Below are 112,821 nucleotides of genomic sequence, written 5' to 3'. Positions count from 1 at the left end.
ACGGCCGAGTCGGCCGCTAGGGCCGAGGGCGAGTTCGTCGACGACGTGACGGACGCGGCAGCCCGCGAGGAGGCCCACACCGCGCGGGGCACGGCACGGCCCGTCACCGTCGTCGGCAACCCGGTGCTGCACCGGGAGTGCAAGGACGTGACCGAGTTCGACGACGAGCTGGCCAAGCTGGTCGACGACATGTTCGCCAGCCAGCGCGCCGCAGAGGGCGTCGGCATCGCCGCCAACCAGATCGGCGTCGACCTGAAGGTCTTCGTCTACGACTGCTACGACGACGAGGGCGTACGGCACGTGGGCGTCGTGTGCAACCCGGTGCTCGAACAGCTCCCCGCCGAACAGCGCGTGCTGGACGACGGCAGCGAGGGCTGCCTGTCGGTGCCCGGCGCCTACCACCAGCTGGCGCGGCCCGACTACGCGGTGGTGCGCGGCCAGGACGCGCAGGGCAAGCCGATCGTGGTGCGGGGCACGGGCTACTTCGCCCGGTGCCTCCAGCACGAGACCGACCACCTGTACGGGTATCTGTACATCGACCGGCTCTCCAAGCGCGAGCGCAAGGACGTGCTCCGGCAGATGGCCGAGAGCACGCCCCGCTACGAGACGGTGCCGAACGAGTAGCCCGGGTCAGAAGTCGTCGTCGAGGGAGACCGAGCCCTCCACGGCGACCTGGTAGGCCGAGGCGCGCCGCTCGAAGAAGTTGGTGAGCTCCTGGACGTTCTGGAGCTCCATGAACGAGAAGGGGTTGCTGGAGCCGTACCGCTCCGGGAAGCCCAGGCGGCGCAGCCGCTCGTCGGCGACGGCCTGGAGGTACTGGCGCATGGACTCGGTGTTCATCCCGGGCAGCCCCTCCCCGCACAGGTCGCGCGCGAACTGGAGCTCCGCCTCGACGGCCTCCTCCAGCATCGCCGTGACCTGCTCGGTCAGCTCCGCGTCGAAGAGTTCCGGCTCCTCCTCCCGTACGGTGTCGACCACGTCGAAGGCGAACGACATGTGCATCGACTCGTCGCGGAAGACCCAGTTGGTGCCGGTGGCCAGCCCGTGCAGCAGTCCGCGCGAGCGGAACCAGTAGACGTAGGCGAAAGCGCCGTAGAAGAACAGGCCCTCGATGCAGGCCGCGAAGCAGATCAGATTGAGCAGGAAACGGCGCCTGTCGGCCTTGGAGTCCAGCTTGTCGAGGCTCTCGACAGCGTCCATCCACCGGAAGCAGAACTGGGCCTTCTCCCGGATGGAGGGAATTTTCTCCACGGCCGCGAACGCGGCGGCCCGCTCGTCGTGGTCGGGCAGATAGGTGTCCAGCAGGGTCAGATAGAACTGGACGTGCACGGCCTCCTCGAACAGCTGCCGGGAGAGATACAGCCGCGCCTCGGGCGAGTTGATGTGCTTGTAGAGCGTCAGCACCAGGTTGTTGGCGACGATCGAGTCGCCGGTGGCGAAGAATGCCACCAGGCGGCTGATCATGTGCTGCTCGCCCGGGGTGAGCTTGGCCAGATCCGCGACGTCGGAGTGGAGGTCGACCTCCTCCACGGTCCAGGTGTTCTTGATGGCGTCCCGGTAGCGCTCGTAGAAGTGCGGATAGCGCATCGGGCGCAGGGTCAGCTCGAAGCCGGGGTCGAGCAGGTTCTTCGGAGCCTGGGCAGTCGTGGTGGTGGGAGTCGTCATTACTGGCAGGCCTCGCAGGACTCGGGGTTTTCCAGGGAGCAGGCGAGCGCCTCGTCGGGCTTCGGCTGCTGGGGGACGGAGTTGGCCGCCTGGGCGATGCGGGTCGCGGGGCGCGACCGCAGGTAGTACGTGGTCTTGATGCCGCGCTTCCAGGCGTACGCGTACATCGAGCTGAGCTTCCCGATGGTGGGGGAGGACTGGAACAGGTTCAGCGACTGGCTCTGGTCCAGGTACGGGGTGCGGGCCGCGGCCATGTCGATCAGGGCGCGCTGCGGCAGCTCCCACGCGGTGCGGTACAGCTCCCGTACGTGCGCGGGCACCCACTCCAGCTCCTGTACGGAGCCGTTGGCCCGCCGCAGCGCCTCGCGGGCCCGCGCGTCCCACAGCCCCAGGCGCTTCAGCTCCGCGACCAGGTAGTGGTTCACCTGGAGGAACTCGCCGCTGAGCGTCTCGCGTTTGAAGAGGTTGGAGACCTGCGGCTCGATGCACTCGTACACGCCCGCGATGGCGGCGATGGTCGCCGTGGGGGCGATCGCCAGCAGCAGGGAGTTCCGCATCCCCGTGCGTGCGATACGGGCGCGCAGCGCGTCCCAGCGGTCCGCCCAGTGCGGCTCGGCGTCCGGGTAGTGGTCGGGGTGGAGTACACCGCGTGCGGCGCGGGTGGACTCCCAGGCGGGCAGCGGGCTGTGCCTCTCGGCCAGCTCCGCCGAGGTCTCGTAAGCGGCGAGCATGATCCGCTCGGCGATCCGGGTGGACAGCTCGCGTGCCTCTTGCGAGTCGAACGGCAGCCCGAGCCGGAAGAAGACGTCCTGGAGTCCCATCACGCCCAGACCCACAGGCCGCCAGCGGGAGTTGGAGGCGGCCGCCTGCTCGGTCGGATAGAAGTTGATGTCCACCACCCGGTCCAGGAACGTCACCGCCGTACGCACCGTGGCGTCCAGCCGCTCCCAGTCGGGCTGTCCGTCGGCGCCCAGGTGCGCGGCCAGATTGACCGAGCCGAGGTTGCAGACGGCGGTCTCGCCGTCGTCGGTGACCTCCAGGATCTCGGTGCACAGATTCGAGGAGTGCACGATGCGACCGGGCTGTGCGGTCTGGTTGGCGGTGCGGTTCGAGGTGTCCTTGAACGTCATCCAGCCGTTGCCGGTCTGCGCGAGAGTACGCATCATCGCGCCGTACAGCTGCCGGGCCGGCAGCTGTTTGACGGCGCGGCCCTCGGCCTCGGCGCGGCGGTAGGCGGTGTCGAACTCCTCGCCCCACAGATCGACCAGCTCCGGCACGTCGGAAGGGGAGAAGAGGGACCACTGCCCGTCCGCCTCGACGCGGCGCATGAACTCGTCCGGTACCCAGTGCGCGAGGTTGAGGTTGTGGGTACGGCGCGCGTCCTCGCCCGTGTTGTCGCGCAGTTCGAGGAACTCCTCGATGTCCGCGTGCCAGGTCTCCAGGTAGACGCAGGCCGCACCCTTGCGCCGGCCGCCCTGGTTGACGGCCGCGACCGAGGCGTCCAGCGTGCGCAGGAACGGGACGATCCCGTTCGAGTGGCCGTTGGTGCCCCGGATCAGCGCGCCCCGGGAGCGGATGCGGGAGTAGGACAGACCGATGCCGCCCGCGTGCTTGGAGAGCCGGGCGATCTGCTGGTAGCGCTCGTAGATCGAGTCCAGTTCGTCCTGGGGCGAGTCCAGCAGATAGCAGGACGACATCTGCGGGTGGCGCGTACCGGAGTTGAACAGGGTGGGCGAGGAGGGCAGATAGGCGAGGGAGCTGGTGAGCCGGTAGAACGCGGCCACCTCCGCCAGCGCTTCGGGTGACTCGTCCCCCGCCAGGCCGCAGGCGACACGGAGCAGGAAGTGCTGCGGCGTCTCGATCGGGCGGCGGGTGGCCGGGTGGCGCAGCAGGTAGCGGGAGTGGACGGTACGCAGCCCGAAGTACTCGAACCGGTCGTCCGCGCCGCCGTCCAGGGCCTCTGCCACCAGCGCGTCGAGCCGTTGTGCGTGCTTCTTCACGAAGGCGTGGGTGCGGTCCGCGATCAGCCCCTGCGCGTGGCCCAGCGCCACCGAGGCGGAGAACGAGGTCACGCCCTCCGCCGCCGCCTCGTCGCGGATCACGTGGGTGAGCAGCCGCGCCGCCAGCCGGGAGTAGGAGGGCTCCTCGCTGATGAGACCCGCAGCCGATTCGATGGCGAGGGCACGCAGGTCGGCCTCGGTGGCGCCGGGTTGCCGTCCGCGCAGGGCCGCTGCCAGCACCGGCGCCGGGTCCACGTCGGGGAGACCGGCGGTGAGCGCTGCGAGGGCCCGGCGGAGCGCTTCGGCCGGCGGATCCTCGCGGGCGCCGGGTTCCCGGGCACCTGGTTCCCGGGAGTCGGGCTCGCGGGCGCCGGGGTTGCCGGATGCGGCGGGTTTCCCGGGAGCGCCGGGCCCGGCGCCGCTCGGTGCCGGAAGTGTGGGGGCGGTGGTGACGGTCACGCGGTGCTCTCCCTGGCTGCTGAGGGCCCCTGGCAGGGCAGCACGGCAGGAGAGGGCACACGCCGGACCCGCTGCGGGCATGGCGCGCTCCGCCCCGGCGGCCCAACCCACGAGACCCGGACGTTCGGTACTGCCGCCGCCTGCAGGCATTCGGACTCGCGGGCACGCTCGCGCGTGCCGCTCACCGTTGCGGGACAGTTCCGGACTCGCACCGGATTCCCCTGCGTCGGGGGCGACGGCCGTGAGACACCATACATGTTGTGGCCCCCCTGTGAGAGGGCCCCATATGTTGTGCCGTCGGCTACAGGGTGAGCGTGTAGGCCAGCAGGGTGACGCCCTCGATCGGCTGCCAGTCGCGGTCGGGGGCGCGCAGGAAGCCCAGCCGGGCGTAGAGGCGGTGTGCCGCGTGCATCGTCGGCAGAGTGGACAGGACGAGCCCGCTCAGCCCGAGGTCGCGGGCCCGCCCGATACAGGCCCGCACCAGTGCTTCACCGACACCCCGGCCCCGCGCCGACTGCCGTACGCCGAGCATCCGGAACTCGCCCTCACCGGCCCGGGCGCGCTCCGCGTAGCGCCCTCCCTCGCCGACGAAGGTGACGGTGCCCAGCAGCGCGCCCTGCGGGTCCTCGGCGACCAGCAGGTCGGCGTGGGCGGCGCGGCCGGCCGCGTCGCGGAGCGAGTTCAGATAGGGGTCGGAATCCCCGTGGGTCAGCAGTCCGCCGTCGAGGTAGGCGCGCGCCACCAGCTCCCCGGCCTGTGCGTACTCCTCGGGCCGTGCGGTTCTTACGGTGATGTCCATGGCCGCCATCATCCGGCACGGCACTGACAACGCCGGGGCGTCAGCCGTGCCCGGCGGACGTCAGCTCTGCCCGGCGGATCTCAGCAGCAGCGGAAGCCCTCGCGCGGATCGCCCTCCCGGGCGTCCGTGCGGCGGCGCTCGAACTCCTTCCGGGAGGGGACCGGGGCGTGGGGCCCCTGGTGCTGACGCACATGTGCCACATACCGGTCGTACGCGCTCTCGTCCGTGAACTCGCGCACGTACCAGCGCAGCCAGCGCCCGGCCCGCAGCAGGGGATCGACCGCCGCCCGCTTCGCGCCGTTCACCTGCTTCGCTCCGTTCACCGGGAGTCCTCTCCCGCCCCGCCGCCGGGCGCTCCGGCCGCGGCCGGCGCTGCCTCGTGCTCGGCCTTCTCCGCCTTCTCCTCCTTGGTGGCGATCAGTCCTGCGGGTTCGACCAGCTTGGACTTCTCGTAGGGCGCCTCGTGCATCCGGGTGCTCTCCGGGTTGCGCACCGCGCGTACACAGGTGCGCGCCGCGTCGGCGAGGACGACGATGACCAGGATCGCGAAGAGGGCCGACAGGACGCCGTCCACCGTGGAGTTGGTGACGACGGTGTGCATGTCGTCCATGTTCTTGGCGGGGGCGATGACCTTGCCCTGGTCGATGGCCTCCTGGTAGTTGGCGCGCTGCTGGAAGAAGCCGACCTTCGGGTCGGTGGAGAAGACCTTCTGCCAGCTCGCCGTGAGCGTGACGACGGCGTCCCACACCAGGGGAACGGCCGTGACCCAGGCCCACTTCAGCCGCCCGGACTTGACCAGCAGCGTCGTACAGACCGCCAGCGCTACCGCGGCCAGCAACTGGTTGGCGATGCCGAACAGCGGGAAGAGCTGGTTGATCCCGCCCAGCGGCTCGTGGACGCCGACCCACAGGAAGTAGCCCCACAGCGCGACGATGGCGGCGCTGGAGAAGAGCAGCCCCGGCCACCAGCTCACCCGGCGGAAGGGCTTGTAGACGTTGCCGAGCATGTCCTGGAGCATGAAGCGGCCCACGCGGGTGCCGGCGTCCAGGGCCGTCAGGATGAACAGCGCCTCGAACATGATGGCGAAGTGGTACCAGAACGCCTTCATCCCGGCGCCGCCGACGATCTCCGAGAAGATGTTGGAGACGCCGATGGCCAGGGTGGGCGCCCCGCCCGTACGGGAGAGCAGCGACTGCTCCTCGACGGCCTTGGCGGCGGCCGCCAGTTGGTCCGGGGTGATGGTGTACCCCAGGTGCCGTACCGCTTCCGAGGCCGCCTGCACGTTGTCGCCGATGACGCCGGCGGGCGCGTTCATCGCGAAGTAGAGCCCCGGGTCGATGATGCCGGCGGCGACCATCGCCATGATGGCGACGAACGACTCCATCAGCATGGAGCCGTAGCCGATCATCCGGATCTGGGTCTCCTTCTGGATCATCTTCGGCGTGGTGCCGGAGGAGATCAGCGCGTGGAAACCGGACAGGGCGCCGCAGGCGATGGTGATGAAGACGAACGGGAAGAGCGAGCCCGCGAAGACCGGTCCGTCACCGACGCCGGCGAAGTCGGTGATGCCCTCCATCTTCAGCGTCGGCATCGTCACCACGACGCCGATGGCCAGCAGCCCGATGGTGCCGATCTTCATGAACGTCGACAGATAGTCGCGCGGTGCCAGCAGCATCCACACCGGGAGGATGGAGGCGACGAAGCTGTAGACCAGAATCCAGATGACCAGCGTGCCGGGCTCCAGTGTGAAGGTGTCCGCCCAGGACGACTCGGCGACCCACCGCCCCGAGACCAGCGCGAGCAGCAGCAGCGCGATACCGATGAGGGAGACCTCGGTGACCCGCCCGGGGCGCAGCACCCGCAGGTAGAAGCCCATGAACAGGGCGATCGGGATGGTCATGCCGATGGAGAAGGTGCCCCAGGGCGACTCGGCCAGCGCGTTGACGACGACGAGCGCCAGCACGGCGAGCAGGATGATCATGATGGCGAGGACGGCGAGCAGCGCGGCGGCGCCGCCGATCGGCCCGATCTCCTCGCGCGCCATCTGCCCCAGCGACTTGCCGTCCCGGCGCAGGGAGAAGAACAGCGTCACCATGTCCTGTACGGCGCCGGCCAGGATCACGCCGACGACGATCCAGATGGTGCCCGGCAGATATCCCATCTGGGCCGCCAGCACCGGGCCGACCAGCGGTCCGGCGCCCGCGATGGCGGCGAAGTGGTGGCCGAGCAGCACCCGCCGGTCGGTGGGGTGGAAGTCGATGCCGTTGTCGAGCCGTTCGGCGGGCGTGGCCCGGGTCTTGTCGACACGGAGCACCCGGGTGGCGATGAAGCGCGCGTAGAAGCGGTAGCCGATGGCGTACGAGCCCAGCGCCGCGGCCACCATCCAGGCGGCGGAGATCTCCTCGCCGCGGGCGAGCGCCAGCATGCTCCACCCCGCCGCGCCGATCAGTGCGACGGCGGTCCAGACGGCTATGGACCGCGGACTGAGCCTGCCCGCTGGCTGTGCAGTGCTGCGCACGCGTTCCTCCTCGACCTCACCCGCGCCCCATGCGAGGTCGCGGGCACACCAAGACGGCAGGCCGACCGTAGAACAACCGCCTGATCAGCGCCATACCTCGGAACGGGTCAACCACGTTCCGCGACGGCGGTGGGTCCCCTCCCGGCGAAGCCGTCAGGAGGTGGGGCGCTGGAGGGTGGCCACGAACTTGTAGCGGTCACCGCGGTAGACCGAGCGGACCCACTCCACGGGCTCTCCCGCGGTGTCGCGGGAGTGCCGGGAGAGCATCAGCATCGGCAGGCCGACATCGGTGCCCAGCAGCCCGGCCTCGCGCGGGGTGGCCAGCGAGGTCTCGATCGTCTCCTCGGCCTCGGCCAGGTGGATGTCGTACACCTCGGCGAGTGCCGTGTAGAGGGAGGCGTACTTGACCAGGCTGCGCCGCAGCGCGGGGAACCGCTTCTGGGACAGATGGGTGGTCTCGATCGCCATGGGCTCGCCGCTGGCCAGCCGCAGCCGCTCGATGCGCAGGACGCGTCCGCCCGCGGGAATGTCCAGCAGCGCGGCGAGCCGGTCGTCGGCGGTGACGTAGCCGATGTCCAGCAGCTGCGATGTGGGTTCGAGGCCCTGGGCCCGCATGTCCTCCGTGTAGGAGGTCAGTTGCAGCGCCTGGGAGACCTTGGGCTTGGCGACGAAGGTGCCCTTGCCCTGGATGCGCTCCAGACGCCCCTCGACGACGAGTTCCTGGAGCGCCTGCCGGACCGTGGTGCGCGAGGTGTCGAACTCGCTGGCGAGCGTCCGCTCGGGCGGTACGGGGGTGCCGGGCGGCAGGGTCTCGGTCATCTCCAGCAAGTGCCGCTTCAGCCGGTAGTACTTGGGCACGCGCGCGGTGCGGGCCGCCGATCCGTTGCCGCCGGCGGTCTCGCTGTCCGCCGCGGCCGGCGCGACCGCGCCGCCCCCGTCCGTGCTCATGGCCCGCCTTCCCGACTCATGTCGTGCTGCCGTCACCGGCTTCCTCCGTGTACGTAGCGGCTCACATCGTGGCACGGCCCCGGTGTGGGCGGGCGCCCCAGCTCAGATGTCGTTCCGATAACGGAACCGACAGCGAGCTTTATACACCGTTGACACCCCTAAAGGTCTAGGCCAAGCTCTGCATGGATCTCATTGGTCTAAACCAACTCCGGGAAACTACGGGGGAACCTACTCCGGGTTTGCTGTGCGGAGCGTTCCAGTGTGCAGGGGAGAATGCTGTGGTACGCAGACAACGCCGACAAAGTCGTCAAAAGGGGCTCATAGCCGCGGCCGGTGTCGCCATGCTGGTGGTGAACGTCGCGGCCTGCGGGTCCGACGACGACAAGAAGGACGGGCCCGACAGCTTCAAGGGCCAGACCCTCACCCTCTGGGCGATGGACGGCTCCACGCCCAAGCAGTGGACCAAGGACGTCAAGGCCGCCTTCGAGAAGAAGACCGGGGCCAAGCTCAAGCTGGAAGTCCAGCAGTGGAACGGCATCCAGCAGAAGATCACCACCGCGCTCTCCGAGTCCGACCCGCCGGACGTGATCGAGGTCGGCAACACCCAGACCCCCGCATACGCCGCCACCGGCGGACTGGCCGACCTCAGTGACCTGAAGAAGGGGGTCGGCAAGGACTGGACGCCCTCCCTCAACAAGTCCGCGGTCTACGACGGAAAGCAGTACGCGGCCCCCTGGTTCGCCGTCAACCGCACGGTGATCTACAACAAGAAGATCTGGGCCGAGGCGGGTATCAAGGGCACGCCCAAGACGCGCCAGGAATTCTTCGACGCGCTGGAGAAGATCGAGAAGAAGACCGACGCCGAGCCGCTCTACATGCCGGGCCAGAACTGGTACTTCCTGGACGGTCTGATCATCGGTCAGAACGCCGACCTGGTGAAGAAGAAGGGCGGCAAGTGGGTCTCCAACCTCGCCGATCCCAAGGTCGGCAAGGCCATGGAGATCTACAAGAAGTACGCCTCCTACTCCAAGGCCCCCAAGGACAAGGACGAGGCCACCCCGCAGCAGGCCGAGGTCTTCGCCAAGGGCAGGACCGGCGCCTTCATCGGGCTCAGCTGGGAGGCGGCCACCGCGATCGAGGCCAACAAGAAGCTCGAGAAGGACATCGGCTACTTCACCATTCCGGGTGAGACCGCGGGCAAGCCCGAGGGCGTCTTCCTCGGCGGCTCCAACCTCGCGGTCGCCGCGGGCAGCGAAAAGCAGGAACTCGCCAAGGAATTCCTGAAGATCGCGCTGTCCGACAAGTTCGAGGGCGCCATGGCGAAGGAGAGCGGGGTCATCCCCAACAAGACCGCGCTGCAGAGCAATCTCAAGGGCAACCCCGCGGCGGAGGCCGCCGCGCCGGCCGTCGAGAACGGGGGACTGACACCCCTGATCCCCGAGTGGGGCGCGGTGGAGAACCCGCCCAACCCGATCAAGACCTATATGACGTCGGTGCTGAACGGGAAATCGCACGACACCGCGGCCAAGGCTGTCGAGGACGAGATGAACAAGAGGCTCTCTCAGAAGCAGTGAGAGCGCCGTCCGCTGGTGCGGGGTCCGGTGATCGGGCGGGCGCGGCTGCGGCTGTACCCGCCCTCCACCGGACTCCGTCCGGGGGTGCCCCCACGCCCGCCGGGCGGGCCGAGCGCCCACGACCTTGGAGCATTGATGTCTGTGCAGACCCGCGAGGCACCGCCTCGGGAGAGAAGGCCCGCAGCGGCGCCGGGGACCCCGGGGCCGCGGCCGGGGGAGGGGCGCCGTGCCGGTAAGGCCACGCTGCCGTACCTCCTGCTGCTGCCCGCCCTCGCGCTGACTGCCGTCTTCCTCGGGTATCCGCTGGTCACCAACGGCATGTTGTCGTTCCAGAACCTCAACATGACCCAGCTGATCCAGCACGTCACCGAGTGGAACGGATTCGCCAACTACACCGACACGCTCAGCAACGAGACGTTCTGGCGGGTCACGCTGCGGTCGGTGATCTTCACGGCGGTCAACGTCGTCGTGATCATTGTCGTCGGCACCCTCGTCGGACTGCTGCTGGCCCGCCTCGGGCCCAAGATGCGGCTGCTGCTGTCGGTCGGGCTGGTGCTCGCCTGGGCGATGCCGATCATCGCCGCCACCACTGTCTACCAGTGGCTGTTCGCGCAGCGGTTCGGCGTCGTCAACTGGGTGCTGGCCGAGCTCGGCTTCGAGTCGATGGCGGACTACAACTGGACGGGGACCCAGCTGTCCACGTTCTTCGTCATCTCGCTGCTGCTCGTGTGGACCTCGGTCCCCTTCGTGGCGATCAACCTCTACGCGGCGACGACGACCATCGCCAAGGAGCTGTACGAGGCCGCGGCGCTGGACGGCGCGGGGGCGTGGCAGAGCTTCAAGAGCGTCACCTTCCCGTTTCTCAAGCCCTTCTTGCTGGTGGCGACGTTCCTCGAAATCATCTGGATCTTCAAGGCGTTCCCGCACGTCTTCGCGATCAACGAGGGCGGCCCGGAAAGGCTGACCGAGACACTGCCCGTCTACGCGTTCGTGGAAGGCGTCGGCGGCCAGCACTACGGCACGGGCGCGGCGATCTCCGTCCTCACCATCCTCATCCTGCTGGCCCTGATGGCGTACTACCTGCGCCTCGTGCTGCGGCAGGAAGACACCGACGAGACCGGGAACGACGGGGAGAAGGCCTGATGCGACGGTCACTGCTGGGCCGGATATGGCCGAACGCCACCGCGCTGGTGCTGTTCGTGGGGTTCGCCTTCCCCGTCTACTGGATGTTCAACACGGCGTTCAAGCCCAACGGGCAGATCATCAGCGAGACGCCAGTCTGGTTCCCCACCTCGCCGACTCTCGACCACTTCGAAACAGCCGTCGAGGCCGAGAACTTCTGGACGCTGGTACGCAACTCCGTCACCGTCACGGTGCTCGCCGTCGGCTTCTCGCTGGTCGTCGCGCTCTTCGCCGCCTTCGCGCTGGCCCGGATGCGGTTCAGGGGGCGCAAGGGCATCGTCCTGACCTTCATGGTCGCCCAGATGGCGCCCTGGGAGGTGATGGTCATCGCGATCTACATGATCGTCCGCGACGCCGACATGCTCAACAGCCTGGTGCCGCTGACGCTCTTCTACACCGTCATGGTGCTGCCGCTGACCATCATCACCCTGCGCGGCTATGTCGCCGCCGTGCCCAAGGACCTGGAGGAGTCGGCCATGGTGGACGGCTGCACCCGGCTCCAGGCCTTCCGCCGGGTCATCTTCCCGCTGCTGGCACCAGGGCTGATGGCCACCTCGCTGTTCGGTTTCATCACGGCGTGGAACGAGTTCCCCCTGGTCCTCATCCTCAACAAGGACGACCAGGCACAGACGCTGCCGCTGTGGCTGTCGAAGTTCCAGACCGCCTTCGGCGACGACTGGGGTGCCACGATGGCGGCAGCGTCACTCTTCGCCGTCCCGATCCTGCTGCTCTTCCTCTACCTCCAGCGCAAGGCAGTGGCCGGCCTCACCTCCGGCGCGGTGAAGGGATGACCGGCGGTGACGGCACGCCGCGCGACACCGTTGCCGCAACCCCAGGGCACACCAGTGAAGTGAAGGGACACCGCGCCGCATGACCACTTCAGTACGAGCGTCCGACACCCTCACCCGCGACGCCCTCGCCGTCCTCCAGCCCGGCTTCGCCGGGACCTCGGCACCCAGCTGGCTGCTGCGGCAGCTGGACGAAGGGCTCGCCTCGGTCGGCCTGTTCGGACGCAACATCGACTCACCCGAACAACTCGCCCTGCTCACCGAGCAGCTGCGCGACGTACGCCCGGAGCTGCTGGTCGCCATCGACGAGGAGGGCGGCGATGTGACCCGGCTGGAGGCCAGGGGCGGCTCCTCCTACCCGGGCAACCTCGCCCTCGGCCATATCGACGACCCCGACCTCACCCGTGCCGTCGCCCACGAGCTGGGCAGCAGGCTGGCCGCCGCCGGGGTCAACCTCAACTGGGCACCGTCGGCCGACGTCAACTCCAACCCGGACAACCCCGTCATCGGCGTACGGTCCTTCGGCGGCGACCCCGCGCTCGTCGCCCGGCACACCGTCGCCTACGTCGAGGGGCTCCAGGCGGCCGGCGTCGCGGCCTGCGTCAAGCACTTCCCCGGGCACGGCGACACCGCCGTCGACTCGCACCACGCCATGCCCCGGATCGACGCCGACCTGGAGACCCTCAGAGCCCGCGAGCTGGTGCCCTTCGCGGCGGCGATCGAGGCGGGCAGCAAGTGCGTGATGAGCGCCCACATCCTGCTGCCGGCCCTCGACGAGGCCCGCCCCGGGACCCTCAGCCCCGCCGCGCTGACCGGCCTGCTGCGGGCGCCGCGCGGCGAGGGCGGACTCGGCCATCAGGGGCTCATCGTCACCGACGGCATGGAGATGCGGGCCATCTCCGCCACCTACGGCCTCGAACGCGGCAGCGTGCTCGCGCTCGCCGCCGGGGCCGACGCGATCTGCGTGGGTGGCGGGCTGGCCGGTGAGGACACCGTGCTGCGGCTCCGCGACGCGCTGGTGAGCGCCGTACGCGACGGCGAGCTGACGGAGGAACGGCTCGCTGACGCCGCAGCACGGGTACGCGGCCTCGCCGCGTGGGCGCGGGGGGTGCGGCGGTCGGACACGGGGGGTCTGGCCGACCCCGCCCTTCGCGCCTCAACGCCCGCCGGCGGCATCGGACTGGAGGCGGCGCGGCGCGCGCTGGTCGTGACCGGGCTGGAGAGCTACCGGCGCCCCTCCGGACCGCTGTATGTCGCGGCGCTCACCACGGTCGCCAACATCGCGGTCGGGGACGAGACGCCATGGGGGCCCGCCGCCGAGCTGGAACGGATGGTTCCGGGCACCCGGACGGGCACCTACGGCAGCGCCGACGGTGACGTGGGCGCCGCGGTGCTCGCGGACGCGGGGGAGCGGCCCGTGGTCGTGGTCGTCCGCGATCTGCACCGGCACCCGTGGATGGCCGAAGCGGTGGCGCGGCTGGTGGCCGCGCGCCAGGACACGGTGGTGGTCGAGATGGGTCTTCCCCAGGCCGCACCGCAGGGTGCGCTGCACATCGCGACCCACGGCGCGGCCAGGGTCTGCGGGCGCGCGGCGGCCGAAGTCATCGCCCGGGGGTGAGACTCCCCGCCCACCCCTCTCCTGTCCCGCCACGAGTCGCCACCAAGGGGTGGGCGGGGGCAAATCCGGCCGTATCCACCAGGCCGTAGGATCGAACCGCGACCCACACACGCACCCACCCCCGGAGGGACCCGCATGTCCTCGAACGCCCCGTCCGCACCGGGCACCATCATGTCCGGCGAGATGGCCGAGCAGCCCGCCGTGCTGCGCCGCATCCTGGACGAGGGCGCCCCGGCCATCCGCGAGGTCGCCGAGCGGATCGCCGCGAAGAACCCCCGCTTCGTCCTGCTGACGGCGCGCGGCACCTCCGACAACGCGGCGCTGTACGCGAAGTACCTGCTGGAGATCCAGCTGGGCAAGCCGTGCGGGCTGACCTCCATGTCGACGACCACCGCCTACGGCGCGCAGCCGGACCTGACCGACTGCCTGGTCATCACCATCAGCCAGTCCGGCGGCAGCCCCGACCTGGTGGCCTCCACCGAGGCGGCCCGCGAGGCGGGTGCGATCACGCTGGCGGTCACCAACAACGCCGACTCGCCGCTCGCGCAGGTCAGCGAGTTCCACATCGACGTACTGGCCGGCCCGGAGAAGGCGCTGCCCGCCACCAAGACCTACACCGCCGAACTGCTGGCGCTCCACCTGTTCGTGGACGGCCTGCGCGGCGGCAACGGCAACGGCGTCGAGGCCGCCAAGGAGCTGCCCGAGCTGGCCGAGGCCGTGCTGGCCCGCAAGGACGAGGTCAAGGCGCTCGCGGCGCGCTACCGGTTCGCCGAGCGGATGGTGCTCACCTCCCGCGGCTACGGCTACCCGACGGCGAAGGAAGCCGCGCTGAAGCTGATGGAGACCAGCTACATCCCGGCGCTCTCCTACTCCGGGGCCGACCTGCTGCACGGGCCGCTGGCCATGGTGGACAACATCTCCCCGGTGATCGCCGTGGTCGCGGACGGCAAGGGCGGCGAGGCGCTGCAGCCGGTCCTGGAGCGGCTCCGGGACCGCGGGGCCGACCTGGTGGTCATCGGCCGCCAGACGGAGGTGGAGCGGGCCTCCGCCGGGTTCGCGCTGCCCACCGAGGGCCTGCTGGAGGAGCTCCAGCCCATCGTGCAGATCCTGCCGCTCCAGATGCTCGCGTACGAGGTCACCATGGCGCGCGGCCAGGACCCGGACGCGCCGCGCTCGCTGGCCAAGGTCACCGAGACCCGCTGAGAGGGGCGGTCCCATGGGACAGGTGAGCATGGCGCGGGCGACCACCCTCGAAGGGCTGGTCGAGCAGCTGATCGACGTCGGCGCCACCGCCGTGCGGCGCGGCTTCGTACTGGCCAGCGGCGGCAACCTGTCGGCCCGGCTGCCAGGCCGTGAGGAGTTCGTCGTCACGGGCAAGGGCACCTGGCTGGACCGGCTGGCGCCCGAGGACTTCACGGTGATGAACCTGGCGGGCGAGATCGTCGGCGGCAACCCCGAGCCCTCCAGCGAGTGGAAGCTGCACCAGCGCACCTACCGGGTGCGCGGCGACGCCAACGCGATCGTCCATATGCACCCGCAGCACGCGGTGCTGGTCGACGCGCTGGGCCACGAGATCAGGCTGCTGACGCTCGACCACGCGGTGTACGTACGCTCCGTCGGCCGTACCGACTTCTACCCGAACGGGTCCGACGAGCTGGCCGACACCGCAGCCGAGCAGGCCAAGGAGCACAACTGCGTGCTGCTGGCCCACCACGGCTGCTCGGCGCTGGGGGAGGACGTCGGCATGGCCTTCCGGCGGGCGATGAACCTGGAGGAGGCGGCCACGGCCACCTACCGCGCCCTGCTGCTGGGGGACCGTACGACCCGCTTCCCGGTGGACGCGGACGAGGCGATCCAGCACGCCTGAGGCTCCGGGCCCGCCGGGCTCCCCGGCCCGCCACGGCTCCGAAAACACTTCGGGCCGCGGCGCCGGAGCGGGACCCTCAACCCGCCCGGCACCGCAGCCCGGAGCTACAAGGCCCGGGCGCTGTCAGGGCAGAGAGCGTCGCGGGCCTCGATCTGCCCTCCTGTGCGGGGAGGGCAGAAGTTCTTCCGGGAGGATTCTGGACTAGACCACGGCCGTCTGTCTACGGATCGCGCGGTTCTGCTCCTCGATTCTCCACCAGGCCGCGACCGGCGTTCGCGCGGCCCCCGGCCTGTCGTACCCTCGGCCCCGTGCCCTCCATGAACGACCTCGTACGCCAGCACACCGCCCTGACCGACGTGGAGCTGGAGTGGCTGCACCTGCTGGTCTCCGAGTGGCAGCTGCTGGCCGATCTCTCCTTCGCCGATCTCGTGCTGTGGGTGCCCACCCTGGACGGCACCCGGTATGTCTCGGTCGCCCAGATGCGGCCGAACACCGGCCCCACCTCGCACCAGGACGACATGGTCGGCCACCTGGTGCCCCGGGGCCGCCGCCCGCTGCTGGACGCCGCGCTGGACGAGGGCAGGATCGTGCGGGAGGGCGACCCGGAGTGGCGCGAGGAGGTGCCGGTGCGGGTCGAGTCCATCCCCGTCCGGCGCGAGGGCCGGGTGCTGGGCGTCATCGCTCGCAACACCAACCTGCTGACCGTCCGCACCCCCAGCAGGCTGGAGCTGACCTATCTGCAGAGCGCCTCCGACCTCGCCCAGATGATCGCGGCCGGCAGCTTCCCGTTCCACGGGCACCAGGTGGACATGGACCACGTGCCGCGGGTCGGCGACGGGCTGATCCGGCTGGACGCCGAGGGGCATGTGCAGTACGCCAGCCCCAACGCGCTGTCCGCCTACCACCGGCTGGGCCTGGCCACCGATCTGGTCGGCCTGCACCTGGGCGAGGCCACCGCCGAACTGGCGCCGTCCCGGGGCCCGGTGCACGAGGCGATGGTCAAGCTCGCCAGTGGCTGGGCGCCGCGCGGCGCGGAGGTCGAGGCCAACGACTGCATCGTGCAGTTGCGCGCCATCCCGCTCAAACCCAAGGGCACCCGCATCGGTTCGCTCATCCTGCTGCGCGACATCACAGAAGTGCGCCGCCGCGAGCGCGAGCTGATCACCAAGGACGCCACCATCCGGGAGATCCACCACCGGGTGAAGAACAACCTCCAGACGGTGGCGGCGCTGCTGCGCCTCCAGGCCCGCAGGATGGACTCCGACCGGGGCAGGGAGGCGCTGGAGGAGGCGGTGCGGCGGGTCGGCTCCATCGCCATCGTGCACGAGACGCTGTCCCAGAACCTGGACGAGCGCGTGGACTTCGACGAGATCGCCGACCGGGTGCTGGCGATGGTGGCCGAGATCTCCCCCGGCCGCGTCACCGGACGCCGTACGGGCCGCTTCGGCATCCTCGGCGCCGAGGTCGCCACCCCGCTGTCCATGGTGCTCACCGAAGTCCTGCAGAACGCCATCGAGCACGGGTTCGGCCCCGGCCGGCAGGGGTCCATCGAGGTCCACGCCGTGCGCGGAGTGGCAGCCGGGCAGGACGAGGCGCGGCTGCTGGTCACGGTGCAGGACGACGGCCGGGGCCTGCCGGAGGACTTCGACGCCAAGAGCGGTGGCAACCTGGGGCTCCAGATCGTCCGCACCCTGGTGGAGGGTGAGTTGGGCGGCACCTTCGACATGCTCCCCGGCGCCGAGAAGGGCACCCGGGTGCTCTTCGACCTGCCGGTGGCGGCGGAGAAACCGGCGCGCGCCGACAACCGCTGACGCCGGCCCGCCACGCGGTACGAGTCGTTCCGTACGGGTCCGGCAGACGAAAGAGCGCCGAGCACCCGGTCCTTGGGCGAAGGACGGGTGCTCGGCGCTCGATGTTCTGCGGTTACGCGCTCCGAGGGCGCTGCGCGCTGCGTCTCGGGGGGTGCAGCTGGTGCAGGGCTGGGTGTCAGGCGGTCGCGGCGTTGTTCCGCGCCCGGTTGCGGGCGGCACGGCGCTTCATCGCGCGGCGCTCGTCCTCGCTGAGACCACCCCAGACACCGGAGTCCTGACCCGACTCCAGAGCCCACTGCAGGCACTGCTCCATGACGGGGCAGCGGCGGCAGACGGCCTTGGCTTCCTCGATCTGCAGCAGCGCAGGACCGGTGTTGCCGATGGGGAAGAACAGCTCGGGGTCTTCCTCGCGGCAAACGGCGTGGTGACGCCAGTCCATGGCTGCTACCTCTCCTCGTGTGTGGCTTCGTTGCTTGTGAATGTGAACGCTTTCACGAATCCCTCGACGGGGGAAGTGGGGCCTCACAAATGTGATGCGGGTCCCACAGGAGTCAAAGGAAGGGATTCCGGCTCTCAAGGGGGCCCGATGGCGGGGCCGTCCCGATCGCCATGAAGAGACTCGCAAACCTCGGCGGCGGATACAACCCCTTCCGGAAACTTTTTTTTGAATCCTTGGTGTCGACTAGCTCACAGCCGTCATTCGAGGGGGTGGACCCTGGCCTAAACGTTCGAGTGGAAGGACTTTCGCCCCTTCCACTTACACAATCACACGCAGTGCACGCCGTACGCCTGTGAAGCTCACGCTCGTACGCAGTCCCAGGTGGTCACCGTCCATCTGAAACGGCAGCGGCGCCTGCGAATGCAAGGTGAAGCGGGTGAGGTCGTGGAGGGTGACCGCATGCTTGCCGCGGGGCCCGCGCTCCGGGCTGGAGGTCAGCAGCTGGGTGCCGTAACGGCTCACCGCCGCCGGCGTCAGTCTGCGCAGTCCCAGCACGTCGAGGCCGGTGTCGAAGGAGGCGGCCGGCGCCGCGTAGAGCGGCTTGTTCCCCAGGTAGGACCACGGAGCCGTGTTGCACACGATCGACAGCGCCAGCTCGTCGACCGGCTCCGCGTCCTCGCGCTCCAGCGTGATCGTCCCCTTGCGGCGGTGCGGCTCGTTGAGGAACTGCCGCACCACCTGGCGCACATAGAGCGGGTGCGTGGACCGCTTGCCGCGCTCCCGCTGCTGTTCGACCCGCCCGATCACCCCGGCGTCGAACCCCAGCCCTGCCGTGAAGGTGAACCAGCGGTCGGGGATCTCGGCGTCGTCGGTGCCCGGCACGCCGCCCGCGATGCCCAGCCCGATGGTTCTCTCCGAGCGCGCCTCCAGCGCGTCCAGCAGATGGCCTGTCGCCTCCACCACGTCGTTGGGCATGCCCAGCGCGCGTGCGAACACATTGGTGGAGCCGCCCGGCACCACGGCCAGCCGCGGCAGCCGCTCGGGGTCGGGCCCGTCGTGCAGCAGCCCGTTGACCACCTCGTTGACCGTGCCGTCCCCGCCCAGCGCGATCACCAGCTCGGCGGCGCCGCCCTGCGCGGCCTGGCGAGCGAGGTCCCTGGCGTGGCCCCGGTACTGGGTGGTGGCCACCTCCAGCTTGAGATCGCTGGCGAGCGCGTGCGCCAGCACGTCACGGGTCCGAGCGCTGGTGGTGGTGGCTGCCGGGTTGACCACGAGTAGTGCGCGCATGGAGTGAGCGTACCTACCGCGGGGTACACGGCCCAGCCCAGCCGGTGGCCGGACAGCTAGGCTGCGAGGGTGAGCCGGAGCGGGACCGAGACGGAGACCAAAGAGGCGATGGAGACGCAGACGAGGGCGCCAGGGCCGCGCCGGATCGTGGCCGCCGCCGTGCTGACCGGCGTCGAAGGGCTGATCGTCGCCGCGTTCGGGATCGTCTCCCTCGTGATGCTGATCACCGGGCGGCCCGACGGCATGACGCAGGCGGCCACGCTCGCGGTGACCGTACTCGCGCTGTCCGCGCTGCCGCTGGCCGCAGCGCGCGGGCTGTGGCTGAGGCGCCGCTGGAGCCGGGGCCCCGCGATGATCGTCCAGCTCATCGCGCTGCCCGTGGCGTGGCAGATGGCGCAGAACGGGGGCGGGCTGCTGGCCGCCGCCGTCGCGCTGGCGCTGGCCGCCCTCACCGTGCTGGCGGCCCTGGTGAACCCGAAGACGGCCGAGGCCCTGGGGATCGGCCAGAGATGAGCGCCCCTGCCCCCGAGGGGCAGGGGCGGGTCACTCCTCGACCAGCAGGCGGTCCCGCAGCTGGGCCAGGGTCCTGGCGAGCAGCCTGGAGACGTGCATCTGGGAGATGCCCACTTCCTGGGCGATCTGCGACTGGGTCATGTTGCCGAAGAACCGCAGCAGCAGGATCTTCTTCTCCCGCGGCGGCAGCTCCTCCAGCAGGGGCTTGAGGGATTCCCGGTACTCGACGCCCTCCAGTGCGTCGTCCTCGGCGCCGAGGGTGTCGGCGACGGCGGGGGACTCGTCGTCGGTGTCGGGCACGTCCAGCGACAGGGTGCTGTAGGCGTTCGCCGATTCCAGGCCCTCCAGGACCTCTTCCTCGGAGATCGACAGCCGCTGGGCCAGCTCGTGCACGGTCGGCGCGCGGCCGTGCTGCTGGGAGAGCTCGGCGGTCGCGGAGGTGAGGGAGAGCCTCAGCTCCTGGAGGCGGCGGGGCACGCGCACGGCCCAGCCCTTGTCGCGGAAGTGGCGCTTGATCTCGCCGACGACCGTGGGTGTCGCGTACGTCGAGAACTCGACGCCGCGCTCGGGATCGAAGCGGTCCACCGACTTGATGAGACCGATCGTCGCGACCTGCGTCAGGTCGTCCAGCGGCTCGCCGCGGTTGCGGAAGCGGCGGGCCAGGTGCTCGACGAGCGGCAGATGCATACGCACCAGGTGGTTGCGCAGCTCCGCGCGCTCGGGACCGTCGGGCAGCTTGCGCAGTTCGATGAAGAGCGCGCGCGCACTGCCGCGCTCGGCCGGATCGAATCCGCGGGATTCGCCCGGGCCGCCGGGGCCCGCGGCCCGCTCCCGCCGCTCGTGCTGCTGCTGGTCCATAGCGTCCGCCCGCTCTGCCTGCTTGGGTCGCTGCATGCTGGGGTCGGCCGGGTGCGGCCGGGGCTGTTGTTCGGGAATGCCCCGGGCGACCGCCCCCGGGCGGCCTGACCACATCTGACTTGCCTCGTGCTCGGTCACGATGCTCCGGGCCCCGCACCGCGCTTCTTGTGCAGGCTGATGCTGACAGTACGGTCATCCGACACTGCTGAACCCACCTCACCGGCCAGGGCCGAGAGCACCGTCCACGCGAAGGTGTCGCGCTCGGGAGCACGGCCATCGGTCGTCGGCGCCGAGACGGTGACGTGCAGCGAGTCGCCGACGAGCTGGAAGACACAACTGAGTACGGAGCCGGGGACGGCCTGCTGGAGCAGGATCGCGCACGCCTCGTCCACAGCGATCCGCAGATCCTCGATCTCGTCGAGGGTGAAGTCCAAGCGGGCCGCGAGCCCGGCGGTGGCCGTCCGCAGCACCGACAGATAGGCACCCGCCGCCGGCAGCCGGACCTCGACGAAGTCCTGCGACGCGGGCTCGCCTGCGATCTGGGACACCCTCACCTCCAAGGTGGCACGAGCCGGTTGGGCCTCGCGGGCCGAAGCGGCTGTTGGTTCGTTTTCGTCAGTGACGCTACCGCGATCCGTGTCACGATGCCGCACGCATCGATCACTGCCGCCTCATTCGCGAGCGTCACCCATAGTAAACATATGGGCACTGTCTGTGGCTAGGGGTTGGAGGTCTCAAATCCTCCGCGATTACGCTGCGTTGGCCTTATGGGGTCAGCGCGAGCCGTTCGCCCGGGTTGTTCCCCGGACTCCGGCGGCCACCCTCCGTGCCCGGTGGTCGGGCGCCAAGGTGTCGCTGGAAGGGCCTGTCATGTCAGTACCCGTCACCTGATGCGTTCATAGCCCCTTACGGCACACCCTCCGACAAGGGCCGAAACCAGCCCCTGTGAGCGACCCCGGGATGGGCCTGAGTGGCCTGAGGGGTGCGATAGGTAACTACTGAGCGTCACACGGGCGGGGGGAGCGGTGAGTTGATGAGCGCGGAGAGTAACGAATATTCTCACTCTGTGTCACGGGTCTCCGGGTTGGCGCCGCCCCGTCACAACGGCCGTCACCGTGCTGCCCCGGGGGAAGACGCCCTCTGCCGCGAGCCGGGTGAGGGCGAACAGCAGCTTGGCGACATAGATCTCATCCAGCGCGGGCAGCCCGTGGCGCTCGGCGAAGTCCGCCGCGAAGTCGGACAGCTCGGCGCTCACCTTCGCGTAGCCGCCACCGTGGAGACGTTCCTCCAGCCACCAGTCGCCCCGCGGCCCGCCGAAGGTCTCCCGCTGCAGCCGCGCGACCTCCCCGGTGAGGAACCCGCCCTTCAGCACAGCCACTCCCAAACCGCGCTGACCTGCGGAAAGACCCGCCGCCATCCCGGCGAGGGTGCCGCCGGTGCCACAGGCGACGGCCGCCACATCGGTGCGCCCGCGCAGCTCCTCGCCCAGCAGGGCGCACCCGCGTACGGCCGCGGCGTTGCTGCCGCCCTCGGGCACGACGGCGCACGCGCCGAAGCGGCCGCGCAGCTCCTCGTGGAAGGCCGGATCGGCGCGGCGGCGGTAGTCGGCACGCGAGACGAAGTGCAGCAGCATCCCGTCCTGGGTGCAGCGGGCCAGGGAGGGGTTGAGCGGCCGGTCCGCCAGCTCGTCCCCGCGCACCACTCCGACGGTGCGCAGCCCGAGCAGCCGCCCGGCCGCGGCGGTGGCGCGCAGATGGTTGGAGTAGGCCCCGCCGAAGGTCAGCAGTCGACGGTGACTGGTCTCGGCCACCGACCGCAGGTTAGGGGCGAGTTTCCGCCATTTGTTACCGGGGAGTGCGGGATGTATGAGGTCGTCGCGCTTGAGGAGGAGCCGCAGCCCCCGGCGGGCGAACCGCTCGTCGTGGACCTCCTGGAGCGGCGAGGGCAGCCGGGGGCTCAGCGGGGCGAGGGGGTCCCGGGGGTCGGACTGAGGCGGCACCGTTCCATTGTGGTCCAGGAGTGCCGGGTGCCGCCCGGGGTCTCACCTGAGGCGCTCGGCGATCCGCTCCCGCATGGCGTCCATGGTGAACCCGCGCGGGTCGTTCTTCTGGTCCGTCCACTCCAGGTGGCCGATGACCGAGCGGGCGCCCCAGCCGTGGTGGCGGCACAGCGCTGCCGCGGCCCGTTCGATCGCGTCCAGCTGCTCGTCGGGCCAGGGGTCCTTCCCGTCTCCGAGGTTCTCGCACTCGAAGCCGTAGAAGTACCGGTTCCCGTCGGTGTTCTGCTGGTTCGGCCCGGGCAGGTCGCGCTCGGCGATGACGGCGCGCAGCACGTCGTCATCGCCGGAGCCCGCGTGGTTGGCCCGGCCGTGACCGGTCAGATGGACGGTGCCGTCCTTGGTGACACAGCCGTGGGCGAGGGGGCCCGGCAGCTCGGGACGGCCGTCGTAGATCAGGTCGACCGTCTCGGCCGAGCCGCTGGTGACCGTGTGGTGGATCACGATGCCGTGCACCGGGCCCCACGGCCCCTGCTGGTTGCGGTTGTGGTTGCGCCAGTCGCGCACCTCCTCGACCTTCACGCCCTCCTTCTTGAGGGCCTGGAGGAAAGCGGTCGCGGTGATGGGTGTGGCCATGCTCGCCCCCGTCTGCCGGGTGTCCGGTCTCCGGTGGCGCCGCCGCTGCCGGAGTGTGCCCAGGCTCATACCCGCTGCCGGGCTGTTTCTAGCCGCCCGGCTGCCCACCCGCCGGGGGGCTCGCCGCCACGAGGAGGGAGCGCACCCGGCTCTCGCGCGCGTACGGGCGCAGCAGCCCCGGTATCCGGGAGCGGGCCGCGACCACCCGGCCCGAGCGCACATGCGCCGACACCTCGAGGAAGTCGCGCCAGGTGGCGCACGCCTCCTCCAGTCGCCCGCGGGAGAGCAGCAGTTCGGCGAGCTCGGCCTGGCACAGGGCGCGGGTGCGGCGCTCCTGCGCCGGGCGGGAGTGGAGGGAGGCGCGCAGATCACGGATGGCGCCCTCGCGGTCCCCGAGTGCGGCCCGTACCTGGCTGGACTGGTACAGCAGGGCCGCGCCCTGGTACGTGCCCACCGGCTCGCCGCTCGGGCTCTCGGGACCCGTCGTCAGATCCACCGGAGCGCGCGCCAGTTGGCGCTCGGCGCGGCCCAGCGCGTCCAGCGCCCGGTCCCGCGCGCCGCACGCCGCGTCGGCCACGGCCAGCCCCGCGTACAGGAACGCGCGGGCCGAGGGGTCGGTGTCGGCCGGTGCCGCCGCCAGGGCCGCCTCGGCGAGCGCCAGACTGGCGCGTGGATGTCCCAGTTGGTGTGCCTGTGAGCTGAGCGCGCGACGGGCCAGCGCCACACCCTCCGGATCGGCAGCCTCCTCGGCGAGTTCGGCCGCCGTCAGAAAGGCGCGCTGGGCGAGTCCGTGCCGGTGTTCGTCGGCGTAGACCCGGGCCAGCAGATAGCTGAGCCGCGCGGCACCCGCCTGCATCCCCCGGTGGTGCACACCCTCCTCACCGCGCCGCAGGGTGCGGACGAGACCGGAGAGGTAGGCGGCGAGGGACGTACGGATGTGACCGCCGCCGTGCCGGTCGGCCTGAAGCGCGAAGAACCGCGCGTGCTCATGGACCGAGGCCACCTCGCCGGGCCCCGGGCTGCTCACCGGGCGCGAGCCGCGTGCCGTGCAGGTGTTGCGCGCGCCGGGGAGCGGGGCGGGTGTGGGGGCGCCCTCCGCGCGCCGGCCCCCGGGGACACGCCCGCCCCCGGGAGGGCGCTCACCTTCGGCGGATTGCCCGCCCCCGGAGGGGCGGACCGTCTCGGCCAGCAGCCGCAGGGTGTACGGGGCCGGGGGAGGGGCGTCCGCGCGGGGCGGCGGGACCACCGGCGCGGTGAGCGCGGTGAGCTGGTCGGCCGGGTGGGAGGGGGTGCCGAACTCGCGGTGCGGCAGGGGGTCGCGGGCGTGCCCGGTCTCGGAGCTGTCCGCCGAGTGCGCGCGGCCCGCGCCCGGTTGCCGTCGGTGTGCGTCGCTGTCGGAGGCGTCGTCGTCCTCCGGCTCGGACTCGGTTCTGGGGGAGCCCCAGCCGCCGCGCGGGCGGGCCGCCGCGCCGGTGCGCCCGCCGCGCGTACCGTTCATGCCCAGATCCGCCACCGTGATCCGGCGGCCGAGGCGACGGGAGAGCGCCTCCGCCATGAGGTACCGGACGCGGGGGTCGGGACGGCTGCCGCGCAGCCAGTGCGCGACTGAAGTTCTGTCGTACCGAAGGTGTATGCCGACCTCGGCGCCCAGACGAGCCAGCGCCCTCGCGAACGCCGCCTGCGTCCACTCGCTCTCCTCCAGCAGCGCGCGCAGTTCACGGTTGGGGGTGCGGCTGCGGGACCCGGAGCTCGGGTGCGCCGTGACACGGGCGGGGTCAGCGGGACTCATGGTCGTTCCCGGGGTGGAACCTGATGGGATCGTTCACCGTTCTGCCTCATTTCCGGAATCGAGTGATGTCTTTCCGTAGCTCTCCGTGTGCTGGATGTGCTGTCATGCACGCGGACGGTTTCAGGTAAGCGCATCGCTCGCGGCTTCGGGAGCATGTGCCGGGTGCACGACTGCGTGGTGCTTTCACACCCCGTGTGAAAGCAGGTCCGTTACTCTGCGAAACAACACGTTGGACCCGACGGAGGGCGGCATGGAGCCCAACAGCCAACTGGACGCGCTCCTTGACCAGGCAGGGATGTCCCGTGCCGGTCTTGCGGCGAGAATCAATCGATTAGGCAACCAAGCAGGAATAACCCTGCGTTACGACCACACGGCCGTGGCGCGCTGGCTCAAGGGGCAGCGTCCGCGCGGCAGGGTCCCCGAGTTGATCTGCGAGATCCTCGGCCGCCAACTCGGCAGGACCCTCACCCTCAGTGACATCGGTATGGATGTCACGGCAGCCCGGTCCTCGGCGGCCCCGCTCGGCACCGAAGAGGCGGCACTGGGCCGGTTCGTGGAGCGCGCCGCCTCGATGTGGCGCTCCGACCAGGTGCACAGCGACTGGCCCGGCCCCTCCCTGCTGACCGGCGCCGCAGCCGTCGCACCCGTATGGGAATGGGAGAACCCGCCCGAGGACCGGGACGTCTCGCACGCGGGCGGCCCCGAGGTCACCGCGGCCGATGTGGGCGTGCTGCACGCGGCGCGCGGCCACTACGAGCACCTGTACCGCAACGCCGGCGGGGTCGCCACCCGGGCCCGCGTCGTCGGCTTCCTCAACGGCGAGGTCGCCCCCCTGCTGCGCGGCAGCTACAACGACACCACGGGCCGCCAACTGTGCCGCGCCGCGGGCTCGCTGGCCGCCATCAGCGGCATCTGCGCCTACGACGCCGACGCGCAGGGGCTGGCCCAGCGCTACTTCCACCAGGCGCTACGACTGGGCAAGGCGTCCGGAGACCTGCTCTTCGGCGGCTATGTGGTCGCCCTCCTCGTCAACCAGGCGCTCTTCCTCGGCGACACCCGGCACGCGCTCGCCTGCGCACAGGCCGTGCTCCGCACCACGGGAGGGCATCTCAGCCCCGCGCTCGCCACGGATGTGTACGCGATGCAGGCCAGCGCGTACGCACGGCTGGGCGACCGGCGCCACGCGCACGACTGCATGCGCCGGGCCGAGGCGTACTCCGAGCGCATCCGCGCCGAGGAGGAGCCCGAGGAGACCAGCTACGTCCAACCGGGCCTGGTCGAGGTGCGGTTGGCCGAGGCGCTGATCCTCCTGGGAGAGCTGTCGGCGGCTGCCCGGTACGCCCAGGAGGCGGCACGTGCGCCCGCGCACGTCCGCGGCCGCGTCAACCGACTCGCCACCCTCACCGACGTGGCACTGCACGCGGGCGAGCCGGAGCGCGCCGCCGTCACCGCGGCGGAGATGGTGGACACCGCGCAGGGCATCGAGTCGCAGCGGCTGCGCGGGCGCATGCGCAGGGTCAGAAAGCGCCTTGAACAGCACCCCGGGACTTCAGCGGTCGAGGCCGCGAAGCTCATCGAGGAATCGCTGAGCGTGCCGTTCTGAGCCGGGGCGCGCGGAGTGCCTCTGTCAGTGGGAGCGCACGACATGCTGGGATGTGCCCAACCTCCGTCGGGAAGGGGGCACATACGTGCGATGGAAGAACCTGGGTGAACACACTGTGTACGAGAACCAGTGGCTTCGGGTGAATCTCGCCGACGTGGAACTGCCCAACGGGCAGCACCTCGATCACTACTTGATCCGGCTGCGGCCCGTCGCCGTGGCGACCGCCGTCAACGAGCGCAACGAGGTGCTGCTGCTGTGGCGGCACCGCTTCATCACGGACAGCTGGGGGTGGGAACTGGCGGCCGGTGTCGTCGAGGAGGGCGAGGACCTCGTCACGGCGGCGGCGCGGGAGATGGTGGAGGAGACGGGCTGGCGGCCCGGCCCGCTCCGCCACCTGATGACGGTCGAGCCCTCCAACGGGCTGACCGACGCCCGGCACCACATCTACTGGTCACCGAGCGCCGAGTACGTGGGGCCGCCCGAGGACGACTTCGAGTCCGAGAAACGCGAGTGGGTACCGCTCAAGGAGGTGCCCGACCTCATCGCCGCGGGACAGGTCCCCGCGGCGAACATGGCGGCGGCGCTGCTGATGCTGCACCGCGTCCGCTTCGGTTAGGCGGCGGCTCAGCTCTTGAGGAAGCCGTCACCGTTCTGCGCCACGTGCTCCTGGACGGCCGCCAGGGCGCGCTGGACCTCCTGGGCCGAGCCCGTGCCGTTCTGCTCCGCGTAGTAGGCGGCGCCCAGCCGGCGCAGCAGGTCGTTGCCCGCACGCTGGGCCTGGACCTCTTCCATCTTCTCCTTGCCCTGCGCGATGCCCCGCTGAGCCTGCTCCTTGGCGCGGTCGAGAAAGCCTGCCATGGTCCTGCCTCCGTCGTATGCGGCTGTTACCGGCCGGGTCGGCTCCGGTACACCGCTCAACGTATGCCGTGATCAGCGGGTTCCCCGTGCCGCACGGCGGGGCACGAGCCGCAGGTCAGACCATTTTCACACGATCGCCCGAGGGCAGCCGGCGCGGCGTTCGTGACCGGCGTCGGCGGCTCCGCAGTCCCAGGCGGCGCGGACGGCGGTGTCGGTGGGCACCGTTACGGTTGTCCGGTGAGCGCACAGCCGAAGGCAGAGGCCGGGACCGTCAGCTGGGACGAGGGTGGTCGGCGGCGTACTGCCGTATGGCGGTCGGAGAGCGGGGCGCGGCCGCCGCGCCGGACAGCGGTGGCCGACGACAGGATGGCCGCCGACATCGCCTACAAGCTCGTCTGCGAGGGCACCGCGCTGCTGTGGCGCGGCGATTACCACGGCGCCCGGCAACTGCTGGCCGCGCTCGGCCGGCGCGTCGACCGCAAGCCGCCCAAGCAGGGCGCCACGCCCCGCGAGAGCTTCCACCTCTACCGGCAGGCACGCTCCCGTCGGGCCCGGGTGCTGGGCATGCTGCTGGTCCCGCTGGAGGCCGCGCCCGGCGGCTCGTACGCGGTGCCGCTGCGGCGCGCGCCCGATGTGGGCCCGGCCTGCGTCGCGGCGTACGGACCCTCGGGCGCCGCCGGCGAGCTGGAGCTGGTGTCGCTGCGCGAGTTGCAGGGCGTGCTGGGCGCGTACGAGTGGTGGCGCAAGGGCGTGACCGTCGACGCGCTGGGCGGCGAGCGCATCCACCCGTACCACGGGGTCTTCTCGCCGGTGCGCGGCGAGTACGTCGACCTGGTGGCGCAGGCCCCGCTGCCCGCACGGGAGGCCGCCCGGCTGGTCGCCTTCGACATCGGGACCGGCACGGGCGTCCTCGCCGCTGTGCTCGCCCGGCGCGGGGTGGGCCGGGTGGTCGCCACGGATGTGGGGGAGCGGGCGCTGGCCTGCGCGCGGGAGAACGTGACGCGGCTCGGGGTGGCCGGGGAGGTGGAGGTCGTCCACGCCGATCTGTTCCCGTCCGAGGAGGCCGGGCAGGCGGACCTCGCCGTGTGCAACCCGCCCTGGCTGCCCGCCAAGCCGACCTCCGTGCTGGAACAGGCCGTCTACGACCCCGACAGCCGTATGCTGCGCGGCTTCCTCACGGGCCTCGCCGGACGGCTCGCACCCGGCGGGGAGGGCTGGCTGATCCTCTCCGATCTGGCCGAACACCTGGGGCTGCGCCCCCGGGAGCAGCTTCTGGACTGGATCGAGGGCGCGGGCCTGCGGGTCGTCGGTCACCTGGACGCGCGCCCCCGGCACGGCAGGGCGGGCGATCCGGAAGCGCCCCTGCACGCCGCGAGAGCCGCGGAGACGACCCGGCTGTGGCGGCTGGGCCGGGCCGGGGACTGACTGACTGAGCGGGAGGGCTCGGCCTCAGCCGTCCTGTCCCCTCAGCCGGTGCCGCACCCAGACGTTGGGCTCGACATACACCGCGCGCCCGTGTGCGGGATCGCAGTGCACCGGCACCAGTGCGCCGGGCACCCGCACGTCCCCGGCGCGGTCGAACGGCAGCCCCGTCCACTCCCGCCACTGGTCGAGTGAGGCGCTCACGGTCATCGAGGCGGGCGCCACCTTCTCCACGGTGCCGCCCGCGCGGATGTGGACGCGCAGCCACGGATCGGCGGGCAGCCCGTCGGGGCGCAACTCGCGGATGTAGTCCGCCATGGGCAGCCCCGGCCGCAGGTGCTTGGCCGTCGGGCGCACCGGGGCCAGCAGCGTCCGGTGGCCCTGCCCGCGCACGGCAGCGCGCATGGCCTCCAGCATCCGGTACGACAGCCCGCGGCCGAGGTGGGCACGGTCGACGGTGATCTCCAGCGCGCTCGCGACCGTGCCCGGCCTGCCGAGCCGCCGGTCGGTGTGCGCCCAGGTCAGCACCCGGTCCCAGCCCTGGTCCGGGGCTTCCTCGCGGCCGGGCTCCCGGGCGTCGAAGGGCACGCTGAATCCCCGGGCGATCACGCGGGCGCCTTCGGTGGCGACCACGCAGTAGTGCGGGAAGTCCTCCGGGACGCGGTGGAGCAGGGCCGAGGCGGCCAGATCGTGCGCGATGAAGGCAGGCCAGTCCTCGTCGATCTCGTACAGCCGGCCGGTCAGTTCGGGCCGTTCGGCGAGCGGGGTGATACGGACCCCGTCGGTGCCGCTGCTGCTGTCGGTGCCGCTGCCGCTGTCGGGGCCGGCCACGTCGTGGTCGGTCATGTCGCTGGAGGTCACGGCCGGACTGTGCCACACGCTGTGGTGCCTGGGCCAAGGATTTCGGGGGGAGGGAAAGGACGAGGAGCGGGGGAGGGGAGAGGAGGCGGCGGTGGAGCAGGGCCGCGGGCGGCCGTGGTCCCGCTCAGCCGCGCAGCGTTCGGCTCGGCGACATGCCGAACTGCTCGCGGTACTGGCTCGCGAACCGCCCCGCCTTGGCGAACCCCCAGCGCGCTGCCACCGCGGAGACCGTCACGCCCGACGTCGGGTCTGCCGCCTGCAGATCGCGGTGCGCGCCCTCCAGCCTGACCCGGCGCAGATACCCGGTCGGTGTGGTCTCACAGTGCCGAGCGAAGGCGTGCTGGAGGGCGCGCGGGCTGGTGCGGGCCGCTGTCGCGATCTCGCGCAGGGTGAGGGGCCGGGCCGCGTTGGCGTCGATGTACGCCATCGCGCGGCGCAGCGCGGCGGGGGCCAGCCAGCCGGGCGAGGGGAGCCGGGAGAGCTCGGCGTGGTCGTGGGGGAAGGTCGCCAGCACGGCGGTGGCCAGCAGCCGCGCCGCCTCGTCCAGGATCAGCGGGCTGCCGGCAGCCTGCGGGTTGCCCAGCACGTCGTGGCTGATGTGCCGGACGACGGCCTGCCAGTAGCGCGCCCGCTCCGGTGAGACGGGGCGGGCGAAGGAGAGCCGGGCCGTCGCCGTGTCGCCCTCCGCCAGGTCCGCCGCGACCCGCTCCACCTCGCGCAGCCCGATGCGTACGACACCCAGCCGTACGTTGTCCCACTCGGCCAGCGTCGGCGCGTACGGGTCGCACACGTGCAGGTCCCCCGGGCCCGAGCGCAACTCGTTGCGGCCCGCGCTGACCTCCAGCGTGCCGCCGAGCACCTGCACCACGTACACACAGTGCGGTGGTTCTGCCTCGGCGCGCACCCGCATCGAGTGCGCCAGGCGTTCCACGCCGAGCGCACCCGCCTGGGTGAGCGCGGCGTCGAATCTGAACCGCTCGGTCTCGCCGAAGAGTTGCGCGGTGTGCTCGGTGTAGGTCCGCCGCAGGAACTCCTCCGCCTCCTGCGGGTCGGACGTCCTCATCCGGATACGGCGCACAGGGTCGTCCATGGCCCCTCCTCACTCGGGCCGGGCCCGGCCTTTCCCTTCCCAGTGGGCGATGCTAGGCCCGCGCGACGACGTGACGCAGCCCACCTGGCGAAGCGGGTGCCCCGAAAGCGACATGGCCGCAGGGCACCGCTTGCGCCGCGGTGGAAACGCGCGTTGTTCTGGCCCGTGCCGCGCCGCGCGTCCCTCTCGTCCCGAACCGTACGGGAGGGCCCCGACTTGACGGATTCCGCGGCAGCGACGGAGCAGAACAGGACCGGAGTGAACATGTCTGTGCCCAGCTCCCGCGCGGCGGCCGCACTCCAGCGCTTCCCCGGTCGCCGGGACGGACACCACACCGACGCGGACGGACGCGATGCGAACGGATGCGCCGCCGACGGATGCGACGCGGGCGAGTGCGAGACGAGTGAGCGTGAACGGCTGCTGGCCGAGGCGCTGCTGGAGCTCGCGAGCAGCGGCGGCAGCGGCGGCACCGGAGCGGCGGACGGCGGCCATCCGAAGCCGGCCGCGCTGGCGGCGCACGCCCGGCGGCGGCTCGCCGAGGAGGGCCGGCGGTGCGAGACCGCCGTACACCTCGGCGCCGGGCCGGGAGACGGTCCCGCGCCCTACGGCTTCAGCGGCGAACGCGCCGCGCGGCTGCGGCTGACGGAGCGTGAGCTGCGCGAGGGGCCCGCGACCGAGACCCTGCGCACCGGCGTCGCTCTCTCGTCCCTGCCGCTGACCGAGGCCGCGCCCGGCTGGCCCCGCTATACGCCGACGGCGCTGGAGGCCGGAGTACGCGCCGTGCACACCGTCCTGCTGCCGGGCGCCCCGGACGCGGACGACGCCGGGGCCCTCGAGGTGCGGGACGCGGAGTGCGCGCCGGTCGCGGGCGTGCTCGTCGTCCACCTCCTGGACGCCGAACCGCTCGGCCCGGCGGCCGTCGCCGCGCTGGGCGCACTGGCCAGGGCGTGCGCGCTGGGCCTGGCGCACGAGTCCGCGGTGCGCCGCTGCGGGGAACTGGAACGGGCGCTCGGCAGCAGGGTGGTGATCGAGCAGGCCAAGGGAGTGCTCGCCGAGCGCAGACACGGCTCCGTCGACGACGCCTTCCGCACCCTGCGCGCCTTCGCGCGCTCCCACCGGCGGCCGCTGCACCAAGTGGCGCGGGACGTGGTCGAGGCGCGGCTGCTGGACCCGCCCTTCCAGCGCCGCGCGGGCGCACCGCCGTACCGTCGGGGCCGGTGAGGGAGGGGGACGGCACGGCCCGGGGCGCGAGGGGGTCAAGGGCGTCCCGGGCCGCTCGGGCCCGCCGCCGATAGGCGCGGTGGCGGGCCCCACACCGGCGGGGGATCGCCGTCCAAGCCCCCGCGGCGTGCCCCGGCGGAGGGGGCCGCCGGGGCTTCCATCATCCTCTTTCCGGACCACGCTCCGCGCGACTTCCGCCAAATGGGCGACGCCGACCGCCCCTCAGCGCTCCAGCAGCGTGCCCAGCGGCCCGAGGTCGAGGTTCAGCTCGTCCCGGGTGAGTCCGTGCTGCGCGCACAGTTCGTCCATGCGTTCGTCCAGCAGCATCAGCGTGGTGCCGATCCTCTCCATCTGTTCGTCGGTCACATCGCCCTGGTCGCAGCGGTGCAACGCCTGGCGTTCCATCAGCTGGCGCAGCAGCTCGACCACCGTCAGGACCAGGCAGACCAGGTCCCGGCCGACCCGGTCGGGGTCCAGCTCCAGCCGGCCGCTCCCGGCCCTGACCGGCTCGCCTGCCGCCCGCGTCACAGCGGGCCCCCGTCGCCCCAGGGAGCGGCGACACGTTCGTTCACCGAGGACAGCAGCGCGTTCAAGGAGAGCCGCACCAGTGGCACCTCCGCGATCGCCAGCACCAGGTCCCCGCTGACCACCACGCCTGTGGCCAGGACCCGGTCCAGCAGGTCCACCAGGGGCACCCCGATCGGCGCGCCGCTCTCCGGCCCCTCCCAGGGCACGACCTCGCCCACATGTGCGCCGACGGGCACCTCACTCACCCCCGTCGACGAACGAGTACGGCACCCACGGCCCGGTGACCTCCACCTCGACGCCCTGGCACGCCGGGTCGCCCCGGACCTCCGCCACCGCTGCGGCCACCTCGCGCTCATGGCCCTCGGCCACCAGATAGGCGGCGTTGAGCAGTTGGACGCCGCGTTCACCGGTGAGCGTCGTGTCGTGCGTACGGAGCCGACGGCTCGCCACCGCGATGCCGCGGAGGGCACGGTCCACCGTCTCCGCCGCCACGAGTCCGGCCTGCTGCCGCCGCTCCCGCTCCTGGCGCGCGCCGCGTACCCGCTCCAGATACGCGCGCCCGGAGTGTGCGCCGGAGCCCGCGGCGCCCGCGCCCGCAGCGGCGGACCCGGACGGGGTACGCACCGGGGTCCCGGCCGCGGTCCTGGCCGCGGTCCGCGTCAGGGTCCGGGTCGGTGCGACCGTCGCTGAGCGGTCCGGACCCTCGGGCGCCTCGCGTCGCGCGTACACCTTCACGCCCCACTCGACCCGGCCCGCGATCCGTTCCAGCACGGCGAGGAAGCGGCGCTCGTCCTCGCGCAGCGCAGCGCGGGCCCGTTCGTCGCCCAGATACAGGGTCGCCAGCGGCAGCGGCAGGGTCGGCGCGCTGCCGGCCACGGCGGCGATCACCGCATGGTGTGCGCGGGCGCAGCGCTCCAGCTCCGCGCGGTCGGTCAGCCGCTCGCGCAGGATCTCCTCGCCGAACTCGGCCGCGGGGACGTCCTGCACCACCGCCTGCAGCGAGCCGAACGGCAGCAGACGCACCGGGTTTCCCGCCGCCTGGCCCGGCAGCCCGGTGAGCGTCGCCGGGTCGCCGCCACGGCAGACGGCGAAGACGTAGGTCGCCGTGCACCCGGCCCCGGTACGGGCCCCCGTACCGGGGCCGGGTTCGCCCACCGTCTGTGTCATCTGCCGCCCGCCTCCTTCACGTGGTGCCAGCTGTGGCTTCGGCTCTCGTCCCAGCCCGCGTCCCGCGGTTTGTGCCTGCTCTCGCCGGCACTCGCCTCCAACTCGGCGATCCGCTCCCGCAGCCGCTTGTTCTCCTCGTCGACGGCCTCCCGGTGGGCGCGGGTCGAGAGCGCTGGATCGGTCTCCCACCAGTTGATGCCGGCCTTCTTGGCCGTCTCGACCGAGGAGACGAACAGGCGCAGACGAATGGTGAGCAGTTCGATGTCGAGCAGGTCGATCTTGATGTCCCCGGCGATCACGATGCCTTTGTCCAGCACTCGTTCGAGGATGTCGGCGAGGTTCGCCGGGCCGGACGGGGTCGAGGGTGCATGGGTGATGGGCCGCTCGGCGGTGCGTTCGGTCACGGTCGGCCTGCCTCACCGTTCGTCATCCTCGTCCTCCTCGTCCTCGTAGCCCTCGTCGTCCTCGTCGTCCTCGTCCTCATCCCCGTTCTCGTCTTCCTCGTTGTCCTCGTTGTCCTCGTCGTCCTCGTCCTCGTAATCCCCCTCCTCGTCCTCGTCGGGGCCCCTGTCCTCCCTGTCCTCCTGGTCCTCCCCGTTCTCCCGGCCCTCGCGTTCCTCTTCCTCCTCCTGCTGGACCACGTCCTCGTGGCTGCGGACGACCTCGCCGTCCCGGATCTCGCCGCGCCAGCCCTCCACCTCGTCGCCCTTGAGAGTGACGTAGCGCTGGAAGTGCTTGAGGTCGAGGCGGAGCCGTCTGCCCTGGGCCCGCCAGATGTTGCCCGTCTTCTCGAAGAAGCCGGAGGGGTAGTACTCGACGACCGCAGTGACGCGGGTGAGGTTCTCATCGAGACGGTGGAAGCTGACCGCACCCTTGGTGGTGCCCTTCGAGCCCTCGGAGGTCCAGACGATCCGCTTGTCGGGGATCTGCTCCTGCACGGTGGCGTCATAGCTGCGCGTCGAGGGCCAGACCCGGACCTTCCAGGTCGACTTGGTCTCGTCCTCCTCGTCCCGCTGCGCGCTGCTGACGCCGTTCATGAAGCTGCCGAAGTCCCAGTACTGGGTGAACTGGTTGTAGACCGTGCGCAGCGGGCGGCCGACGTCGATGTGCTCGATGATGTTGATGGCCTTCAGGTCCCCCGGCTTGCTGCCGCCCCCGCCGAACGCCTCCTTGGCCTTGCCGACCACCTTGTCCTTGGCGCCCTTGACCTTCTCCTTGGCGAGGGACGTGGCCGGGTTCTCGCCCTGCAGCGTGCGGGCCGCCACCTTGGCCATACCGCCGCCGTCGCCCTCCCCGCCACCGGGCAGCAGCTTGCCCGGGTCGGCGATGTCGGTCAGCTTGTCGGTGGCCTTGCCGACGGCGTGCCGGCCGGCGGCGCTCAGATACTCCAGCAGTTCCTCGCGCACCCGCCCCAGCGGCGAGTCACCGTCGTCTGCCTTCTTGTTCTGCTCAGCCATGGCGCCTGCCTCCCGCGGCCGATCGGTCGGCGGACTTCTCCCGCTGACTGCCTGCTGACGACCTCTCTCCGGTGGAGCCGGAGGACTTCTTCTTCGCGGGCCGGTCGGTGGCCGACTTCCGCCGCGGCCGTCCTGCGGAGGAATCCCCTCCGGACGAGGACCGTTGCCCGCCGGAGCTCTGTCGCTCCTTCTGCTGTTTCTGCTGCTTCTCCCCGCTGTCCGCCCGGCCCTCGCGCTCCTCGGCTCCGCCGTCGTCCTCGCGCTCCCCGCCCCTGCTCTCCCGGTCGTCACCGTCTCCGTCGCCGCCCCCGTTCTCGTCGTCCCGGCCGCCCTCGCCGCCGAGCCGGTCCGTGCGGTCGCGGAGCGAGTCGGCCAGCGATTCGAGCCGGCGGTTGGCCGCCGAACTGGCCGCCGTGCGGGCGGCTGCCATCAGCTGATGCTTGATCTGATCGGTCAGCTCCTCGAACTGGGGCGTTTCCGCGAGCTTGCGGAACCCTTGGCGCAGCAGTTCCTGCGGGTCGAGGCCGAGCCGCCGTCCGGCCACCACAGAACCGAGGGTCAGCGCCAGCTTGGCCTTTCTGGTACGGCCGAGGAGGTAGCCGCCCGCGACGGCGGCGAGGACGGCCGTCTTGCAACTGTCAGTCATGACTGGTCCCTTGAGCTCGGTCTGTCCTGGTCTCTTCGTCGGTCGATGTCCGCACCCGGGTACGGGCCACCGTGGTGGGGCCGACGAGTGGAGGGCGCTGTTCGAGCTGGTCGAGCAGCCGCTCCTCCTCCTGCTCGAACTCCTCCTCGGTCAGCTCCCCCGCCTCGTAGGCGCGGTTGAGCTCGCCGAGCCGGGCCCGGAGCGTCGCCGGGTCGCACAGCTCTCGCTCGGCCGCCTCCAGCAGTCGGCCGGCCACCCACTCGACGCCCCGCACCGGCGCCAGCGGCAGCAGCAGCACTCCACTGAAGAGCCCCATGTCAGCCCCCCGCCATGGCGCGCTCGGCTTGCGCACGGGCCGGCGGCGGCGGTTCGGCGCCGTCCTGCGGGACGAAGCTGTAGCAGGGCAGCGGCCCCGTCAGGCGCAGCTCCACCTGGTCCGCGTGCGCGGCGGCGGTGCGCTCCACCTCGGCGCGGAAGCGCTCGCTCGCCGCAGCCGGGACGAGGAAGGACCCGTTCAGCACGCATCCTGGAACCTCAAGACCGCGTACGAAGCCGTCCGCGAGGGCCGTCAGCCGGGGCAGCGCCTCCTCGACCGCCCGGGTCGCACGGCGGGTCAGCCCGTCGGCGACCGCCTGGCCGAGTCGTACGTTTCCCTCGTAGGAGGGGCGGCGCCGTACATCGGTGAGCAGCCGTCTCAGGTCTGCGTCGGCTCTGACCAGGGACTCGATCCCGGACTGTGCCGGGGTGGCCTTGAGGTTCATCTCGGTGCGGTCGCGCAGGCGTTCGAGGGCTGCCAGGTGTGTCGCGGCGGCGGCCGCCACGGCCTCTGTCACTGTCCTGGTGTCCTCGGCCACCATGCCGAACCGCATCGGCAGCACCGGTGCGTCGGCCCCCAGCCGGATCAGCAGGTCCTGGTGTGCCATCAGATCGCGGCGCCGGGCGCGCAGGTCCTCCGGTACGTCGCTGACCACCGCGGCCAGCTCCCCGACCGGCAGCAGCCGGACGGAGGCCGGGGGGCGGCCGACGCCGCGCGCTTCCGGAGGAAGGCTCCGGCCGGCGTGGACGATGGCGTAGACGTACACCTGCGATGTGCCCATTCCTCAGGCCTCCTCGGTGCGACGGGTGCCGCGCGCCGTGCGGCCGCCGCCCGAGCGGGAGGAACCGGAGCTGCTGCCGGTACGGCGCCTGCGGGGCTCGGCGACCTCCTCCTCGCGGTCCTCGTAGCGATCCTCGGCGTCCTCGTCGCGGTCCTCATCGCGCTCGTCATCGTCGTCGCCCACCCCGATGGCTTCCTTGACCTTGCCGCCCACCGACTTGGCGGCCCTCTTGGCACCGGTCCTGGTCACACCGCCCGCCATCCCGGCGAAGAGGTCGGGCACCGTCCTGCTGGACGCGTCCTCGTTGAGGTCGAGGCGGTTGCAGACCTCGGCGAAGCGCAGATACGTATCGACGCTGGCCACCACGATCCGGGCGTCGATCTTGAGGATCTCGATGCCGACGAGCGACACCCGGACAAAGATGTCGATCACCATGCCGCGGTCGAGGATGAGCTCGAGTACGTCGTAGAGGGTCCCGGCACGCGGCACGCACACCGCAGCCTCGTTGTAGGTGGTGGTCGTCGTCATGGGCGGCTTTCCTCTCGGGCGATGACGGCACCTCGGGGCGGAACGGCGCCGTCAGTCGTCGCTCGCGCCACGCCGGTAGCGCCGGATCCTGCGGTACTGGGTGAGCTCTCCCTTGCCGTCGAGCTCCACCTCGTAGGTGGCCAGGAGGCTCGTGGTGTCCGGGATGCGCGGGACCTCCAGCACGTCCACGTGGACGCGCCACCCCTCCTCGGCACGGCGCACCGCCGAGACCCCTTCGGCCTCGTGGCCGATCAGCCGGCTGAGACCGCGGCACGCGCGGCGCGCCGCCTCCTCCGGGCCCTTGGTGCGGGACGAGGCGGAGCGTTTCGAGGCAGCGGCGGACTTGGTGGCGGTTTTGGTCGCCGTCCGCGTGTGCCGTTCACGTTGCTCAGGCATGAACACAGTGTGTTTATATTCAGCAACGTTTCGCACACGGTGTTGATCCATATGGGCACTGCCGCCCGAACAGTGCGGCCGCATCCACCTCGCGCCCTCTGGGGCGATTGAGGCCCATGAGGCGTATTTCAGCAGCTCAGCCGGTTATTGCCCCTCGATAGGTGGAGTGTCCACCGGAGTCGGTCCCTCGTTGAACCTTTCATGGCGACATTGTGCAGACCAGCTGTACAGGTCCCGCCACATGTGATCACGATGGCGGACACTCTCGCACTGGCGCGTTCCCTGCACGCGGAGCACCCACAGCTCCCACTCGTGCTGCGGCTCATCGAGAACACCGGGGTGAGGACGAGATATCTGGTCCAGCCCCTGGACGTCACGCTCCGGCACCCCGGCTTCGAGGCCCGCAACACGGTGTACGAGTCCGAGGCGAAGGCCCGGGTGCCGCAGGTGGTCTCCAGGGCGCTGGCCGCCGCCGAACTGGCCGCCGAGGACATCGACCTGATCGTCTATGTCTCCTGCACCGGCTTCATGATGCCCTCGCTCACCGCCTGGCTGATCAACACCCAGGGGTTCAGGTCCACGACCCGGCAGTTGCCCATCGCGCAGTTGGGGTGCGCGGGCGGCGGCGCCGCGATCAACCGGGCGCACGACTTCTGTACGGCGCACCCCGACGCCAACGCCCTCATCGTGGCCTGCGAGTTCTGCTCCCTGTGCTACCAGCCGACCGACTCCGGAGTCGGATCGCTGCTGTCCAACGGCCTGTTCGGCGACGGAGTGGCCGCGGCGGTGGTACGGGGCTCGGGTGGAACGGGCATCTCGCTGGAGCGCAACGGCTCGTATCTGATCCCCGGAACCGAGGCGTGGATCTCCTACGACGTGCGCTCCACCGGCTTCCACTTCGTACTGGACAAGCGGGTGCCCTCCACGATGGGTCCGCTCGCACCGGCGCTGGGCGATCTGGCGACCCTCCACGGCTGGGACGTCACAGGGCTGGACTTCTACATCGTGCACGCCGGCGGCCCCCGCATCCTGCTGGACCTGGGCGAGTTCCTGCGGGTGCCGCAGCACGCCTTCCGGTTCAGCCGGGCGACGCTGACCGAGTACGGCAACACGGCCAGCGTCGTCGTCCTGGACGCGCTGCGCAGGCTGTTCGAGGAGGGCGGGCCGGGAGACGGGGCCAGGGGGCTGCTGGCCGGGTTCGGGCCCGGTATCACGGCGGAGATGGCCCTGGGCCGGTGGCGGAGCCCCGTGCACAGCCCCGACAACCCTCCGGAAGGAGTCCTCAGCCCCCCATGACCAGTACCGGAGACACCGACAACCGACCGGCCCCGGAAGATGCCGCTCCCCGGCCGCCCCGGCACGGCCTGGTCGTCCCGCCGGGGCAGGGCCGCACGGTGCGGACCGCGGCGCAGCAGGTGACCTTCAAGGTGACCGGGGAACACTCACAGGCGGCCTCCAGCTTCGAGGTCGTCGTCCCACCGGGCTTCGATGTCGGCGCCCACGTCCACGCCCGCTCCGAGGAGTTCTTTTACGTGCTGGAGGGCGAACTCGACATCTTCGCCTTCGAACCCCGGGTCCGCACCAGCGACAGCTGGCGGGGCTGGGAGTCGGCCGGCGGCGACCGGGTGGTGCGGGCCACGCCCGGCACCGTCGCGGTGGTGCCGGCGGGCTGCCCCCACGCGTTCGCCAACCCGACCGGGGCCCCCGCCCGGATGCTGTTCCAGTCGGCGCCGCCGCCCGACCACGAGCGGTACTTCGAGGAGCTGCTGGACATCCTGGCCGCGGGCGGCCCTCCCGACGCGCAGGTCGTCGCCGAGCTGCGCGCCCGCTACGACATCGAGCAGCTCACCCCGCTCCGGCACGGCCCGGAGCGGAGGCCGGAGGGGTGACCGTGCAGGAGTGTCCGCTGTACGAGGTGCCCGAGGCGCCGCCGGAGCTGGAGTTCGACCCCTTCCTCGGGGCAGCGGTGGCCAGGCCGCCGTTCCGCATCCGGCTGCCGTACGGGGAGGGGGCCTGCTGGCTGGCGACCCGGTACGACGACGTCCGCTTCGTCACCTCCGATCCCCGCTTCAGCCGGGACATCGTCGGGCGCCCCACGCCCCGGATGACCAGACACCTCGTCCCGCTCGACAGCGCGGTCAGCTTCGTCGATCCGCCCGGGCACTCGCGGGTGCGCTCCGTGGTTGCCCCGGCGTTCGGCCGGCGCGCGGTGGAGGGGGCCAGGACGCGGGCGCGGGAGATCGTGGACGGGCTGGTGGACACCATGCTGGCCGCCGGGCCGCCGGCCGACGTCGTACGCCACGTCGTCTCGCCCTTCCCGCTGGCAGTGGTGGGGGAGTTGATGGGCGTACCGGCCGAGGACCGGCCGCAGTTGCGCGACTGGGCCGAGGCGCTGCTGAGGCGGGCGCACGACGACGCGGCGCACGCGGAAGCCGAAAGAGTGAAGGCCGCAGCGCGTGGCTACTTCCGCGAGCTGGCCGCACACCGCAGGTCCCGGCCGGCCGACGATCTGATGACGCGGATGGTGACCGCGGTCGACGCGGGCCGGATCGACGAGGAGGAACTGCTCGCGCTGGCCACCCTGATCGGGCTCAACGGCTGGCACGCGGTGCGCAACAACGCCGCCAACATGGTCTATCTGCTGCTGACCCGCGACGAGCTGCGCGAGCGGCTGCTGGCGGAGCCGGATGTGCTGCCGGGGGCGGTGGAGGAGTTGCTGCGCTGGATCCCGCACAAGAACGGGGTCGGGCAGCCGCGGATCGCCACCGAGGACGTGGAGGTCTCGGGCGTGCTGATCCGCCGCGGCGAGGTCGTACAGGTCTCGTACGTGGCGGCCTGCCGCGACCCCGGCCGCTTCCCGGAGCCGGACGAGATCGACCCCGACCGCCAGGGCCCGCCGCATCTGGCCTTCGGCAACGGGCCGCACCACTGCGTGGCGCCGCTGCTGGCCCGGATGGAGGCGGAGGTGCTGCTGTCCACCCTGCTGCGACGGCTGCCCGGGCTGCGGCTGGCCGTCCCCAGGGAAGAGGTCGCCTGGCAGCGGAGCGTGCTCATCAGGGGACCGGTCGGGCTGCCGGTCACCTGGTGAGCCGGCGAACGGCCTGTCAGGAGCCGGGCCCCTGGCAGCCGGGCCCCTACCAGGCAGGAAGACGCCCGCGCCCGGTCCGTCCCGGCCGGTGATGCCGGCTGGATACGGACCGGGCGCGGAATCGTCGGCCTCGCGGCAGGGCAGCCGCCGACCGCAGACGCGAAGGCGGTTCAGCCCTTCTTGGTCTCCCAGAAGATCTTGTCGATCTGGGCGATGTGGTCCAGCGCCTTCTGGCCGGTGGCCGGGTCGGTGGAACCCTTGGCCGCGCTGAGCGCCTTGAGGGTGTCGTTCACCAGCTGGTGCAGCTCCGGGTACTTCTCGAAGTGCGGCGGCTTGAAGTAGTCGCTCCACAGCACCGAGACGTGGTGCTTGGCGAGCTCCGCGCGCTCTTCCTTGATGGTGGTGGCCCGAGCCCGGAAGTGCGGGTCGTCGTTGGCCTGGTACTTCTCCTGAATGGCCTTCACGGACTCGGCCTCGATCCGGGCCTGCGCCGGGTCGTAGACACCGCAGGGCAGGTCGCAATGGGCGCTGACCTGCACCTTGGGGGCGAACAGTCGGGAGAGCATAAAAGCCATCCTTCCTCGTGATCGTCTTCTCACGTGCGAGATTACTCCGTGTGGGAAGTCTTTTCGCGTGTGCCCCCACGGGCTTAGGACAAAAGTCCAGTGACGGGCTGGATCTGCTGGAGTACTGGATCTGCTGGAGTGATGGGCCGGAGGCGGCCTTGGGACCGGAGGCGCAAAAGATGCCGGAACGTACGCCGCAGCGCGAGCAGACCCACGGTGCTCAGCGCCGGGAGCGGGACGGGCACGGTGGGCCGCTGAAGCGGATCGGTCTGGCCGAGGTCTACAACCCCTCGATGGAGCCGACCCTCTTCCCCGGCGACCAGCTCCTGGTCACCTACGGCGCGACCGTGCGCGCGGGTGACATCGTCGTGCTGCGCCACCCCTTCCAGCACGATCTGCTCATCGTCAAACGCGCACTCGAACGCCGCTCCGGCGGCTGGTGGGTGCAGGGCGACAACCCGGAGGTCAAGAACGACAGCCGGGAGTTCGGCGCGATCCCCGACGACCTCGTCGTGGCCAGGGCGTGGCTGCGGCTGCGCCCGCCGCGCGGCCTTCAGCGCTCCCCGGGATCGCTGGTGCGCTGGTCGGTCTCGGCAGTCCGCCCGCTGGTCGGCCCGGTGCGGCCGCGTCCGCCGTCCGACGGCGCCTCGGCGGGCCCTGCCGGGCTGCTCTCCAGGCGCTTGCGGGCGCGGTAGGCGGCCACGTTGGCGCGGGTCGCGCAGCGGTCCGAGCAGTAGCGGCGCGAGCGGTTGGTCGAGGTGTCCAGATAGGCGTTGCGGCAGGGTGTCGCCTGGCAGATGCCCAGCCGGTCCACGCCCAGGTCGGTGAGGTGGAAGGCGAGCCCCATACAGGCCGTCGCGGCGTAGGCGGCGGTGGCGTTGGCCGGCTGCTCGGCCAGGTGCATGTGCCAGCGCGGCCGCCCCTCCTCGTCCAGGTCGCCGTGTCCGGAGATCTGCGGACTGGTGGGGAATTCCATCAGCAGCGCGTTGAGCAGGTCGACGGCGCGCACCTCGTCGCCCTCGGAGGCCGCGGTGAAGACGGCGCGCAGCCGGGTTCGTACGGCGCGCAGCCGGCTGACGTCGGCCTCGGTCGTACGGCGCGCCATGGACCCGTGTGCGCCGAACAGCTCGCGGACTGCCTCCACCGAGGTGAGGGTGTCTTCCCCGCGCTCGGGCTGCTCGCTGTTCACCAGGCGCACTGCCAGATCTGAGTAATAGTTCAGTTCCACTTGTGATCCTTACGGCGGGCGGTCTATCGTCAGTAATAGTTGAAGGCCCTACGAGCGTATTACGGCGGAGGACGGGCATGACGACCCACGCACTCGACAAGGCCGACTGGCGGCGCTGGCAGGAGAGTTGGGACCGGCAGCAGGAGTGGTACATGCCCGACCGCGAGGAGCGGTTCCGGGTCATGCTGGAGATGACAGAGGCCCTGGTGGGCCCCGAGCCCCGGGTGCTCGACCTCGCCTGCGGTACGGGCAGTATCTCGGACCGCGTCCTTGCGCGGATGCCGAACGCGACGACCGTCGGCGTCGACCGCGACCCCGCGCTGCTGGCCCTCGCGCGCGGCACCTTCGCTGACGACCCGCGGGCCACCTTCGTGACGGCCGACCTGAGCGACCCCGACTGGCCCGCGCTGCTCCCCGAGGGCCCCTACGACGCCGTGCTGACCGCCACGGCACTGCACTGGATGCGCACCGAGCCGCTGCGTGCCCTCTACGGGCAGCTCGCCGGGGTGGTGCGGGAAGGCGGCGTCTTCATGAACGCCGACCACATGCCGGACGAGTCGACGCCGCGCATCAACGCCGCGGTGCACCTCTTCGAGGAGGAGCGGCGCAAGCGGCAGCACGACGCGGGTGCGCTCGACTGGGGCGGCTGGTGGCGGGCGCTCTCCGAGGAGCCCGCCCTCGCCCAGGTCGCCCAGGAGCGGTTCACCCTGTTCGGCAACCCGGCCGAGGTGCGGCACGACCACAACAACGAGGAGTTCCAGAGCGCGGAGTGGCACGCCGCCACCCTCCGCGACGTCGGCTTCGCCGAGGCCCGCATGGTGTGGGCCTCAGCTACGGACGCCATGGTGCTCGGCCTGCGCTGAACGCGCCCCGTCAGGGGCGCGGGGAACTGCGCGAGCAACCACAACGCACCCGCAGCCTGCGACGTGCAGCAAGGGCCGCCCCCTCACCGGACACCGGCGAGGGGGCGGCCCCAAGAAGTTCGGCTAACGCCGTGCGACGCCCTCCGCACGGGCCGCAGCCGCAACGGCGGAGGTCACCGCAGGTGCCACCCGCTCGTCGAAGGGCGAGGGGATCACCCTCTCGGCACTGAGCTCGTCGGCGACGACCGCGGCCAGCGCCTCCGCGGCGGCCAGCTTCATACCCTCGGTGATGTCCGTGGCCCGGACCTGCAGCGCCCCGGCGAAGACACCGGGGAACGCCAGCACATTGTTGATCTGGTTGGGGTAGTCACTGCGCCCGGTGGCCACCACCGACGCGTACTTACGGGCCACATCCGGGTGGATCTCCGGGTTCGGGTTGGCCATGGCGAAGATGAACGACCCCTTCGCCATCGTCGCGACGGCCTCCTCGCGCACCGTGCCGCCGCTGACGCCGATGAACACGTCGGCGCCCTCCAGCGCGGCCTCCAGGGAGCCTGAGATGCCCGCCTTGTTGGTGAAGCCGGCCAGCTCCCGCTTGACGTGGGTGAGGTCGTCGCGGTCCGCGGAGACGACGCCCTTGCGGTCGCAGACCGCGACGTCCCCGATGCCCGCCTCGACGAGGATCTTGGCGATGGCGACCCCGGCGGCGCCCGCGCCGGAGATGACGGCGCGCAGCGAGCCCAGCGCGCGGTCGCTCAGCTTCGCCGCGTTGCGCAGCGCGGCCAGCGTGACGATGGCCGTACCGTGCTGGTCGTCGTGGAAGACCGGGATGTCCAGCTTCTCCTTGAGGCGGGCCTCGATCTCGAAGCACCGGGGTGCCGAGATGTCCTCGAGGTTGACACCGCCGAACGACGGTGCGAGCCGGGTCACCGTGTCCACGATCTCGTCCGTGTCCTTGGTGTCGAGCGCCAGCGGGACCGCGTCGACGCCGCCGAACTGCTTGAAGAGGATGGCCTTGCCCTCCATGACCGGGAGGGAGGCGCCGGGGCCGATGTCGCCCAGTCCGAGCACCGCGCTGCCGTCGGTCACCACGGCGACGACCTGGGACTTCCAGGTGTAGTCGTCGACGAGCCCGGGCTGTTCGGCGATGGCGCTGCAGACCTTGGCGACGCCCGGCGTGTAGGCGAGGGACAGGTCGTCGGCGTCCCGCACCGGCACGGTCGCCTGGACGGCCATTTTGCCGCCCCGGTGCAGGGCGAACGCCGGATCGATGACATCCGACTCCAGCCCGTCCTTCTGATTGACGATCTCCGCTGCCACTGTGTTGAACCCCTTTGTCGAATCTGTGTGAGGGTGACCGCTCCCTGCGGTGAGGAACGGGCGGGCACCACGTCCGCTTCCCGGGCGAGCGGCCTGTCGCGGCCCGGAGGGAGGTACGGACGCCGGGCGCGCCGCACACGCGCCCTGGTCCCCGGGTGAGGGGTGTAATCGACCTTTCTACCCGACACCGGCAGCCGAGGACGACCTAGTTCCGGCCGCACCGGGACCGAAGCTGCACCAATGCGGGGCAAACTGCCTCGACTCCGACTCGAAGTCCGCGGAGTGAGACGGGCGGCCGGTGTGAGCGACCACACTTCGGTCTCCGACCCCTTTACGGCCCTCTGCCGTGCCCTGTAATCGGAGTCGGATATCCGTTATCCGATTTTGACCTCGGAGGCGTCCTGCAGCCGCTTGTCCGGATGGCAAGATGCCCCCCATCGTTCATCCGTTCATCCGTCGGACACGGTCGCGACATCCGAAGGTGTGTGCCCGACCCCACGGCTTCCCCCTCACCTCAGGAGGACCAGCGCATGACCGTCAGCAGACTCATGACCACCGGCCGGGCCGCACGCGCGGCCGCCCGCCGCGCCGGGACCGTGCCGGTGGCCCTCGCGGTCGGCGGCGCCCTGCTGCTGGCCGGCTGCGGCGACCAGACCGAAGGGGCCGGCGGCGGCTCCGGCGGCGGGAGCAGCAAGCTGAACTCGATGCTGCCGGAGAAGATACGCAGCGCGGGCGTGATCAAGGTCGGCACCGACGCCGCCTACAAGCCCATGGAGTACAAGGAGGGGGCCGACATCGTCGGCCTCGACCCGGACCTCGCCGACGCGATGGGCAAGAAGCTGGGCGTCCGCTTCGAGTTCACCAACGGCACCTTCGACGGTCTGATCACCTCCATGCAGACCGGCCGCTTCGACATGATCATGTCCTCGATGACGGACACCAAGGACCGCCAGGAGGGCCTGGACGACAAGGGCAAGAAGGCGGGCAAGGGCGTCGACTTCGTCGACTACCTCTCCGCCGGCTCCTCGATCCTGGTCAAGAAGGGCAACCCGGAGAAGATCGAGTCGGTCGATCAGATGTGCGGCAAGAAGGTGGCAACCCAGCGCGGCACCACCTCGCACGAGATCCTCAAGACGCAGACCAAGAAGTGCGTCAAGGAGGGCAAGAAGAAGATCGACATCGAGCCGTACAACACGGACGACGAGGCCCGGGTACGGCTGAAGGCCGGCGGTGTCGTCGCGGACATCTCCGACTTCCCCGTCGCGGCCAACGCCGCCAAGTCCGGGAGCGACTTCGAGGTCGTCGGCGACCAGATGCAGTCGGCCCCCTACGGCATGGCCGTCAGCAAGGACAACAAGAAGCTCCGCGACGCCCTCAAGGCCGCCATGGAAGAGATCATCGAAGACGGCTCCTACAAGCGGGCGCTGGAGAAGTGGGGCGTGCAGGACGGCGGCGTGAAGAAGGTGACGATCAACGCCGGCACCTGAGCCGCCGGTACCTGAACCGGCGGCAACCGAGCCGCCGGCACCTGAGCCGCCGGCACCTGAGCCGCCGATACCTGAGCCGCCGATACCCGAGCCGCCGGTACTGAACCGGCGGCACCTGAGCCGCGCGGCGCGGACCCACGAGACACCCAGCTGGACGCCGAGGACGCTGAGAGGCAAGCCCCCGTGACACCACCCACCATCGACAAGATCTCCTCCGGCGGGGCACCCCCGTCGAAGGAGGCCCCCCAGGCCATCAAGGCCATACCCGTGCGGCACTACGGGCGGTATGTGTCCGCCGTCGTGGTCCTCGCTCTCCTGGCGCTGCTCGTCCGCGCCTTCGCCACCGCCGAGGGGCTGCGCTGGCAGGCGGTGGGCGACTTCTTCTTCAACGACCAGATCCTCGAAGGCGTCAGGAACACGCTGGTCGTCAGCGTGCTGTCGATGCTGATCGGGCTGGTGCTCGGGATCGTCCTCGCGGTCATGCGGATGTCGAAGAACCCGGTGACCTCGTCCGTGGCCTGGGGCTACATCTGGTTCTTCCGCGGCACGCCGGTCTATGTGCAGCTGCTGCTGTGGTTCAACCTGGCGCTGGTCTTCCCCGTGTTCAACATCATGCCCATCTACAAGGACGAGATGACCGACGTCATGACTCCGTTCATGGCGGCGCTCCTCGGCCTCGGTCTCAACGAGGCCGCGTACATGGCGGAGATCTGCCGGGCCGGCATCCAGTCGGTGGACGAGGGTCAGACCGAGGCCTCGCAGGCGCTCGGTATGACCCAGGGGCAGAACATGCGCCGCATCGTGCTGCCCCAGGCGATGCGGGTGATCGTGCCGCCCACCGGCAACGAGTTCATCAACCTGCTGAAGACCTCCTCGCTGTGTTCGGTCGTGATGTACGAGGAACTGCTGCGCAAGGCGCAGAACATCGGCAACACCTCCAGCGCGGTCGTGGAGATGCTGCTGGTGGCCACCATCTGGTACCTGGTCATCACCAGTGTCTTCAGCGTGGGCCAGTACTACCTGGAGCGGCGCTATGCGCGCGGCTCCCTCCGCCAACTGCCCGACACCCCGTGGCAGCGCATACGCAAGAACGTCTTCGGCATGGGCCGGGGCACCGGATCGGGGGTGCAGGGCGCATGAGCACGATGGTCAAGGCCGAACAGGTCTGCAAGTCCTTCGGACACGTCGAGGTCCTCAAGGGCATCGACCTCGAGGTGAGGACCGGCGAGGTCTTCTGCATCGTCGGGCCCTCCGGCTCCGGCAAGTCCACCTTCCTGCGGTGCATCAACCACCTGGAGAAGATCAACGCCGGGCGGCTGTACGTCGACGGCACGCTCGTCGGCTACCGCGAGAAGGGCGGCAAGCTCTACGAGCTGCGGGACCGCGAGGTAGCGGCCCAGCGGCGCGACATCGGCATGGTCTTCCAGCGCTTCAACCTCTTCCCGCACATGACAGCGGTGGAGAACGTGATGGAGGCGCCCGTCCAGGTCAAGCGGACGCCGCGGGCCGAGGCGCGCAAGCGGGCCACCGAACTGCTGGACCGGGTGGGGCTGGCCGACAAGGTCGACAGCTACCCCGCGCAGCTCTCCGGCGGTCAGCAGCAGCGGGTGGCCATCGCACGGGCGCTGGCCATGGACCCGAAGCTGATGCTCTTCGACGAGCCGACCTCCGCGCTCGACCCCGAGCTGGTGGGCGAGGTGCTCGATGTGATGAAGGGACTGGCCCGGGACGGGATGACGATGGTCGTCGTCACCCATGAGATGGGCTTCGCGCGGGAGGTCGGCGACTCGCTGGTGTTCATGGACGGTGGCGTCGTCGTCGAGTCCGGCGACCCGAAGGACGTACTGGGCAACCCGCAGCACGAGCGAACCAAGTCCTTCCTCTCCAAGGTGCTGTAGCCGAACGGCCAGGGCCGCCGCCGCTTCACACGGGCCGAGACGCCGTCGTTCCTGGAATAGCGGCCGCCGATGTGATGCTGTGTCGGCCATGGCATACAACGCACAACTCGGCAGGGTCGGCATCTGGGCCGCCGCACTGCGCATGGACGACGCCGCACGGCGGCCCCAGGTCGAGGAGGCCGCCGCCGAACTGGAGGAGCTGGGATACCGCGCTCTCTGGATCGGCGGCAGCCCCTCGCCCGACATGGCGCACCAACTGCTGGCGGCCACCTCGCGGGCGACGGTCGGCACCAGCATCCTCAGCATCTGGCAGCACGCGGCGCCCGAGGTGGCCGCGCGGCACGCGCAGCTGACGGAGGAGTACGGCGGCCGCTTCCTGCTCGGCCTCGGCGTCAGCCACGCGGAGGCGCACAGCGGCCACACCCTCGACCATCCGCTGGCCAACCGGCCCTACTCGGCCATGCGCTCCTACCTGGACGTGCTGGACAACGCGCCGCGCCCGGTCCCGGCCGCCGGGCGAGCGCTGGCGGCGCTGGGGCCGAAGATGCTGCGGCTGGCGGCCGAGCGCTCGCTGGGCGCCCTGCCCTACCTCGTCACCCCCGAACACACGGCCGAGGCCCGGGACATCCTCGGCGCCGACCCGCTGCTCGCGCCCGAGCTGAAGGTCGTCCTCCTGCCCTCCGGCGGCGACCGCGCCCGGGCCTACGCCACGGCGCGCGACTACCTCTCCTTCTATCTGGGCCTGGCCAACTACCGGAACAGCCTGCTCCGCCTCGGCTTCGCCGAGTCCGACCTCGCCGACGGCGGCAGCGACCGACTGATCGAGGCGGTGTACGCCATCGGTGACGCCGAGGCCATCCGCGCCCGCGTGGACGCCTTCTTCGACTCCGGCGCCGACCACGTCGCCCTCCAGGTCGTCACCCCCGGCATCGGCACCGATCTCCCCCGCGAGGAGTGGCGCACCCTGGCGGAGGCCATGCCGCTGGACGGCTGAAGCGCCGGCTCCGAGCGAGTGGATCACTCGTTCGGAGTACCGCGAGCGTGAATCCGTACGACAAGCCGTCCGGTCCGCCAAGACTGTCCCCGACAAGGAAGGAGGTGCCAACATGACGGTTATGGTCGAGCGGAACGCGCACAAGCCCGCAGGGCAGATGGCCGTGGAGGAGTTCGAGCAACTCGCCTCCGGGGCCCCGGAGACCGTCACGCTGGAGTTCCTCGGCGGACAGATCGGGGTCAAGAAGGTGCCGGACGGAGATCACAGCGAGATCATCAGGTGGCTGCTGACGCGGTGCATGCAACACCGTCCGGAGCTGTTTCTGTATCCGGAGCAGGGGCTGGTGGTCGAGGCGTACCGCAAGGGGCGTGCACGGCCGGACGGAGTCCTCGCGCCGACGGACCACTTCTCCGGGCAAGGAGAGTGGGCCGACGCCGAAGGGGTCTTGATGACGGTGGAGGTCACCTCGTACGACCACGACACCGACCAGCGCGACCGGTGGGAGAAGCCCAGGGCGTACGCGGAGGCCGGAATCCCCGTATACCTGCTGATCGACCGGGACTCCTGCACCGTCACCGTGCACAGCGGTCCGGAACGGGGCCACTACCGCGACACCCACACCGTGAACTTCGGCGAACCGGTCGAACTGCCCGATCCGGTCGGCTTCACCCTGGATACGGCGAAGTTCAAGGACTACGTGCGCTGACGGCGTGAGATGGGTCGCTCGGGGGCCGTACGGTCTGTCCCCGGGCGCACGGCGCGGCGTAGCGTCAGGGCATGTTTGCTGCATACGCCGCTCGTATCGACAAGGAAGAGCCGCTCAACGGGCTGGAGCTGGGCGACAGGCCGGAGCCCAAGGTGCCGCCCGGGTGGATGACGGTGGCGGTGAAGGCGGCCTCGCTCAACCACCACGACCTGTGGTCGCTGCGCGGTGTGGGCCTCGGCGAGGAGTCGCTGCCGATGATCCTCGGCTGCGACGCGGCCGGGATCGACGACGACGGCAACGAGGTCGTGCTGCACTCGGTCATCGGGCAGACCGGGCACGGGGTGGGCCCGCGCGAGCCCCGCTCGATCCTCACCGAGCGCTACCAGGGCACCTTCGCCGAGCGGGTCGCCGTGCCGCAGTGGAACGTACTGCCGAAGCCGAAGGAGCTCTCCTTCGAGGAGGCGGCCTGCCTGCCCACGGCCTGGCTGACCGCCTACCGGATGCTGTTCACCAACGCCGGTGTGCGGCCAGGGGACTCGGTACTGGTGCAGGGCGCGGGCGGCGGCGTGGCCACCGCCGCCATCGCGCTGGGCGCCGCCGCCGGGCTCAGGGTGTTCGCCACCAGCAGGGACGAGACCAAGCGGAAGCGGGCGCTGGAGCTGGGTGCCGAGGCGGCCCTGGAGGCGGGCGCCCGGCTGCCGCACAAGGTGGACGCGGTACTGGAGACGGTGGGTGCCGCCACCTGGTCGCACTCGGTCAAGTCGCTGCGCCCCGGCGGCGCCCTGGTCATCTCCGGCGCCACCAGCGGCCCCAACCCGCCGGCCGCCGAGCTGAACCGGATCTTCTTCCTGGAGCTCAAGGTGATCGGCTCCACCATGGGCACCAAGGAGGAGCTGGCCGGGCTGCTGAACTTCTGCGGCGCCAAGGGCGTGCGGCCCGTCATCGACTCCGTCCTCCCGCTGGACCGGGCCCGCGAGGGCTTCGCGAAGATGGCGGAGGGCGACCTGTTCGGCAAGGTCGTGCTGACCGTCTAAGCCCGCTTCCCAGCGGGTGCGTGCCGCTCCGTGTACTGGGCGAACGGCGGGATGCCGACCTCCGCGCGGTGTGCGTCCAGCTTCTCCTTGTCCTCGACGGGCCAGGGGACCGGCGCCCCGTCCGCTGCGACGCCCTGGATCTGGGTGCCGTAGCGCTGCGGCAGGCCCGCGTTGACATGCAGCCGGTCGCGGAGGAAGGCCAGCCGGGAGGGGCCCTCTGGACCGGCGCTGCCGTCCTGGACGGCCTGTTCCAGCAGGCGGAGGGCCAGCCGCTGCACGTCCAGCTGCCGGTCCGCGTGCTGTGCCACCAGCCAGGCGCCCAGGGCGGCTTCCTCGCCCACCTCAGCGGCGGCCGGCCAGTGCCCGTGCTTCTCCAGCAGGGTGCGCAGCCGGTCGCCGTGCCGTGCTGTCACCCGCCGCCAGGCGAGTTGTTCGGCGGGGTCGTCGCTGTTGGCCTTGGGGGCCGCCGCCTGGTCGGCGGCCTTCATGGCGATCAGTTCGTGGCGGAGCTCGGAGTGCTGTTCGAGTGCGGTCATGGCAGCGACTCTAGGAGCGTTTTCCGCGCCGAATGTCGTCCTGGAAGACGGTGACGAGAGCCCCTTTTGGCAGTCATACTTGAACAGAAGGCGAGGCCGGTGAGGGTTTCGCGGCAGGTGAGGGCTCCAGCGATACGCGGATCTTGGACTGGCCGTGGCCCAGCAGTTCCCAGTCGTCCATGAAGCGGGCGCACAGGCCGTGCCGCTCGGCCAGCTCCGTCAGCGTCTCCGTGCGGTAGTAGAAGTCCTCCCGCAGCACCTGGTGTTCGGTGCCGAGAGTGCGGTCGAAGGTGAAGTCGAAGAACCCGCCGGGCGCCAGCACCCGGCCCACATGGGCCAGGCACTCCTCGATGATGTGCAGCGGCGAGTGCGAGAAGACGCTGTGCGCGTGGACGACGTCGAAGTGCGTGTCGGGCAGGAAGTCCAGCGTCAGGTCGTGGGTGAGGGTCAGATACGGCAGCTTTCCCTGGAGGCGCTGTTCGGTGAGTGTCCGCTTGGCGGCGATCAGCACGTCGGGGGAGATGTCGATGCCGTAGTAGTTGCCCGGCTCCAGGAACTGGATGAAGCGCCACCCTGCGCGCAGGTTGCCGCAGCCGATGTCGAGCATCCGCATCGACGGCTGCAGGCCGTGTTGGCGAAGGTAGTCGAATTGGAGCTCGCCCAGCTGCAGCCACGCCTCGCGGGTCGGGCTGCCGACCGCGGCGTCCGGGCTGCGCCGGGTGTCGGAGGCCATCACCGCGCGGTAGTAGCTCACATGGTCGCGGTGCTTGAAGGCCAGCCACCGGTCCCGGCCCGCGCGCCGCAGATGGCCGGGGATGCGCTGCGGATGTGTCAGGGCGTATCTGGCCTTGTGGGCGAGGGCCGTCCGGTCGACGAGGAGGTTCTTCCTGCTGGCCATGGGGACTCCCGGCTGCGAGGCGTGGGCGCCGTTCGGCTTTCGTGTGACGAACGCACTGCCGCCAGTCTCGGCAGCGGTACCGGGGCGCGCCCCGCCCGGCTGGGCCGTCCGGGTTCTTCCGCCCGTCTGTAGGAGTGACGCGGGAAATTCGCTGGTCCGTCCGTGTGGCGGAGGCAGAGGTACCCCGGGGCAGGCAGGCGCAGCGGCCCGGCGTCATCCGGTGGGAGGGGGACCGCCGACCCCGGTGCCCAACTCCGCGAGCACCGCCGCTGCCTGGCGGACCGTCCCCTCGACCAGCTCGGCGACGCTCGGCAGGTCGTCGATCACCCCCGCGACCTGCCCGGCGGCCATCACCCCGGCGTCCGTGCGGCCCTCGACCATGGCGGCCTTCAGCAGCATCGGGGTGTTGGCGGCCAGCAGCAGCCGGCCCAGGGACAGGTCCTTGCCGTGCCGCAGGGCGCGGCCGTCGCGCAGCATCGCGGCCCACGAGAGGCCCGCGTGCTTCTTGAACGCGGCGGCGTGGCGCAGCGCGCGCAGCAGCCCCGCCACCCGCCCCGAGGACTCCAGGGCCGTCACCATCTCGCTGCGCAGCATCCGGTGCGGCAGTCCGTCGACCTTCGTGGTGACGGTGACGTCGGTGACCCGCGCCGCCAGATAGCGGGCCTTCACCGCGTCGGGCACCGTGGACTCGCGGGTCAGCAGGAAGCGGGTGCCCATGGCGGCGCCCGCCGCGCCGTAGCAGAGCGCGGCGGCCAGCCCGCGCCCGTCGTGGAAGCCGCCCGCGCCGAGGACGGGAACGCTGACCGCGTCCACCACCTGCGGCAGCAGCACCGATGTGGCGACCTGTCCGGTGTGCCCGCCGCCCTCGCTGCCCTGTACCAGGACGGCGTCCGCGCCCCACTGGGCGACCTTCCGCGCGTGCCGGGCGGCGCCGACGGTCGGTATGACGACCACGCCCGCGTCCTTGAGCCGCCCGATCAGCTCCCGGGAGGGAGCCAGCGCGAACGAGGCGACGCGTACGCCCTCCTCGATCAGGAGCCGCACCCGGTCCTCCGCGTCGCCCGCGTCTGCGCGCAGGTTGACCCCGAACGGCGCGTCGGTGCGGGCCCGTACCTCCCGTACGGCCTCGCGCAGTTGCGGCAGCGTCATGGTGGCGGAGGCCAGGATGCCCAGCGCCCCCGCGTCGGCCGTCGCGGAGACCAGCCGGGGACCGGCCACCCAGCCCATGCCGGTCTGCACCAAGGGGTGGCGTACGCCGACGAGCGAGGTGAACGGGGTGCTCAGCGGCGCGTCGGAGGCTGCCACCGGGTGGGGGCTCATGTGCGGACCTCGCGGTCGCGGCTGCCGTGCGGGTCCAGCACCTCGCGCAGCAGCCGAAGCTCCTCCCGGGTCGGTTCGCGGGTGACGGGCACCTGGCCGGGCACGGCCGGCTCGAACCCCGTCTGCTCGCACACCTGGGCGACGCTCACACCCGGATGGACGCTCGCCAGCCGCATCCGGTGGTCCGGGGTCGCGAAGTCGAACACCGCCAGGTCGGTGACGACCCGGCGCAGCTCGTGGAAGCGCGCAGCTGCCGGGCCCGCCTCGGCCGCCCGGTCGTAGCCCACACCGCTGACCGTGTCCACGCGGGGGACGAAGACCCGGCGCGAGTGTCTGGGCACCCAGTAGGAGACGGGGTGGTTGACGGTGTTGGAGGGGGCTCCGCGCGCGCCGAGCAGCTGCCGCCGGGGGCGGGCCCGGTCGCCGATGCAGGAGATGTTCTGGTTGCCGTAGCGGTCCAGCTGGCTCGCGCCCATCATCATGTGCCGCTTGCCGCGCGCGGCGAGGGAGAGGTGCTTGCGGTACGGCAGCCAGCCCTCGACCGGCGCGGGGTCCTCGGGGGTGCTCTCCGGGGTGCTCAGCAGCATCGCCTCGCCGTCGGTCAGCAGCAGCCGCGGGCTGAACGTCAGCCGCGCCAGCCGGGCGCCCAGCGCCGGCACGGTGCCGGCTGTGGCGGCCAGCACCTCGCCGTCGCCGCGCCAGGCCTCGGCGCAGGCGACGACGCAGACCTCGGCGCGAGTGGCGCGGGTGGCGTCGGCGGCAGCAGGGACCCGGGCCGTCATACGGTCGCCTCCCGCCGCGCGAAGCCGTCGACAGCGCGCTGGTAGGCGCGCTCGTCACCGGCCAGGAAGTGCTCCTCGAACCCCCGCCAGGCGTCCGGGTCCTGGGCGGCTCGTACGTACGCGCGCTGGAACGCCTCGTCGCGCCCGTAGTCGGGGGCGCAGGCCGTGAAGTGGGCGCCGTGCGGCGTGTGCAGCACGCCGGTGACGTTCTGCCGCTGCACCAGCAGCGACTGCGGCGGTCCGGTGAAGCGGTCGACGATCCGCTCGCACGACAGATAGGTGTGCTCGGCCGCCTCCGTGAACAGGTCGTCGAAGAACGGGTCGGGGCCCAGCGACTGCCCGTTCCCGCGTACGTCGGCGCGGTTGAGGTGCACCAGCGCCACATCCAGCGTCAGCGCGGGCGCCGCCAGCAGCTCCTCGCCGTCCTGATACGGGGAAGTCACCGTACGCAGCCGGGGGTTGTGGCGCGGGATGTCGGAGCCGATACCGGCGCGTACCGGCATGAACGGCAGCCGGTGCGCCGCCGCAGTCAACCCCCACAGGAACATCGACTCGTCCCACTCCTCGAACTCCAGCGCTCCCGCTTCCCGGGCGGCGCGGAAGTGCGGTTCCAGCGGCACCGAGTCCAGCGTCACGAACGGTGCCACCAGCTTGCTGATCCGCCCGGCCGCCGCGAGCAGCCCCACGTCGGGGCCGCCGCACGAGACGACGGTCAGATTCGTGACGTCGGTCCGTAGCAGCGCCCGGACCAGCGCCATCGGTTTGCGCCGTGCGCCCCAGCCGCCGATGCCGACGGTCATGCCCGACTCGATACGCGCCGCGAACCCGGCGAGGGAGAGGCTCTTGTCCAAGGGGGTCACCGCTCGGCCCCCTCGGCGGCGGGCGCGTCGAGGAAGGCGTCCCGGTGCCGGTCGGAGACGCCCGAGAGGTTGGCCTCGAAGGTGAAGCCCTGCTCGTAGCGGTAGCTGCGGCGCACGTCGAGCGGGTCGATGCCGTTGAGGGCCTCCTTGGCGAGGCGGAGCAGCAGACCGTCCTTCGCGGCGATCCGGTCGGCCAGCTCGAAAGCCGTCTCCAGCAGGGTGTGCGGGCCCTCGGCGAGGGCCCATACGGCGCCGTGCCGGTGCAGCTCGCGGGCTGTGACGGTGCGGCCGGTGTAGTAGAGCGGGCGCATCAGGTGCGGGGGCAGCATGCGGGACAGATGGGTGGCGGCGCCCAGTGCGCCCCGGTCCAGTTCGGGGAGGCCGAAGGTGGCGTCCTCGGTCGCCACGAGCGCGTCGGCGTTGCCGACCAGGCCGATGCCGCCGCCCAGGCAGTGGCCGTGCACGGCGGCGATGACGGGCACCTCGCACTCGTAGACGGCGGCGAACGCCGCCGCACAGCCCCGGTTGGCGCCGAGGAGCGCGCTGTGGCCCGCGGTCCGCTGGATCTCCTTGATGTCGACCCCCGCGTTGAAGCCCCGGCCCGCGCCGGTCAGTACGACGGCGCGGTGCGCCGGGTCGCGGCCCGCCGCCGTGAGGGCTTCGGCCAGCTCGTACCACGCGCGCACCGGCAGGGCGTTGACCGGTGGGTGGTCGACGGTCACCACTGCGACGCCGTCGCGCGGTGTGGAGGTGGAGACAGACATCGCGGGATCAGCTACCTTTCCACCTAACGTTTGTTTGGTGCCGTGCAGTTGTGCAAGCTAGCAGCGGTGCCGCCCTCGCGAAAGAGCCGACGTCATGAGCGTTGCCGTATGAGCGTTGCTGTCATCACCGGCGGAACCCGCGGGGTGGGCGCGGGTATAGCGCGCGCGTTTCTCCGCACCGGCGCGCAGGTCGTCATCTGCGCCCGCCACCCGCCCCCGCGCCCCCTCACGGCCGACGGCCGCCACGCCCGCTACCACCCTCTCGACGTCCGCGACCCGGAAGCGGCGGCGGAGTTCTGCGACCGCGTGGCCCGCGACCACGGCTCCCTCGACGTGCTGGTCAACAACGCGGGCGGCGCCCCGTACCGCCCGCTTGCCGAGGGCGACCCGCGGCGCCACGCCCGCGTGATCGAACTCAACCTGCTCGCCCCGCTGTACCTCTCCCGTGCGGCACACGCGCTGATGCGCACCCAGCGCGGTGGCGGCGCCATCGTGATGGTGGGCAGCGTCAGCGGGACCCGCCCGTCACCGGGTACGGCGGCGTACGGCGCGGCCAAGGCGGGGCTGGAGAACCTGGCGCGCTCGATGGCCATGGAGTGGGCCGGGGACGGGGTGCGGGTCAACACCGTCGTCCTCGGAATGGCCCGCACGGAACTGACACAGCTGCACTACGGCGACGAGGCAGGTGTCGCGGCCGTCAGCGCGACCGTGCCGCTGGGGCGGCTCGCCGAGCCCGAAGAGGTGGGCGACGCCTGCGTGTTCCTGGCCTCCGATGCCGCGCGCTACATCTCCGGCGCCTCGCTCGCCGTGCACGGCGGGGGCGAGCGTCCCGCCTTCCTGGACGCCGCGAACGTCAACGAACCCTGAGCCCGGAGGTCGTCATGGACCAGCAGCGAGCCGCCCGCACCCAGGAGACCCCCGCCCAGGACCGCCCCGCCGCGGGACGCGTCGTCGTCGTCACCGGCGCGGGGCGCGGGCTGGGCCGCGCGCACGCCCTCGCCTTCGCCCGCGCGGGCGCCCGGGTTGTCGTCAACGACCTGGGCGTCGCCCTCGACGGAGCGGGCGGCACGGACACCTCGGCCGAGACCCCGGCCGGGCAGGTGGCCGCCGAGATCCGGGCGATGGGCGGCGAGGCGGCCGTCAGCACGGACGACGTGGCCGACAGCCAGGGAGCGGCCCGGCTGGTCCGTACCGCGCTGGAGCACTTCGGCCGCCTGGACACCCTGGTCAACAACGCGGGGTTCCTGCGCGACCGGATGCTGGTGAACCTCGACGAGGACGACTGGGACGCGGTCGTACGGGTGCATCTGAAGGGCCACTTCCTGCCGATGAAGCACGCGGCCGGGTACTGGCGCGGCGAGGCGAAGGCGGGCCGCACGCGCCGCGCCCGGATCGTCAACACCTCCTCGGGCGCCGGCCTGCTGGGCGCCGTCGGACAGGGCAACTACGCCGCGGCGAAGGCCGGTGTCGCGGCGCTCACCCTCGTCGCAGCCGCCGAGTTCGGCCGGTACGGCGTCCAGGTCAACGCGGTCGCCCCTGCGGCCCGCACCCGGATGACCGAGCGGACCTTCGCCACGCGGATGGCCGCGCCCGCCGACGGGGGCTTCGATCCGATGGCCCCGGAGAACGTCTCGCCGCTCGTCGTCCACCTCGGCTCCGACGCCTGCGAGGGCATCACCGGACGCGTCTTCGAGGCGGAGGGCGGCCGGATCACCCTCATGGACGGCTGGCGCCGTGCCGCCCACATCGACAAGGGCACCCGCTGGGAACCGGCCGAACTGGCGGCCCCCCTCCGCGGGTTGCTCCGCGAGTCCCCTGGCCCTGAACCGGTGTACGGCGCGGGGTAAGCCGGGGAGGGGCTGCCCGTGCCCGTGCTTAGCGCACTGCGGGTGCGCTGTTGGTTGCGCGCGCAGTTCCCCGCGCCCCTGACGGGGCGCGTCCCTCCCGCTGTGCTCGGGCAGTCTGGGGCGATGGGGGTACCCCCTCATCGCCCCACAGGAGCACCCACCCTGCCGGGGCGGCCCCCGGTCAGGAGTTCCGCGTGGGTGAGAGCGAAGTCCCCATTGGGCAGCAGCCCCGAAAAGTGCTCGCCGCGCACCTGGTGGGGCAGAAAGCCGCGCAGGCGGTCCCGCACACCGGGGGAGTAGCCCACCGGCTCGCCCCACCCGGCAGGCGCCTCGTCGCTGCCGTACAGCACCCAGTGGTCGACCGGGACCTTCCCCACCATGCCCGGTGGCCGCCCGGTGTGGGCGTCCAGCGCGGGTGCGGTCAGCACCTCGGGGTCGAGCGGCGGGTACCACATCAGCAGCGGTTTCGCCTGCGCGGCCTCGGTGTTGTCGAAGCAGCACACGGCCATCGCGTACCCGGGGTAGCGCTCCGCGTAGAACCGCATCAGCTCCGGGGCGAGGCCCGGCCGCTTGTGCGCGGGCACCCGGTCGAGCGCGGCGGGCAGTTCGGTGGGGTCGGAGGCGAGCAGCACCGTGTAGATGTCGTGCTCGAAGACCTGCACCCCGCGCGTCGGCTGCTCCCAGCCCATCCAGTCCATCCCGCCCGCCGCCACGGACCTGGGCCGTACGGCCTTCACCATCCGCTCCAGCACATCCGAACTGCGCCCCACGTCCAGGAAGTTCTCCTGCGTCATGCTTCGCGCGGGCAGATGCAGCAGCATGGCGTTGGGGCCGTCGGCGCGGTTGACGGCGGTGTTCTGGTAGCCGAGGACGTGCACCAGCCCGTGTTCGGGGTGGTGCACGCGCCCCATGTACAGCGTGGTGCCGGAGAACTCTGCGGGGCCCAGGGAGACGCACATGGGTCCACGTTCTCAGAACGCGCGGACAGGCTTGCCCGGGGGCCGCCTCACAGTCGTTCGATGATCGTCACATTCGCCTGGCCGCCGCCCTCGCACATGGTCTGCAGCCCGTACCGGCCGCCGGTGCGCTCCAGTTCGTGCAGCAGGGTGGTCAGCAGTCTGGCGCCGGTGGCGCCGAGGGGGTGGCCCAGGGCGATGGCGCCTCCGTTGACGTTGACCTTCTCCGGGTCGCAGCCGGTCTCCCGCAGCCAGGCGAGGACCACGGGGGCGAACGCCTCGTTGATCTCGACCAGATCGATGTCCTCCAGCGTCATCCCGGCCCGCTTCAGTGCGTGCGCCGTCGCCGGGATCGGGGCCGTCAGCATCCGGATCGGGTCCTCGCCGCGTACGGAGAGATGGTGCACCCGGGCGCGCGGGGTGAGGCCGTGGGTGCGTACGGCCTCCGCGGAGGCGAGCAGCACGGCGCTGGAGGCGTCCGAGATCTGCGAGGAGACGGCGGCCGTCAGCCGGCCGCCGGGCACCAGCGGGTCGAGTGCGGCCATCTTCTCCAGGCTGGTGCCGCGCCGTGGCCCCTCGTCCACCGCGTGGTCGCCCCAGGGGACGATCTCCCGCTCGAAGCGTCCCTCGTCGACGGCGCGCAGCGCCCGCTCGTGCGAGCGCAGCGCCCAGCGCTCCATCTCCGCGCGGCTGATGTCCCACTGCCGGGCGATCTGTTCCGCGCCGGTGAACTGGCTGACCGGCTTGTCGCCGTAGCGGGCCCGCCAGCCCTCGGAGCCCTGGAAGGGGCCTTCGGTGAGGCCGAGCGGGGCGCCCGCACGGCCCGAGGCGTAGCCGATCGGTACCTGGGACATGTTCTGCACCCCGCCCGCGACCACCAGGTCGGCCGTGCCGGACATGACGGCCTGCGCCGCGAAGTGCACGGCCTGCTGCGAGGAGCCGCACTGCCTGTCGACGGTGACGCCGGGCACGGACTCGGGCAGCCCGGCTGCCAGCCACGCCGTGCGCGCGATGTCACCGGCCTGCGGGCCCACGGTGTCCAGGCAGCCGAAGACGACGTCCTCGACCGCCTCCGGGTCGATGCCGGACCGCTCCACCAGCGCGCGCAGCGCGTGCGCCCCCAGGTCCGCGGGGTGCACCTGGGCCAGCGCTCCGCCGCGCTTTCCGACGGGCGACCTGACGGCCTGGACGATGTAGGCCTCACCGCGGGACATACCGGTCACACTCCTTGGGTCATCGGGCCACCGGGTGGGTGGCGATTCCGTCGAGCACCATCGAGGTGTACTGCTCGGCGATCTGTGCCGCGCTCTTGCGTCCGCCGGGCCGGAACCAGACCGCCGCAACCCAGACGGTGTCGCGTACGAACCGGTAGGCGACGGGGATGTCCAGGCCGCCGCGGAAGCTGCCGTCGGCCACCCCGCGCTCCAGGGTGCGCGTCCACAGCTTCTGGAACCGCTCCTGCGAGTCGGCCAGATACCGGAAACGCTCCTGGGAGGCCAGCCTGCGGGCCTCCTTCTGGTAGATGGCGACGGCCGGGCGGTGCCGCTCCATCTGCCGGAACGACTCGGCCACCAGCCCCTCGAACGTCTCGCGCGGTCCCAGTCCGGCCTCCTCGATCCGCTGGTAGCCCGCCCACAGGTCGGTGAGGAAGGCGCTGAGGATCTCGTCGGCCATCGACTCCTTGGAGTCGAAGTGGTAGTAGAGGCTGCCGGCCAGCAGCCCGGCGCGGTCCGCGATCGTACGGACGGTGGTCGCGTTGTAGCCCAGCTCCGCGAACACCTCGGCGGCAGTCGCCAGCAGTTCGGCACGGCGCCCGGCACCGGGCGCCGTCCTCGCGCCGGGGGCGGTCGTCCTGGCACCGGGGGCGGTCTTCTTCGGCGTCACCATGCGTCCATTGTCCGTCGGGCGGGCGGCCGGTCCCGTCATGGATGCTGGCTGCTCACGGCGACGGTCTCGCCCGTCATGTACGAGGAGTAGTCGCTGGCCAGAAAGACGATCACGTTGGCGACCTCCCACGGCTCGGCGTGGCGCCCGAACGCCTCCCGGGAGGTCAGTTCCTCCAGCAGCTCGGGTGTGGTGACCTTGGCCAGATGCGGGTGCATCGCCAGGGAGGGCGCGACGGCGTTGACCCGTACGCCGAAGTCGGCCGCCTCCAGTGCCGCGCAGCGGGTCAGTGCCATCACGCCCGCCTTGGCCGCCGCGTAGTGGGCCTGGCCGCGCTGGGCACGCCAGCCGACGACCGAGGCGTTGTTGACGATCACCCCGCCGCCGCCCGGCTGGTCGCGCATGGCGCGCAGCGCTGCGCGGGTGCAGCGGAACGTGCCGTTCAGGGTGGTGTCCAGGACGCGGGACCACTGCTCGTCGGCCATCTCCACCAGCTCGGCCGTTCCGCCCAGGCCCGCGTTGTTGACCAGTACGTCGATACCGCCGTGGCGGGCGGTGCAGGCGGCCAGCAGCGCGCCCACCTCGCTCTCTTCGGTGACGTCGCAGCGCACGGCGTGCACGCGGCCGGGGCCGAACTCCCGGGCCAGTGCCTGCGCCGTCTCGCCGAGGCGGCGCTCGTGCACGTCACCGATGACGACGCCCGCTGCGCCCTCCTCCAGCACGCGGCGCGCCGTCGCCCCGCCGATCCCGGTTCCGGCCGCTGCCGTGACGACGACGGAGCGGTCGGCGAGCAGACCGTGCGGTGCGGGGCAGGGGGGTGCGGCGCTGCTCATGGGGCGGCCCCTCGCGGCTCTGCGGCTCTGCGGCTCTGTGTGGCTCTGTGGCTTTGCGGCTGTGCGGCTCTCGACGTGGTGGCGGAGCCACGTTAATCTACCAAACGCTTGTTAGGGAAGCACTGTGCAGCCTCGTGCGAGGAGCGTGCCCGCATGCCCGACGACGGCCCGGCGGCCCCGCAGGTGGTGACGTACGAGCGCGTCGGCGCCGTCGCCCACGTCACCCTCGACCGCCCCGAGTACCGCAACGCCCAGAACTCCGCGATGACCTACGCCCTCGACGCGGCCTTCCAGCGGGCAGCGGACGACGACGCGGTCCACGCCGTGGTCCTCGCAGGCGCGGGCGACCACTTCAGCGGCGGGCACGACATCGGCACCCCGGGCCGGGACGCGCACCAGTCGTTCCCCCGTAAGGCCGGACTGTGGTGGGACCACGTGGGCAAGGAGGGCGCCGAGGCCCGCTACGCCCGCGAGTCCGAGGTCTATCTGGGCATGTGCCGCCGCTGGCGCGAGCTGCCCAAGCCGGTCGTCTGTGCCGTACAGGGCGCCTGCGTAGCGGGCGGACTGATGCTCGCCTGGGTGTGCGACCTGATCGTCGCCAGCGAGGACGCCTTCTTCGCCGACCCGGTGGTACGGATGGGCATCCCCGGCGTCGAATACTTCGCCCACCCCTGGGTGCTCGGACCGCGCGTCGCCAAGGAGTTCCTGTACACGGGGGACCGGATGACGGCGCGGCGCGCGTACGAGATCGGCATGGTCAACCGCGTCGTCCCGCGCGCCGAACTCGCCGCCGAGGCCACTGCGCTCGCGGCCCGCATCGCCGAGATGCCGCGCTTCGGCCTCGCCCTGACCAAGCGCGCGGTCAACCAGGCCGAGGACCTGATGGGCCTGCACAGCGGCCTCGACTCGGTCTTCGGACTGCACCACCTCGCGCACGCCCACAACGCCGAGACGGGCGCCGACGCGCTCGGCGGGATGGACGCGCGCGCGATGCGGGCCGCGGGGCGCCGTGCCGGGCACCCCGCGCGGGACAGCCGTGCCGGGCACCCCGCGCGCGACACCGGACCTCGAGGCGGGGCCGGAGCCTGAGCATGGACCTGGAATTCAGCGCCGCCGAGAAGGCGTTCCGCGCCGAGGCCCGCGCCTGGCTGCGGGCACACGTACCCGCCCGGCCGCTGCCGTCCCTGGAGACGGCCGAGGGCTTCGCCGCGCACCGGGCCTGGGAACGCGAGCTGTACGCCGGGGGCTGGTCGGCGGTCTCCTGGCCGCGCGAACTGGGCGGCCGCGGCGCGAGTCTCACCGAGTGGCTGATCTTCGAGGAGGAGTACTACGCAGCCGGGGCGGCAGGGCGCGTCAGCCAGAACGGCATCAACCTCCTCGCCCCCACCCTGTTCGCGCACGGCACCGAGGAACAGCTGGCGCGCATCCTGCCGCCGATGGCGGCCGGGCAGACGATCTGGGCGCAGGCATGGTCCGAACCCGAGGCCGGCTCCGACCTCGCCGCGCTCCGCTCCCGCGCCGAGCGCACCGGACAGTACGGCGGTGGCTGGCTGCTGTACGGCCACAAGACCTGGTCCTCGCGCGCCGCGTTCGCCGACCGGGCCTTCGGCCTCTTCCGCACGGACCCGGAAGCCGAACGGCACCGGGGGCTGAGCTATCTGATGTTCCCGCTGGACGCGCCGGGAGTCACCGTACGGCCCATCGGACGGCTGGACGGCAAACCGGCGTTCGCGGAGATCTTCCTGGACGCCGTCTTCGTCCCCGACGCCGATGTCATCGGGGAGCCGGGAGACGGATGGCGGGCCGCCATGTCCACCGCGGGCAACGAACGGGGCCTCACCCTGCGCTCACCCGGCCGCTTCACCGCCGCCGCCGAGCGCCTCCGCCGGCTGTGGCGCGAGCGGGCCGCCGCCGACGACACCGCGCTCGCCGGACGGGTGGCCGACGCGTGGATCCGGGCCCGTGCCTACCAGCTCGCGGGGTACGCGGCGGCATCGGCGGCATCGGCGGCTCCACGGGCAGCCGCGGACTCGCCGCGGGGGGAGCGGAAAACCGACGCGGGTCCCGCGGCCTTCGCCTCCTCTCTGAACAAGATCTTCTGGTCCGAGCTCGACATCGACCTGCACGAGACCGCGCTCGATCTGCTCGGCCCCGGCGCGGGCGAGATCACCGAGGGCGGTCCGGGCGCCGAGTGGCTGGACGGCTGGGTCTTCGCCCTCGCCGGGCCCGTCTACGCGGGCACCAACGAGATACAGCGCGACATCGTCGCCGAGCGGGTGCTCGGCCTGCCGAGGGGGCGCTGAGCCGCCGTGCGCTTCCTGCCGGACGAGGACCACCGCAGCTACGCCGCGACCGTCCGCCGTCTGCTCGCCGACGCCGGTCCGTACGAGGCCGCCCGCGCCTGGGCTGCCGGCGACCACGCGCCGGGCCGCGCCCTGTGGCAGGCCCTCGCCGGGACGGGACTGCCCGCGCTGGCCGTCCCCGAGGAGCGCGGGGGCATCGGCTGGTACCCGCCCGAACTCGCCGCCGCCTTCGTGGAGATCGGCCGGGTCTCGGCCCCAGGACCGCTGGTGGAGACGGTCGCGCTGGCCGCTGGGCTGCCCGCCGCCTCCGGCTGGACAGCGCGTCTGCTGAGCGGCGACCGGCTGGCGACCGTCACCGATCCCGCGGCCGGATACGCGGTGGACGCGCAGGTCGCCGATGTGGCCTTCGTCCTGGAGGGCGACGGGCTGGCCACCGGCACGGTCGCGGGTGCCCCTTCGCGCTCCCTGGACCCGGGCCGCCACCTGGTGCGCTGTGTACCGGGCGAGGCCGTGGCCGCCGACACCTGCCGGATCAGGGCGCTGGCCACCCTGCTGACCGCCGCACAGCTCCTCGGCGCCGGGGAGGCGTTGCTTCAAGGGAGCGTGGATTACGCGGGGCAGCGGCGGCAGTTCGGGCGGCCGGTGGGCTCCTTCCAGGCGGTCAAGCACCAGTTGGCGAACGTCGCCGTGGCGCTGGAGTTCGCACGGCCGCTGCTGTACGGCGGGGCGCTGGCCGTACGGGGCGACACCGGCGCCGACCCCCGCGACCTGCCCGCCGCCAAGGCGGCCTGCGCGCACGCCGCCCACCTGGCCGCACGCACCGCGCTCCAGGTGCACGGAGCCCTGGGCTACACGGACGAGTACGACCTGACCCTGCCGCTGCGCAAGGCCCGCGCCCTGCACGGCGCCTGGGGCACCCCGGCCGCCTGTCAGGCGGCGGTACTGGCGGGTGAACTGCTGCCGGGCTGAGGTGGCGACAGGGACTCAACTCGGGAAGGAGCGGGGCCCGCCATGGGAGAGCGCGGCCTCGGGGGCGAGACAGCGGCGGCAGGCGCGTACCGAAGTGCTCAGTACGGCGTGCGAGGCGGCGGACAGCGCACCCGCCAGCGCGGGCAGCGGCCACTGGTCGGTCACAAAAGCCGTGCAGACCAGCCCCGCCGTGGCGAGCGCCATGCCGACACCCGCTCCCGTCCCCGCCCAGGCGACCACCCGGGGCAGCGCGCGCGGGCCGGGGAACCGGCGCGCCAGCACACCACCGGTCGCGGCAAGGGTGACGGCCGCGAGCAGGGTGCTGACGACCGCCAGCAGCGCCAGGGGAGCGGCCACCGAGCCGACGGCGCTACGCGCCAGCGCCCAGCACACCAACAGGAACGGCACGCACAGGGCCGCCGCCCGCGCGGTGTGGCGGGTCTGCGCGACCGTCAGCTCGCGCTGGCACTCCCGCGCCAGCTCGCCCACCGCTCCGAAATCCCGCACCGCCAGCCGGGCCGCCTCGGCGCGGGGCAGGCCGTCGAGGACGTACGCGTCGGTGGTGTCCAGCAGTCCGTCGTGGATCTCCGCGACCATCCGGGACTTGACCCGTGCCGGGCCTGTCAGCCGGGTGCTCAGCGCCGCCGTGTAGGCGACCAGCGGATCGGTGTGCGGCCGCTGCGCCTGCGAGTGCGGCTTCCCGTCGCTGCCGGTGCCGGTGCCGGTGCCGTTGCCGGTGGCGTGGCTCGTGGCTCTGCCGCTCGAGGTTCGGCGGCGCATGATCCGGCTGCTCATGTCGCGGGTCCGGCCCCGAGGGCGCCGGGCCCGAGGGGAGCGTTGAGGACCGCACCGATCGCCGTGGTGAACTGCTGCCAGGCCGTGCGCTCCTGTGCGAGCGCGCTCCGCCCGGCGTCGGTCAGCGTGTAGCAGCGCCGCCGCCGCTCGCCGACCGACTGCCAGTCGCCGGCCAGCAGCCCCAGCCGCTCCAGCCGGTTGAGCGCCGGATAGACGGTGCCTGTCCGCAGCTCCAGCGCGCCGCCGCTGCGCTCCTGCACCGCGGTGATGATCGCGTACCCGTGCAGGGGTCCGTCCTCCAGCACGGCCAGCAGCAGTCCGTCGAGGTGCCCTCGCACCGCCTCCGTCTTCATAGGGGCAGTGTAGGCAAGGAACATATTGGTGTGCTACCTATTGGCAGCCAACGCATATGCGTAGGCTGCCAACACATCCGTTTCGCCAGAACCGGGGGTCCTCGGTGACCAAGCTGCTGCTCTCCCTCCACGTCCTCGCGGCGATCCTGGCCGTGGGCCCGATCGCGGTCGCCGCTTCGATCTTCCCGCGTGCCGCCAGAGAGCTGCTGGCCGCCGGGGAAGGCGCCAGGACGGGCCGCGGCGCCGGAGCCGCCGCGCTGCTGCACCGGATCTGCAAGGGGTACGCCGTCTTCGGTGTGGCCGTACCGGTCTTCGGTATGGCGACGGGTGCCCAACTCGGCGTCCTCACGGACGCCTGGCTGGTCGCCTCCCTCATCCTGACGACCCTCGCCGCCGTCCTCCTCGGCGCCGTCGTACTGCCCCGCCAGGCCCGGATGCTGGGCGCGGCGGGCATCGGCCTGGACGAGGGCGAGACGGTGCCCGGGATATCCGACCCGCGCGCCGCCGCTGCCCGGTTGGCCATGGCGACCGGCATCTTCAATCTGCTGTGGGCCGTGGTGGTCGTCCTGATGATCGTCCGCCCGGGCTCCACGACCGGGGCGTGATGCCCGGGTGCGTATGCGGCGTGCACGCGAAGGAGCGGGTGGGAGGTGTTCCTCCCACCCGCTCCTTTTCGCATGCGGGGTGCTGGTGCGTGCTGTGCTGTGCTGTGCCGTGCTGTGTGTGCTGGGTGCCGGCTCAGTAGGCGGAGTTGACGTTGTCCATGGAGCCGTAGCGGTCGGCTGCGTAGTTGCAGGCGGCGACGATGTTGGCGACGGGGTCGGTGAGCTTGTCGGGGGTTCCTTCGACGTGGTAGCGGTCGAAGGTGGGCTGGATCACCTGGAGGAGGCCCTTGGAGGGGGTGCCCTTCTGGGCGTTGATGTCCCAGTCGTTGACCGCATTGGGGTCACCGGCCGACTCGCGGATGATGTTGCGCTTGATGCCGTCGTAGGAACCGGGGATCCCGTGCTTCTTCATGATCGCGCGGGCCTCACGGATCCACCCGTCCAGATTGTCCGCGTACTCCTCACCGCCGGCCTGCTTGCTGTCGGCCTTGGCGTGAGCCTGCTCGGCCTTGGCGTGGGCGGCCTGGGCGGCGGCCTTCTTGGCCTGCGCGGCGATGTCCTGGGCGGTCGAAGAAGCGCCCTGGACAGCCGGAGAGGCGCCCTCGGCGGACGCGCCCTCGGCGCGGTCGGCGGCGGTACCGAAGTGCACCGTCGCGGAAGCGCTCTTGACGGCGAAGGTCTTGCCCTCCGCCTTGCCCGGCGCGCTGTTGTGCGGCGCGGCGGTGGAAGCGGCGCTCTCGACGGCGAAGGACTTGCCCTCGGCCTTGGCGGGCGCACCGGCGGCGTGCGCGGTGCCGGCGAGCGCGGTGGTGGCGATACCGGCCGCGCCCAGAGCGGTCAGGCCGGTGGTGGCGAGGCGGCGGGTGGGCTTGAGGGTACGCAGAGCGGTACGCATGCGAATGGAGAGCCTTCCAAGTGGGGGGACGTTCCGGCCGCGTCCTTCCGGGGCGCCTCTTCGGGGCGTGCATCCCGGTCTCGTCGCGACCTGGCCCCACCCTGCGGACTGGCTCCCCGCCGCATCAAATATGTGACGTACGATCCAGAATCGTCGGATTTGCCCTGGGGTGGGGAGTACTCGCCGCGTGGCATGGGAACCGGCAAACCGGACATACGAGGCTGGCTCGTAAGTGATCTGGCTCCTATGGGCGGCTTCACATCCGGGCCCTCGTCGGCCCCCGCTCCGCTCGCCCTGGGTGCGGGCGCCCGGACTCCCCGTAGTCGGCGGATGGGGTTGCGGTCAGCCGGGCCAGGGGAGGGTCGCGTACAGCCGGTAGTCGGTGCCGTCCCAGCCGTGTTCGAGGGTTCCGCCGGCGAGAGAGGCGCGTTCCTTCAGGCCGATGAGGCCCTGTCCGGCTCCCGGGATCGTGCCGTCGGCGGGCGCGGCGGGCCCGCCGGGCCCAGCGGGGTTGCGGATCTCGACCGTCAGGCCCTGGCCCGAGGCGCCCCGCACGGTCACCGAGACCGGCGCTTCAGGGCCCGGACCGTGCTTGCGGGCGTTCGTCAGGCCCTCCTGGACGATGCGGTACGCCGTACGGCCCACTACGGCGGGTACCGGAGGCGCCGTTTCCGCGCTGTCCGGCACGTCCATTTCCAGGGTGATGCGGGCGCCCGCCTGCCGTGACTCGGCCGCCAGCCGTTCGACGTCGGCGAGCACCGGCTGCGGGCGGTCCCCGTCCTCCGGCGCGCGCAGTACGCCGATGATCTCCCGCAGGTCCTCCAGCGCCTGGTGCGCACTGTCGCGGATGACGGCCGCCGCCCGGCCCACCTGGTCCGCCGAGGCGCCGGGATTGAACTCCAGGGCGCCCGCGTGCACGCTCAGCAGCGAGAGGCGGTGCGCCAGTACGTCGTGCATCTCGCGGGCCACGTCCTCGCGCGCCTCACGCCGCGCCTCGGTCGCCGCGCGGGCCGCCCTCTCGCGCAGCGAGACCACGAGCTGGCGCCGCGACCGCACATACAGACCCCAGCCGATGGCACAGGCGAGAAGGGCGAAGTAGGTGAGGGCCGAGGTCGTTCTCGGGTCGTCGGACGACGGTGCACCCGCCAGGAAGAGCGGCAGCGGGCCGAATGCCAGGACGGCGACGCAGGCCGTCACCCGTGGCGGCCTGCTCACGGCCACGGTGAACAGCGCGACCATGATCGGGCCCGCGAGGAAGTGCGAGAAGGGTTCCGCCAGCAGCAGCGCGACAGCGAGCAGAACCGGCAGCCGACGGCGCAGGAACAGCGCTCCACAGGCCAGACCACCGGTCAACTGGTCCAGGAGGAGCGCCGCCTCCGACACGTCCGGGTCGATGAACACGGCGTCGGCACTGAGCGCCAGAAAGCACCCGGCGAACAGGAACGCACCTATGTCGACCGCCCACTCGCGCGCCCCGCGCCGGCGCACGGGCTCACCGCGCGCCGCGCCCGCACCGGCGAGCTCCCTGGTGTGACGCACCCATCCCGTCGTACGGCGCACCCATCCGGCCGGGCCGCGCCTCCACTCCGTGGGGTGGGAAACCGGCCTCCCCGCGCGGGAGTTCCGGCGCTCCGTACGGTCGATCCCCAGCAGGCCCATGCCGCGAATCTACGGGCCGCCGACGGCTGAGGGAGCGGGTGACCAGCGGACAGCGACTTAGGTATGACAGGGGCGGCCCGTATCGCAGACTTCGGTCGCCGCAGCCCACTCGGAAGCCCGATCCCCGCGCCGCGGCCGCGCGGCCACTCTGCCGCCATGAAGAAATTTCTCGGCTTCGTCTCGTTCGTTCTCATCCTCCAGGGCGGGGGCGGCCTCCTGCGCGAGCTCAGTGGCGACCGGCTCCACCTCCCCTGGACGGTGCTCCAGCACTTCGGCTTTCTCGACGGCTACGAGGTCTACGCCTGCGTGCTGCTGATCGTCCTCGGCATCGCGGTCGGCGCGGCCTCCGACGCGGTGAAGGGACACGGCTGACCTGGCCCCGGCATATTCTGAGGCGGAGGCGACAGGCCGCGCCCTCACTTCCCGTACGTACCGACCAGGAGCAGAACCGTGTACTTCACCGACCGTGGCATCGAAGAGCTGGAGCAGCGGCGCGGCGAGGAAGAGGTCAGTCTCGCGTGGCTGTCCGAGCAGCTGCGCACTTTCGTCGATCTGAACCCGGACTTCGAGGTGCCGGTCGAGCGGCTCGCGACCTGGCTGGCACGCCTGGACGACGAGGACGAGGACGAGGACTGACGCGAGCGCCCGTGGGCCGGGCGGAAGGCATGAGGGTTGCGCCTGTCGCGATACGCGACATATCGTGTCTCTGGAGGAGACGCGATATGTCGTTGCGCGTTGGACGGGTGGTGCCTGCCCGCACGCCGCAGCGCCCGAGCCTGGGGAGGCCGCAGTGCCCGTACCCGATGACCGCTCGTGGGAGATCAGCGAGCCGCAGCGGCTCGAGTTCGACGACCCGGTGACCGAGCTGCACGTCCGCGTGGTGAACGGCACCGTCAACGTCGTCGGCACCCCGGATACGACCACTTGTGTCGAGGTCGGCAAGGTCAAGGGCCCGCCCCTGCTCGTCCGCCGCGAGGAGGGCAAGCTGGTGGTCGCCTATGACGACCTGCCCTGGCGCGGCTTCCTCAAGTGGCTCGACCGCAAGGGCTGGCGGCGCGAGGCGGAGGTATCGATCAGCGTCCCCGCGCACGCCGAGCTGTCGGTCGGCGTGGTGGCGGCCAGCGCGGTGGTCTCCGGGGTTCGTGGCCGCACCCGGGTGGCCGGAGTCTCCGGCAGCACCACCCTGGTCGGGCTGTCCGGCCCGGTGGCGGCCGAGACCGTCTCGGGCGACGTGGAGACCCAGCGACTCTCCGGAGCGCTGCGCTTCTCCACCGTCTCCGGCGATCTGACCTGCATCGACGCCTCCGCCGGAGAGATCAGGGCCGAATCGGTCAGCGGCGCGATGATCCTCGATCTGTGCTCGCCCCGCACGGGTGAGCCCGCCGACATCCGGCTCTCCAGTGTCTCGGGCGAGCTCGCGGTCAGGCTGCCGGACGACGCGGATCTGACGGTGGACGCACACACCACGGGCGGTGCCGTCTCCAGCGCCTTCGACGGGCTGCGGGCCGACGGCTGGGGCGCCCGCCGCATCACCGGCACCCTCGGCGCGGGCCGCGGCACCCTGCAAGCCGCCAACGTCTCCGGCGGCCTCGCGCTCCTCCGCCGCCCACCGGGCGAGGACCCACTGGACGAGGACCCACTGGACGGCTCCGCCGCCCCGGAAGCCACCGACCGCCGGCCCGAAGCCGCCGTCCAGGACACCGCGGCGGCAAGCGGCCCCGACTCGCCCGAGTACCCCGGCAACCCCTCTCCGGCGAAGGACCTGTGACATGCCTCCCGTCTTCGCACACGGCCGCCTGCGCCTGTATCTGCTGATGCTGCTCGACGAGGCACCGCGCCACGGCTACGAGGTGATGCGCCTGCTGGAAGAGCGCTTCCAGGGGCTCTACGCACCCTCTGCCGGGACCGTCTACCCGCGGCTGGCCAAGCTGGAGGCCGAGGGCCTGGTCAGCCACACCACCGAGGGCGGCCGCAAGGTCTACTCGATCACGGAGGCGGGCCGGGCCGAACTGGCCGACCGGCGGGCCGAGCTCGCCGAACTCGAGGTAGAGATCCGCGACTCCGTGGCCGCGCTCGCCGCCGATATCCGCGAAGACGTCAGCGGCACCGCCAGCGACCTGCGCCGCGAGATGCGGGAGCAGGCGCGCGACGCGCGCGGCCGGACCAGAGCCGGGCGTGGCCGCGGCAGGACCGGTGCGCGCGCCGACGGCGACAGCGGCGCACCCCCCGGCTGGGAAGACGGATGGGAGAGCGGCTGGGACGGCGTCTGGACCGACAGCGAGGCCTGGCGGAACGCCAAGGAGGAGCTGCGCCGCGCCAAGGACGAGTGGAAGGAACAGGCCCGCAAGGCGAAGGAGGAGGCCCAGCAGGCCAAGCGCCAGGCGCGCAAGGAGCGCGAGGCGCACACCGAGGCACTGGCCGAGGTGCGGCGGATCGCGCGCCAGGTGCAGGAGCAGATGCAGAGCCGGATGCGTACGGGTGACTGGCAGGGCGCCGTCCGCGACGGCATGTCCGGACTGGCCCGCGAGATGGGGGACCTGAGCCGCCTCGCCGGTCAGACGCCGCCTTGGTCCGGGGAGCCGGGCCCGCCGAAGGACGGCACGGATCAGGGCCGTTCGACGGGCGCGGCGCCGGATGTCGAGGGCGCCATGGACGCCAAGGGTGCCGAGGGCGCTCAGGGCGCCAAGGGAGCCAAGGGAGCCAAGGGTGCCGAGGACGAGGTGCCGCTCACCGACCCCACGGGCGACCCGGCACGCGACCTCGAACGCCTGCTGGACCGCTTCCGTGACGACGTCCGCGACGCGGCCCGCGACCACGGCGTCGACGACGCCCAACTGCGCGAGGTGCGCCGCCATCTGTCCACCGCCGCCGCCCATATCGGCGTCGTGCTGCGCGGGGTCGGTGGTACGGGCAGCCCCCGGACGCCGGGCGGGCAAGGCGCTGCGGACTCCTCACCCTCCTGACCACTGGCGCGGTGCCCCCTCCGCCGCACCGCCGAACTCACGAGCGAGTCCGCGCGCGAACCCGCGAACGAACCCGAAGGGGTTCAATATGACTGTCTGCTGGGCACGTTGACGCGGACAGAGGCTGCGAACGCGGAAGCGAGGGGGCGCACATGGAGCGAGAGATCCGGGAGATCACGCTGCCGGGTGGGGAGACGGTACTGGCGCGGGTGCACGTGCTGGACGAGGGCGAAGTCCCGCTCGGTGCCGAGGAGTTCGAGTACGACGACGTGGGCATGCGCGACCAGCTCCTCGCGCGTGCCCAGCAGCTCAACGAGGTGATCGGCGGGGTGGGTTCCGCCGTTCTCTCCGCCGCCCGGAACGCCCGCCCTGACGAGGTCAGCGTGACGTTCGGCATCGAACTCGCCGTCAAGTCGGGCAAGGCGCTCGCCGCCGTCCTCGCCGAGGGAGAGGCCAAGGGGGCGGTCTCCGTCACCCTCACCTGGCACAAGCCCCCGACGGCGGACGACGGGCCCACAGCGCTCGGCGGGGCCGCCGACCCGGGGACCACGGCCCTGCCGGGCGGATGACCAGGGGCACCCGCCCCTCCCGTCTGTCACACCCGGCGACTAGCCTGCTACCTCATACACCTCACGTAGGAGAGCCGCGGGGGAACGGGGCGTAGAGGGGGAGCGCTGTGCAAGGAGTGCGAGCCGCGCGACGCGGGGGGCGACGATTCGGCGTGCTGCTGTGCGCGCCCTGTGCCGCATGAACGCCCCCGCGAACCTCGCGGACTCCGTTCGCGCATCCGTCGTGCGCATCGGGGCACCGCCCGAGGGGTACGACGCAAGCAGCGGGCCAAGCGACGAGGGCCGTCGCAGCGACAGGAACCGGCGAGCGTTCTGGGGGAGCGGTTTCTTCGTCGCGCCCGGATGGGTCCTCACGTGCGCCCATGTCGTCGGCAAGGGTGCCGCGCCCGTATGGAGGGGGGAGCGCGCCATCGGCATCACGATCGGGGACACCGCGGGCACAGCCGTCGCGGCCGGTGGCGTGGGCGCGGGTGACCTGGGCAGCTCGGACGAGTCAGTCGGTGCCGACGGCGCCGGCACCGTCCTCCTCGGTGAGCTCGCGTTCGGGCTGCCGCTGCCCGAGGACCCCCAGGCGCCCCCGGCCCCCTGGCCGTTCCCGGACCTGGCGCTGGTACGGGTGCCGGGCGCCGAGGACGCCGACTGCCTGTGGCTGAGCGACCGTTCGGTACTGACTCCGGCGGACATCGGGCTGTACGGCTGGGCGCCGAGCGAGGTCAGGGGCGAACAGATGTTCTTCACCGGGCTGGGCAAGGCGACCGGAGTCGTCGGCCGCCCGCTCATGCTCAGCGGCGACCAGCTGACCGAGGGCTGCTCCGGCGGGCCCGTGCTCGACCAGCGCCGCGGCACCGTGCTCGGCGTCAGCAAGGGCGCGGGCCGCAGACCGGGCTCCGGGCTGGCCACCCCCATCACCGCGCTCCGCAAGCTGTGCGACGCGGGGCCGCGCGGCGCCCGCCTCCTGCACGAGGTGCTCTCCGCGCACGACAGACACCACCTGAGGCGCTACAGCGGGTTCTGGGGCCACAGCTGGTACCGGCAGCACGCCCGCCTGGGGCCCTCGGGCGGCGAGCCCGCGTACGGCTTCACGGTGGACCGCCGCGCCGAGCTGTACGCGCTGTTCGCCGAGGTCGACCCGCCCACCGGGGCCGGCCAGGTGCTGCAACTGGCCAACGAGGCACGCAACATGGTGCTGCGCTGGCCCTACACGCTGCGCGACCACGATCCCCGCTCCTGGCGGGAGGGCGCCGGGCTGCTCTACGACCCCCGGGACAACAGCACGGCCGACGAGGAGCCGTCCGGCGATCTCGCCCTGGAGGCGGTGGTGCTGTACGCCGCCAAGGTGACGGCCGCGCTGACGCGATCGGGTAGGACGCGTACGCCGCGCGCCGCCCGGGCGCTGGCCGACCTGCGCGAGTGGGTGGAGCGCACGGCCCGGACGCTGCTCAACGACGTCATCCGCGCCCGCGTCCCCGGGGTGCTGGACGGCCACCGCCCCGCCTCGGCAGCACGCGCGGATGTGCTGGTGGAGATAGAACCGGACATCTACGGCTCCGGACGGCACGCCTGGCGGGTCGCGCTGGTACGCCCGGCCGAGAAGGACGACCTCCACACCGGTGACCCCGCGACCGTCGGCGGGATACCCGAACCCGGGACCGACCCCGCCGCCGAGGACGGCGAGCGGGAGGAGATCACCGTCGAGCAGAGCCGCGAGGACGCACCGCGCTCCCGGCTGGAGGAGGCCGTGCGCGGCGCGCTGTCCCAGGCCCTGGACCAGTGCGATGTGGACGACCACCTGGCGGCCGTGGAGTTCGTACTGCCACGCCCGCTGTTCGACGAACCGGTGGACGCCTGGCGTGCCAGGCCCTACGACCCCGCCGACCCGTTCAACCCGCACACCCTGCCGCTGGGCCAGCGCAGGCTCGTGGTCGTACGGGACAGGTCCCGCAAGGACCACGGCTTCACCCCCGAGTGCCGCAGCCGCGCCGCCGCTGTGCTGGACGGCCCCATGGAGGCCGTCCCGCTGCGCGGCGAGGTGCCGGGCTCCGGCCACGACGCGCCGGTGCCCGAGGGCGGCCAGGCCGCCTACGGACGGCTGATGGCGGCGCCGCCCGGCGCCGTACCTGTGTACTGTGCACGGACCGGCAGCGGTCCCGGGGCCCGCGCCATGGCTGCGGCGCTCGGAGCCGGACACGCCATGGCACTGTGGCGGCACTCCTACAGCGACAGCCACGACCACGACGACTGCGCGGAGTTCCACGAGCGGGCCGCCGAGCTGCTGCGCGAGACGCACTCGGCACGGCAGCTGCCCTGGCACATCAGAGCCCTGCGCAACAGGAACGCCGACCTGTCCGACGACCCGGATGGCGCAAGTGACGTCAACAGCACGCCAATTGATCCCTCGTCGGCCTGGGCACGGCATATCGTCCTGCTCTACGATCCGCCCCACAGGACCTCGGGGGACGGACCGTTGCGCGAACCACCGCTCATGCCCAGGCCGCCGACAGCGTTGAGGAGCACACCGTGAGCGATTGGCGCATCTACCGCGGTGCGGGCGTCCCGCACGAGGGTGTGCGCGAGCTGCCCGAGCCGCCACCCTGGCGCGACTTCACCGGCGCGGGCACCGGGCCCGACTCCCCGGCGGGGGCGCACGGCGACGATCCGGAGGGCGCCGACACCGCTCGGAGGCTGGGCGCCAGGCGCCGCCTGGTGGAGAGCCTCCATCCGCGGCCCGAGGAGGTCGAGGCGGTCAACGCGGCACTGTATCTGCGCCGCCCGCTCCTGGTGACCGGCAACCCCGGCACCGGCAAGTCCACCCTCGCGCACGCCGTCGCCCACGAGCTGGGCCTGGGCCGGGTGCTGCGCTGGCCCGTCGTCAGCCGGACGACGCTGCAGGACGGGCTCTATCACTACGACGCCATCGGCCGCCTCCAGGACGTCCAGCTGGACCGCGCCGTCGCCGGGGACAGCAGCGCGCCCCGTGCCCGCCCGCCGATCGGCTCGTACCTGCGCCTCGGTCCGCTCGGCACGGCGCTGCTGCCGGCCCGGCCGGCCGAGCCCGAGGGCACCCCGCTGCCCCGGGTGCTCCTCGTCGACGAGCTGGACAAGAGCGACATAGACCTGCCCAGCGACCTGCTGAACGTCCTGGAGGACGGCGAGTTCGTCATCCCCGAGCTGGAGCGCATCGCCGACCGCGAGCCGGTCACCGAGGTGCTGACGGCCGACGGCGAGAAGGTGCGCATCGAGGGCGGCCGGGTGCGCTGTACGGTCTTCCCGTTCATCGTGCTCACCTCCAACGGGGAGCGCGACTTCCCGGCCGCGCTGCTGCGCCGCTGCATCCAGCTCGACCTCAAACCGCCCGGCGACGAACAGCTCGCCGCGATGGTCTCCGCACACCTGGGGGAAGAGGCGCTGGAGGAGGGCGCCGAACTGGTCCAGCGATTCCTGCGGCGCCAGCCGGGACAGGTCATCGCCACCGACCAGCTGCTCAACGCACTGTTCCTGACACAGCGCGCCTCGGGCGTCGAGCGGGTCACCCGCGACCGGCTGGCCGAGATGCTGCTACGCCCCCTCGACCGCCCGAGGTGACGTTCACATGAGTGCGGCCTCGCCGCCGCCGCGGCGACCTTTGGACGCCCCGCGGTCCACGGCGGCCTCGTGGCCCGGGCAGCAGCCGTTGCAGGACGTCACGGAGCTGGTCGCGCGGCTGCGGGCGGCAGGCTGGGACCCGTCGTCCGAGGAGCTGGCCGAGGCACTGTGGCTGGCCCGCTTCGATTTGGCGAGCGCTGCAGGGGAACCCGACGCGGACTCCACCCGGCCCGGCTATCCAGAGGGCCGGAAGCCGCAGCCGGAGCCCCCCATGCCACCAGTCGAGGACCACGCCGCCGACGAGCCGGAGGAGACGCCCCCGGGCCCGGAGCGCACGGCTCCTGTCTCGCTGTTCGCGCCGCGCCGGCACGGCGGCGCCCCGCCGGCCGGCTTCCCGGTCCGCGCGCCCGCGGCGGGAGCGCTGTCCGGACTGCTCGAACTCCAGCACGCGCTGCGCCCGTTGCACGGCTACCGGCCGCCGCTGCCGCCCGCCAAGGGCGCGCTGGACGAGGACGCCACCGCGGATCTGAGCGCCCGCTCCACCGCCGTGCGGCCGGTCTTCGGCACCGAGGTCCGCCGCTACAGCGAGATCCAGCTCATCATGGACGCCTCGCCCACCGCTTCGGTATGGCAGCCCACCCTGGAGCGGCTGCGGCAGACCTTCGAACAGCTCGGCGCCTTCCGCGACGTCCAGGTGCGCTATCTGCACCGCGCCAGGGACGGAGCGCCGCTCATCGGCACAGGGCCTGCCGACGGCACAGCGCGGCTGCGCCCCGCCGACGAGTACCGCGACACCACGGGCCGCCGCCTCACCCTCGTGGTCAGCGACTGCGTGGGTGCCCTGTGGCAGGACGGCCGCGCCCAGCGGCTGCTGCACCACTGGTCGGGCCGTTCGCCACTGGCCGTCGTCCAGCCGCTGCCGCCCCGGCTGTGGCCGCGTACGGCGCTGCCGGCCGAACCCGGGCAGTTACTGCGCGAGCGCGGGCTCGGCGGGCGCGTCACTTTCGAGCCCGACAGCTACGGCCCGCCCCCGCCCGCGGAGGCCGTGCCGGTTCCCGTACTGCTGCCCACACCGGAGGCGCTGGGCAACTGGGCGCGGCTGCTGGGCACCGACAGCGAGCGGGCGGTCGCGGGCGCCGCCGCCTGGGTGCTGCCCCGGCACCCGGCGATGCCCGCGCCGCGCACCCCGGCCGGTGGCGTACCGGCCCGCACCCTGCTGCGCGAGTTCCGCAACAGCGCCTCACCCGGAGCCCTCGATCTGGCCGTGCACCTGGCGGTGGTGCCGCTGCTGCTGCCGGTCATCCATCTGGTGCAGGAAGCGATGCTGCCCGACACCGGGCCGATGGAGCTGGCCGAAGTCCTGCTGTCCGGGCTGCTGACCCGGCTGCCGGAGGACGACGGGCCGGAGGGCACCAACTGCCGCAGAAGTCTGCCGGGTCCGCGCTACGCGTTCGCTCCGGGCGTCCGCGACCTGCTGCTGCAGTCCCTGGACCAGGGCGCGGCAGTGCTGATCCTCAAACACCTGTCCGGGTATGTGGCGCAGCGCTTCGGCAAGGGCACCCGCAACTTCGCCGCCATGGCCGTCGCCCAGCTGACCGGCCGCGCCGAACAGGAACGCGCCGAGGGCGAGCCCGCGGGCACCGTCGAGGGCGGCTCGGAGCCGGACGAGGCCGAGGACGGCGACGAGATGTTCGCGACCATCCCAGCCGAGGTCGTCCGCTTCTATCTGCCCGAGCAGACCGCGGCCGACCAGGTGGCCGAGACCGAGCGGCTGCTGCGCCGGTGGCGTGCCCAGGGCGACATCCAACTGCTGCACCGCGCCCGCTCGGTGGGCGAGGCCGCTCGCGCCGCCGACCGGGACAGCGCACGCGCCCGGCTCGCCCTCGGCCGGGTGCTGCACGCACTGGCCGGCACGGCCGCCGTACGACGCAGCCCGCAGGGCCCCGAGCCGCTGCTGCGGGACGCCGCCGAACTGCTGACCGACAGCGTGCCCGGCACCCTCCTGGAGCGCGCGGGAGTGGAGCATTCGCTCTGGCAGATCAGCGGCGGCACCCGGCACCTGCTGCGCGCCGAAGGACTGCTGCGCTCGCTGGCGGGCCGCACGGGTGCACCGCAGGACACGGCCGACCCGTCACTCCCCCCGGACGCCGAGCGCACCCGTAAACTCCGGCTGGGCCGGGTGCTGCTCGCCCTGGCCCAGACCGCACCCGAACACCGTCACCGGGCGGCCCTCGAGGCCGTCGGCGAACTCCGCGAAGCGAGCGACATGCTGGCAGACCGCGCGCCCGGGTCCCCAGAGCCCTCCAGCGCCTCCGCGACCTCCGAGACCCAGGCCGTACCGGTGGCCCGTCAGAAAGCCGACGCCGGCGGCCGGGAAGCCGGCGGCCGCGACGAGACCGGCGCACAGCGCTGCGGCGCTCTGCTGGACCTGGCGGCCGCGCTGCGGCTGAGCGGCGCCCCGCCGCAGGAGCGCCTCGATGTGCTGGCACAGGCCGGCGCTCTGGCCGGGGAGCGGTCCGGGCTGCGACTGCGCAGCGCCAGGGAACGCGCCCGCGTGCTGCGCGAGACCCGCGACTGGGAGGCGGCGGCCGAGGCGTACCGGGAGGCCGAGGGGCTGACCGAACGCGACAGCGCCCAGCGCGGCGAACTGCTCATCGAATGGGGCGAGATGCTGCTCGGCGAGGCGGGCGACCTCACGCGCGCCGAGGGCCTGCTGCGCGAGGCGCTCACCCGCGCACCGTCCGGCAGCTCCACCGTGGCCAGGGCGGCGCTGCTGCTCGGCCGTGCGCTGCTGCTCCGCTACGAACGCGAGAACTTCCTGCCCGACCTGTACGAGGGATGCCACCTGCTGGAGCAGGCGGCCCGTCAGGGCCCCGACGCGGACAGCAGGGCGCAGGCGTGGCTGCGGCTGGGCAGAGCCCGGGCGCTCTTTCCGGCGGCCGCTCCGGAGTCCCAGCAGGCGGCGGCCGAGTTCGGCAGGGCCCTGGAGGAGCTGGCCCAGGAGCGGGAGCGCGGCTCCCTCACCGCGGCCAGGGCGCTGCACGCACGGGCCGGATTCCACCGCTCCCAAGGGCGCACCGAGGAGGCCCTGGCCGACTACCGTGCGGCGGAGGCCGAGTGGCAGCTGCTGGCCGGTCATCTGGCGGACATCCCCTGGGAAGAGGTACGCGACACCAGGGACCGGGTGGCCGAACTGTCCTGAGCGGGTAGGGGATACGGGGGGAGGCAGCGAGGGGGAACGGGGGGTGCCCTGATGTGGTGTGCGGGGAAAGACGAGGACCGGCCGAATGCGGTGGCACCGCGCCTCGCAAGTGTTTCCGGTTTCCTGCCCCGGGAAAGAGACATCATCCGTGCAACTGCCCCCGGGTGGGTTCCTAGGGAGGAGAAGAGCGTGCCGAAGCGGACCGAGGGCGCGTCCCGCAGTCCGGGCCGTGGGCCCGGCGCCGCACCGTCGTCGCCCTTGCCCGACCTGACAGGTATGACCCTACGCACTCTCAGGACCTGCGAAGATCCCACCATTACGGCTGCTGTGGAGAGCGCGCTGCGCGCCCCCGAGGAACTGTCGCGGGTGTGGCGGTCCTCCGGCAGCGAGGCCGGCCGCCGCGGCCGGGAGCGGCACTCCGGCGGCGTTCAGGCGACCAGGCACCGTACTGGCGGGAAACGGGGCGTGATCCGGTCAACCTTCGGCTCGGTCCACGGCACCTCCGGCCCGCATGTGGGCCCGGGAGACAGCGTGGGCCGTCATGAACCCCTTTGAGATACCGGGCCCCCAGCTGCGCCGGATGGGGGAGACCCGGCCACTGCCGGGCGAAGCCGCCTTATTGGAAGGCTGGCTGCACAGCAGGCGCCTGGTACTGCTCAAGACCCTGCTGACCCGGGCCGAACGCGCCCGGCTCCCCGCGCCACAGGCCCGCGCGCTGCGGGAGCACTGGGCGCTGCTGGAGGACGCCGAGCTGCACGACCCCGCCGCGGCGCGCGGGGCCCTGGGCCGCCCGGCCGCCGGTAACTGGCTGGCACACGCGCTCGCCGCCCCGCCCGGTGCCCCGTTCACGGCCGCGCTGGCGGGACTCGGCACGCTGGCCGCGACGGTGGCCCTCGCCGCCGGATGCGACTTCCGCCTGGTGCTGCCCGCGACCCAGGGCCGCCTCACCCTCCCGGGGCTGGGCTCGTACGCCACTTCCGCGCCCCGGGTGCGGATAGCGGCGACGGACACCACCGTCACCTTCGCCCCCGAGGACGGCCGCCCCCTGTCCGTACCCCGTGAGGACCTACTCGGCCACCGGACCGTGCCGCAGCACGGCCTCGGCACCGCCGCGCCGCAGGGCACCGACTCGCCGCAGGGCGGCCCGCAGTCGCACTGGCGACCGCTGACGCCGCTGCCCGGGGTGCCCGCCGTCCTCGACGACCAGGATCCGCACCTGGCGAGCGAGACGGGTCGCGCCGGACTCGCCGGTCTGCTGCCCGCCGCCGTCACGGCCCCGGACGAGGCGTACGAGTGGCGGGAGCTGTGGACACGGGCACTGGACCTGCTGCGCGAGGCGGATCCGGAGCGGGCCACCGAGGTGGCGACGCTGGTCCGTACCGTCGTACCCGTTCTGTGGGAGCGCGACGGGCGCGCCAGTGCCACCCGGCTGGCCGCACCCTGGGCGGTGCTGACGACCCTTCCGCGGACCCCCGAGGAGATGGCCGAGGTCCTCGTCCACGAGGTGCAGCACAGCAAGCTCGCCGTGCTGGGCGGCGTCGTACGGCTCAACGAGGAGTCGGCCGAGGCCGTCTACCGGGTGGGCTGGCGCAGCGATCCCAGGCCGCTGGGCGCCGTGGTGCAGGGCACGTACGCGCATCTGGCCCTCGCCGACCTGTGGGGCAGGCTGGCCCGCCGGGCCTCGGCAACGCCCGCCGAACGCGCCGCCGCGCGCCGCAGGGCAGCCGACTTCGGCGCCCAGGTCGACCACGCGCTTTTCCTCCTTCTGGGCTCTGGTCAACTCACCCGTCAGGGCACAGAGTTCGTGGAGGGCATGCGTCACCGTCACGAGCGGCTGAGCTCCCCGGGCGTGCGGGCCCCAGGGGCCCGCGAGGACACGGAGAACGCAGCCGACAGACTCACAAACGGTCACTTTGGGTAATCTCGCCGTATACGCCGCCCCGTGGGCGGCGACGGCTGCTGGACGAGGGAGAACGCAAGCATGGTCGCTCAGCGGGAACCGGCTCAGGGCACCGCGCCCGGAGGGGAGTCCGAGCACTTCGTGGTGGTCTTTCCCGGCTACCACCGGGGATGGGGCAACTGGATCGCACACCGGCTGGAGAGCCATGGGCACCGCACCACCCTCCAGCGCTGGGACCCGGACCGCGAGCAGCCGCTGGAGGAGGCGCTGGGCGATCTGCTGCTGGCCTCCGGACGCGTCCTGCTGGTCATCAGCGACCTGTTCCTCCAGCTCGGGCCGCGCACCGAGGCCGACTGGAACGCGGTGCTGCGCGGCTATGTCGCCGACCACATCGAGCGGTTCGCCGCCGTCAACCTCACCAACCGCGAACTGCTGCCCGCCACCGCCGTGCTGGAGCCGGTCAACCTGTGGGGCGTCGGCGAGGAGGAGGCCGAGCGGCGCCTGCTCAACCGCCTCGGACTGCGGCCCCGCCGGATGCCCGTACCGCAGCCCGGCTACGCCAGCCGCTACCCCAACGACCCGCCCGCCGTCTGGGGCGAGGTGCCGCGCCGCAACGCGCGCTTCACCGGCCGCGACCTCATCCTCGGCGACCTCCAGCAGCGGCTGATGGACGCCGAGCACGGCGCCGCCGTCTGCACGCTCGTGGGCACGGCGGGCATCGGCAAGACGCAGATCGCGGCCGAGTACGCACACCGGTTCGCACCCGACTACGACGTCGTCTGGTGGGTCAACTGCGACCAGCGCAACACCCAGCGCGACACCTTCGGCTCGCTGGCCGCCGAGATCGGCCTCGACAGCTCCGGCGAGGTCGGTGAGCGGGTGCGCGCCGTACGCGAGGCGCTGCGCAGGAACGAGCCCTCCGGACGGTGGCTGCTGATCTTCGACGGCTGGGAGGAGCCCGAGGACGCCGCCGCCTACCTCCCGCAGGGCGGCAGCGGCCACGTCCTGATCACCTCGCGCAACAAGAGCTGGCGGTCCCTCACCGACATCAAGCAGATCAGCGCCTTCCGCCGCGCCGAGTCCACCGGCTATCTGATGCGCCGCGCCCCGCACATCACCGTCGAGCAGGCCGACCAGGTGGCGACCGAGTTCCAGGACCTGCCGCTCCAGCTGGCGCAGGCAGCGGCCTGGCTTGGCGAGGAGGGCATGGAGGTCCCCGAGTACCTGCGCATGGTGCGCGGTGTGGGGCTCACCCGGCTGGAGACCAACACCATGCCGGACGACTACCCGTACTCGTCCCTGACGTCCTGGTCGATGCTGCTCAACAAGTTGCGCAAGTCCGAGCCGCGCGCCGTGGAACTGCTCTCCTTGTGCGCGGTCTTCGCACCCGGCCGCATCCCGCTGGGCCTCGCCCGGGGCATCCCCGCCGCCGAGCTGCCCGACAACCTGCGCTGGGTCAGCAGTGACCGCTCCGGCTGGACGCGTGCGCTGGACTCCCTCGTCAACTACTCCGTGCTCACCCGCGAGGCCCGCACCCCCTCGGTGGGTGACGGCGACCAGAGCGACTCCGTGCACATGCACCAGGTCGTCCACAGCGTCATCAGCGAGCTCACCCAGGGCAGGCAGAGCGACGTCTACCGCGACACCGTGCACCGGCTGCTCGTCGAGGCCGACCCGGGTACTCCCAAAGACAGCCGCCAGTGGGGCAGGTACGCCGAGATGCTGCCCCATCTGCTCGCCTCGGCGGCACCCTCCAGCAAGGAACGCCGCGTCCAGGAGATGCTGCTCAACTGCCTGCGCTACTGCTACTCCAGCGGTGAGTACACCCTCGGCGCCGAGCTGGCCGAGGGCATCCGCTCCGACTGGGAGACGTTCCTGGACGCCGCCGCCGATCAGATGCTGGCCCTCACCACCGTGCAGGGCAATCTGCTGCGCGGGGGCGGCCGGTTCCGCGAGGCGCAGGCGCTCGACAGCGCCCGCCTGGAGCGGCTGCGGGAGAGGCCCGACACCGGCGGTTCCCATGAGGAAGCCGTCATGGACGCCACCAGTTGTCTCGCCTCCGACCTGCGGCTGCTGGGCCAGTACGACGAGGCGCTGCACCTGCAGCAGCAGGTTGTCGAGGTCTCCCGTCGGCTGTACGGCCCGGAGGAGTGGACGAGCCTGCTCGCGCAGCACAATCTCGCCGTCGGCCTGCGGCTACTGGGCCGCTACGAGGACGCCTACGAAACGGACCTGGACACCCTCCGCAAACGCGAGCAGGTGCTGCGCGCCCGGCACCCCAACACACTCGCCTCCGGCAACGCCTGCGCCCGCGATCTCCGGCTGATGGGCCGCTACCAGGAAGCGCTGGCCCGCCAGGAGCTCGGCATGCGGCTGCACCTCCAAGTGCTCGGCGCCCAGCACCCGCAGACCCTCATGGCCCGGCACAATCTGCTGCTGTGCCAGCGCAGGGCGGGCGCCTCCCGGCAGGACCTCGCCACCGCGATGGCCATCCTGCTGGAGCAGCACGAGCAGGTGCACAGCCGAACCCACTACTCCACGCTCTCGCTGCTGACGGACTACGGCAATTTCCTGCGGGAACACGGCGATCTCGCGCGCGCCAGCGAGCTGCTGATCGAGGCGGAGGACGGTTTTCGCTCGCTGTTGGGCCAGGCGCACCCGGTGCCCACCGCGATGCAGTCCAACGCGGGTCTGGTGTTGCAGGCCGAGGGCGACCGCGACGGTGCGCTCAACATGTTCGAGCAGGCGCTGGCCGGGCTCACCACGCTGCTGGGCGCCGACCACCCCGCCACGCTCGGCTGCGCCCTCAACACCAGCGGCGGCCGCAACTTCAGCGAGGCGCTGGAGGACGCGTACGAGCTGAGCCGCGACACCCTGGAGCGGTCCCGGCAGGTGCTGGGTGAGGACCATCCCCTCACGCTCTCCTGCATGGTGGCCAACTCCGGTGACCTGCGCTCGCTGCGGCGCCGGGAAGAGGCCCGCGAGCTGGAGAGCGAGGCCCTGGAGCGGTTCACGCGCTCGCTGGGCGCCCAGCACCATCACACCCTGTCGGCCCGCCAGCGCACCCGCCCGTACTGGGACTACGAGCCGTACCTGGGCTGAGCCCGCCTTACGCGAACGCCCGAGGGCCCCCGCCGCATCGCGCGGCGGGGGCCCTCGGTTCCGTACGGCAAGCCGTCCCGTGCAGGCCGGCTCAGATCTCGAAGACCTCCCTGATGAGCTGCGCCTGCTCCTCCGCGTGCCGCTTGCCCGAGCCCACGGCGGGCGAGGACGAGGACGGCCGGGAGACGCGCCGCAGCCGGTCCGCGTTGGGGACGGGCTCCGAGCCGATGATCAGGTCCAGGTGGTCGACCAGGTTGAGCGCGATGAACGGCCACGCGCCCTGGTTGGCCGGCTCCTCCTGGGCCCACACGTACTTCTCGGCGTTGGAGAACCGCGCCATCTCGGTCTGGATCTCCTTGCCGGGCAGCGGGTAGAGCCGCTCCAGGCGGATGATGGCGGTGTCCTTGAGCTCCCGCTTCTGCCGCTCGGCGTCCAGGTCGTAGTAGACCTTGCCGGAGCAGAAGACGACCTTGCGGACCTTGGCCGGGTCGATCTGGCCGCTGTCCACCATCGTGTCACCGATCACCGGGCGGAAGCCGCCACTGGTGAACTCCTCCGTCTTGGAGGCCGCAGCCTTCATCCGCAGCATCGACTTCGGAGTGAAGATGACCAGCGGCTTGTGGTGCGGGTTGTGCACCTGCCAGCGCAGCAGGTGGAAGTAGCTGGAGGGCAGCGACGGCATGGCGACCGTCATGCTGTTCTGCGCGCACAGCTGCAGGAACCGCTCGATACGGGCCGAGGAGTGGTCCGGGCCCTGGCCCTCGTAGCCGTGCGGCAGCAGCAGGGTGACACCGGAGGTCTGGTTCCACTTCTGCTCGGCCGAGGAGATGAACTCGTCGATGACCGTCTGCGCACCGTTGGCGAAGTCGCCGAACTGCGCCTCCCACATCACCAGCGCCTCGGGCCGGGCCAGCGAGTAGCCGTACTCGAAGCCCATCGCCGCGTACTCGCTCAGCAGCGAGTCGTAGACGTTGTAGCGGGCCTGGTCGTCGGAGAGGTACAGCAGCGGCGTGTAGTCGTCACCGGTGTTCTGGTCGAGCAGCACCGCGTGCCGCTGGCCGAACGTGCCGCGCCGCGAGTCCTGGCCCGCCAGCCGGACCGGGGTGCCCTCCATCAGCAGCGAGCCGATGGCCAGCGTCTCGCCCATGCCCCAGTCGATCGTGTCGTCCTCGACCATCTGGGCACGCCGCTGGAGCTGCGGCGTCAGACGCGGGTGGACCGAGATCCGCTCGGGCACGTTGACCTGGGACTCGGCGATCCGCTTGACGACCTCCTGGGTGATGGCCGTCTCCACGTGCACCGGGAACTCCGGCTGCGGCGCCGGGACCTCGGCCGGTGCCGGGGCCGACGTGGCGTCCCGCACCTCGGTGAAGACCTTCTCCAACTGCCCCTGGAAGTCCTGGAGAGCCTGCTCGGCCTCCTCCAGCGTGATGTCGCCACGGCCGATCAGCGATTCGGTGTACAGCTTGCGCACCGAGCGCTTGCGGTCGATCAGGTCGTACATCAGCGGCTGGGTGAACTTCGGGTTGTCGGTCTCGTTGTGACCGCGGCGCCGGTAGCAGATCAGGTCGATGACCACGTCCTTGTTGAACGCCTGCCGGTACTCGAACGCCAGTCGCGCCACCCGGACGACGGCCTCGGGGTCGTCGCCGTTGACGTGGAAGATCGGCGCCTCGACCATCCGCGCCACGTCCGTCGAGTACATCGACGAGCGCGCCGACTCGGGGGCCGCGGTGAAGCCGACCTGGTTGTTGATGACCACGTGGATGGTGCCGCCCGTGCGGTAGCCGCGCAGCTGCGACATGTTCAGCGTCTCGGCCACCACGCCCTGGCCCGCGAAGGCCGCGTCACCGTGCAGCGCGATCGGCAGCACCGTGAAGTCCGTGCCGCCCTTGCCGATGATGTCCTGCTTGGCGCGTGCCACGCCCTCCAGGACCGGGTCGACGGCCTCCAGGTGTGAGGGGTTGGCGGTGAGCGAGACCTTGATCTGCTCGCCGTCGAGCCCGGTGAAGACGCCCTCGGCACCCAGGTGGTACTTCACGTCGCCGGAGCCGTGCATCGACTTCGGGTCGAGGTTGCCCTCGAACTCCCGGAAGATCTGCGCGTACGGCTTGCCCACGATGTTCGCCAGCACGTTCAGCCGGCCGCGGTGCGCCATCCCGATGACGGCCTCGTCCAGCCGCGACTCGGCGGCCGCGTCGATGACCGCGTCCAGCAGCGGGATGACGGACTCGCCGCCCTCCAGCGAGAACCGCTTCTGGCCGACGTACTTGGTCTGCAGGAACGTCTCGAACGCCTCGGCGGCGTTCAGCCGGCGCAGAATGCGCAGCTGCTCCTCGCGCTCCGGCTTGACGTGCTGGAGCTCGACGCGGTCCTGGATCCACTTGCGCTGCTTGGGGTCCTGGATGTGCATGTACTCGATGCCGGTGGTGCGGCAGTACGAGTCACGCAGCACGCCCAGGATGTCGCGCAGCTTCATCATGGACTTGCCGGCGAAGCCGCCGACCGCGAACTCCCGCTCCAGGTCCCACAGGGTCAGACCGTGCTCGGTGATGTCCAGGTCGGGGTGCTTGCGCTGCTTGTACTCCAGCGGGTCGGTGTCGGCCATGATGTGGCCGCGCACCCGGTAGGAGTGGATCAGGTCGAAGACGCGCGCCGCCTTGGTGACGTCGTCGTCGTGCGAGGCGTCGATGTCCTGCATCCAGCGCACCGGCTCGTACGGGATGCGCAGCGCCTTGAAGATCTCGTCGTAGAAGTTGTCCTCGCCCAGCAGCAGCTGCGAGACCTTGCGCAGGAACTCGCCCGAGGCCGCGCCCTGGATGACGCGGTGGTCGTAGGTGCTGGTGAGCGTCATCACCTTGGAGACGCCGAGCCGGTTGAGGGTGTCCTGCGAGGTGCCCTGGAACTCCGCCGGGTACTCCATCGCGCCGACGCCCATGATCAGGCCCTGGCCCGGCATCAGGCGCGGCACCGAGTGGACGGTGCCGATACCGCCGGGGTTGGTCAGCGAGCAGGTGACGCCGGAGAAGTCCTCCATCGTCAGCTTGTTGTTCCGGGCGCGGCGGACGATGTCCTCGTACGCCTGCCAGAACTCGAAGAAGGTCAGCGTCTCGGCCTTCTTGATGCCCGCCACGACCAGCTGCCGCTCGCCGTTGGCCTTCACCAGGTCGATGGCCAGGCCCAGGTTGACGTGGTCCGGCTTGACCAGGGTCGGCTTGCCGTCCTTCTCCGCGTAGGAGTGGTTCATCGACGGCATCGCCTTCAACGCCTGCACCATGGCGTAGCCGATCAGGTGCGTGAAGGACACCTTCCCGCCACGGGCGCGCTTGAGGTGGTTGTTGATGACGATGCGGTTGTCGAACAGCAGCTTCACCGGGACCGCGCGCACGGACGTGGCCGTGGGCAGCTCCAGCGAGGCGTTCATGTTCTTCGCCACGGCCGCGGACGGGCCGCGCAGCGGCACGTACTCAGGGCCCTCGGCGGCCTCCGTCGCGGGCGCCGCCTTGCCGGCGGGCGCCTTCGCGCCGCCCGCCTGGGCGGGCTGCTGCGCCGCGGGCTTCGCGGGCTCGGCCTGCTTGGGCTGCTGCTTCGGCTCGGCGGGCTCCGCCTTCGCCGGAGCGCTCGCCGTGGCGGCGGCCTGCGCCGGCTGTGGGGCGGCCTGCCCGGCGGCGGGAGCGGCCGGGGCCTGCGCCTGCGCCTGGGCCGGTGCGGCCTTCACCGGCGACGGGGCGTTGTCCCGAGGGGTGCCCGCGCCGTTCGGCGCCGTGCTTCCGTCGGAGGACTCCGGCTGATAGTCAGCGAAGAAGTCCCACCAGGCTCGGTCTACCGAGTTCGGGTCCTGGAGGTACTGCTGGTAGATCTCGTCGACGAGCCACTCGTTTGGCCCGAACGAAGGGCCAGGGTCCTTGCCCTGTCCGTCCTTCCGTTCCGTAGTGGTGCTCGATGAGCTGTTGGGGGACTGTGACGACACGGCGGCAACCGCCCTCTTCCGCTTCCTTAGGTGGTGGACAGCGGAAATAAAGGCTACGCCTCTCCGGACGATTGGTGGAGTCCGGGCCGCTCTTGGTCACGTACATCACATCGCGGCGGCGGTTTCGGGGCAGGATTCGGCGGGAATCACTGACGGATTTGCCCAGCACGGGAACCGGGTAGCCCATATTTCGCGTCCGCGGGGTCTCACCTGCGAGGGTACGTCAGACCTGTGTTCCCCCCGCCCCCGGAAGAGTGAGCTGTATCCGGCAGCCACGGGGGGACTCGGCCACCCGGATCCGGCCCCCGTGCAGCTCCACCGCCCAGCGCGCTATGGCCAGCCCCAGACCGGTGCCGCCGCCCGGGCTGATCCCGCCCTTGCGGCCGGTGACCGACTCGGTGCTGTGCGTGCCGTTGAACCGGTCGAAGACCCGCTCCCGCTCCGCCTCGGGGATACCGGGCCCCTCGTCCAGCACCTCGACCTCCAGACTGCCGCCGCCCCCGGCGCCCGGCGCCGGGCCGGCGCCCCCGGCGGCGCCAGGGCCCGGCCTGGCCTTGACCGTGACGCGGCCGTGCTGCGGGCTGTGCTTGACGGCGTTGTCTATCAGGTTGGCCACCACCTGGTGCAGCCGTTCGGGGTCCGCGTAGGCCACCAGCTCGGGCGGTGAGACATCCAGATGGAGGTGGACGTCCTTGCGGGAGTGGCCCGAGCCCTTGCTCATGTTGGCCTCCTTCAGGACCCCGGCCAGATACGGCCACACCTCGAAGCGCCGCGAGCGCAGCGGCACCACGCCGTTGTCCAGCCGTGAGAGGTCCAGCAGGTGGTCCACCAGCCTGCCCAGCCGCTCGGTCTGCGACAGGGCTGTGCGCATCGTCTCCGGATCGGCCTGGGAGACGCCGTCCACCACGTTCTCCAGCACGGCACGCAGGGCCGCGATGGGGGTGCGCAGCTCGTGCGAGACGTTGGCCACCAGCTCCTTGCGGTGCTGGTCGACCGCCTCCAGATCGGCCGCCATCCGGTTGAAGTTCGCCGCCAGCTCGCCGAACTCGTCCCGCCGCTCGCCGCGCACCCGTCGGGAGTAGTCACCGCTCGCCATCGCCTTGGCCGCGTCGGTCATCTCGTCCAGCGGCGCGGTCAGCGACTGTGCGACGAACTGGGTGATCAGCAGGGAGGCGACGATGGAGATGATCGTGATGACCCGCAGCTCGGTCGCCGACTGCATCGCGAACAGCGCGAGCAGCGTGGTGATCACCACGGAGACGATCACCAGCCAGCCCAGCGCCGCCTTGACCGACCGGTAGGGGTCCACGGGGCGCAGCCCCTCCCACAGCCGGTCCCAGGCCTGTGCGCCGTGCCGTGCGGCGGCCCGCCGGACGGCTGCCGCCGCACGGCTCAGCAGGCGGGCCAGCCCTCGCGCTGCCGACCGGGTGCGGGTCGTCAGAGAGGTCAGGGACAAGGACACGGAAACGGACACCTCGCTCCGTCCCCTCCGGCCGTCAGGAGCTCTCCGTCGCGGCGCCCGTCACAGGCGTCGCCGCGCCGTCCGGGCCCGGGGTCTCCAGCGCGTATCCGACGCCGTGCACCGTGCGGATGCGCTCCGCGCCGATCTTGCGCCGCAGCGCCTTGATGTGGCTGTCGACGGTGCGGGTGCCCGAGGCGTCGGCCCAGTCCCACACCTCCGCCAGCAGCTGCTCGCGCGAGAGCACGGCGCGGGGGGAGTGCGCCAGGCACACCAGCAGGTCGAACTCGGTGGGGGTCAGATGCACGTCCTCACCGGTGACCCGCACCCTCCGCTGCGCGTGGTCGATCTCCAGCTCGCCGAGCCGGAGTATGCCGCTGCGCGGCGTGTGCGCGGCCAGCGTCGCCCGCTCCACCCTGCGCAGCAGCACATGCACCCGCGCCGCGACCTCCCGCATGGAGAACGGCTTGGTCATGTAGTCGTCGGCGCCCACGCCGAGGCCGACCAGCATGTCCGTCTCGTCGTCCCGTGCGGTCAGCATCAGCACCGGCACCGGGCGCTGGGCCTGTACCCGGCGGCAGACCTCCAGGCCGTCGAAGCCGGGCAGCATCACATCCAGCACCAGCAGGTCCGGCTGCCATGCCTCGGCGGTGTCCACGGCCGCGGGCCCGTCACCGGCCGTCTGCACCTGGAAGCCCTCGGCGCGCAACCGCCGCGCGATGGCATCGACGATGGTGGGGTCGTCCTCGACGACGAGGATCCGGCGCTGAGCGCCCGGGGTGGTCGCGGCGGCAGCGCCGCCGGGTGTCTGAGTAGTGTTCTTCTGGTCCATACGACCCCGCCCCTGTGGCTCTTTCCGGCTTTCCTGGGACAGCAGCGTAAGGGCCTGCTACGGGCCTCGGCTACGCCGGTCGTGCTGCGAAGTGGACCACGTCGGGGACGCCTCGGGCGACCGGGATCTCATCCGTCCGAACACGGCAGAATCCTGCATTACGCAGACATCCCTCGAATCTTTCGGACGGCTGTGCCGACCACACGGCGAGGATTCCGCCGGGTGCCAGCGCCGCCCGGCAGGCGGCCAGTCCGGCGGGGGAGTAGAGGCCGGTGTTGTCGTCGGTGACCGTCCAGTCCGGGCCGTTGTCGATGTCCAGGCACAGGGCGTCGAAGCGCTGCCCCGCTGCCGCCGCCTCGTGGACGTACTCCACCAGATCGGCCTCCACCAGCTCGGTGCGCGTATCGGCCAGCGCCTCTCCCGAGAGGGCGGAGAGCGGCCCAGTGCGGTGCCAGTCGAGGATCGCGGCCTCCCGCTCGACGACGGTGATCCGCCCCCAGCGCGACTCGTGTGCCGCCTCCACCAGCGAGAAGCCGACTCCGAGCCCGCCGATCAGCAGCCCCGGCCGGTGCCGTTCGCCGAGTTCGTCCAGCGCCGCACGCACCAGCAGCCGTTCCGAACGGCCGTCCGAGGTGTCCATCAGGAAGCAGCCGTTGGCGATGATCTCGAAGTGCGGCCCGCGCCGCCGCAGCACCACCTCGCCGTGCGGCCCCTCCCGCCGCTCGACGGTGACCGTCTGCCCGGTGTCCGCCGGGTCCACAGGAATCGCGGCATTCGACATGGGGGCAGGGTAGGCCGCATGCCGCTCCCCGCGGGGGTGGGGGAGCACGGGACTACCGCTGCCGCACAGGTGGTTGACCGGATGCGGGCACCCCCGGTCCTCGTCGGCGGGCCCGTGGCGGGTCCCCGTCGGCGGGCGATCGCTGACAGCGAACAGATCTCTCCCGCGAACGGGGGAACACACGGAGCCTCAAAAGCATTGAGTGGGTATTACTCAACTTGCCTGCCTAGGGAGAGATCATGGCTGCTGAGTCCCTGGAGTCCACACCGCTCACCCTGCCTGTGCTGCCCATCGACGCCGAGGACGGCGTCGTGCTGCCGGGAATGGTGGTGCCACTGGATCTCTCGGACAGCGACGTGAGGGCCGCCGTCGACGCCGCGAAGTCCGCCGCCTCGGACGCGCCGGACGGCGAGAAGCCCCGGGTGCTGCTCGTCCCCCGGGTCGAGGGGGCCTACGCCGAGATCGGCGTCGAGGGCAGGGTGGAGCAGATCGGACGCCTCGCCGACGGCGACCCCGGCGCACTGATCCGCGGCCTGCGGCGGATCCGCGTGGGCACCGGGACGACAGGGCCCGGAGCCGCCCTGTGGGTGGAGGGCACGCCGGTCACCGAGACGGCGCCCGAGCCCCTGCCCGGCCACGTCACCGAGCTGATGAAGGAGTACAAGGCCCTCATCACCGACTGGCTGCGCAAGCGCGGCGCCTGGCAGGTCGTCGACCGGGTGCAGCAGATCGACGACGTCGGCCAGCTCGCAGACAACGCGGGCTACTCCCCCTTCCTGACCACCGAACAGAAGCTCGAGCTGCTGGAGACCACCGAACCGGTCGAGCGGCTGAAGCTCGCCACGAAGGCCCTCCGAGACCACCTGGCCGAGCAGGACGTGGCCGAGTCCATCGCCAAGGACGTCCAGGAGGGCGTCGACAAGCAGCAGCGCGAGTTCCTGCTGCGGCGTCAGATGGAAGCGGTCCGCAAGGAACTGGCCGAGCTGAACGGCGACCCCGAGGACGAGAGCGAGGACTACCGTGCCCGCGTCGAGGCCGCCGACCTGCCCGAGGAGGTCAGGAAGGCCGCCCTCAAGGAGGTCGACAAGCTCGAACGCTCCAGCGACCAGTCCCCCGAGGGCAGCTGGATCCGCACCTGGCTCGACACCGTCCTGGAGATGCCCTGGAACGAGCGCACCGAGGACGCCTACGACATCTCCGGCGCCCAGGCCGTGCTGGACGCCGACCACGCCGGACTCCAGGACGTCAAGGAGCGCATCACCGAGTACCTGGCCGTACGCAAGCGGCGCGCCGAGCGCGGTCTCGGTGTGGTCGGCGGACGGCGCGGAGGCGCGGTGCTGGCGCTGACCGGGCCCCCCGGGGTCGGAAAGACCTCGCTCGGCGAGAGCGTCGCCCGCGCGATGGGCCGCAAGTTCGTCCGCGTCGCGCTCGGCGGCGTCCGCGACGAGGCCGAGATCCGCGGCCACCGGCGCACCTACGTCGGCGCCCAGCCCGGCCGCGTCGTACGGGCCATCAAGGAGGCCGGTTCGATGAACCCGGTCGTGCTGCTGGACGAGGTCGACAAGGTCGGCTCCGACTTCCGCGGTGACCCGGCGGCGGCCCTGCTGGAGGTGCTGGACCCGGCGCAGAACCACACCTTCAGGGACCACTACCTGGAGGTCGAGCTCGACCTGTCGGACGTCGTCTTCCTGGCCACGGCCAACGTTCTGGAAGCCATCCCGCAGCCGCTGCTGGACCGGATGGAGGTCGTCGAGCTCGACGGGTACACCGAGCACGAGAAGATCACCATCGCCCGCGACCACCTGGTGCCCCGTCAGCTGGAGCGCGCGGGCCTGGAGAGCGGCGAGGTCGCCTTCGACGAGGCGGCCCTGCGCAAGCTCGCCGCCGAGTACACCCGGGAGGCGGGCGTCCGCTCCCTGGAGCGGTCGGTGCAGCGGGTGCTGCGCAAGGTCGCCGCCAAGCACCAGCTGGGCGACGCGCAGTTGCCGTACACCGTCGGCGTGGACGAGCTGCGCGAGCTGATCGGCCGGCCACGGCACACCCCCGAGGCCGCACAGGACCCGGCCGAGCGCCGTACGGCGGTGCCGGGCGTGGCGACCGGACTGGCCGTCACCGGCGCGGGCGGTGACGTGCTCTTCGTCGAGGCGTCGCTGGCCGACCCGGAGACGGGTGCCTCCGGGCTCACCCTCACCGGCCAGCTCGGCGACGTGATGAAGGAGTCCGCGCACATCGCCCTGTCCTACCTGCGCTCGCGCGGCGCGGAGCTGGAGCTGCCGGTGGGCGACCTCAAGGAGCGCGGCATCCACCTGCACGTGCCGGCAGGTGCCGTGCCCAAGGACGGGCCCAGCGCCGGTGTCACCATGACGACGGCTCTTGCCTCGCTGCTCAGCGGACGCCAGGTACGGCCCGAGGTGGCGATGACCGGCGAGGTCTCACTGACCGGGCGGGTGCTGCCCATCGGCGGCGTCAAGCAGAAGCTCCTCGCCGCCCACCGCGCCGGGGTGACCACGGTGGTCATCCCCAAGCGGAACGAGCCCGACCTGGACGACGTTCCGGCCGAGGTGCTGGACGACCTCGACGTCCACCCCGTCTCCGACGTCCGCCAGGTGCTGGAGCTGGCCCTGACCCCCGCACAGACCCCTGCGCGGGAGACGCCGGTCGCGGCGTGACGGACGCGACCGGCAACAGAGTGGCCCCCACCGCAGGGTGGGGGCCACTCACGTACGAGGGCGCTCAGCCGCCGTTGGTGAAGACCATCAGCCGCCGTTGGCCAGAACCTTCAGTCGGTCCATCGCCCCATTGAAGTAGTCGTGGTCGCCCACGGTCGGGCCGGAGGAGGTGTACTGCCAGAAGGTCCAGAAGCCCCAGCCGGCCGGCAGGGTGCCCGGCGAGGAGGCGTAGCGGGCGATCCAGAGGGGGTTGGAGTTTCCGAAGGCGCTGGTGTTGCCGGTGCACTGCGTCCACCAGCTCGTGGTGGTGTAGATGACCGCGTCACGTCCGGTCCGCGCCTTGTACGTGCTGGTGAAGTCCCTGATCCAGTTCACCATCGCACTCTTGCTCAGGCCGTAGCAGGTGGCGCCGTAGGGGTTGTACTCGATGTCGAGCACGCCCGGCAGCGTCTTGCCGTCCTTGCTCCAGCCGCCGCCGTTGCTGGCGAAGTAGTTCGCCTGCGTGGCACCGCTGGAGGAGCTGGGCAGCGCGAAGTGGTAAGCGCCCCTTATCATGCCGACGTTGTAGGAGCCGTTGTACTGCTGTGCGAAGTAGGGGTTCTTGTAGCTGGTCCCCTCCGTCGCCTTGGAGTAGGCGAAGCGCACCCCGCTGTTCCACAGGGTCGACCAGGCGACGTTCCCCTGGTGGCTGCTGACGTCCACACCGTGGACCGTCGCGAGCAGACCCGCGCGCTTCTTGTCGGGCGGAGTGCCGTTGGTCGAGTCCGCCTCGTGCATCTGGACGCCCGCGCCCATCCAGGCTTCCCCGGGCTTGCCCGGCGCCTTGGGGTTGCTGCGCAGGCCCTCGGCGCCCTTGGCCGATTCCGTGGCCTTGCCGGACTCTGCGGCCGTGGCCGACTTCGTACCGCCGTCCTCGTTGTCGGGGACAGCCGACGCCGCCCCCGGGAGTGCCAGGACGAGCGCGAGAAGGGAGACGAACATCCCGATGACAGCCGCGATTCCGCGTCTGCGACGGGCCGTACCGGATCTGAAGCTGGGCATCGCTGCCTCCGGAGCCTCGGTGGTGGGGGTCTGGTACGTGCGTAGTATTTACCGACGTGGGGGGTTTTGCCCCGCGACGCGCGGAGCGACAACACGCCACTGGTGTGGTCATGTCAGGACGAAGGTACGCGCGTAGACCGGCCACGCGGAAGACGCCCCACCGTCTGCCGTTGGTCTACTCCTGCGAAATACTGGCGGAGCTGGGACGATCGGGCTGGCTGGAGATAAGTTTCTGCATGGAAAACCACGGAGACACCACTGACGTGCACAAGAACTCCACCGACTCCCCGAACGACGCCTCCGCGGTCGACCCAGTGGAGTCGTTCGGCCCCGAATGCCTGGACGTGGAGCGGGAGTTGGCCGTCTTCCTGCGCCGAGCGCGCGCATCGTCGGGTGAGATGGCCCGTCAGGTCCACCCGGATCTGGAGCCCGCCGCCTATGGGCTGCTGGTACGTCTCGAGGACGCCGGCGAGCAGCGGGCGACCGAGCTCGCCGGATACTTCGGCGTCGGCAAGGCGACGATAAGCCGCCAGCTGCAGGCGCTGCTCCAACTCGGACTGGTCGACCGGCGCCCCGACCCGGCCGACCGCCGCGCCTCACTCGTCCATCTCACCCCGGAGGGGCGCCGGCGCTTCACCCGCGTGCGGGACGCGCGCCGTCTGTCGTACGCCCGCAAGCTGGCCGCCTGGGACCGACGCGAGATCGCCGAGCTGGCCCGCCTGCTCCACCGCCTCAATTCGCTGGCGGACCAGGAGGAGTGAAGGGAGCGGGGGCCGGGGCTGGGGCAGCGGGCAGGGGCTCCTCACCGGGTCGCGGCCGCTCCGACCTCTCCCCTCAGCTCGTTCCGCAGTTCAGGGGTGAGCACATGGCCGGCCCGGCCCACGAAGAGGCCCATCTGATAGCCGACCGCCGCCAGGTCGCAGTCGGCCGCCGCGTGCACCCCGAGCAGCGAGCCGTCCCCGATGGCCATGACGAGCAGCGCGCCCTCGTCCATGGACACCATGGTCTGCTTCACCGCGCCACCCCCCATCAGATCGGCCGCGGCGAACGTCAGCGAGGCCACCCCGGAGACGAGGGCGGCCAGGTCGCCACTCGTGCCCCGGGGGCCGCGCGCCCGGGAACCCCTGCGCCGCCTGCGCACCGGCATCCCGGGCATCCCGTTCCGCGGTCCCTGCTGGTCGCCGGGCGGGTGTTCGCGCGGCTGTTCGTACGGCGGTCTGTACCGCTGCTCCTGGGGCTGTGCCGGCTCGGCGCCCAGTGTGACGGCTCCGTGCTCCATCCCCAGCGCCGGATCGGACGCCAGCAGCAGTAGCCCGTCCGACGAGACGACGGCCACGGACCGGATACCCGGCACCTCCTCGACCAGTTTGTCGAGGAGCCAGCGGAGGTTACGTGCCTCCGCGCTGCCGGACATCGCTGTGGTGAGCGGATTCACTTACGTGCCTCCTCGGCGGTACCACCGTCAACCTGCGCCCCCGCTCGATCTTCCGCATTGCCGGTGTCCTCAGTCTGCTCGTCCCGTGCGGCCTGGCCAGTCTGCCGGGCCGCACGCTGCTGCTTCTCGTGCTGCTTGTGCTGTTCGTGCTGGGCCTGCTTGCTGTGCTGGTCCTGTTGGGGCTCTTCGGCCTCGGCGGCGGAGCTGGGGGCTGAGGCGGCGGCGGTCACCCCGGTGTCCGGGCGCGCACCCGACTCCGACAGCCCCGCATCCGGCACACCCGCGTCCCGCAGGCCCTTCTTGGTGCCCTGCTGGAACCCGTCGAGCTTCCGCCGCAGCTCCTCCGCTGTGGCGCCGCCCTTGCGCGGACGGGGTGCGGACGGCTCATGCGCCGTCTCCCTGCGGACCCGCTGGGGCAGCCCCGGATGCACGGCGGAGCCCTGCGGCTCGGCCGGCTCGGCGGACGGTGCCGACTCGGCCGACTGTGCCGGTCCGTCTCCCGTCCTCTGTTCCGGGATCGGAGCCGCAGTTGGAGCCGGGATCGGAGCCGGGGCCTGGTCCTCGGCCCGGGTGTGCTCGTCGCCCTCCGGGGCGTGCTCGTCGCCAAGGGGGGCGTGCTCGTCCTCCGGCGCGCCGTTGTCGACCATCAGCGCACCCGGGACGGTCACATCGGCAACGGTGCCGCCGCCCTCCCGTGCGCGCAGCCGCACCCGTATCCCGTGCCGTGCCGAGAGCCGGGCGACCACATACATGCCCAGCCCCCAGGACTCGCCCGCTTCCTGCGCCGTCTCCTGCGCCGTCGTCAGGGTCAGCGGTTCGGCCAGCCAGGTGTTCAGCTCGGCGAGCCGCGATTCGGCGATGCCCTCGCCCTCGTCCTCCACGGACACCACGGCTTCGCCGGTCGCCCGCGTCCGGGCGCTCAGCAGGACCGCGGACTCGGTGGCGGAGAAAGCAGCCGCGTTGTCGAGAAGTTCGGCCACCAGGTGGCTCAGGTCGTCGGCCGCCGGACCGCTCACCCGCACATCGGGCGGGAGCGTCCCCAGCTCGACGCGTTCGTACTGCGCTATCTCACTGACAGCCGCGCGCAGCACGTCGAGCAACGGTGCAGGGCCGGCGGCCTCCGGGACTGCGCTGCGCTCCCCGCGCTCCGTACCCGTCAGCAGCAGCAGGTTCTCGCTGTGCCGCCGCATACGGGTGGCCAGGTGGTCCAGCTTGAACAGGGTCTCGAGCCGGTCGGGGTCGGCCTCCTTCTCCTCCAGCCCCTCGATGATGCCCAGCTGCTGCTCGACCAGCGTCAGCGTTCGGGTGCCCAAGTCGGCGAAGGTGCTGTGGTCCGCCGCCGGGCCGGCCGCGCGGGCTGTTTCGCCCACCCGGGTGTCGTCGGCCACAACGGCGCTTTTGTCGCGGGTGCTGCCGTGCGGTTGCCGGGCGGCCAACTGCTCGCGTGCCGTCTCCAGCTCGGTCCGCAGGGCGGCGAACTCCTCGCCCAGCAGCTGGTGCTTCTCCGTCAGCTTGGCCTTCTCGACCGCAAGCTCGTCCTGCTCGCGCTCCGCGCAGGCCGATCGGCGCTTCAGATCGGCAGCCGTGGTCCGCAGCGTGTTGAGTGCCCTCACCACATCGGCGAACTCGTCGTTCCGGCCCTTGAAGGTGATCGGCTCCTCGGCCGCAGGGTCCTGGGCGATCCGCTTCGAACCGCGCTTGAGCACCGACAGCGGACGGGTGAGCGAGCGGGCCGTGGCCACGCTGACCGCGACGGCGAGCAGCAGGCAGCCTCCCACCAGTCCGGCCCGCAGCTGCAGGGCCGTCACATCGTCGTCCCGCAGCCCCTCCAGCCGTTTGATCTCGGCGGCCGCGAACGACGACTGCACCCCTCGCATATGGGCGAGGCGGGCTGAGACGGAGCTGTCGAAGCGCTCCCGGTCCACAGCGCGGGCAGCGGGCGTGAGGCGGTTCTGCGCGGTGACGACCTTGAGATAGCGCTCGGCGACGTTGACGTCCGCGCCGTTGACCGTCGTGTTGTAGGTCTCGCGGGCCTTGGTGTCGGCCGTCTCCTCGAAGTCCGCCAGCGCTGCCTGCTCCCGTACGCGCGCCTGCCCGGCCGCCGTCACCAGGGAGCGCTGGGTTCCCTGCCCCGCGAGCGCCGCCTCCAGCAGGCCACGGGTGGCCGACGCCTGGTCCACGGCGCGTGCCAGGTCGGGGAGGGCCGCAGCCGTCCGGTTCTCAGCGCGGGCCGGCAGTCCGTCGGCGATGCCGCGGGTGAGCTGACGGAGTGTCTTGATGAGTGCGGAGTAGGACTCGTAGGCGTCCACCGGGCCGCCCTTGCCCGCCATGGCGCGCTTCCGGACGGCGGGCAGCTTCTTGAGGGCCTCGACGACCGTGGCGGGGGAGGCGGACGGTGCGGCGGACCCCGACGGTGCGGACGAGGCGGCCACCCGCAGCTCGCGGACCCGCCGGTCCACCCTGTCGCGCTGGGTCTCGGTGACGCCCGTACCGCCCTTGCCGCTGCGGCCGGCCGCGAGGTGCTCCACCATGCCGTCGCGCTCGTCCGCGAGGGAGTGGGACAGGGCGATGGCCTGCTGATCGAGCCGGGCCAGGTCCACGAGGTCCTGCGCGTCAGCGGCGTCCTGGGATCCGGCCACCAGGGTGGGCGCTCCCGCCGCCACGACGGCCACCGCACCTACCGCGACGGACATCAACAGCCTGTTGCGCACCCGCGCGCGCCGACGTCCCACCGGGGTGACCGTCTCCGCTTCCGCGGAGGGAGTGGCGCCGGGGCCGGTCGCCGTGGCCTGGGGAACGTCCGCACTGAGACGTTGCTTCTTCCGCACCCGCACTCGCAATCTCGTCCCGCCTCTCCCGGAGGGCCCGGGCGGCACAGTCCAACGTGTGTGGCGAGAGGGTGGCCCCGCCCCCGCGCCGGCACCCTCTGCGACCTTCGGTTCCCAGCTTTCTCTCCGGGCCTTGGGCCGCGCGGTGCTCCGCGGTGTCCCCACACTCGACGACCGACCTTGGCAGTGCGCTCCTGAGGCGGGTGAGAATCCCCTGCTGGGCCACCCGAAGGAGTGAACATCACTCCTCGGCGGCGGAACAACTCGGCCTGAGCCGGGCGCTGTCCGCACCTCGGGCGCTGGTTGGAAATCCGTCCTGCGTCCTGGCAGGATGCCTGCCGCACTTTGTGGAGGGTCTGATTCCGCTCTGTGGCCGGTCGTTTTCCGGCCGCCCTCGCCCGCCTGTGCCCGGGCGCCCGGCACCACCCGAGAGGGCCTCGACACCGTCGCACACACCTCCGAGGCGGGACGCGGAGCAGCCGTCACGGCCATCACCGGGCCGCTCGAAGATCGACGGTCCGGCAGACTGCCGCCATGCGCATCGACATGGTCACCGAACCCGGCAATCCTCAACGCCTCAACGAGGATTACGCGTCGGCCGCCCTGCCCGCCTCCGGCACCGGCGGAGCCCTCGTGGTGCTGGACGGTGTCACCCCGCCGGAGGGGGATGACGGGTGCAGCCACGGAGTGCCGTGGTTCGTGGCGCGGCTCGGCGGTGCCTTGCTCGAACTCGCCGGGACGCGCCGCGACATGGCCTTGGCCGAATGCCTCGCTGCCGCGGTGGCCCGCACGGCCGACGCCCATCGGGAGACATGTGATCTTTTTCACCCGCGTACCCCTCAGGCAACCGTCGTCGTGGCCCGCTGGGACGAGGAGCGCGTCGAACACCTGGTGCTGTCCGATTCCGCCCTCCTGGTCGAGGCCGCCGACGGCGCGGTCCGCCCCGTACTCGACCGGCGGCTGGCCGAACTGCCTCCCACCGTGCGGGCACTGCGCGACCGGGTACGCCGTACCGGTGAGGCCGCGGACCGCGCGGCCTACGTACGCGCCGTCGAGGGCCTGCGGAACGCCCCGGACGGCAGCGGTTTCTACACGGCCGCCGCAGACCCGGGCGTCGCGGCGCACGCGGTGACGGGCAGTGAGCCGAGGGCGGACGTCCGCGCCCTGCTCGCCCTCACCGACGGAGCCACCCGCTGGACGGAGACGTTCCATCTCGGCGACTGGACCGGGCTCTTCTCCCTCGTCCGCAAGGAAGGGCCGCGTGCCCTCGTCAACCGGGTCCGTACCGCCGAGTCGGAGCACGCGCCGCTGCGCGGAAAGCTGCACGACGACGCCACAGTGCTCCTCGCCGAACTGGAGTGAGGCCGACGCCCGCCTCCCGAACCCGCAGCCATGCGCCGGCTCAACCGGGCCCCGGGCCGCCGGTCCGGTCACCGTCCCCGGAGGCGGCCCACCCACTGCCGTCACCCTGATCCGCCTCACGCGCGCCGCCCGTCCGGGCGCACCGCACCGATGGGCGGGCTCGCGGCGAGCGGGGTCAGCCGCACCACGCTCCCCGGCCGGGGAGCGTGCACCACGCGTCCGCCTCCCGCGTACATGCCCACATGGGTCGCTCCCTTGAAATAGATCACCAGGTCGCCGGGGCGCAGCTCGTCCAGCGGCACCTTCGGCAGCCGGCGCCACTGCTCCTGGCTGGTCCGGGGAATGTCGCGGTTCGCATGGCGCCACGCCCGCCAGGTCAGTCCGGAGCAGTCGAAGGCGCGCGGCCCCTCGGCGCCCCATACATAGGGCTTGCCGACCTGCTTCAGCGCCCAGTGGAGAGCTTTCCGTCCCTGTGCCGAGGCCGAGCCCCTGGCACCGCTGGGGTCCAGCGCGCCCGAGGCCACCAACTTCTGCTGTGCGGCGTCAGCGCGGTCCTGCTCCAGCTCGTCCAGGCGAGCGCGCTGGTTCCCGGTCAGCGAGGAGAGCAGCCGTTCGACCTTCCGCAGCCGCTTGCGCACCTCGTTGCGCTGCTCCTTCTTCCGCTTCGCCAGCCGCTCCTGCCGCGCCAGTGCCTCCCGCGCCCGTTTGGCCGCAGCCGCGTGCCGCCGTGTGCCGTCGCTCAGCCTCCGTACCGTGGCCGCCTGGTCGCCGGCGGCCCGCTTCAGCAGATGCCTTCGCTCCAGCAGCCGGTGGGGGTCCCGGGCGAGCAGCATCTGCACCGTGGGCGGGAGTCCGGTGCCCTCGCCCCGGTACTGCTGGCGGGCCAGCTCACCGGCCCGCCGCCGCTCGGCCGCCAGCGTGGAGCGGGCCCGCGAGAGCTGGGCCTGCGCCCGGCGGGTCGCCGCCCGCTGGGTCTTCAGCTTCTCCGCCGTACGGTTGTACGCCTCTGACGCCTCCTCAGTGCGCTGATACAGCATTCCCAGCTGACCCAGCAGTTCGCTGACCGACTTGCGCCCCACGTCGGGTGGCCCCGGCGCAGGCCCGGGTCCCGGCGTGCCGGGCGCCCTCGCACCCGCCGCATGCGCGGAGCCGAGACCGGGGGCGGCGGGCACCAGCACGGCCACGGCCGCCAGCACGAGCCCGGCCGACACCGCGCCGATGCCCGGCCCGGGCACGCCGTCCGGCCGCCGTCGGCACCCCGCCCGGCCCCGTCCGCTCACCGGCCGCCCTCCTCGGCGAGCCGGCCACGCCTTCGTCTGCCACAACGCCCTCAACACCGCACACCTCGTTCCCGAGCGGCGTCTCCCCGTCATCGACCGCTCTGCGGCGATCGTGGCACGGCCGAGGCCACCGGCTCAGGACGAGCTGAGCGGCTGGGCGGACGTCTCTCACCCGATCGAGACAACGGCGAACCCGCATCCGGGCCGGTGGCCTTCGCCGATGCCCGGCCGCACCCCGGAGGGCGATGCGGCCCCGGTCCGGCCGCGTCCCTGGTTACGCGGTCGCTCTCGCCCCGGTATGGCACCGACGAGCGGAAATCGCCGGTCCCTACCGCTGCCGTGCCGCCGTGTCCAGCACCCTCGGCCGCGCCGTCTTCACCCGCAGGAGTGACGGGGGCGGGGTGGCAGCTCACGCGCACCGCAGCTCAGCGGCCCTCAGGCCCCTCCGCCTTCAGGACCCTCAGGCCCCTCAGGCCCCTCAAGCCTCAGGCCCTCGGCCCCTCAGCGGCCCCAGCCCCACCGCCCGGCCAGGGCCCGGGCCTCGTCCGCACGACTGCCGATCTCGTGGAGATACGGCTCCGGAAGCCACTCCCGTGCCGGGCGGTTCGCGGTGCCCGAGATATCCAGCGTGTGCGCCAGCGACTCCGGGTGCGGGCGGGTCTCGGGCGCTTTGTGCAGGCAGGCGAGCAGCGGCACGCACAGCGAGTCGGGCACCCCCGCCAGATCCGCGCCCTCCCACGCCGAGGGCAGCGCGCTGCCCTCGAACGGGTGCCGGGCACTCGCTGCCAGTGCCAGCACGGTGCCCAGCGCGAAGACGTCCTCGGCCCTCCGCGCCGACGGCCCGAAGCCCGCAGCGCCGACGGCCGCCGAGCGTCTGCCCAGCGCGATGCCGTAGTCCACCAGGCGCGGCCCGTCGGCCGTCAGCAGTACATTCGCGGCCCGCAGGTCACCGTGTGCCGTTCCGGCAGCGTCCAGCGCGGCCAGGGCACGGGCGAGGGCCCCGCCCAGCGCCCGGACGGACATCTCCGGCAGCGGCCCGTAACTGGCCACCAGTGCGGACAGCGCAACCCCCGGCACGAACGCCTCGGCGATCCACGGGTGCTCGCTGTCGAGTTCGCAGCCGAACGCGTCGGCGACGAAGGGGCTGTCGACGGCGTCGGCGACCCGCGCCGTCTCCTGCCGCAACCGCGCCCTCAGCTGCCGGTCGCGCAACAGTTCGGGGCGTACGGCGCGCACCGCCGCCGCCCTTTTGCGCGCGCCCCGTCGAGGGGCGCCCTTGCCCAGGTAGACGGTGCCCGCCCCACCGTGTCCGAGGACTCCGAAGAGCCGGAAGGGGCCGAGCCGCCGAGGGTCCGTCTCGCGCAGTCGCGCGATGCCTTCGATCACGCCAGCAGGAAACCTTCTCCCTGTGACGCTGTCCAGGCTGCGCGATGCCTCCCCGGGCACCTCCACCGGCGTCGCGCGGAGCGGGCCCGCGGGCGACCGGTCCAGACCACTGGCGTCAACTGCTGCGCCGCTTGCGCCACGGCAGCCGCTCCAGCGGGCTCTTGGTGGGCCGTCCTTCGGGTTCGTAGACGTACTTCCAGCCTCGCGGCAGCCCCAGGCGGTTCACGGCGGCGGGTTCGAGCCGGTAGACGTGGACCACGGTCGGGCCGCCCTCCGGGTCGGGCACCGGCACCTCGTAGCTGCGCGGCGGCCTGCCGGTCGGTCCCAGGGGAACGGAGAGTGTCCGTCCGTCCAGCGGTCCGCCACTGAAGGAGGTCTCCTCGCTGCGCACCGTCTCAGACCGTTCCGCTGTCGGAGCCGGCGGCAACCACCGCGCGGTCGCCGGAGCCCGCCCTCGGCGCACTTTCCTCTTGGGAGGCGCACGAGTCGGCCTGGGAGGCGCACGGATCCGCCCCGTTCCGCGCGGCACTGGAGTCGCCGTCCTCGGACACCCCCTCGCCCCGGCAGCCGGAGCGGGACTGCTCGCCGCGAGCCGGGTCCGGGCCGCAGGGCTGGGCGAGCTGCCGGGCTCCAGGTCCCTGCTCGCCCAGCCGGTCCATGGGGTTGACCAGCGCGCAGGACGTCAGCGACAGGCAGCCGCAGCCGATGCAGTCGGTGAGGTGGTCGCGCAGCTGCTCCATGAGGGCGATCCGCTGGTTGAGGTCTTCTCGCCAGCACTCCGAGACGGCCGCCCAGTCGTCCCTGGTGGGCGTACGGCCCTCCGGCAGCAGGGCGAGCGCGTCCCGGATGGCGGCGAGCGGCAGGCCGAGCCGCTGGGATGCCCGGATGAAGGCGACGCGGCGCAGCGTGTCGCGGCTGTAGCGGCGCTGGTTGCCCGTGGTACGGCGGCTGGTGATGAGCCCCTCGCGCTCGTAGAAGCGCAGGGTGGACGTGGCCACGCCGGCACGCTCCGCCAGCTCTCCGACGGTGGCTTCCTTGGCCTTCCATGACAGCTGAGTCGGCATGGGCTCAGCCTAGACCAGGCTTCAAGTAATCTTTAAGTCTCAGTGCGCGGCGGCCCGGTACGCACCCCGCAGCGCGTACGCCCCAGGCGCACCCTCACAGCAGGTGCCCTGAGTCGGAGACCACCGGCAGTACCCGGCGCACCAGCTGTGTGACGGCACCGTCGGGCTCCTCCAACGCCAGCGCCCGCCGGGTCGCGGCAGCGGTCTGCGGGTCGGCGGCCGCCGTTGCAATCAGTACGGCGACGAAGTGGTCGACCAGCCAGTCCCGCAGCTCCGGCAGCGGGGGCTGCTTGCCCTCGTCCAGCCAGATCAGCGAGGCGGCCTCCACGGCGGAGATCCACGTCCGTACGGCCAACCGCAGTCGCGGTGACCCATGGCCCTGGCTGCCTTGCTCGGCTTCCAGGTGGGAGAGGATCTGCTCGGCGGCGTCCCTGCGCACCTCGTCGACAATGGCGTTCGTGCGGGAGGTCTCCACCACGCTGCCGCCCTGCAGCAGTGCCATGAAACCCGCGTCGTGCTCGTCGACGAAGGCCAGGTAGCGGTCCAGCGCACGGGCCAGCCGCGTGGTGAGCGGGCCGGTGGGCGGCTCGGCGAAGCACTGTTCGAGCTGATCGGCGGCGCTGCGCAGAGCGGCCTCGTACAGCTGCTGTTTGCCGCCGGGGAAGTAGCGGTAGACCAGCGGTCGCGACACCCCCGCCGAGACCGCCACGTCGTCCAGCGACACATCCTCCGGCGGCCGGTGTGCGAACAGGCTCAGCGCGTGCCCGAGCAGTTGGTTGCGCCGCTCGTGCACGCTCAGCCTGCGATACGCCGGGGCGGTGCCGCTGCTGCTCATGCAGTGCAGCGTAACTGTCCCGGCGGCGTCGGTGTTCGCCCCGGGCCCCTGAGTCCCGCACAGCTGCTTCACAGGGCTCTCATGAACCGCCCACGGCCCCTGGGGGTCACTTGGCCAGCAGTCCGGAACTGACCCACAGCTTGCGGCCGACGCCTCGCAGTACGCCGATGTCGTCCAGGAAGTCGGTCAGCCGCTTGGCTCCTGTCTGCATGACCTCGCGGCGGTGGCCGCTGGCCTTCACCTGGGCGACGGCCTCCTTCTTGTTCAGTCCGACGTTCTCGTAGACCTGCGGATTGACGAAGGAGATCGAGAAGACGCGGGCTGCCTCGCCCGAGCTGACGCGGGTCAGCTCGGCCTCCCACCGCGGGCACTTGACCATCTGACGGCGCAGCTCCTCGCGCGCGTAGCGCACATGCCGCGCCTCCTCGATGACGTGGATCCGCGTGACACCGCGCACCAGCGGCTGGACGCGCTCGTCCGGGAAGGTGAGCCGCTGCATCCAGTCCAGGATCTCCTCGCCCAGCAGTGTCGCGGTGAACGAACCGGGCGTGGTGGAGACGGTCTTCAGGAGCCTCGCCATGTTGTGGTGCAGCCGGGAGACGGGATACGCGGGCGCCCCGCCCCGCTTGATCATGCGTGCGAACATCATCGAGTGTCGGCACTCGTCGGCTATCTCGGTCAGTGCGTAGCGGACGTGGTTGCTGGTCAGCGGCTTGTCGTAGATGTGCCGTACCAGCAGCTGCATCAGGATGACCTCGAACCAGATGCCCAGTGAGGCGAGCGAGGCCGCCTCGTGGCGGGCCAGGTCCATCCGCTGCTCCTCGGACATCCGCTTCCACAGCGGGGTGTCGTAGAGCGACACCAGCTCCGGTGGCCAGAACCACTTGCCGTCCTCGAACGGGGCCTCCCAGTCGAGTTCGGTGTCCGGGTCGAACGAGTGCTTCCTGGAGGACTCGAGGAGGCGCTCGGCGACCTGCTCGCGGTCCTTGAGCAGACCGAGGGCGTCCCTGAGCACCTCGCGTTCCATGTCGGCGATGTCAGGCGCTGTCGTCATGCTGGGCACCTCTTCGTTGCGGGTGCCGGCGATCTCGTACGAGTGTTACCGGCGGTCACCTCTACTGTCATCTCTTATGAGACTGCCTGTCAGCAAGGACGTCAATCCCCCGCGCGCGACTTGTTGACCGGGCGGTAACACGCGTGTGAGCCTGCCAACTACCCGCCCGTACGGAGCAATCCGGGACCCGTCCCGATCCCGTGCCGGGCAGTTCGTGGACTGAAGGAGATGTCCGTGTCCTCACACGATCTCTATACGCACGCGACCGACACCCCCCTCTGGCAGATCCCCGCCTCCGGCAGTGCCCGCTTCTCCTGGGAGTACGACGACGGGCGCGACCGCCTGCTGGCCCTCTACCAGAAGGGCAAGGACAAGCAGTGGGACGGACAGCGCCGCATCGACTGGGACCTGGAGGTCGACCCGAACGACCCGCTGGGCACCCCCGACGAGGCCATGACGCTCTACGGGACGCCCTACTGGGACAAGATGAGCGAGGCCGAACGCGGCGAACTGCGCCAGCACTACGCCTCATGGCAGTTCAGCCAGTTCCTGCACGGCGAACAGGGCGCCATGGTGTGCGCCGCACGGATCGTGGAGTCCGTGCCCGACATGGACGCGAAGTTCTACTCGGCGACACAGACCATGGACGAGGCCCGGCACGCCGAGATCTACGGCCGCTTTCTCCACGAGAAGGTCGGCATGCTCTACCCGATCAACGACAACCTCCAGTCGCTCCTCGGCGACACCCTGAGCGACTCCCGCTGGGACATGCCCTACCTCGGCATGCAGGTGCTGATCGAGGGCCTGGCACTGGCCGCCTTCGGCATGATCCGGGACACCACCGACAAGCCGCTGCCCAAGCAGATCCTCGCCTACGTCATGCAGGACGAGGCCCGCCATGTCGCCTTCGGCCGGATGGCGCTGCGGGACTACTACAAGCAGCTGTCCGACGCCGAACTGCGCGAGCGCGAGGAGTTCGTCGTAGAGGGCTGCTATCTGATGCGCGACCGCCTCAAGGGCGCCGAGGTGCTGGAGAACTTCGGTATCCCACGGGCCGAGGCCGACACCCTCAGCGAGCAGTCGCAGTACACGCAGCTCTTCCGCAAGCTCCTCTTCAGCCGCATCGTCCCCTGTGTGCGGGACATCGGCCTATGGGGTGAACGCCTCCAGCGGGCCTATGTCGACATGGGCGTCTTCGAGATGGGCAACCAGAACCTCGACCTGCTGATGGCACAGGACGAGGAGATCGCCGAGAAGCTGGACGCCGAGCGCTTCGCCGCCGAGGAAGCCGAACGGACGGCTGAGGTGGCCGAAGCCATCGAGGAGGGCAAGACTCAGGTGTAGCCCAACCGGCACTTCGCCGGCTCGCGGAGATGCCGGCACTCCTGAGGAGGACGGCCATGGCACGCGCTGTCGGAATCGACCTCGGCACCACCAACTCGGTGGTCAGCGTCCTGGAAGGCGGCGATCCCACGGTCGTCGTCAACGCCGAGGGTGCCAGGACCACGCCGTCCGTGGTGGCCTTCGCCAAGGGCGGCGAGGTGCTCACGGGTGAGGTCGCCAAGCGGCAGGCGGTCACCAACGTCGACCGCACCGTCCGCTCCGTCAAGCGCCACATGGGTGAGGCGAGCTGGCGCTTCCCGGAGTCCGGCAGTATCGACGGCAAGTCCTTCACGGCCCAGGAGATCTCGGCCCGCGTCCTGCAGAAGCTCAAGCGGGACGCGGAGAGCTACCTCGGGCAGGACGTCACCGACGCCGTCATCACCGTCCCCGCGTACTTCAACGACGCGCAGCGGCAGGCCACCAAGGAGGCCGGCGAGATCGCGGGTCTGAAGGTGCTGCGCATCATCAACGAGCCCACTGCGGCCGCACTGGCCTACGGGCTCGACAAGGAGGAGGAGCAGACGGTCCTCGTCTTCGACCTCGGAGGCGGCACGTTCGATGTGTCGCTGCTGGAGATCGGCGAGGGGGTGCTGGAGGTGAAGGCCACAGCGGGCGACACCCACCTGGGCGGTGACGACTGGGACCAGCGCGTCGTCGACCATCTGGTCAAACGCTTCCAGTCCGGCCACGGCGTGGACCTGTCCAAGGACAGGATGGCCGTCCAGCGGCTGCGCGAGGCCGCGGAGAAGGCGAAGATCGAGCTGTCCTCGTCCACCGAGACGACGATCAACCTGCCCTACATCACCGCAACGGCCGAGGGTCCGCTGCACCTGGACGAGCAGATGTCCCGAACGCAGTTCCAGCAGTTGACCGAAGACCTGCTTGAGCGGTGCAAGACGCCGTTCCACCAGGCGGTGAACGACGCGAACGTCGAGCTGTCCGACATCAACCATGTGATCCTGGTCGGCGGCTCCACCCGGATGCCCGCGGTGACGGAACTGGTCAAGGAGCTCACCGGGCGGGACCCGCACAAGGGTGTGAACCCGGACGAGGTGGTCGCCATCGGTGCGTCCCTCCAGGCCGGTGTCCTCAAGGGTGAGGTCAAGGATGTCCTGCTGCTGGACGTCACCCCGCTGTCCCTCGGTATCGAGACCAAGGGCGGCATCATGACCAAGCTGATCGAGCGCAACACCACGATCCCGACCAAGCGCTCGGAGACCTTCACCACCGCCGAGGACAACCAGCCCTCGGTGCAGATCCAGGTCTTCCAGGGCGAGCGGGAGATCGCGGCGTACAACAAGAAGCTCGGCATGTTCGAGCTGACCGGTCTGCCCCCGGCCCCGCGGAATGTGCCGCAGATCGAGGTCACCTTCGACATCGACGCCAACGGGATCATGCACGTCTCCGCCAAGGACCTGGGGACGGGCAAGGAACAGAAGATGCAGGTCACCGGCGGCTCCAGCCTCCCCAAGGAAGACATCGACCGTATGGTGCGCGAGGCGGAGCAGTACGCCGAGGAGGACCACAAGCGCCGCGAGGCAGCCGAGACCCGCAACCAGGCCGAGCAGCTCGCCTACCAGACCGAACGCCTGCTGGCCGACACGGCCGAGGGCGCGGTTCCCGCCGAGACCCGGACCGAGGTGGAGACGGCGCTCACCGATCTCAAGGCGAAGCTGGCCGAGACGCCCGACGACCCGTCCCGCGCAGGCGAGCACACCGCGAGCCTGCGCCAGGCCGTCGACCGTACGACGGCGGCTGCCCAGAAGATCGGCACGGCGATGTACGCGCAGGCGCGGGAGGGGCGGCAGGACGGCACAGGCGGCACAGGCGCACAGACAGCTGGGGAGGGGGCCCAGGGGTCCGGAGAGGGCGCACAGGAGGGCGGCGGCGCTGCGGGGCGGGACGAGGACGTGGTGGACGCCGAGATCGTCGACGACGAGCAGACCGGCGGCTCCTCCGGGCCGGGCGCCGGTCGGGAGGGGAGCGAGGGCGGCGGCAGCGGGGCGCCCGGCAGCGAGGGCGGCCCGGGGGAGCGCTGACGAGCGGGCGGGTCAGTCCCCGAACCAGCTCGCCGCATCCAGCCGGAAGGCCGCCGGGCCCACCACGGTCTCCAGCGCGTCCTCGAGCTCTGTCAGCCGCTCCCGGCCCAACTGGTCGGTCCAGCGGCCGCGCAGTTCCTCGAAGACCGCCGCGGAGAGCTCCAGCGCGTCCCGGCCCCGGCCGGTGAGCCTGACCAGCTTGCGCCGTGCGTCAGCGGGATCGGCGACCCGTTCCGCGTAGCCCAGCGCAGCTAGCCGGTCCACGGTCTTGCCCGCCGCCTGCTTGGAGACTCCCAGCCGCCGTCCCAGCTCGCTCGCCGTCACTCCGTCCCGTCCGATGGCCTGCATCGCGAAGCCGTGTGCCGGGCGCATTTCCGGGTGGCCGTGGTCGGCCAGCTCCGTGTGCAGCTGGTCGATGAGCGACCTGAACCCGGCGAACAGCAGCAACGGCAGCTCGAATCCCCACCGCTCCCGCTCAGACACGACAGCCCTCGACAAGTTCGACAACCTGGTTTACCTTTTTTTCGACAACCACGTTGACTACCTTAGAAGAGGAACCAGCCGTGCCCGAAACGCCCTTTGCCGAACTCACCCCGCAGACCGCTCCCGCCACCTCCCGGCGCATCATGGAGGCCACCCGGCAACGCCTCGGTTTTCTCCCCTCCGCGACGGCCCGGCTCGCGGTCTCACCGCACACGCTGGAGGGGTTCACGCGCATGAGTGCCGCCTTCGAGGCGACCACCCTGGATCAACTCGCACGCGAGACCGTCGTGCTCACGGTGGCGACCCGAAACGAGTGCCACCTGTGCGTCGCCATGCACACCCGCACACTGCGCTCTCTGCGGGCTGACGAGGCACTGATCGAAGCCCTGCGCGAGGCCCGCCCGCTCCCCGACGCACGCCTGGAAGCCGTCCGCGTCTTCACCCTCGAAGTCCTCGACCGGTCGGGCGCCGTGGCCCCGGAGACGCTCGACGCCTTCCTCGCGCACGGCTACACGGCGGAACAAGCCCTCGAAGTCGTCCTCGGTATCGGCGCGTACACCCTCTCCACACTGGCCAACAGGCTCACCGGCGCACCCGTCGATCCGGAGCTGGAGCCGTTCGCCTGAGCTCTCACGGATCGCCCGAGGTCTTCCTGGGGCCCGATGCCGCACGGCTCCGAGGCTCCTTGGACCGACGGCGGGTCAGCGCGCCAGCCGCCGCACCGGGAGCAGGCAGTGTGCCGAGGTGGCCAGCGTCTCGTCACTCACGAACTCCCGCAGCGACTCCTGGTCGACCTGGTCGTCGTGCCGGGCCTGCGTCCATGGCTCGGTCGCGAGCAGGAAGTAGACGTGCCCGCGGTCGTGCGCCGCGGCGACCCACTCGGGCGGCGTCGGGTACTGCACCGACATCCTCGGCAGCGTCAGCGCCACTTGGCCCGCCTCCACCAGTACGGTCACCGGAAACTGCCGCCCGGCCGTGGTGGCGTCCAGGACCTCGCCGCCGACCTTCAGCCCCGCGCCCTCCGCGAGCTGCCGCATGGCGGCGGCCGTCTCCTCACGGGTGCCGACGCCGTCACCGAGTGAGAAGAGGAGCAGGAATGCCATGTCCCGCCCGTCTCCGTACTCGCCGGCCCAGCCCACCACGCTGAGGGTGCCGAACTGCTGCTGCTGAATGCCGCCTTGGGCGGTCTGCGGGGAGGTCATGGAGGGGCACCTTAGCGGCGCGGGAGGCCGCATCCGGCGCCAGAATCACCCTGGTTGACCACATTCGGCCCGCGAGCACGCCACCGAGGGTACGGTCGCTCAGCTGTGCGTGCCCCAGGCGCTGACGGTCGTCCCCCGAAGGGCAAGGCGAGCCATCCGGAGCCCTGCGGGTCCCTTCGCAAGCTGGAGTGGCACCTTTACGACGACTACGCTGTGGAGCGATCTACTAACACTCAGTTGCCTTTCGTCGGGGCAGCTCGTACTCGGTGGTGAACATGTTGAAGTCCGGTACCCCCCGTCACAAAGCACCCGCTCCCCGCGTACTCGTCCGCGCCGGGGCTCTCGCCGCCGTGCTCGGTGCGGCCCTCGGATCGGCCGTTCCGACGGCCGGGGCGGCGGTGGCGGCCGAGCAGGGCGACGCGGGGAAACCGGGCGGTGAGGTAGCGCTCGAAGGCGTGACAAAGAGCGTCGCCACACCTGTCCGGCACACGGTGCGGGGAGCCGGCGTGGCGCTCGGCAGTGCGCTGGAGACGGTGAACGACCTCCAGCTCGACCCGCTGGCCAACACCGGCAGCGACCCGCTGGACAACTCCGTCGGTACCCAGATCGCCGACTTCCGCCCGCTGAGCACCGCGGCCGTCACCGGCCCGCTCGCCCGCGGCGCCTCCCTCGGCGAACTCCCCCTCGTCGGCCCGCTGGCCACCAAGGCGATCGACGCGCTGCCAGGCTGACGAAGCGCTGCGGACTGACGAAGCGCTGCTCAACCGGCAAGGCACCGTCCACCCGGCAAGGCGTCGCCCACCCGGCAAGGCGTCGCCCACCCGGCGAAGTGCTGCCGAGTCGAGGCCCCTCGGCAGGCCGATGCCGTCTCACGGACGGCCTCGGCCTGCCGGGGCGCGGGGCACCCGGGCGGCGTCGTCCCGCGCACCGCCACGGCGCCTGCTGAGCGATCCGCTGGTTCCGCCTCACGCGGCCGCCCCAGAACGCGAAGAAGCCACCGGCTGGCTGCCGGTGGCTTCTTCTATGCGGTCCTCGTCTCGAGCCGCGACGCCGCGGTTCAGCGGTTGCGCTCGCCGTTGGCCGAGAGGGCCGAGATGTCGTCCAGGACGTGCGACAGCGGCTCGTCGCCCTTGGCCTGGGACGAGTTCTCCGTGCACTTCTGCGACTGGTACGAGGACAGGATGTTGATGTCCTGAACCGTGATCGGGATGAGACCGATGAGGGAGCCCACGTTGATCTTCTCCATGGGCAGCAGGCAGAGCCTGTTCAGGGTGCCCTGGATGAGCTGGTTCTGCGGGCTCATGTTGCCGTAGGTGGCGGAGTTGCTGTCGCTGGA

Annotated in this window: 104 protein-coding genes, 2 pseudogenes and 1 riboswitch (2 of these 107 cut by a window edge); of the genes and pseudogenes, 47 read left to right on the top strand and 59 right to left on the bottom strand. The window is 71.7% G+C overall.

Translation table 11 applies throughout. From position 1 onward, the window contains the following. Positions 1-624: the 3' portion of a peptide deformylase gene (def, locus tag HC362_RS10440; protein WP_243083674.1), read on the top strand. 21 nt of this gene lie to the left of the window's left edge; only the last 624 of its 645 coding nucleotides appear in the window; its start codon lies beyond the left edge, outside the window; its stop codon occupies positions 622-624. Between the two features lie 6 nt (positions 625-630). On the opposite strand, the gene HC362_RS10435 is transcribed toward def, so the two are convergent. The 6 genes from HC362_RS10435 to HC362_RS10410 all read right to left on the bottom strand — a co-directional run bounded on the left by HC362_RS10435 (position 631) and on the right by HC362_RS10410 (position 8,389). Next, positions 631-1,665: a ribonucleotide-diphosphate reductase subunit beta gene (locus HC362_RS10435; RefSeq protein ID WP_243083672.1), complete on the bottom strand. Its 1,035-nt coding sequence runs from the start codon at positions 1,663-1,665 to the stop codon at positions 631-633. Further along, a complete protein-coding gene (locus HC362_RS10430) occupies positions 1,665-4,124 on the bottom strand; it encodes a ribonucleoside-diphosphate reductase subunit alpha (RefSeq protein WP_243083671.1) in 2,460 nt (819 codons plus the stop codon). Before HC362_RS10430 ends, HC362_RS10435 begins: the two co-directional genes overlap by 1 nt. Positions 4,125-4,247: 123 nt before the next feature. Then, positions 4,248-4,380: riboswitch (cobalamin riboswitch) on the bottom strand. A gap of 45 nt (positions 4,381-4,425) precedes the next feature. Continuing rightward, the gene (locus tag HC362_RS10425; protein WP_243083670.1) at positions 4,426-4,923 is read right to left on the bottom strand and encodes a GNAT family N-acetyltransferase; all 498 of its coding nucleotides are present in this window, start codon (positions 4,921-4,923) and stop codon (positions 4,426-4,428) included. An 80-nt stretch (positions 4,924-5,003) separates the two neighbouring features. Continuing rightward, positions 5,004-5,246 (bottom strand): YbdD/YjiX family protein, encoded by a 243-nt coding sequence (locus tag HC362_RS10420; RefSeq protein ID WP_243083668.1) that lies wholly within the window; start codon positions 5,244-5,246, stop codon positions 5,004-5,006. After that, positions 5,243-7,348 (bottom strand): carbon starvation CstA family protein, encoded by a 2,106-nt coding sequence (locus tag HC362_RS10415; RefSeq protein ID WP_243088475.1) that lies wholly within the window; start codon positions 7,346-7,348, stop codon positions 5,243-5,245. Before HC362_RS10415 ends, HC362_RS10420 begins: the two co-directional genes overlap by 4 nt. A 246-nt stretch (positions 7,349-7,594) precedes the next feature. Continuing rightward, a complete protein-coding gene (locus tag HC362_RS10410; protein WP_243083666.1) occupies positions 7,595-8,389 on the bottom strand; it encodes a GntR family transcriptional regulator in 795 nt (264 codons plus the stop codon). A gap of 341 nt (positions 8,390-8,730) precedes the next feature. On the opposite strand from HC362_RS10410, the gene HC362_RS10405 reads away from it, so the two are divergent. From HC362_RS10405 to HC362_RS10375, 7 genes are all read left to right on the top strand, one after another. Beyond that, the gene (locus HC362_RS10405; protein ID WP_243083665.1) at positions 8,731-9,963 is read left to right on the top strand and encodes an extracellular solute-binding protein; all 1,233 of its coding nucleotides are present in this window, start codon (positions 8,731-8,733) and stop codon (positions 9,961-9,963) included. A gap of 135 nt (positions 9,964-10,098) precedes the next feature. Then, entirely contained in the window at positions 10,099-11,106 is a 1,008-nt protein-coding gene (locus tag HC362_RS10400) for a sugar ABC transporter permease (protein WP_243083663.1), read from the top strand. Further along, positions 11,106-11,936, top strand: coding sequence for a carbohydrate ABC transporter permease (locus tag HC362_RS10395; RefSeq protein WP_243083661.1), 831 nt, complete (start codon positions 11,106-11,108; stop codon positions 11,934-11,936). The genes HC362_RS10400 and HC362_RS10395 overlap by 1 nt, the downstream gene beginning before the upstream one ends. Before the next feature lie 79 nt (positions 11,937-12,015). Continuing rightward, the gene (locus HC362_RS10390) at positions 12,016-13,551 is read left to right on the top strand and encodes a glycoside hydrolase family 3 N-terminal domain-containing protein (RefSeq protein WP_243083659.1); all 1,536 of its coding nucleotides are present in this window, start codon (positions 12,016-12,018) and stop codon (positions 13,549-13,551) included. Positions 13,552-13,686: 135 nt separating this feature from the next. After that, positions 13,687-14,754: an SIS domain-containing protein gene (locus HC362_RS10385; RefSeq protein WP_243083657.1), complete on the top strand. Its 1,068-nt coding sequence runs from the start codon at positions 13,687-13,689 to the stop codon at positions 14,752-14,754. A gap of 13 nt (positions 14,755-14,767) precedes the next feature. Continuing rightward, on the top strand, positions 14,768-15,418 hold the full coding sequence (locus tag HC362_RS10380; protein ID WP_243083656.1) for a class II aldolase/adducin family protein: 651 nt from the start codon (positions 14,768-14,770) through the stop codon (positions 15,416-15,418). Between the two features lie 317 nt (positions 15,419-15,735). Next, on the top strand, positions 15,736-17,229 hold the full coding sequence (locus HC362_RS10375; protein ID WP_243088474.1) for a PAS domain-containing sensor histidine kinase: 1,494 nt from the start codon (positions 15,736-15,738) through the stop codon (positions 17,227-17,229). Between the two features lie 175 nt (positions 17,230-17,404). On the opposite strand, the gene HC362_RS10370 is transcribed toward HC362_RS10375, so the two are convergent. Both HC362_RS10370 and HC362_RS10365 read right to left on the bottom strand, forming a co-directional pair. Beyond that, a complete protein-coding gene (locus HC362_RS10370) occupies positions 17,405-17,668 on the bottom strand; it encodes a WhiB family transcriptional regulator (protein WP_016469673.1) in 264 nt (87 codons plus the stop codon). Positions 17,669-17,986: 318 nt separating this feature from the next. Then, positions 17,987-18,955 (bottom strand): diacylglycerol kinase family protein, encoded by a 969-nt coding sequence (locus tag HC362_RS10365; RefSeq protein WP_243083654.1) that lies wholly within the window; start codon positions 18,953-18,955, stop codon positions 17,987-17,989. A 108-nt stretch (positions 18,956-19,063) separates the two neighbouring features. Between HC362_RS10365 and HC362_RS10360 the strand changes: the two genes are divergently transcribed. Beyond that, entirely contained in the window at positions 19,064-19,468 is a 405-nt protein-coding gene (locus tag HC362_RS10360; protein WP_243088472.1) for a hypothetical protein, read from the top strand. A gap of 30 nt (positions 19,469-19,498) precedes the next feature. Here the strand turns inward: HC362_RS10360 and HC362_RS10355 are convergent, their stop codons facing one another. The 5 genes from HC362_RS10355 to HC362_RS10335 all read right to left on the bottom strand — a co-directional run bounded on the left by HC362_RS10355 (position 19,499) and on the right by HC362_RS10335 (position 24,747). Further along, positions 19,499-20,440, bottom strand: a complete 942-nt coding sequence (locus tag HC362_RS10355; RefSeq protein ID WP_209265819.1) for an RNA polymerase sigma factor SigF — start codon at positions 20,438-20,440, stop codon at positions 19,499-19,501. A 20-nt stretch (positions 20,441-20,460) separates the two neighbouring features. Continuing rightward, a complete protein-coding gene (locus tag HC362_RS10350) occupies positions 20,461-20,874 on the bottom strand; it encodes an anti-sigma regulatory factor (protein WP_019354516.1) in 414 nt (137 codons plus the stop codon). A 521-nt stretch (positions 20,875-21,395) separates the two neighbouring features. Next, positions 21,396-22,325 carry a pyridoxal-phosphate dependent enzyme gene (locus HC362_RS10345; RefSeq protein WP_243083652.1) on the bottom strand — a complete coding sequence of 310 codons (930 nt, stop codon included), beginning with the start codon at positions 22,323-22,325 and terminating at the stop codon, positions 21,396-21,398. A gap of 42 nt (positions 22,326-22,367) precedes the next feature. Continuing rightward, on the bottom strand, positions 22,368-22,958 hold the full coding sequence (locus HC362_RS10340) for a peptidoglycan recognition family protein (protein WP_243088471.1): 591 nt from the start codon (positions 22,956-22,958) through the stop codon (positions 22,368-22,370). A gap of 88 nt (positions 22,959-23,046) precedes the next feature. Then, complete coding sequence (locus HC362_RS10335; RefSeq protein ID WP_243088943.1) at positions 23,047-24,747, bottom strand: hypothetical protein; 1,701 nt, start codon at positions 24,745-24,747, stop codon at positions 23,047-23,049. 250 nt (positions 24,748-24,997) lie between these two features. On the opposite strand from HC362_RS10335, the gene HC362_RS10330 reads away from it, so the two are divergent. Both HC362_RS10330 and HC362_RS10325 read left to right on the top strand, forming a co-directional pair. Beyond that, positions 24,998-26,350: a transcriptional regulator gene (locus tag HC362_RS10330; RefSeq protein WP_243083650.1), complete on the top strand. Its 1,353-nt coding sequence runs from the start codon at positions 24,998-25,000 to the stop codon at positions 26,348-26,350. Positions 26,351-26,435: 85 nt separating this feature from the next. Then, entirely contained in the window at positions 26,436-26,966 is a 531-nt protein-coding gene (locus HC362_RS10325) for an NUDIX hydrolase (protein ID WP_243083648.1), read from the top strand. An 8-nt stretch (positions 26,967-26,974) separates the two neighbouring features. Here HC362_RS10325 and HC362_RS10320 read toward each other — a convergent pair whose 3' ends face one another. After that, positions 26,975-27,208, bottom strand: coding sequence for a hypothetical protein (locus tag HC362_RS10320; RefSeq protein ID WP_209265713.1), 234 nt, complete (start codon positions 27,206-27,208; stop codon positions 26,975-26,977). 237 nt (positions 27,209-27,445) lie between these two features. Between HC362_RS10320 and HC362_RS10315 the strand changes: the two genes are divergently transcribed. After that, positions 27,446-28,633, top strand: a complete 1,188-nt coding sequence (locus tag HC362_RS10315; RefSeq protein WP_243083647.1) for a class I SAM-dependent methyltransferase — start codon at positions 27,446-27,448, stop codon at positions 28,631-28,633. Positions 28,634-28,657: 24 nt separating this feature from the next. Here HC362_RS10315 and HC362_RS10310 read toward each other — a convergent pair whose 3' ends face one another. Both HC362_RS10310 and HC362_RS10305 read right to left on the bottom strand, forming a co-directional pair. Beyond that, complete coding sequence (locus HC362_RS10310; RefSeq protein WP_243083645.1) at positions 28,658-29,491, bottom strand: N-acetyltransferase; 834 nt, start codon at positions 29,489-29,491, stop codon at positions 28,658-28,660. Between the two features lie 124 nt (positions 29,492-29,615). Continuing rightward, positions 29,616-30,581: an AraC family transcriptional regulator gene (locus HC362_RS10305; protein ID WP_243083643.1), complete on the bottom strand. Its 966-nt coding sequence runs from the start codon at positions 30,579-30,581 to the stop codon at positions 29,616-29,618. Positions 30,582-30,845: 264 nt separating this feature from the next. Between HC362_RS10305 and HC362_RS10300 the strand changes: the two genes are divergently transcribed. Continuing rightward, on the top strand, positions 30,846-31,802 hold the full coding sequence (locus HC362_RS10300; RefSeq protein WP_243083642.1) for an ANTAR domain-containing protein: 957 nt from the start codon (positions 30,846-30,848) through the stop codon (positions 31,800-31,802). 222 nt (positions 31,803-32,024) lie between these two features. Here HC362_RS10300 and HC362_RS10295 read toward each other — a convergent pair whose 3' ends face one another. Genes HC362_RS10295 through HC362_RS10250 form a run of 10 tightly spaced genes read right to left on the bottom strand, consistent with a single transcriptional unit; the run spans position 32,025 to position 37,621 of the window. Next, complete coding sequence (locus HC362_RS10295; RefSeq protein WP_243083640.1) at positions 32,025-32,330, bottom strand: gas vesicle protein K; 306 nt, start codon at positions 32,328-32,330, stop codon at positions 32,025-32,027. Then, positions 32,327-32,566 carry a gas vesicle protein gene (locus tag HC362_RS10290; RefSeq protein WP_243083639.1) on the bottom strand — a complete coding sequence of 80 codons (240 nt, stop codon included), beginning with the start codon at positions 32,564-32,566 and terminating at the stop codon, positions 32,327-32,329. The genes HC362_RS10295 and HC362_RS10290 overlap by 4 nt, the downstream gene beginning before the upstream one ends. Before the next feature lies 1 nt (position 32,567). Then, positions 32,568-33,497 (bottom strand): GvpL/GvpF family gas vesicle protein, encoded by a 930-nt coding sequence (locus tag HC362_RS10285; protein WP_243083637.1) that lies wholly within the window; start codon positions 33,495-33,497, stop codon positions 32,568-32,570. Further along, positions 33,494-33,874, bottom strand: a complete 381-nt coding sequence (locus tag HC362_RS10280) for a gas vesicle protein (RefSeq protein ID WP_243088469.1) — start codon at positions 33,872-33,874, stop codon at positions 33,494-33,496. The genes HC362_RS10285 and HC362_RS10280 overlap by 4 nt, the downstream gene beginning before the upstream one ends. Positions 33,875-33,913: 39 nt before the next feature. Beyond that, positions 33,914-34,954, bottom strand: coding sequence for an SRPBCC family protein (locus HC362_RS10275; RefSeq protein WP_243083636.1), 1,041 nt, complete (start codon positions 34,952-34,954; stop codon positions 33,914-33,916). Continuing rightward, a complete protein-coding gene (locus tag HC362_RS10270) occupies positions 34,947-35,600 on the bottom strand; it encodes a hypothetical protein (protein ID WP_243083635.1) in 654 nt (217 codons plus the stop codon). The genes HC362_RS10275 and HC362_RS10270 overlap by 8 nt, the downstream gene beginning before the upstream one ends. Then, complete coding sequence (locus HC362_RS10265) at positions 35,593-35,916, bottom strand: gas vesicle protein GvpG (protein ID WP_243083633.1); 324 nt, start codon at positions 35,914-35,916, stop codon at positions 35,593-35,595. Before HC362_RS10265 ends, HC362_RS10270 begins: the two co-directional genes overlap by 8 nt. Position 35,917: 1 nt before the next feature. Then, positions 35,918-36,697 carry a GvpL/GvpF family gas vesicle protein gene (locus HC362_RS10260; RefSeq protein WP_243083632.1) on the bottom strand — a complete coding sequence of 260 codons (780 nt, stop codon included), beginning with the start codon at positions 36,695-36,697 and terminating at the stop codon, positions 35,918-35,920. 3 nt (positions 36,698-36,700) lie between these two features. Continuing rightward, complete coding sequence (gene gvpJ / locus HC362_RS10255; protein WP_243083631.1) at positions 36,701-37,225, bottom strand: gas vesicle protein GvpJ; 525 nt, start codon at positions 37,223-37,225, stop codon at positions 36,701-36,703. Positions 37,226-37,276: 51 nt separating this feature from the next. Further along, a complete protein-coding gene (locus HC362_RS10250) occupies positions 37,277-37,621 on the bottom strand; it encodes a gas vesicle protein (RefSeq protein WP_243083629.1) in 345 nt (114 codons plus the stop codon). 201 nt (positions 37,622-37,822) lie between these two features. On the opposite strand from HC362_RS10250, the gene HC362_RS10245 reads away from it, so the two are divergent. From HC362_RS10245 to HC362_RS10235, 3 genes are read left to right on the top strand one after another with little or no spacing between them, the layout of a single operon-like run. Next, positions 37,823-38,917, top strand: a complete 1,095-nt coding sequence (locus HC362_RS10245; protein WP_243083628.1) for a type III polyketide synthase — start codon at positions 37,823-37,825, stop codon at positions 38,915-38,917. Next, positions 38,914-39,510 carry a cupin domain-containing protein gene (locus HC362_RS10240; RefSeq protein ID WP_243083626.1) on the top strand — a complete coding sequence of 199 codons (597 nt, stop codon included), beginning with the start codon at positions 38,914-38,916 and terminating at the stop codon, positions 39,508-39,510. The genes HC362_RS10245 and HC362_RS10240 overlap by 4 nt, the downstream gene beginning before the upstream one ends. Continuing rightward, the gene (locus HC362_RS10235; protein WP_243083625.1) at positions 39,507-40,709 is read left to right on the top strand and encodes a cytochrome P450; all 1,203 of its coding nucleotides are present in this window, start codon (positions 39,507-39,509) and stop codon (positions 40,707-40,709) included. The genes HC362_RS10240 and HC362_RS10235 overlap by 4 nt, the downstream gene beginning before the upstream one ends. 170 nt (positions 40,710-40,879) lie before the next feature. On the opposite strand, the gene sodN is transcribed toward HC362_RS10235, so the two are convergent. After that, the gene (sodN, locus tag HC362_RS10230) at positions 40,880-41,275 is read right to left on the bottom strand and encodes a superoxide dismutase, Ni (protein WP_243083623.1); all 396 of its coding nucleotides are present in this window, start codon (positions 41,273-41,275) and stop codon (positions 40,880-40,882) included. 179 nt (positions 41,276-41,454) lie between these two features. Between sodN and sodX the strand changes: the two are divergent. Next, positions 41,455-41,883 (top strand): annotated as a pseudogene (gene sodX / locus HC362_RS10225) (nickel-type superoxide dismutase maturation protease); the annotation flags it as partial. Here the strand turns inward: sodX and HC362_RS10220 are convergent. Beyond that, positions 41,829-42,503, bottom strand: coding sequence for a CGNR zinc finger domain-containing protein (locus HC362_RS10220; RefSeq protein WP_347568431.1), 675 nt, complete (start codon positions 42,501-42,503; stop codon positions 41,829-41,831). The pseudogene sodX and the gene HC362_RS10220 overlap by 55 nt on opposite strands. Before the next feature lie 77 nt (positions 42,504-42,580). Between HC362_RS10220 and HC362_RS10215 the strand changes: the two genes are divergently transcribed. Continuing rightward, positions 42,581-43,366, top strand: a complete 786-nt coding sequence (locus tag HC362_RS10215; RefSeq protein WP_243083620.1) for a class I SAM-dependent methyltransferase — start codon at positions 42,581-42,583, stop codon at positions 43,364-43,366. A 123-nt stretch (positions 43,367-43,489) separates the two neighbouring features. Here the strand turns inward: HC362_RS10215 and HC362_RS10210 are convergent. Then, a pseudogene (locus tag HC362_RS10210) lies at positions 43,490-44,635 on the bottom strand (NADP-dependent malic enzyme); the annotation flags it as partial. 581 nt (positions 44,636-45,216) lie between these two features. Here HC362_RS10210 and HC362_RS10205 point away from each other — a divergent pair. The 6 genes from HC362_RS10205 to HC362_RS10180 all read left to right on the top strand — a co-directional run bounded on the left by HC362_RS10205 (position 45,217) and on the right by HC362_RS10180 (position 50,805). Beyond that, complete coding sequence (locus HC362_RS10205) at positions 45,217-46,173, top strand: ABC transporter substrate-binding protein (RefSeq protein WP_243083618.1); 957 nt, start codon at positions 45,217-45,219, stop codon at positions 46,171-46,173. 183 nt (positions 46,174-46,356) lie between these two features. Then, positions 46,357-47,313: an amino acid ABC transporter permease gene (locus HC362_RS10200; RefSeq protein ID WP_243083616.1), complete on the top strand. Its 957-nt coding sequence runs from the start codon at positions 46,357-46,359 to the stop codon at positions 47,311-47,313. Continuing rightward, positions 47,310-48,071 carry an amino acid ABC transporter ATP-binding protein gene (locus HC362_RS10195; protein ID WP_279240088.1) on the top strand — a complete coding sequence of 254 codons (762 nt, stop codon included), beginning with the start codon at positions 47,310-47,312 and terminating at the stop codon, positions 48,069-48,071. Before HC362_RS10200 ends, HC362_RS10195 begins: the two co-directional genes overlap by 4 nt. A gap of 88 nt (positions 48,072-48,159) precedes the next feature. Next, on the top strand, positions 48,160-49,065 hold the full coding sequence (locus HC362_RS10190) for a TIGR03620 family F420-dependent LLM class oxidoreductase (protein WP_243083615.1): 906 nt from the start codon (positions 48,160-48,162) through the stop codon (positions 49,063-49,065). Positions 49,066-49,177: 112 nt separating this feature from the next. After that, entirely contained in the window at positions 49,178-49,771 is a 594-nt protein-coding gene (locus HC362_RS10185; RefSeq protein WP_243083614.1) for a Uma2 family endonuclease, read from the top strand. 71 nt (positions 49,772-49,842) lie between these two features. Further along, the gene (locus HC362_RS10180; protein WP_243083612.1) at positions 49,843-50,805 is read left to right on the top strand and encodes a zinc-binding dehydrogenase; all 963 of its coding nucleotides are present in this window, start codon (positions 49,843-49,845) and stop codon (positions 50,803-50,805) included. Here HC362_RS10180 and HC362_RS10175 read toward each other — a convergent pair. From HC362_RS10175 to HC362_RS10150, 6 genes are all read right to left on the bottom strand, one after another. After that, complete coding sequence (locus tag HC362_RS10175; protein WP_243083610.1) at positions 50,802-51,341, bottom strand: DUF6624 domain-containing protein; 540 nt, start codon at positions 51,339-51,341, stop codon at positions 50,802-50,804. The two genes, HC362_RS10180 and HC362_RS10175, sit on opposite strands and share 4 nt — an antisense overlap. A gap of 73 nt (positions 51,342-51,414) precedes the next feature. Beyond that, entirely contained in the window at positions 51,415-52,239 is an 825-nt protein-coding gene (locus HC362_RS10170; RefSeq protein WP_243083609.1) for a class I SAM-dependent methyltransferase, read from the bottom strand. A 213-nt stretch (positions 52,240-52,452) separates the two neighbouring features. Next, positions 52,453-53,559, bottom strand: coding sequence for a nitronate monooxygenase (locus HC362_RS10165; RefSeq protein WP_243083607.1), 1,107 nt, complete (start codon positions 53,557-53,559; stop codon positions 52,453-52,455). Beyond that, a complete protein-coding gene (locus HC362_RS10160) occupies positions 53,556-54,341 on the bottom strand; it encodes a CoA-transferase (protein WP_243083606.1) in 786 nt (261 codons plus the stop codon). Before HC362_RS10160 ends, HC362_RS10165 begins: the two co-directional genes overlap by 4 nt. Continuing rightward, positions 54,338-55,192, bottom strand: a complete 855-nt coding sequence (locus HC362_RS10155) for a CoA-transferase (protein ID WP_347568536.1) — start codon at positions 55,190-55,192, stop codon at positions 54,338-54,340. The genes HC362_RS10160 and HC362_RS10155 overlap by 4 nt, the downstream gene beginning before the upstream one ends. Positions 55,193-55,197: 5 nt before the next feature. Further along, positions 55,198-55,965, bottom strand: coding sequence for an enoyl-CoA hydratase family protein (locus HC362_RS10150; RefSeq protein WP_243083604.1), 768 nt, complete (start codon positions 55,963-55,965; stop codon positions 55,198-55,200). Positions 55,966-56,073: 108 nt separating this feature from the next. Here HC362_RS10150 and HC362_RS10145 point away from each other — a divergent pair, with 108 nt between their 5' ends. Together HC362_RS10145 and HC362_RS10140 are read left to right on the top strand one after the other, a co-directional pair. Continuing rightward, a complete protein-coding gene (locus tag HC362_RS10145) occupies positions 56,074-56,832 on the top strand; it encodes an SDR family oxidoreductase (protein WP_243083603.1) in 759 nt (252 codons plus the stop codon). A gap of 14 nt (positions 56,833-56,846) precedes the next feature. Beyond that, positions 56,847-57,812 (top strand): SDR family oxidoreductase, encoded by a 966-nt coding sequence (locus HC362_RS10140; protein ID WP_243083602.1) that lies wholly within the window; start codon positions 56,847-56,849, stop codon positions 57,810-57,812. 137 nt (positions 57,813-57,949) lie between these two features. Here the strand turns inward: HC362_RS10140 and HC362_RS10135 are convergent, their stop codons facing one another. The 4 genes from HC362_RS10135 to HC362_RS10120 are packed head-to-tail and all read right to left on the bottom strand — an operon-like array spanning position 57,950 to position 61,485. Continuing rightward, entirely contained in the window at positions 57,950-58,771 is an 822-nt protein-coding gene (locus tag HC362_RS10135) for a hypothetical protein (protein ID WP_243083601.1), read from the bottom strand. A 47-nt stretch (positions 58,772-58,818) separates the two neighbouring features. Next, positions 58,819-59,982 carry an acetyl-CoA C-acetyltransferase gene (locus tag HC362_RS10130; RefSeq protein ID WP_243083599.1) on the bottom strand — a complete coding sequence of 388 codons (1,164 nt, stop codon included), beginning with the start codon at positions 59,980-59,982 and terminating at the stop codon, positions 58,819-58,821. Between the two features lie 19 nt (positions 59,983-60,001). Continuing rightward, positions 60,002-60,655: a TetR/AcrR family transcriptional regulator gene (locus HC362_RS10125; protein ID WP_243083597.1), complete on the bottom strand. Its 654-nt coding sequence runs from the start codon at positions 60,653-60,655 to the stop codon at positions 60,002-60,004. A 35-nt stretch (positions 60,656-60,690) separates the two neighbouring features. Beyond that, a complete protein-coding gene (locus HC362_RS10120; RefSeq protein ID WP_243083595.1) occupies positions 60,691-61,485 on the bottom strand; it encodes an SDR family oxidoreductase in 795 nt (264 codons plus the stop codon). A gap of 153 nt (positions 61,486-61,638) precedes the next feature. Here HC362_RS10120 and HC362_RS10115 point away from each other — a divergent pair, with 153 nt between their 5' ends. From HC362_RS10115 to HC362_RS10105, 3 genes are read left to right on the top strand one after another with little or no spacing between them, the layout of a single operon-like run. Then, positions 61,639-62,574, top strand: coding sequence for an enoyl-CoA hydratase (locus HC362_RS10115; protein WP_243083593.1), 936 nt, complete (start codon positions 61,639-61,641; stop codon positions 62,572-62,574). Positions 62,575-62,576: 2 nt separating this feature from the next. Further along, the gene (locus tag HC362_RS10110) at positions 62,577-63,788 is read left to right on the top strand and encodes an acyl-CoA dehydrogenase family protein (RefSeq protein WP_243083591.1); all 1,212 of its coding nucleotides are present in this window, start codon (positions 62,577-62,579) and stop codon (positions 63,786-63,788) included. Positions 63,789-63,794: 6 nt separating this feature from the next. Then, positions 63,795-64,757, top strand: a complete 963-nt coding sequence (locus HC362_RS10105; protein WP_243083590.1) for an acyl-CoA dehydrogenase family protein — start codon at positions 63,795-63,797, stop codon at positions 64,755-64,757. A gap of 15 nt (positions 64,758-64,772) precedes the next feature. On the opposite strand, the gene HC362_RS10100 is transcribed toward HC362_RS10105, so the two are convergent. Both HC362_RS10100 and HC362_RS10090 read right to left on the bottom strand, forming a co-directional pair. After that, a complete protein-coding gene (locus HC362_RS10100; protein WP_279240086.1) occupies positions 64,773-65,537 on the bottom strand; it encodes a permease prefix domain 1-containing protein in 765 nt (254 codons plus the stop codon). Between the two features lie 11 nt (positions 65,538-65,548). Beyond that, positions 65,549-65,905 carry a helix-turn-helix transcriptional regulator gene (locus HC362_RS10090; protein ID WP_243083588.1) on the bottom strand — a complete coding sequence of 119 codons (357 nt, stop codon included), beginning with the start codon at positions 65,903-65,905 and terminating at the stop codon, positions 65,549-65,551. A 104-nt stretch (positions 65,906-66,009) separates the two neighbouring features. On the opposite strand from HC362_RS10090, the gene HC362_RS10085 reads away from it, so the two are divergent. After that, a complete protein-coding gene (locus HC362_RS10085; protein WP_243083586.1) occupies positions 66,010-66,510 on the top strand; it encodes a DUF2269 family protein in 501 nt (166 codons plus the stop codon). A gap of 133 nt (positions 66,511-66,643) precedes the next feature. Here the strand turns inward: HC362_RS10085 and HC362_RS10080 are convergent, their stop codons facing one another. After that, positions 66,644-67,405: a transglycosylase SLT domain-containing protein gene (locus HC362_RS10080; RefSeq protein ID WP_243083585.1), complete on the bottom strand. Its 762-nt coding sequence runs from the start codon at positions 67,403-67,405 to the stop codon at positions 66,644-66,646. Between the two features lie 342 nt (positions 67,406-67,747). Further along, positions 67,748-69,064 carry a histidine kinase gene (locus HC362_RS10075; RefSeq protein ID WP_243083584.1) on the bottom strand — a complete coding sequence of 439 codons (1,317 nt, stop codon included), beginning with the start codon at positions 69,062-69,064 and terminating at the stop codon, positions 67,748-67,750. A 156-nt stretch (positions 69,065-69,220) separates the two neighbouring features. On the opposite strand from HC362_RS10075, the gene HC362_RS10070 reads away from it, so the two are divergent. From HC362_RS10070 to fxsT, 10 genes are all read left to right on the top strand, one after another. Beyond that, a complete protein-coding gene (locus HC362_RS10070) occupies positions 69,221-69,436 on the top strand; it encodes a hypothetical protein (protein WP_243083582.1) in 216 nt (71 codons plus the stop codon). Between the two features lie 78 nt (positions 69,437-69,514). Beyond that, positions 69,515-69,700 carry a DUF6104 family protein gene (locus HC362_RS10065; protein WP_243083580.1) on the top strand — a complete coding sequence of 62 codons (186 nt, stop codon included), beginning with the start codon at positions 69,515-69,517 and terminating at the stop codon, positions 69,698-69,700. 154 nt (positions 69,701-69,854) lie between these two features. Beyond that, the gene (locus HC362_RS10060) at positions 69,855-70,832 is read left to right on the top strand and encodes a DUF4097 family beta strand repeat-containing protein (protein WP_243083578.1); all 978 of its coding nucleotides are present in this window, start codon (positions 69,855-69,857) and stop codon (positions 70,830-70,832) included. A 1-nt stretch (position 70,833) separates the two neighbouring features. Further along, entirely contained in the window at positions 70,834-72,027 is a 1,194-nt protein-coding gene (locus tag HC362_RS10055) for a PadR family transcriptional regulator (RefSeq protein WP_243083577.1), read from the top strand. Between the two features lie 152 nt (positions 72,028-72,179). Then, entirely contained in the window at positions 72,180-72,596 is a 417-nt protein-coding gene (locus HC362_RS10050; RefSeq protein WP_243083576.1) for a CU044_2847 family protein, read from the top strand. A gap of 178 nt (positions 72,597-72,774) precedes the next feature. After that, the gene (locus tag HC362_RS10045) at positions 72,775-75,117 is read left to right on the top strand and encodes a trypsin-like peptidase domain-containing protein (protein ID WP_243083575.1); all 2,343 of its coding nucleotides are present in this window, start codon (positions 72,775-72,777) and stop codon (positions 75,115-75,117) included. Beyond that, positions 75,114-76,178, top strand: a complete 1,065-nt coding sequence (locus HC362_RS10040; protein ID WP_243083574.1) for a MoxR family ATPase — start codon at positions 75,114-75,116, stop codon at positions 76,176-76,178. Before HC362_RS10045 ends, HC362_RS10040 begins: the two co-directional genes overlap by 4 nt. 7 nt (positions 76,179-76,185) lie before the next feature. Further along, positions 76,186-79,380, top strand: coding sequence for an SAV_2336 N-terminal domain-related protein (locus tag HC362_RS10035; protein ID WP_243083572.1), 3,195 nt, complete (start codon positions 76,186-76,188; stop codon positions 79,378-79,380). A gap of 541 nt (positions 79,381-79,921) precedes the next feature. Then, the gene (locus HC362_RS10030; RefSeq protein ID WP_243083571.1) at positions 79,922-81,301 is read left to right on the top strand and encodes an HEXXH motif-containing putative peptide modification protein; all 1,380 of its coding nucleotides are present in this window, start codon (positions 79,922-79,924) and stop codon (positions 81,299-81,301) included. A 60-nt stretch (positions 81,302-81,361) separates the two neighbouring features. Continuing rightward, entirely contained in the window at positions 81,362-84,382 is a 3,021-nt protein-coding gene (gene fxsT / locus HC362_RS10025; RefSeq protein ID WP_243083569.1) for an FxSxx-COOH system tetratricopeptide repeat protein, read from the top strand. A gap of 91 nt (positions 84,383-84,473) precedes the next feature. Here the strand turns inward: fxsT and HC362_RS10020 are convergent, their stop codons facing one another. The 4 genes from HC362_RS10020 to HC362_RS10005 all read right to left on the bottom strand — a co-directional run bounded on the left by HC362_RS10020 (position 84,474) and on the right by HC362_RS10005 (position 91,424). Beyond that, complete coding sequence (locus tag HC362_RS10020) at positions 84,474-88,352, bottom strand: multifunctional oxoglutarate decarboxylase/oxoglutarate dehydrogenase thiamine pyrophosphate-binding subunit/dihydrolipoyllysine-residue succinyltransferase subunit (protein ID WP_243083567.1); 3,879 nt, start codon at positions 88,350-88,352, stop codon at positions 84,474-84,476. Positions 88,353-88,575: 223 nt separating this feature from the next. After that, positions 88,576-89,748, bottom strand: a complete 1,173-nt coding sequence (locus tag HC362_RS10015) for an ATP-binding protein (RefSeq protein ID WP_243088464.1) — start codon at positions 89,746-89,748, stop codon at positions 88,576-88,578. A 100-nt stretch (positions 89,749-89,848) separates the two neighbouring features. Beyond that, complete coding sequence (locus HC362_RS10010) at positions 89,849-90,643, bottom strand: response regulator transcription factor (RefSeq protein ID WP_243083566.1); 795 nt, start codon at positions 90,641-90,643, stop codon at positions 89,849-89,851. A 70-nt stretch (positions 90,644-90,713) separates the two neighbouring features. After that, positions 90,714-91,424 (bottom strand): spermidine synthase, encoded by a 711-nt coding sequence (locus tag HC362_RS10005; RefSeq protein ID WP_243083565.1) that lies wholly within the window; start codon positions 91,422-91,424, stop codon positions 90,714-90,716. Positions 91,425-91,663: 239 nt separating this feature from the next. On the opposite strand from HC362_RS10005, the gene lon reads away from it, so the two are divergent. Further along, positions 91,664-94,093, top strand: coding sequence for an endopeptidase La (gene lon, locus HC362_RS10000; protein WP_243083564.1), 2,430 nt, complete (start codon positions 91,664-91,666; stop codon positions 94,091-94,093). Between the two features lie 87 nt (positions 94,094-94,180). Here the strand turns inward: lon and HC362_RS09995 are convergent, their stop codons facing one another. Further along, positions 94,181-95,134 (bottom strand): lysozyme, encoded by a 954-nt coding sequence (locus tag HC362_RS09995; protein ID WP_243083563.1) that lies wholly within the window; start codon positions 95,132-95,134, stop codon positions 94,181-94,183. Positions 95,135-95,370: 236 nt separating this feature from the next. Here HC362_RS09995 and HC362_RS09990 point away from each other — a divergent pair, with 236 nt between their 5' ends. Further along, positions 95,371-95,895 carry a MarR family transcriptional regulator gene (locus tag HC362_RS09990; protein WP_243083561.1) on the top strand — a complete coding sequence of 175 codons (525 nt, stop codon included), beginning with the start codon at positions 95,371-95,373 and terminating at the stop codon, positions 95,893-95,895. 41 nt (positions 95,896-95,936) lie between these two features. On the opposite strand, the gene HC362_RS09985 is transcribed toward HC362_RS09990, so the two are convergent. Both HC362_RS09985 and HC362_RS09980 read right to left on the bottom strand, forming a co-directional pair. Continuing rightward, on the bottom strand, positions 95,937-96,548 hold the full coding sequence (locus HC362_RS09985) for a roadblock/LC7 domain-containing protein (protein WP_347568534.1): 612 nt from the start codon (positions 96,546-96,548) through the stop codon (positions 95,937-95,939). A gap of 17 nt (positions 96,549-96,565) precedes the next feature. Beyond that, positions 96,566-99,262, bottom strand: a complete 2,697-nt coding sequence (locus HC362_RS09980; protein WP_243083559.1) for a nitrate- and nitrite sensing domain-containing protein — start codon at positions 99,260-99,262, stop codon at positions 96,566-96,568. Between the two features lie 669 nt (positions 99,263-99,931). On the opposite strand from HC362_RS09980, the gene HC362_RS09975 reads away from it, so the two are divergent. Further along, complete coding sequence (locus tag HC362_RS09975) at positions 99,932-100,759, top strand: protein phosphatase 2C domain-containing protein (protein WP_243083557.1); 828 nt, start codon at positions 99,932-99,934, stop codon at positions 100,757-100,759. A gap of 116 nt (positions 100,760-100,875) precedes the next feature. Here the strand turns inward: HC362_RS09975 and HC362_RS09970 are convergent, their stop codons facing one another. The 6 genes from HC362_RS09970 to HC362_RS09945 all read right to left on the bottom strand — a co-directional run bounded on the left by HC362_RS09970 (position 100,876) and on the right by HC362_RS09945 (position 106,378). Continuing rightward, complete coding sequence (locus HC362_RS09970; RefSeq protein WP_243083556.1) at positions 100,876-102,039, bottom strand: C40 family peptidase; 1,164 nt, start codon at positions 102,037-102,039, stop codon at positions 100,876-100,878. A gap of 501 nt (positions 102,040-102,540) precedes the next feature. Then, positions 102,541-103,425, bottom strand: coding sequence for a protein kinase (locus HC362_RS09965; protein WP_243083554.1), 885 nt, complete (start codon positions 103,423-103,425; stop codon positions 102,541-102,543). 115 nt (positions 103,426-103,540) lie between these two features. Further along, the gene (locus tag HC362_RS09960) at positions 103,541-103,816 is read right to left on the bottom strand and encodes a hypothetical protein (protein WP_243083552.1); all 276 of its coding nucleotides are present in this window, start codon (positions 103,814-103,816) and stop codon (positions 103,541-103,543) included. Positions 103,817-103,820: 4 nt separating this feature from the next. Beyond that, on the bottom strand, positions 103,821-104,489 hold the full coding sequence (gene soxR, locus HC362_RS09955; RefSeq protein WP_243083550.1) for a redox-sensitive transcriptional activator SoxR: 669 nt from the start codon (positions 104,487-104,489) through the stop codon (positions 103,821-103,823). Positions 104,490-104,583: 94 nt separating this feature from the next. Then, positions 104,584-105,324 carry a TetR/AcrR family transcriptional regulator gene (locus HC362_RS09950; RefSeq protein WP_243083549.1) on the bottom strand — a complete coding sequence of 247 codons (741 nt, stop codon included), beginning with the start codon at positions 105,322-105,324 and terminating at the stop codon, positions 104,584-104,586. 106 nt (positions 105,325-105,430) lie between these two features. After that, entirely contained in the window at positions 105,431-106,378 is a 948-nt protein-coding gene (locus HC362_RS09945) for a diiron oxygenase (protein ID WP_243083548.1), read from the bottom strand. A gap of 228 nt (positions 106,379-106,606) precedes the next feature. Between HC362_RS09945 and HC362_RS09940 the strand changes: the two genes are divergently transcribed. Together HC362_RS09940 and dnaK are read left to right on the top strand one after the other, a co-directional pair. Continuing rightward, positions 106,607-107,722, top strand: coding sequence for a ferritin-like domain-containing protein (locus HC362_RS09940; RefSeq protein ID WP_243083547.1), 1,116 nt, complete (start codon positions 106,607-106,609; stop codon positions 107,720-107,722). Positions 107,723-107,778: 56 nt separating this feature from the next. Further along, positions 107,779-109,800, top strand: a complete 2,022-nt coding sequence (gene dnaK / locus HC362_RS09935; protein ID WP_243083546.1) for a molecular chaperone DnaK — start codon at positions 107,779-107,781, stop codon at positions 109,798-109,800. 12 nt (positions 109,801-109,812) lie between these two features. Here dnaK and HC362_RS09930 read toward each other — a convergent pair whose 3' ends face one another. Then, positions 109,813-110,283, bottom strand: a complete 471-nt coding sequence (locus tag HC362_RS09930; RefSeq protein ID WP_243083544.1) for a MarR family transcriptional regulator — start codon at positions 110,281-110,283, stop codon at positions 109,813-109,815. An 80-nt stretch (positions 110,284-110,363) separates the two neighbouring features. Here HC362_RS09930 and HC362_RS09925 point away from each other — a divergent pair, with 80 nt between their 5' ends. Then, entirely contained in the window at positions 110,364-110,909 is a 546-nt protein-coding gene (locus tag HC362_RS09925) for a carboxymuconolactone decarboxylase family protein (RefSeq protein ID WP_243083543.1), read from the top strand. Between the two features lie 75 nt (positions 110,910-110,984). On the opposite strand, the gene HC362_RS09920 is transcribed toward HC362_RS09925, so the two are convergent. Beyond that, positions 110,985-111,485 carry a DUF5949 family protein gene (locus HC362_RS09920; protein WP_243083542.1) on the bottom strand — a complete coding sequence of 167 codons (501 nt, stop codon included), beginning with the start codon at positions 111,483-111,485 and terminating at the stop codon, positions 110,985-110,987. Positions 111,486-111,760: 275 nt separating this feature from the next. Between HC362_RS09920 and HC362_RS09915 the strand changes: the two genes are divergently transcribed. Next, a complete protein-coding gene (locus tag HC362_RS09915) occupies positions 111,761-112,216 on the top strand; it encodes a hypothetical protein (protein WP_243083540.1) in 456 nt (151 codons plus the stop codon). A 326-nt stretch (positions 112,217-112,542) separates the two neighbouring features. Here HC362_RS09915 and HC362_RS09910 read toward each other — a convergent pair whose 3' ends face one another. Further along, positions 112,543-112,821: the 3' portion of a rodlin gene (locus tag HC362_RS09910; RefSeq protein ID WP_243088463.1), read on the bottom strand. 129 nt of this gene lie beyond the right edge of the window; the window shows 279 of its 408 coding nt (coding positions 130-408); its start codon lies beyond the right edge, outside the window — the gene reads right to left on this strand; the stop codon is at positions 112,543-112,545.

The organism is Streptomyces sp. 891-h (genome assembly GCF_022760275.1).
In the GTDB taxonomy this organism is placed as follows: Bacteria; Actinomycetota; Actinomycetes; order Streptomycetales; family Streptomycetaceae; genus Streptomyces; species Streptomyces spirodelae.
This window is presented reverse-complemented; position numbering and strand designations above follow the sequence as displayed.

What these genes read in the sequence shown, in the direction of transcription:
- HC362_RS10435 (WP_243083672.1), bottom strand. Translation starts at nt 1,665, where the DNA reads ATGACGACTCCCACCACCACGACTGCCCAGGCTCCGAAGAACCTGCTC.
- HC362_RS10425 (WP_243083670.1), bottom strand. Translation starts at nt 4,923, where the DNA reads ATGGACATCACCGTAAGAACCGCACGGCCCGAGGAGTACGCACAGGCC.
- HC362_RS10415 (WP_243088475.1), bottom strand. Translation starts at nt 7,348, where the DNA reads ATGCTGGCGCTCGCCCGCGGCGAGGAGATCTCCGCCGCCTGGATGGTG.
- HC362_RS10410 (WP_243083666.1), bottom strand. Translation starts at nt 8,389, where the DNA reads ATGAGCACGGACGGGGGCGGCGCGGTCGCGCCGGCCGCGGCGGACAGC.
- HC362_RS10405 (WP_243083665.1), top strand. Translation starts at nt 8,731, where the DNA reads ATGCTGGTGGTGAACGTCGCGGCCTGCGGGTCCGACGACGACAAGAAG.
- HC362_RS10400 (WP_243083663.1), top strand. Translation starts at nt 10,099, where the DNA reads ATGTCTGTGCAGACCCGCGAGGCACCGCCTCGGGAGAGAAGGCCCGCA.
- HC362_RS10395 (WP_243083661.1), top strand. Translation starts at nt 11,106, where the DNA reads ATGCGACGGTCACTGCTGGGCCGGATATGGCCGAACGCCACCGCGCTG.
- HC362_RS10390 (WP_243083659.1), top strand. Translation starts at nt 12,016, where the DNA reads ATGACCACTTCAGTACGAGCGTCCGACACCCTCACCCGCGACGCCCTC.
- HC362_RS10385 (WP_243083657.1), top strand. Translation starts at nt 13,687, where the DNA reads ATGTCCTCGAACGCCCCGTCCGCACCGGGCACCATCATGTCCGGCGAG.
- HC362_RS10380 (WP_243083656.1), top strand. Translation starts at nt 14,768, where the DNA reads ATGGGACAGGTGAGCATGGCGCGGGCGACCACCCTCGAAGGGCTGGTC.
- HC362_RS10375 (WP_243088474.1), top strand. Translation starts at nt 15,736, where the DNA reads ATGAACGACCTCGTACGCCAGCACACCGCCCTGACCGACGTGGAGCTG.
- HC362_RS10370 (WP_016469673.1), bottom strand. Translation starts at nt 17,668, where the DNA reads ATGGACTGGCGTCACCACGCCGTTTGCCGCGAGGAAGACCCCGAGCTG.
- HC362_RS10365 (WP_243083654.1), bottom strand. Translation starts at nt 18,955, where the DNA reads ATGCGCGCACTACTCGTGGTCAACCCGGCAGCCACCACCACCAGCGCT.
- HC362_RS10360 (WP_243088472.1), top strand. Translation starts at nt 19,064, where the DNA reads ATGGAGACGCAGACGAGGGCGCCAGGGCCGCGCCGGATCGTGGCCGCC.
- HC362_RS10355 (WP_209265819.1), bottom strand. Translation starts at nt 20,440, where the DNA reads ATGTGGTCAGGCCGCCCGGGGGCGGTCGCCCGGGGCATTCCCGAACAA.
- HC362_RS10340 (WP_243088471.1), bottom strand. Translation starts at nt 22,958, where the DNA reads ATGGCCACACCCATCACCGCGACCGCTTTCCTCCAGGCCCTCAAGAAG.
- HC362_RS10335 (WP_243088943.1), bottom strand. Translation starts at nt 24,747, where the DNA reads ATGAGTCCCGCTGACCCCGCCCGTGTCACGGCGCACCCGAGCTCCGGG.
- HC362_RS10330 (WP_243083650.1), top strand. Translation starts at nt 24,998, where the DNA reads ATGGAGCCCAACAGCCAACTGGACGCGCTCCTTGACCAGGCAGGGATG.
- HC362_RS10320 (WP_209265713.1), bottom strand. Translation starts at nt 27,208, where the DNA reads ATGGCAGGCTTTCTCGACCGCGCCAAGGAGCAGGCTCAGCGGGGCATC.
- HC362_RS10305 (WP_243083643.1), bottom strand. Translation starts at nt 30,581, where the DNA reads ATGGACGACCCTGTGCGCCGTATCCGGATGAGGACGTCCGACCCGCAG.
- HC362_RS10300 (WP_243083642.1), top strand. Translation starts at nt 30,846, where the DNA reads ATGTCTGTGCCCAGCTCCCGCGCGGCGGCCGCACTCCAGCGCTTCCCC.
- HC362_RS10285 (WP_243083637.1), bottom strand. Translation starts at nt 33,497, where the DNA reads ATGACACAGACGGTGGGCGAACCCGGCCCCGGTACGGGGGCCCGTACC.
- HC362_RS10275 (WP_243083636.1), bottom strand. Translation starts at nt 34,954, where the DNA reads ATGGCTGAGCAGAACAAGAAGGCAGACGACGGTGACTCGCCGCTGGGG.
- HC362_RS10270 (WP_243083635.1), bottom strand. Translation starts at nt 35,600, where the DNA reads ATGACTGACAGTTGCAAGACGGCCGTCCTCGCCGCCGTCGCGGGCGGC.
- HC362_RS10265 (WP_243083633.1), bottom strand. Translation starts at nt 35,916, where the DNA reads ATGGGGCTCTTCAGTGGAGTGCTGCTGCTGCCGCTGGCGCCGGTGCGG.
- HC362_RS10260 (WP_243083632.1), bottom strand. Translation starts at nt 36,697, where the DNA reads ATGGGCACATCGCAGGTGTACGTCTACGCCATCGTCCACGCCGGCCGG.
- gvpJ (WP_243083631.1), bottom strand. Translation starts at nt 37,225, where the DNA reads ATGACGACGACCACCACCTACAACGAGGCTGCGGTGTGCGTGCCGCGT.
- HC362_RS10250 (WP_243083629.1), bottom strand. Translation starts at nt 37,621, where the DNA reads ATGCCTGAGCAACGTGAACGGCACACGCGGACGGCGACCAAAACCGCC.
- HC362_RS10245 (WP_243083628.1), top strand. Translation starts at nt 37,823, where the DNA reads ATGGCGACATTGTGCAGACCAGCTGTACAGGTCCCGCCACATGTGATC.
- HC362_RS10240 (WP_243083626.1), top strand. Translation starts at nt 38,914, where the DNA reads ATGACCAGTACCGGAGACACCGACAACCGACCGGCCCCGGAAGATGCC.
- sodN (WP_243083623.1), bottom strand. Translation starts at nt 41,275, where the DNA reads ATGCTCTCCCGACTGTTCGCCCCCAAGGTGCAGGTCAGCGCCCATTGC.
- HC362_RS10215 (WP_243083620.1), top strand. Translation starts at nt 42,581, where the DNA reads ATGACGACCCACGCACTCGACAAGGCCGACTGGCGGCGCTGGCAGGAG.
- HC362_RS10205 (WP_243083618.1), top strand. Translation starts at nt 45,217, where the DNA reads ATGACCGTCAGCAGACTCATGACCACCGGCCGGGCCGCACGCGCGGCC.
- HC362_RS10195 (WP_279240088.1), top strand. Translation starts at nt 47,310, where the DNA reads ATGAGCACGATGGTCAAGGCCGAACAGGTCTGCAAGTCCTTCGGACAC.
- HC362_RS10190 (WP_243083615.1), top strand. Translation starts at nt 48,160, where the DNA reads ATGGCATACAACGCACAACTCGGCAGGGTCGGCATCTGGGCCGCCGCA.
- HC362_RS10185 (WP_243083614.1), top strand. Translation starts at nt 49,178, where the DNA reads ATGACGGTTATGGTCGAGCGGAACGCGCACAAGCCCGCAGGGCAGATG.
- HC362_RS10180 (WP_243083612.1), top strand. Translation starts at nt 49,843, where the DNA reads ATGTTTGCTGCATACGCCGCTCGTATCGACAAGGAAGAGCCGCTCAAC.
- HC362_RS10175 (WP_243083610.1), bottom strand. Translation starts at nt 51,341, where the DNA reads ATGACCGCACTCGAACAGCACTCCGAGCTCCGCCACGAACTGATCGCC.
- HC362_RS10170 (WP_243083609.1), bottom strand. Translation starts at nt 52,239, where the DNA reads ATGGCCAGCAGGAAGAACCTCCTCGTCGACCGGACGGCCCTCGCCCAC.
- HC362_RS10165 (WP_243083607.1), bottom strand. Translation starts at nt 53,559, where the DNA reads ATGAGCCCCCACCCGGTGGCAGCCTCCGACGCGCCGCTGAGCACCCCG.
- HC362_RS10160 (WP_243083606.1), bottom strand. Translation starts at nt 54,341, where the DNA reads ATGACGGCCCGGGTCCCTGCTGCCGCCGACGCCACCCGCGCCACTCGC.
- HC362_RS10150 (WP_243083604.1), bottom strand. Translation starts at nt 55,965, where the DNA reads ATGTCTGTCTCCACCTCCACACCGCGCGACGGCGTCGCAGTGGTGACC.
- HC362_RS10145 (WP_243083603.1), top strand. Translation starts at nt 56,074, where the DNA reads ATGAGCGTTGCTGTCATCACCGGCGGAACCCGCGGGGTGGGCGCGGGT.
- HC362_RS10140 (WP_243083602.1), top strand. Translation starts at nt 56,847, where the DNA reads ATGGACCAGCAGCGAGCCGCCCGCACCCAGGAGACCCCCGCCCAGGAC.
- HC362_RS10135 (WP_243083601.1), bottom strand. Translation starts at nt 58,771, where the DNA reads ATGTGCGTCTCCCTGGGCCCCGCAGAGTTCTCCGGCACCACGCTGTAC.
- HC362_RS10130 (WP_243083599.1), bottom strand. Translation starts at nt 59,982, where the DNA reads ATGTCCCGCGGTGAGGCCTACATCGTCCAGGCCGTCAGGTCGCCCGTC.
- HC362_RS10125 (WP_243083597.1), bottom strand. Translation starts at nt 60,655, where the DNA reads ATGGTGACGCCGAAGAAGACCGCCCCCGGTGCCAGGACGACCGCCCCC.
- HC362_RS10120 (WP_243083595.1), bottom strand. Translation starts at nt 61,485, where the DNA reads ATGAGCAGCGCCGCACCCCCCTGCCCCGCACCGCACGGTCTGCTCGCC.
- HC362_RS10115 (WP_243083593.1), top strand. Translation starts at nt 61,639, where the DNA reads ATGCCCGACGACGGCCCGGCGGCCCCGCAGGTGGTGACGTACGAGCGC.
- HC362_RS10110 (WP_243083591.1), top strand. Translation starts at nt 62,577, where the DNA reads ATGGACCTGGAATTCAGCGCCGCCGAGAAGGCGTTCCGCGCCGAGGCC.
- HC362_RS10100 (WP_279240086.1), bottom strand. Translation starts at nt 65,537, where the DNA reads ATGCGCCGCCGAACCTCGAGCGGCAGAGCCACGAGCCACGCCACCGGC.
- HC362_RS10090 (WP_243083588.1), bottom strand. Translation starts at nt 65,905, where the DNA reads ATGAAGACGGAGGCGGTGCGAGGGCACCTCGACGGACTGCTGCTGGCC.
- HC362_RS10080 (WP_243083585.1), bottom strand. Translation starts at nt 67,405, where the DNA reads ATGCGTACCGCTCTGCGTACCCTCAAGCCCACCCGCCGCCTCGCCACC.
- HC362_RS10075 (WP_243083584.1), bottom strand. Translation starts at nt 69,064, where the DNA reads ATGGGCCTGCTGGGGATCGACCGTACGGAGCGCCGGAACTCCCGCGCG.
- HC362_RS10070 (WP_243083582.1), top strand. Translation starts at nt 69,221, where the DNA reads ATGAAGAAATTTCTCGGCTTCGTCTCGTTCGTTCTCATCCTCCAGGGC.
- HC362_RS10055 (WP_243083577.1), top strand. Translation starts at nt 70,834, where the DNA reads ATGCCTCCCGTCTTCGCACACGGCCGCCTGCGCCTGTATCTGCTGATG.
- HC362_RS10050 (WP_243083576.1), top strand. Translation starts at nt 72,180, where the DNA reads ATGGAGCGAGAGATCCGGGAGATCACGCTGCCGGGTGGGGAGACGGTA.
- HC362_RS10045 (WP_243083575.1), top strand. Translation starts at nt 72,775, where the DNA reads ATGAACGCCCCCGCGAACCTCGCGGACTCCGTTCGCGCATCCGTCGTG.
- HC362_RS10035 (WP_243083572.1), top strand. Translation starts at nt 76,186, where the DNA reads ATGAGTGCGGCCTCGCCGCCGCCGCGGCGACCTTTGGACGCCCCGCGG.
- HC362_RS10030 (WP_243083571.1), top strand. Translation starts at nt 79,922, where the DNA reads ATGAACCCCTTTGAGATACCGGGCCCCCAGCTGCGCCGGATGGGGGAG.
- fxsT (WP_243083569.1), top strand. Translation starts at nt 81,362, where the DNA reads ATGGTCGCTCAGCGGGAACCGGCTCAGGGCACCGCGCCCGGAGGGGAG.
- HC362_RS10010 (WP_243083566.1), bottom strand. Translation starts at nt 90,643, where the DNA reads ATGGACCAGAAGAACACTACTCAGACACCCGGCGGCGCTGCCGCCGCG.
- HC362_RS10005 (WP_243083565.1), bottom strand. Translation starts at nt 91,424, where the DNA reads ATGTCGAATGCCGCGATTCCTGTGGACCCGGCGGACACCGGGCAGACG.
- lon (WP_243083564.1), top strand. Translation starts at nt 91,664, where the DNA reads ATGGCTGCTGAGTCCCTGGAGTCCACACCGCTCACCCTGCCTGTGCTG.
- HC362_RS09995 (WP_243083563.1), bottom strand. Translation starts at nt 95,134, where the DNA reads ATGCCCAGCTTCAGATCCGGTACGGCCCGTCGCAGACGCGGAATCGCG.
- HC362_RS09990 (WP_243083561.1), top strand. Translation starts at nt 95,371, where the DNA reads ATGGAAAACCACGGAGACACCACTGACGTGCACAAGAACTCCACCGAC.
- HC362_RS09985 (WP_347568534.1), bottom strand. Translation starts at nt 96,548, where the DNA reads ATGTCCGGCAGCGCGGAGGCACGTAACCTCCGCTGGCTCCTCGACAAA.
- HC362_RS09980 (WP_243083559.1), bottom strand. Translation starts at nt 99,262, where the DNA reads ATGTCCGTCGCGGTAGGTGCGGTGGCCGTCGTGGCGGCGGGAGCGCCC.
- HC362_RS09975 (WP_243083557.1), top strand. Translation starts at nt 99,932, where the DNA reads ATGCGCATCGACATGGTCACCGAACCCGGCAATCCTCAACGCCTCAAC.
- soxR (WP_243083550.1), bottom strand. Translation starts at nt 104,489, where the DNA reads ATGCCGACTCAGCTGTCATGGAAGGCCAAGGAAGCCACCGTCGGAGAG.
- HC362_RS09950 (WP_243083549.1), bottom strand. Translation starts at nt 105,324, where the DNA reads ATGAGCAGCAGCGGCACCGCCCCGGCGTATCGCAGGCTGAGCGTGCAC.
- HC362_RS09945 (WP_243083548.1), bottom strand. Translation starts at nt 106,378, where the DNA reads ATGACGACAGCGCCTGACATCGCCGACATGGAACGCGAGGTGCTCAGG.
- HC362_RS09940 (WP_243083547.1), top strand. Translation starts at nt 106,607, where the DNA reads ATGTCCGTGTCCTCACACGATCTCTATACGCACGCGACCGACACCCCC.
- dnaK (WP_243083546.1), top strand. Translation starts at nt 107,779, where the DNA reads ATGGCACGCGCTGTCGGAATCGACCTCGGCACCACCAACTCGGTGGTC.
- HC362_RS09920 (WP_243083542.1), bottom strand. Translation starts at nt 111,485, where the DNA reads ATGACCTCCCCGCAGACCGCCCAAGGCGGCATTCAGCAGCAGCAGTTC.
- HC362_RS09915 (WP_243083540.1), top strand. Translation starts at nt 111,761, where the DNA reads ATGTTGAAGTCCGGTACCCCCCGTCACAAAGCACCCGCTCCCCGCGTA.